The organism is Geobacillus sp. E263 (genome assembly GCF_007197795.1).
Taxonomy (GTDB): Bacteria; Bacillota; Bacilli; order Bacillales; family Anoxybacillaceae; genus Parageobacillus_B; species Parageobacillus_B toebii.
On record NZ_CP041632.1, the window covers coordinates 1,903,160 to 2,018,502 of the forward strand.

Consider the following 115,343-nt stretch of genomic DNA (forward strand, 5'->3'; position numbering starts at 1 on the left):
CCCCAATCGCCTCAAGATGATCACATAAATGCCGGCGGCCTTGCCGGCAATACTCACAAGTTCCGCAATAAATGTTAGGGTCAATCGTCACACGGTCTCCTGGTTTTAAAAATGAAACACGATCTCCAACTGCAGCTACCTCACCTGATAATTCATGTCCCAATACAATCGGAGTGACCACATCCGCTGAACCGGGATGTCCATGAAAAATATGTTGGTCTGTTCCACAAATGCCGCACGCTTTTACTTTTACTAAAACTTCTCCAGAAGCCGGAGTCGGGACTTCTTTTTCTTGTATTTTGATTTTCCCCTTTTTTAATAAAACCGCCGCTTTCATGATTTTCCCTCCATCATACTTTTTTAGATAAAAAATCATCCGATCAAGCACTGCCGTTGATGGCTGATACGCTTAAACCATCTAAAGAAATGGTTTTGTCATCTAAATGTCTAATCTTGATGATCTTTCGCTCCGATGGAAGTAGGTCAAAGAAATTATCAGAAAAAATAATCTTTTCTGCCGGAAGTTCCAGTTTAACAAAACGCGCAAAACAATCTGTCCGAATTTCTACTTCTTGTTTTTCCGGCATCACTTTTACTTGCAATTTCGCCTTAGGCAGCTGAAGATCTTTATGATTTCTTAGGTAATAATAGTTTTCCTCTGCTTTTTTATTCAACGATTTTAAGCGGACGACAACTTGTTCAGCAGGATTGCCTTGTAAAACCTCCGCTTCTGTTAAAGAAGCAATTTGAACCGAAGCATTTCCTTTCACATGGATCAAAAATTCTTTCGAATACACTAACTCGCCATTAAATCGGAACACTTCGAATACCAGCGTATCTTTCACATCTTCTAATCGGTCATTCACAACCCATAGATGTAAATCATCGCCAGGGTCATGTTCAAGCGTATATAAAAGAGGGGCATTAAATTTTTTACTATAATAATATGAAGCCTTTGGCAACAAGTAATAATCGATCATCGACCAACTCGTGCCAGGCCAGCAATCATTCAATTGCCAGATTAAAGCCCCGCTTGTTTGCGGTTTATTGCGGCGGTAATGTTCCATTCCATACTTTAAACCTTCAGCCTGTGTGAGCATCGAATAATTCATGTATTCCTCAACATTTTTTGGAATGCCGGTATATCCTTCCATTAATAAGAGCCCTTTTTCATGATGAAAATCTTTATTGCGATATGCCAATTCATCGCTGCCCCAATAAAAAGTTCCCTCAGGCAGATTTTTTTCCAGCGTATAACGATTGGCAGAAGCATGCATGCCAAACTCGCTGCAAAACCGGGTGCGATCTTTTTTATAATTTCGAAACGAAACCCCCTCCACACTGATGTTTTGTCCTAAATTCTGACCGAATTTTCGAGGTTCCACATTCCCGTGCCAAACTTGCCAATTATGCCGGTCGCCTTCCTCTTGTGAGTTGTGGTCATTGCCGCCATATGGCGAACTTGGCCAATATGGACGGGAAGGATCTAATTCTTCCAGTAGTTCAGGAATTAACTCATGATATATTTTTTCTCCATAAAAAGGAGTGTGAATTTTTCCAGCGGCATGCTCCACTTCATACAACCAATCGTTTTCGTTATTTCCGCACCATAAAGCGATGCAAGGATGATTACGAAGCCGCTTAATCACCGAAATCACTTCTTCGCGGACGTTTTCCATATAATTGCGGTTGTAATCCGGGTATAACGCACAGGCAAACATAAAGTCCTGCCAAACTAAAATACCTTGGCGATTGCATTCTTGATAGAAAATGTCTTTTTCATAAATCCCACCGCCCCATACACGCAGCATATTCATATTTGCTTCTTTCGCAAGCTGAATAAGATGACGATAGCGTGATTCCGGTACAGATCCTAAAAAGCTGTCAATAGGAATCCAGTTGGCTCCTTTCGCAAATATCTCTACACCATTTAAAACAAAGGTAAACCGCGGATTCCCTTCGCGATCTCTTTTCATTACTTCCACCGTACGAATCCCAATTTCTGTTTGATATGTGTCTAGAACTTCCCCTTCCCATTTTAAAACGACGGATAATTGATAAAGATTCGGTTCTCCTAAATCATGCGTCCACCAAAGATTTGGATTGTCGATGTTGAAAGTGAGTGTTGCTCGATTTTGATCAATATTTACGGTTTGGAAAAATTGTTGTTCTCGATCTTTTAACGTCACTTCCGCCTGTAAACTTTTTCCCTTAACAAAGTTTTTGGTGTAAATATCGATTTGAACAATGGCCCGAGAATCTTTCAAGTCAAGTGTTCTTGCGTAAACACTTTCGATTTTGGCAATTTTTCTTTTTTCTAAACGCACCTCTTTCCAAATTCCTACCGTTAGAATTTGCGGACCCCAGTCCCAGCCAAAATGATATTGAGCCTTGCGCGCCCATATGCGATCTTTTCCAAATCCAGCCCAATAATTTTTCTCTTTCTCCTTTAACTGATAGGAAACGGGATTAAATTTCACTGCCAAAACATTTCTTCCATCCACTATTTCTCTAGTAACATCAAAAGTATGTGAAATGAACATATTTTCCGTAGTCCCTAATTCCACTCCGTTTAAATAAACAGTCGCAAAGGTATCTAAGCCTTCAAAAATCAACTCTAACCGTTCCTCTTTGTCTAGATTGTTTTTATCAAATGTAAATTCCGTACGATACCACCAAACCTTTTCTTCCACCCATTTCGATTTCAAATCATTGTAGCCGAAAAAGGGATCATCAATCAATTTCTTTTCCCGTAAAATCGAATGTACATCTCCTGGCACCTTTGCTGGTATCCAAAAGTGATCAATATAGTTTGGATCTGCAATCGTTAAATCCCTTACCTGTCCTACATCAAAATGCTGTATCTTCCAATTTTTATTGATCAACAAGGGTTCATTCCTCCTTCCTGTAAAGAAAAAGAGACCAAACCTTGTTTCATATCGTTCACAGGCGGTCTCTATAAAAAACTTTTTTCGACATCAGTTATATTTTTCCAACAAACCATCACTTCAATACAAACTGCATTCCCTCTTTAAAGTTTTTGCTAAAGATAATGAATAGGACGAGAATTGGCAATGTCAGTAATACCGAAGCCGCATACATCGGTCCTGGAAACGCTCCATATGGACCAAACATTTGAGCGAGCAATACATTTAACGTTAACATATTTTCACTGTTAACCACCAGCATATCCCATAAAAGTTCTACCCATCTTTCCATAAAAAGGAATAGGAATATAATGGTTGTAATCGACTTAGACATTGGCAAGACAATTCTAGCAATAATGGTTAATTGTCCTGCTCCATCCATTTTGGCAGCTTCAATTAATTCATCAGGTATACTGCGGAAAAAGTTAGTGTACATAAATATCGCCCACAAATTAACGGCCTTTGGCAAAATCATAGCCCAATAGGTGTCGTACATCCCAAAGTAACGGATGATTAAAAAAAGTGGAATTAATAGGATAACCGCTGGATAAAACATTTGAAACAAAATAATATTGTTGATCAAACGGCTGCCTTTAAACTTTAATTTAGCTAAAGCGTATCCTACTAGGATCGCTGTCACCATCATTAGCAAAGTGGAAGATAAAGTCACAACAAAGCTGTTAAAAAAGGCTCGGAGCCACGGTCTAGGAACAACATCATCCCCACCAGTAAATAACCACTCATATGAACGCAAGGTCAACTTAGTTGGAATCATTTTACGGTCCACTTGATCCCATGGGGCCAGAGAATTTAAGACCATATATAAATAAGGAAACACCATGATGATAAGGATAACAAAAGCCAAAATATACAACAGCGTGGTCTTTAATTTCTTACTCCCAACCATGTCTGGCACCCCACTTTTCCAAAAGCTTTCGAAACACTAGAATAGAAACGAATGTGACAACAGAGTTTATGATTGCTATTGCCGTTCCATATCCTGCATTTAATCTTTCAAATGCCTGGTTATAAATTTCTAACTGCCATGTATGCGTGGAATAATCTGGCCCTCCACCAGTTAATACATACGGTTCAGTAAAAATCCCAAACATTAGACCTACTGCTAAAATGGTGACAGTATAAAACGCTGGATGCAACATCGGGATAGTGACGTACCAAAATCTTTTCCAACCAACAGCACCATCCATTTCGGCTGCTTCATAGATTTCTTTAGGTATACTTTCTAAACCTGATAAAAACAGCAGCGCATAATAGCCCACAAATTTCCACGCCATCATAAGGGCAATGACTAGTGGCGCTAAAATTGGAGAACCTAACCAATCAATATCTAAACCTAAATGCTTACGAAAAAAAACGTTTAATGGACTGTTATAAGATAACACCCCATTGACAACAATGGAAGAAGCCACTCCTGATGCCAAATAAGGTAGGAAATATCCTACAGCAAACAACCCTTTAAGTCTAGGCAAAGAATGAATAATTAAAGCTAAAAGGAGTGAACCCGCAATAACGATGGGAACAAACATGAGCATAAATTTATAAGTTACCAAAAATGCGGCCCGTACGCTTTTGCTAAAAAAAGCTTCGAGAAAATTTTGAAATCCGACCATTTCATAATCAGGAGCAATGATGTTCCAATTTGTAAAAGCTAAATAAACAGCCCATAGCAACGGAAACAGAAAGAATATGAGTGTATAGATAAGGTAGGGGCTGGCAAAAAGCCACCCCAACCATGTTGTCTTTTTATTCATTTACTTTAACACCCCGTTAACAGCCTTTTTCATATCTTTCCAAGCTGTTTCAGGATCTTTTTGGCCTTTGACAACAGGATTTAAGGCCTCTTTACCAATCAATTCTTGAATTTCTACCGTTTTTTCGTTATCCACAGGTGGAATTGCGTTTGGAATGTTTTCCGCATACTGTTTTAATTGAGGGTTTTCTTCAAGATAGGATGCAAAAGCTTCATTAGTTGATAAATCATCACGTGCAGGTGGCAAGTTTGTTTGTTTGAACCAAGCTAAATCATTTTTCGCATCTGAAAATACCCATTTAATAAAGTCAAAAGCTGCTTGTTGTTGTTCTTTGCTTGCAGAAGCATAGATGACAAGGCCTTTTGTATCTGCAAATGTTTTAGAATTTGCTGGATCTACGCCGTCAGGCACAGGCGGCAACGATAATACATAAGTTTCATTGAACTTCATTTCCGGGAATTTCTCAGCCCAGTATGGGAATGTCCATGGCCCAAGATCCACCATAATGGATGTACCTGTTTCAAACGGGTCAGTCGCTTCTCGAGTTAAAAGCAATTTATTCTTGCTTAAATCATTAAAGAATTGGAGTGTTTTTACACCGGCTTCGTCATCCGCAATAAATTTGTTTCCTTTAATAAAGTTATTTCCATTCGATGCTGCATTGTACAACATAAAGAAGTCAAACCATCTTGCCCACCATGTCGGTTTTACTAAATCAGCTCTCGCCCAAAGAAACTTATCAGGATATTTTTCTTTCAATTTCTTGCCAACTTCAATGACTTCACTATATGTTTTTGGCGGTGCATCGTATCCAAGTTCTTTTAGAATATCGATTCTCCAACCAAACAACATGGCATTAGAATAAATCGGCAAAACATATTGATGGTTGTCTGCAAACTTCCAGCTTGAAATGGTTTCCTTCATTTGACGTTTATCAATTAACTCATCAAAACCTTCAAATTCATCCAATGGCACAATCGCACGGCTCGCCGCTAACTGAGCTGCAAAACCGCGGGAAATGTTTTCAGAGACCGCAGGCGCTTTCCCTGATGCAATCGCTGATTGAATCCCTGCTTCAGAAGTAGGGCTTTCCGGCATTGGCGTAACCTTAATTTTAACGTTTTTATTTTCTTTCATATAAGCCTCGGCCATCTTTTTCCAGAAAGCTTGTTGTGTAGGGTTTGGCGCAGCCCAGAACTCAAATTGAACAACTTTGCCAGCTTCATCGTCTTTTGCGTTTTTCTCTTGATTCCCATTTTGCCCTTGACAACCAGTAACAATAAGAACGGCTGCCAGCAATAAGGCGATGAGTTTCGCAAAACCTTTCTTTTTCATGTTTACTCCCTCCCACATTAATTTAATTTATAAATACTTTAATTTTGACATGATTTCCTGCAGACTAAGTTCCGCGCCGGCAATAGATTCATCAGCCGCGCCATAGTAGATTCTAACGGTATCTCCTTCTACAACTAAACCACAAGTAAAAACAACATTACCGAAGAAGCCGCTTTTTTCATAATCTTCCTCAGGTTCTAAAATAGGCTCTTCCGTTTTGGCCAGAATTTTGGCGGGGTTATTGAGATCCAAAAGAACGGCTCCTAAGCAGTAGCGATCATTTTTATCAGCAGCATGATAAATTTCTAACCAGCCTTTATCCGTTTTAAACGGAACAGCACCTCCGCCAATTCGCCCGCTTTCCCAACCCTTTTCACTAAGGCCTAACAAATATTGATGATTCCCCCAATAACGAAGGTTATCTGATTCTGCAATCCAAATTTCAGGCCTGCCAACTCCTTTTGGCACAGGTCGATGTAACGCATAGTATTTTCCATTAATTTTTTCAGGGAAAATTGCCACATCTTTATTTTCAGGAGGAAAAATTAAACCAAGGCGTTCGTAAGTCACAAAATCTTTTGTTGATATAAGTCCTACACCAATGCCTTCTGCTGATGCTGCACTATATTGAATATAATAAGTATCATCGATTTTAGTTACGCGCGGGTCTTCAACCCCCCATGCTTCACGTTTCGTTTCGGGATAAATAAAAGGTTTCTCATCAATGGTGAAGTTGCGTCCGTCTTTGCTGCGTGCAATACGAATATAAGATATAGACGTAAGATACGCGACTCTTCGATTGGGATCGTTGTAAAAAATGACTCGCGGATCAGAAAAATCAAATCTCGAATCATCTTTATGTAAATCAATAATTTTCAGCTTTCCTTCTCCTCTTGAAAAATCAATAACAGACGTTCTGACAATATTCGGATCTTCACTAATGGGACGTTCAGCCACACGAAGCAATAATAAAATTTCACCATTGTATTGAGCGACACCAGCGTTAAAAACTCCTATCACTTCATGATCTTGATGGAATGGTTTTACATCGCCAGGAGTAATTAACGGATTTTCCGGAAACCGCTTGACTTTCACAGTAAATCTCCTCCAACTTCTAATATGTATTCCATAATAATTTCCTCTTTTTTCACTAGAATAATGGAACGAAAGCTAATTACCTCATCAGTTACTTAGAAAAGATTGCGGCTTTATCTTTTTAATGTATTTCCAATAATGTCAGAAAGCCCTGATTAGATGTACATCCCAGCGAAAACATTTTAAGATTATTTATGTAAAAACCAAATATATTTGTAACGTTACATATCATTTTTTTAATTATCGATTTGTAATCTTTACAAGTAAATTATTCCATCTTTTATTTTTATAGTCAATAGATTTGTTAGGTTCATCATCACATTTATAATTTAGAAAAAAACACTTACAATTCCAGAAATAATGCTTGGATGTAATGCTTTGTAAGTGAAAGAAAAAATTCATCTGATGGGTATTTCCCTCCAGCTATCATCATCCTAGGATTGAATAGGAATCATAGAAAATAATGAAGAGGAATTTTTCATTAAAAGCTTTTTCTCATATGTAAAAAGCTTATGTTAACCAAAAATTACATACATTATTTAACTTTTGTAACATTAAAAAAGACCTTGATTTTCTGTTTTTAAAATGAAAAAATAATGTAATGAAATTTGCCGCTCTACTGAATAAAAAGAACTTTACCTAAAAAATTTAACAAGTCCATTATCATTCCAATTCTGTTCATTTCATATTACAATATTAATTGTCACTCTTCCCCAGATTTTATGGCATTATCAATCACAATATTTCATTCATTAGATTTTATACAATTGTAATCATGCCAACTTATTCATATGACTTGTTTTTGTGATACAAATGTTTGATATTTTAATGCTTTCCTAAAAATGAATAATGGGTGTGGAATATGAAAAAGAGAGTAACAATGCAAGATATTGCCGATCGATTAAATATATCAAAAAACTCGGTATCCCAAGCTTTAAGAGGAAAAGAAGGGGTGAGCGAAGAAACTCGCGAGCGAATTAAACGTGTGGCCGAAGAAATGGGGTATCAATATCCAGGAGCGCGCAAGAAAAAGAAACAAGGAAGAACGGGGAACATCGGATTAATCGCTTCGGATTTAACATTTTCCTTAAAAAATTTTTTTGGCGAAATTTACTTGAGCATCGAAAAAGAAGTCGTAAAACGAGGCATGAACTTACACATCCAATCGGTTAATCAAGAACAAAAAGAACAGCTTATTTTGCCTTCATTTATCGAAAATAAGATGGTAGACGGAATCTTAATTCTTTCTCACATCAGTACGGAATACATTAATAAAGTGATTTCAACCGGCATTCCAACCATTCTTGTTGACCATCATCATCCTAATATCCACGCGGATGCCGTATTAACGAATAATCGCTTTGGCGCTTACTTGGCCGTACAGCATTTAATTGAATTAAATCATCGCGACATTGCTTTTGTCGGCAATGTAGAATATTCTCCTAGCTATGAAGAACGCTATGAAGGATATTTGCTCGCATTGCGGGAATATGGCATTGAACCAAATGAAGAGTTTATTTTCAAAAATGCGGAAGAAAAAGAAGAATTGATACTTCAGTACATTAAGCAATTAGAGCGGCAACCGACTGCTTGGTTTTGTGTCAATGATGCATTAGGATTTTTAGTCAACTCATGCTTAAGGCAGTCTGCGAACGGCTGAATTTGTCGGTGCGGGTCCGGCTGCCTAAAAGCATCCCTGACTAGCGGCGTAGCAGCAACCGTTTCCGCTACGTTCAGCGCGCGCATTCCGATCTGTTCTTTTAGCGTGGCGGCAAACATGTGCTGAAACAAAAAGGAAAGAAAAACGATGACAAATAAAAGCAAGGAACAAATAATGATAATGAGCCGCGTTTGTAGCTTCATGCTATCTCTCCTTAACGGAAAATAGAGAAAGACTATCCGCCGAAAGGCAATAGTCTTTCTCTTCTCTTACATATCTTCGCTGACAATAACCGATTTCCCTTTTAGTTTCATGACAAATGGCACGACGATCCATAAAAACGCAATGATAAGCAAAACAAGCGAGATTGGTTTTTCGAAAAATACCATAAAGTCTCCGTTTGAAGCCGTAAGCGCTCTTCGCATATTATTTTCAATCATCGGGCCAAGCACAAGCCCTAATACAAGTGGCGCCAGCGGAAAGTCATGTTCTGCCAGCAGATAGCCTAATACACCAAATGCGATTAATAAAAAGACATCAAACGTCGTCACTTGCACCGCGTAAACACCAAATACAGAAATCGCAATAATAAGCGGCAGCAAATATTTAGGCGGCGTTTCAATAATTTTCGCAAATATTTTGATGAGCGGCATGTTTAAAATCAGCAGCATCACATTGCCGATAAACATGCTGGCGATTAATCCCCATGCTACATCCGGGTGTTCATCAAAGAGCAGCGGACCGGGCTGGACGTTATACATAATTAACGCCCCCATTAAAATCGCGGTCGTTCCCGAACCGGGAATTCCAAGCGTCAACAGTGGAATCATTGCCCCTCCCGAGGCGGCATTATTCGCAGATTCCGGCGCCGCCACGCCAGCAATCGTTCCCTTTCCGAATTTTTCAGGTGTTTTGCTTATTTTCTTTTCCATGATATAGGAGAAAAACGAGGCGAGCGTCGCCCCCGCTCCCGGCAATACTCCGACGAAAAATCCGAGCAGCGAACCGCGCGCAATCGGACCCGCGCTTTCTTTCAGCTCCGCTTTCGACGGAAGGACACGGCCGATTTTTGCGATTTCTCCGTCATTTTTCTCCTTATGAAGAATCGCTTTGAATACTTCGCCTAAGGCAAACAAACCGACCGCAACTGTTAAAAATTCCAAGCCCCCATATAGAAAAGAAATGTTATACGTAAATCGCGCCACACCTGACACATTATCAAGACCGATGGTCGAAAGCAGCAAGCCGAAAACGGTCATCATCCACGCTTTTGTCATCGAATTTCCTGCCAACCCACTGACAGCGGCCAATCCGAGAAGCATTAGTGAAAAATATTCCGCTGGCCCAAATTTCAATGCTACATTGGAAAGCGGCTCCGCCAACAACACGAGGGCAATTAAGGAAACAATGCCAGCGACAAACGAACCGATTGCCGCAATTGCTAACGCTGATCCCGCTCTCCCTTGCTTGGCCATTTGATAACCGTCCAATGTGGTGACGACAGAGGAAGACTCCCCAGGTGTATTCAACAAAATCGATGTCGTCGAACCGCCGTACATCGCCCCGTAATAGACACCGGCAAGCAAAATAATCGAACTGGTCGCCGCTTGAGCTGGGTCAAGCCCGGACGTCATCGAAGCCGTTACCGGGATTAACAGCGCTACCCCGCTCATCGGGCCAATCCCTGGTAGCACTCCTACCGCCGTCCCAATGAGCACGCCAAGAAAGGCGAACAATAAGTTATGCGGCTGCATTGCTGTTTGAAAGCCATCGATTAAAAATGTCAGTGCACTCATACTCTCTCCCCTTTATTGAAACCAAATCGGCCAACTCGGCAATGTTCCTTGCAACAGTTTAACGTATAACCCGTATACCCCAAGTGAAAAACAAGCAGCAATCACTACCGATTTCCACAAAGTTCCTTTTTCCATTGTTTGAAACCCGACGACTAGGAATAAAAAAGTCGTAATCACATAACCAATAGTTTCTAATAAGGCGGCATATAAAATGGCGGCAAGCAAAATGATGAAAAACTTTTTATACTGCAATGGCTGCCTTTCTTTGCTTGAATCTGTGTATCGCATCGTCTCTAGCAACAATTTGATGCTTAACATCGCAAGAACAAGCCCTAACAAAAACGGAAACACGTTCGGGCCGACTGCACTTCCATAAGCGCTTTTTGAGATTTTTAGACTTTCCACCATAAACAAAGCTCCAACAGCTAAAAAGGCGATGGCGGCAATGCGATCAAACGTTTTGCTCACACGTACACCCCCATTTTTGATAAAGGCAGGGAAGAATGTTCCCCGTTCGTTTATTTATGCATTCCGAGCGATTTTAACATATCACTGATTTGCTTTTCTTGTTCTTGTAAAAATTTAGCGAATTCTTCTGACCCTTTATATTCTGGTTCCCATCCTTGTTTCGTTAATTCTTCCTTCCATTTTTCGTGTTCGGATAGCTTTTTCAAAGTATCTTCCCAAAACTTTTTCGCGTCCACAGACATTTGTTTCGGCCCGAAGACGCCGCGCCAAATCGTAAATTCCGCGTCAATGCCAAGCTCTTTCATCGTCGGCACGTCTTTTAAAGCGCCGCCAAGACGTTCTGGCGCAGAAATGGCAAGCACTCGCACTTTCCCTGCTTTCACATATTCACCGACAGAAGATGCATCCGTTGCAATCACATCCGCATTTCCCCCAAGAAGCGCTGCGATTGCTTCCCCGCCGCCGTCATACGAAACATATTTCACTACTTTCGGATCAATCCCAGATTTGTAGATAGGAAGAATTGCGATCAAATGGTCCATCGACCCTGGCGCCGACCCGCCGGCTACTGTCACAGACTTTGGATCTTGCTTAATCGCCTCCAACAATTGGGACAATGATTGAAATTCCGAATCCGCCTTAACAACAATCGCCCCGAAATCTTTCGTCAACTGAGCAAGCGGTGTTGTGTCTTTATAACCGAATGGGCTGTTTCCTTCCGCTTTTAAGTTGTTAATAATGATTGGTGGGGAATTGACAAACAGCTTGTAATCATTGTTTTTATCCTGTGTTGCGTATTCTGCCATAAACACAGCCCCGCCGCCGCCTGGTTTATTCTCCACCGTAATCGTCTGCTTCACTAATTTTGTTTCATCCAATACTTTTGTAATCGCCCTTGCTGTCAAATCCCACCCTCCACCAGCCCCGGAAGGTGCGACAACCACAATTGGCTTCGTCGGATAGCTTGATGGTTTGCTAGACTGTTTCGTCGTCGCATTGCTTCCACAGGCAGCTAACGCAAGCATCATGATTCCCATGACAATCAAGTTCCACCACTTTTTCACCATTTTCTGATCCCCCTTGTTTTTGATAGCGTTTACATATTTGAAAGTAATTATAACAACAATTTTCCGAATAATAAGTTTTTGAAAATAAAATGAATTTTGTGCATTTTGTTCATGAAAATAAGAAAAACCCTCTTCTACTGAAAGCTCCCAACAAAAGACAGATTTCTTCTATCAATACCTCTCTGTCACCATCTTTTTCCGCGCATAACATTCAACGCTGTCGCGGGCATTTGCGTAAACGTCTCCGCAGAAAGAGTTTTTGCATCCAAAGAGAAGATTATCGTCGATTTCAGTAGATTTCAGTAGATAATGTTTACAATAAATCTTAAAAAAAACAAATTATTCATATTATTCGGGAAGGAGGGGGTTCATTGATTTATTTTCATCAAGTGAACAAATATTACGGCGATTTCCACGTACTAAAAGATATCAATTTAACCATTCATCAAGGGGAAGTTGTCGTCATTATTGGTCCATCCGGTTCTGGGAAAAGCACGTTAGTTCGTTGCATCAATCGTTTGGGAACGATTTCAAGCGGCGAATTAATCGTGGATAACGTCAAAGTCAATGACAAAAACATCGACATTAACCAATTGCGGCGCAATATCGGTATGGTGTTCCAGCATTTCAATTTATACCCACATATGACTGTATTGCAAAACATTACGTTAGCACCGATGAAAGTGCTTCGCATTCCGGAAAAAGAAGCGAAAGAAACCGCGATGTACTATTTAGAGAAAGTAGGAATTCCGGACAAAGCGAACGCCTATCCGTCCGAGCTGTCCAGCGGGCAGCAGCAGCGCGTTGCTATCGCCAGAGGACTGGCGATGAAGCCGAAAATTATGCTATTTGACGAACCGACATCGGCGCTCGATCCAGAAACCATTGGGGAAGTGCTTGATGTCATGAAACAATTGGCAAAAGAAGGCATGACGATGGTCGTTGTGACACACGAAATGGGATTTGCCCGTGAAGTTGCAGACCGCATCGTCTTTATGGACCAAGGCCGTATTTTGGAAGAAGCACCGCCGGAAGAATTTTTCGCCAATCCAAAAGAAGAACGGGCAAAAGTATTTCTGAGCCGCATTCTCAACCATTAATAATCAAAAAAATGTTTTAAATCAAACAAAAGGGGTTTTTTCATGAAAGGAAAAACAGTTTGGAAAATGTGGATCACGCTTGCGCTTATCGCACTATTCAGCATCACTGCTTTAGCCGGGTGCAGCAGCGAATCGTCAACATCCAACAAAGGGGATGGGGCAAAATCGACGGAAACGTCGGGCGGAACGAACACGTTAGAAAAAATTAAAAAACGCGGCAAACTCGTTGTTGGAGTAAAGTATGACTTGAACTTGTTCGGTTTAAAAAATCCAGAAACCGGAAAAGTAGAAGGGTTTGATATTGACATTGCCAAAGGATTAGCGAAAAAAATTCTTGGTGATGAAAATAAAATCGAACTAAAAGAAGTGACATCCAAAACACGCATCCCAATGCTCAATAACGGAGAAATCGACGCGATTATCGCGACGATGACCATTACGGAAGAGCGGAAAAAAGAGGTTGATTTCTCCGATGTGTATTTCATGGCCGGACAATCGCTACTTGTCAAAAAAGACAGCAAAATTAACAGCGTAAAAGATTTGAAAAAAGGAATGACCGTGTTAACGGCAAAAGGTTCTACATCTGCGCAAAACATCCGCAAAGTAGCGCCAGAAGTCAATGTATTAGAATTTGAAAACTATGCTGAAGCGTTTACAGCGCTAAAAGCTGGACAAGGCGATGCGCTCACAACGGACAATGCTTTGCTTTGGGGAATGGCAAAACAAGATCCAAACTACCGCGTTCTTGACGAAACGTTTACCGAAGAACCATACGGCATCGCCGTCCGCAAAGGAGACAAAGAATTTTTGCAAGTCATTAACGAATACTTAAAAGAAATTAAAGAAAACGGCGAATACGACAAAATTTATGAAAAATGGATTGGGAAAAAACCGCAACAATAAATCATGAAAGAACAGATGAGCGAAGCCTGTTTCGCTCATCTGTTTCATCTTAGGTTAGGAAAGAGGTAGAATCATCATGTTAAGATATTCGATTTTGCTAGAACATTGGGATATGTATTTGCAAGGGTTTGCCAACACATTAAAAGCAAGCGTTCTAGCTCTTATCGGCAGCTTAGTCATTGGCATCATTATCGCGATCTTCCGCATCGCGCCAATTCACCCGCTAAACTGGATCGGAACTATCTATGTAGAATTTATTCGCAACATTCCGCTTATTTTAATCGTCTTTGTATTCTTTGTCGGCTTTCCCGCTATCGGTATACGTTTTGATTCCTTTACAGCAGGAACATTAGGCCTTATGGTATATACCGCTGCATTTATTGCGGAAGTAATCCGATCTGGAATCCTTGCTGTTCCAAAAGGCCAAATGGAAGCGGCGCGTTCGTCCGGACTCACCTATATACAAACATTATGGTATATTATCTTGCCACAAGCATTGCGCCGAATGGTGCCGCCGATTGTCAGCCAATTTATTTCATTGCTGAAAGATACATCGCTAGCGATCGTGATCTCCCTCCCAGAATTGATGAACCACGCACAAATTATTAACGGAAGAAATGTCAATTATGTGATACCGATTTTTATTCTTGTTGCGCTTATGTATTTTGTTGTCAATTATTCGTTATCTCTTGTTTCTAGAAGGCTCGAATATCGACAACGTTAGACTCATATAATGATTCTTTTCTTGAAAAATATGAAACTATTTCCACCCCATCTGTTATATAATAGAAACTAGGGTGGTGAAAAGGTGTGTGAAAAAAGGAAAAACGATGCGTGAACGCCTGTTGATCGTGACCATTCTAATATTGGCTACCGCTTTTTTTGGGGAAATGAAAATTAATCCGTTTAATAGCCCGTTCCGCTTCTCATTAGGGAGTGCTATCTTTTTTTTCGGACTTATTTCATTTGAGATGATTTCCCCGCTTTTTATCGGAATTTGCGCGGGGTGTTTTGTCATCGGATTCCGTATCGCCCTTGACATGCTGACTGGGCAAGCTGCGTTATCAGATAGTTTTTTTACTCATGCTCCAGCCGCGTGTTACTATATTAATTTTGCCTTGATCGTACAAATCACTCGCTTCCGCCGCTTGCTGGAATTTCCCATCCGCGCTGGCCTGCTCGGCGCAGTTCTTGATTTTTCGTCTAATTCATGCGAATTGCTCTTTCGTTATCTCCTTGGTGAGTCGTTCATCGTGACATACCAAGTGATGATGGTAATGTTGTTATTCGCTATTTTACGAAGTTTCTGCGTCATCGGATTATATAATATTTTCGTAATGAAACATCTTCGCACCTTAGGGGAAGCGCGACAACAAGAGTTGGAGCGTCTAATGATGATTAATACGGGGCTGTATGAGGAAACATTTTACTTGCAAAAATCGATGACATACTTAGAAGAGATTACACGAAAAAGTTATGAGCTATATTCGCATTTGATGGAAGGAGAAAAAGTGAAGCCACATGCCGCGCTTTATATCGCCGAACATATTCATGAAGTCAAAAAAGATGTACAGCGTATTTTTGCAGGCTTATCGAAATTAATCGGGCAACAACCGTTGCGGCGGAGGCTTCCTATCAATGAACTTTGTGGAATGGTGGTACGCGCTAATGAAAAATACGCCGAGCTATTAGGAAAAAAGATTCAATTTGCCCAAACGTGCCATGTCGATTTATCGACCGACCATGTCTATGCCTTACTCTCTGTACTAAACAACTTAGTGGCGAACGCCGTGGAAGCCATTCCGACATCCGGTTCGATTCATCTGCAAGTAGAATTGCAACAAAGCAATCTCATTGTGGAGGTGACAGACTCTGGGATAGGCATTGCCAAGGAAGATGCCGACTGGATTTTTCAACCCGGCTTTACCACAAAATACGATCAACAAGGAAATCCGTCGACAGGAATCGGCCTTACCCACGCGCGGGATATCGTACAAAGTCTTCATGGACATATACAACTTGTAAGCAGCAATCCAGGACAAACAACGTTTCGGCTAACCATTCCTACCAGCCAGTTGCTGCGAAAGGAGGAAATGTAATTCATGCCGCTTCGTTTTTTTCTTATTGAGGACGACGCCGTCGTACGAAAAATGCTTGAAAAAATTATTACAGAAAACCAGCTCGGCGAGGTTGTTGGAGAAGCAGAAGACGGCTTAAACGTTACTGCAGACCAATTGTATTCGGTCGATGTGGTGCTCATTGACTTATTGATGCCCGGTCGCGATGGGATTCAAACGATGAAAAAATTAAGAGAAGAAGGGTTTAAAGGGCAATTTGTGATGATTTCCCAGGTGGAAAATAAAGAAATGATTGGACAGGCATACCTTCACGGCGTCGATACATACATTCAAAAGCCAATTAATCGTTACGAAGTGGTGGCAGTATTGAGGCGAGTAGCGGAACATATCTCTATCTCCCATTCCCTTGATTCAATTCGCCAGCTGCTGAAAGCATTAGATCAAACTGCAACAACCGCTTCTCCTTTACATCAAAAGGAACAAACACAACTGGAACACCAAGTGCAACATCTTCTTCTATTAGGTATTGCTGGAGAAGCAGGGGCGGCAGATTTATTACTGATCATGCGCCACTTAGCAGAAAAAGAGAAATTGGGGCAGACGATTCACGAATTGCCGTCTTTAAAAGAATTATACACCGAGCTTGTGCGACAAACACACCATCATCATGAATCCACCATTCAAAAAGAAGTGCGTGCCATGGAACAACGCATTCGCCGTATGGTGCTGCAAGCATTTACCCATTTATCTTCTCTCGGGCTCACAGACTATACCAATCCCACGTTCGAACACTTCGCTCCCCGTCTTTTTGATTTTGAAGAAGTCCGAAAACGTATGAAAGAGCTCGAAGCAGGAGAAAAAACAACAAAATGCCGTATTAATGTAAGAAAGTTTTTAACCGCTTTTTATATGGAATTAAAAAAGGCGTAACACTTATTCTGATCGTTGGTGCGTCAAACGTTCCTTCCTTTCGCATCCGTTGTTGAACGTTAATTGTAAACTTTTTACTATTATGTAATTTTATCATAAACAGATAAATAAAACGCCACCGAATTCGGTGGCCGTAAGCTTTATGTGAGCCGCACAAGGCGAAACTGTTGTCCTCCTTTGACATACGCAAGGAGAGGAAGATCGTCTTCAAAAATTCGTCCAATCACATTGACTTTCTCATCTGCTGGCAAATCGGTTAATGTGATTTGCAGTTCGCCGGCATATCTTCCATATCTAATATTATCCATCGTAACACTTCCCTTTTGTCTCTCTATCGTACATGCTGGTGCTAATAAATGCTTTGGCCATGAGAAAGATAGGCGGGATTCCAGTGATCGAATGACATCCCTTGCTGCGTCACGCCGATTCGTTTGAACCGTTTCGACCATGGAAAGCAGTTCATGTTGTTGCACAAGCGGCCGGTAGCGCAGCGGAATAACCCCATCCCGAAACTCCTTCATTCGCGCAAGCACATCATCCGTCATGGAAAAATCACCAATGAATACTTTATCTACCTCACAATCCTGCACTAATTCCACGTACGCGCAAAGCGGATCCATATACCGATGTGCTTCTAACGTAGGTAGCCCTTGATGGAGCGGACCTCGTTTTTCTTTATTTCCCGGAATAAACGCGGCAATCGTTCGAATTCCTTTTCGGCGTAAAATCTTGTTTTTTTGAATGACTAATTCTTTTGATAATCCTGTTTCTGGACGTGGATAAAAATTATGCCACGCTTCAATTTGATTCCAGTTCACGTCACAAAAAGCAAGATCGTCGCATTCTTCTTCCGTCATCGTGCTCGCATTGAAAACAACTTTCATCCGGTGAGAAAACGTTGCTGCTTCTTTCATAGAAAATCCATCATCAAGCCGCAGTCCAATAATTCCTCCATCAAAAAGCAAATCAAGATTGTCTCCATTCACCCCAATTTTGGATAAAGAAGCCGGGGTAACGTCAGCGATGATCCCGACTCCGTATTTTCTCGCTAACTGCCCGATCTCTTGTAATCGCTTGCGATAAAAGGTAAGATCGTCTTCGGGAATATGAAGCGATGTAAATAGTTCCCGACATCCGAACAAATTTGCCTGTGCAAATCTTTTTTCGATTTGATCCGTTTGTTCTGATAAGTAGAAAGATAGATAGAACATCGAAACCACCTAGAATTAAATGTTTTCCGCCATTTCTTCTTTAAAGCCAAAGAAATACGTAAAAAGGAAACCAAACGTGTACGAAATGACCAATCCTAAGAAATATAGAATATATTTATTATCGGCGATTAACGGAATGAGCGATAAACCAGATACGCCGATTCCGAGCGCGGCTGTTTTCACAACTGCCTGAAACGCACCGCCGACTGCCGCGCCGAGACACGCGGTTAAAAATGGTCTTCCTAACGGCAGCGTTACCCCATACAACAACGGCTCTCCAATTCCTAAAAATCCAACTGGCAACGCCCCTTTAATAATGTTGCGAAGCCGTTTGTTTTTCGTTTTGACGAAAATCGCAATCGCCGCTCCTACTTGGCCTGCTCCTGCCATCGCTAAAATCGGAAGAATTGGAGTTGAACCGATTTTATTAATAAACTCCATATGAATTGGTGTCAGACCGTGATGCAATCCAACCATCACAAGCGGTAAAAACGTACCTGCCAAAATGGCGCCAGCAACCGCACCGCCAATATCCAACACTGCTTTGATTCCGCTTGTGATACCTAAAGATAACCATCCGGCAAGCGGCTGAACGGCGATGAGCGTAAATAAACATACCATTAACACGGTTAAAAGCGGCGTCACAATAATATCAATCGCATTCGGAACGAATTTGCGGACACGCTTTTCCATGACCGCCATAAGCCATGCGGCCAACATCACCGCAAACAATCCGCCCCGTCCCGGCGTCAACGCTTCCCCGAACAGTTTAATATCGGCAAGCGCCGGGTTAAATACTAAAATTCCAGCAATCGCTCCCAACACAGGTGTACCGCCAAACTCTTTTGCCGTATTGTATCCGACTAAAACGCCGAGCGAAGCGAAAATGCCGCCGCCAATGAGCAATAATAGCTGCAGCCATGTTTCTGTTGGATCGACCCCGGCGTTTTTCGCAAAGTTAGCGATTCCGTTAATAATTCCCGATGCGACAAGACCTGGAATAAGCGGGATAAAAATGCTTCCGATTTTGCGCAGCAATCGTTTAAATGGCGTTTGGTTGCGTTGTTGAATCTCGGCTTTTTTCTGTGCTGCAGTATCTTCGATCACTTCTCCAAGTTGTAATCCTGTTAATTCGCAAAGCGAAGCAGCTACCTTGTTAACGACTCCAGGGCCGACAACGATTTGCAATGTTTCATCTTCAATAACGCCCATGACACCTTCAATATTTTTAAGACCTGCGATATCGGCTTTTTGATGAGCGCGCAATGACACTCTCACCCTTGTCATACAATGAGCAATACGTGTAATGTTTTCTTTCCCTCCAAGCCGTTCCAATATTTCAACGGCCATTTGTTGTTCCCTTTTCATTTCAACCTCTCCCCTTATTCACATATTTTATTGAAGCGCCTGGCGAACAAATCCATTCGCTTTTTGCAGACGCTCTGTCGCTTCTTCATAGCTGCATTGCAATAAAATCATGACAATCGCCGTTTTCACATGTCCCCGCGCCGCTTCGTAATAACGCGCCGCCGTCTTATCATCTACATCGGTTGCCTCCATAATAATTCGTTTAGCTCGTTCTTTTAGTTTAAAGTTTGTCGCCTGCACATCGACCATTAAATTCTTATATACTTTTCCGATTCCAATCATGGAAGCGGTGGAAATCATATTTAATACCATCTTTTGTGCTGTTCCTGCTTTTAAGCGAGTGGATCCTGTTAAGATTTCCGGGCCTGTTTCCACTTCAACGCTGACATCAGCGTATTTGCTAATTTCCGCTCCTTTATTGCAGGCAATGCTCCCGGTTGTGGCACCGATTTGCTTTGCGTATCGGAGCCCGCTGATCACATACGGCGTTCGTCCGCTCGCCGCAATGCCAATGACCGTATCTTTTGCCGTCAGTCCAATTGACTGTAAATCTTTTACTGCAAGTTCTTCGTTATCTTCTGCTCCTTCCACCGCATTTGTAAACGCTTCCAAACCACCTGCAATTAATCCTTGCACCATCTCCTTTTCCGTCCCAAATGTCGGCGGACACTCCACCGCATCTAAAATTCCGAGCCGACCGCTTGTACCAGCTCCCATATAAATGAGCCGACCGCCTTGCCGGAAAGACGCAATCACTTTTTGCACAAGCCTTTCGATGTGTTCTAATTCTTTCGAAACAGCAATGGCCACTGTTTGGTCTTCTTCGTTCATCACCTGCAAAATTTCTTTCGTCGTCATTTCATCTAAGTTCTGCGTTTTGTTGTTTCGTTGTTCGGTTGTTAAACGTTCTAGCAATCTTGTCACCTTCTTATAGATTTGAAATTTTATTTCTTATTTTAATTATATATATATGAAATAAAATATCAATTTTATTCTTCCATTTTCAAAAAAATCTCCATAAAAAGAGAAAAGCAAGCATTGACTGCTCGCTTCCATAAATACTTATCTCCGCAACCGGACTACTTCTTCTCTCGTTTCATGAAATTTTTCCAGCACACGGCTTCCCACTTGATGGAACGTAATTAAATAAAGCGCGTCAATGATATTCAGCTGCGTCATTCGTGATGCCATACTTCCGATGCGATGATCTTGCTCGACATCCGGAAGGCATAGCTTGATATCCGCCTCCTTATACAATGGTGACGACGTATCGAGTTTAGTGATGGCAATCACCGTGGCATCTTGTTTTTTGGCGAATCTCGCAATTTCCAGCACATCTTTTGTTCTTCCTGATGTGGAAATCGCGACAAACACATCCCCTTTCTCTAAATTCGCGACAAGCGGAAGCATCGTATGAAAATCAGGAGACATCATCGACACATAGCCTAGCTTTGTAAATTTATAGCATGCATCCATCGCCGAAGAAGCTGATCCTCCGACTCCGTAAAATAAAATTTTTTTCGCATTGGCAATCACTTCCGCTGCTTTTTCCAATTCCCGTTTATCAATCGTCGTTGTTGTCGCTTCGATCGCTGCTTTGTTGACATAGGTCACTTTATTAAATAAATCGTACGGAGCATCTTGTTTTTCAATAATCGAAAAATCGTTAATGTTCATATCGGCAATCGTCAATTCACGGACAAGCGCCAATTTTAACGCGGTAAAGCTGCCAATGCCGATCGTTTTGCAAAAGCGGACGACACTCGCCTCACTAGATCCTGCATTTTTCGACAGTTCCTTCGTCGTCATATTTGGCACAAGCTCCGCATGTTCCATAATATACGTAGCAATCTTTTTTTCAGCTGGTGAAAACCGTTCCATTTGATTTTCGATTTTCGCTAAAATGCTTAACTGCTTCATCATGATTCCTCTTCCTCTCTGTCCGCTTTCACACTTAATCTAATGTTATCATGCATCCATTATCAAGTGAAAGCAGCGCATATGTTGGTATTATACTTAGAAAAAACCGTTAGATGCGGCTTTTTGGATTAAGAGAGATGGATGCACATATTCATGTATTCATCCGCTCATTGATTGGGAAATATTAACTTATTTTTAAAATTTTTTAAATTTAAATAAAAATATTTGAATTCAAGATATTTTTCAGATATGATTATTATAACCAAAACAAAAGGAGGAAGAAGGAACATGACAACTTTTCAATTAGACAAAGTTCATAGTTCCATATCTTTTCAAGTAAAACATATGATGATTGCTAAGGCAAAAGGAGAGTTCACCGAATTTGATGTGGAAGTGGAAGGTGACGTCAATCAGTTGGAATCTTCCAAAGTGAAAGTGACCATCCAAGCAGCTTCCATTGATACAAAAAACGAAGACAGAGACAACCACCTTCGCTCAGCTGACTTTTTCGATGTAGAAAATTATCCAACCATCACGTTTATCAGCGATTCTGTTAAAAAGGTTTCAGATGATGAATATGAAGTAACAGGCCAATTAACAATTAAAGATGTTACAAAAACAGAGACGTTCAAAGTCGAATTTAACGGACAATCCAAAAATCCGATAACCGGAAGCATCGTAGCCGGCTTTGACGTAGAAGGAAAAATTAATCGCGAAGATTATGGCTTAACATGGAACGCGGCCCTTGAAACAGGAGGATTTCTTATCGGAAAAGAAGTAAAAATATTCGGAAGTTTTGAGTTTGTTGTCAGCTGATCTCTTCATGCCAAACGCCCTTAGCTTTAACAATCAAGCTAAGGGCGCTTATTTCTTCACGATGGATGCCACATAAATCAGAAAGATATATCAAATCACGGGAATTTACACCATAGTTTTTAAAAGAGAAAGGGGATTGGCAATGCTTATTCCCCTATTCAAACTTCAATATCCCTTTTGTTACTTTTAATTCTCCATATTTCGGCATAATCTTCGGAATGTCTTGCAAAGTAAAATAATGGCTAATTAAAGGTTGTACTTTCACTTTTCCTTTTTCAATCAAGGAAATGGCCATTGGATGAGTGTTCGGGTTAATAAACGAACCGCGAATCACTAGTTCTTTCGAAAACACCTCATAAGGCGATACTTGAATCTTATCATGTGGGGAAGATACGCCAAAAAGCAAAATTTGCCCACCTTTCTTAGCTAACGCAACCGCTTGCTCCATTGTTTCCTGGCGCCCAACACACTCAATGACAATATCCACACCGCCTGCCACCGTTTGCTTCAGATCTTTCTTCAGCGGGTTAATCACGACATCAGCTTGAAAATCAAGCAATGTTTGATATTTGCTTTCATCTGGTTCACTTACTATTACTGGGGATGCCCCATACATTTTGACGAGCTGAAGCATGATTTGACCAATAAATCCGCCCCCAATAATACAAACAGAAGCACCTGGCCATATTTTTATTTTCTCAATCCCATGGATGACACAACCTAGCGGCTCTACCAGCGCGCCTTCTTCATACGTTAAAGAGTCAGGCAATAAGTAACAGTTTTCTGCCGGGACTGTAACATATTCAGCCATTCCGCCATCGCGGGTGACCCCAATCGCCTCAAGATGATCACATAAATGCCGGCGGCCTTGCCGGCAATACTCACAAGTTCCGCAATAAATGTTAGGGTCAATCGTCACACGGTCTCCTGGTTTTAAAAATGAAACACGATCTCCAACTGCAGCTACCTCACCTGATAATTCATGTCCCAATACAATCGGAGTGACCACATCCGCTGAACCGGGATGTCCATGAAAAATATGTTGGTCTGTTCCACAAATGCCGCACGCTTTTACTTTTACTAAAACTTCTCCAGAAGCCGGAGTCGGGACTTCTTTTTCTTGTATTTTGATTTTCCCCTTTTTTAATAAAACCGCCGCTTTCATGATTTTCCCTCCATCATACTTTTTTAGATAAAAAATCATCCGATCAAGCACTGCCGTTGATGGCTGATACGCTTAAACCATCTAAAGAAATGGTTTTGTCATCTAAATGTCTAATCTTGATGATCTTTCGCTCCGATGGAAGTAGGTCAAAGAAATTATCAGAAAAAATAATCTTTTCTGCCGGAAGTTCCAGTTTAACAAAACGCGCAAAACAATCTGTCCGAATTTCTACTTCTTGTTTTTCCGGCATCACTTTTACTTGCAATTTCGCCTTAGGCAGCTGAAGATCTTTATGATTTCTTAGGTAATAATAGTTTTCCTCTGCTTTTTTATTCAACGATTTTAAGCGGACGACAACTTGTTCAGCAGGATTGCCTTGTAAAACCTCCGCTTCTGTTAAAGAAGCAATTTGAACCGAAGCATTTCCTTTCACATGGATCAAAAATTCTTTCGAATACACTAACTCGCCATTAAATCGGAACACTTCGAATACCAGCGTATCTTTCACATCTTCTAATCGGTCATTCACAACCCATAGATGTAAATCATCGCCAGGGTCATGTTCAAGCGTATATAAAAGAGGGGCATTAAATTTTTTACTATAATAATATGAAGCCTTTGGCAACAAGTAATAATCGATCATCGACCAACTCGTGCCAGGCCAGCAATCATTCAATTGCCAGATTAAAGCCCCGCTTGTTTGCGGTTTATTGCGGCGGTAATGTTCCATTCCATACTTTAAACCTTCAGCCTGTGTGAGCATCGAATAATTCATGTATTCCTCAACATTTTTTGGAATGCCGGTATATCCTTCCATTAATAAGAGCCCTTTTTCATGATGAAAATCTTTATTGCGATATGCCAATTCATCGCTGCCCCAATAAAAAGTTCCCTCAGGCAGATTTTTTTCCAGCGTATAACGATTGGCAGAAGCATGCATGCCAAACTCGCTGCAAAACCGGGTGCGATCTTTTTTATAATTTCGAAACGAAACCCCCTCCACACTGATGTTTTGTCCTAAATTCTGACCGAATTTTCGAGGTTCCACATTCCCGTGCCAAACTTGCCAATTATGCCGGTCGCCTTCCTCTTGTGAGTTGTGGTCATTGCCGCCATATGGCGAACTTGGCCAATATGGACGGGAAGGATCTAATTCTTCCAGTAGTTCAGGAATTAACTCATGATATATTTTTTCTCCATAAAAAGGAGTGTGAATTTTTCCAGCGGCATGCTCCACTTCATACAACCAATCGTTTTCGTTATTTCCGCACCATAAAGCGATGCAAGGATGATTACGAAGCCGCTTAATCACCGAAATCACTTCTTCGCGGACGTTTTCCATATAATTGCGGTTGTAATCCGGGTATAACGCACAGGCAAACATAAAGTCCTGCCAAACTAAAATACCTTGGCGATTGCATTCTTGATAGAAAATGTCTTTTTCATAAATCCCACCGCCCCATACACGCAGCATATTCATATTTGCTTCTTTCGCAAGCTGAATAAGATGACGATAGCGTGATTCCGGTACAGATCCTAAAAAGCTGTCAATAGGAATCCAGTTGGCTCCTTTCGCAAATATCTCTACACCATTTAAAACAAAGGTAAACCGCGGATTCCCTTCGCGATCTCTTTTCATTACTTCCACCGTACGAATCCCAATTTCTGTTTGATATGTGTCTAGAACTTCCCCTTCCCATTTTAAAACGACGGATAATTGATAAAGATTCGGTTCTCCTAAATCATGCGTCCACCAAAGATTTGGATTGTCGATGTTGAAAGTGAGTGTTGCTCGATTTTGATCAATATTTACGGTTTGGAAAAATTGTTGTTCTCGATCTTTTAACGTCACTTCCGCCTGTAAACTTTTTCCCTTAACAAAGTTTTTGGTGTAAATATCGATTTGAACAATGGCCCGAGAATCTTTCAAGTCAAGTGTTCTTGCGTAAACACTTTCGATTTTGGCAATTTTTCTTTTTTCTAAACGCACCTCTTTCCAAATTCCTACCGTTAGAATTTGCGGACCCCAGTCCCAGCCAAAATGATATTGAGCCTTGCGCGCCCATATGCGATCTTTTCCAAATCCAGCCCAATAATTTTTCTCTTTCTCCTTTAACTGATAGGAAACGGGATTAAATTTCACTGCCAAAACATTTCTTCCATCCACTATTTCTCTAGTAACATCAAAAGTATGTGAAATGAACATATTTTCCGTAGTCCCTAATTCCACTCCGTTTAAATAAACAGTCGCAAAGGTATCTAAGCCTTCAAAAATCAACTCTAACCGTTCCTCTTTGTCTAGATTGTTTTTATCAAATGTAAATTCCGTACGATACCACCAAACCTTTTCTTCCACCCATTTCGATTTCAAATCATTGTAGCCGAAAAAGGGATCATCAATCAATTTCTTTTCCCGTAAAATCGAATGTACATCTCCTGGCACCTTTGCTGGTATCCAAAAGTGATCAATATAGTTTGGATCTGCAATCGTTAAATCCCTTACCTGTCCTACATCAAAATGCTGTATCTTCCAATTTTTATTGATCAACAAGGGTTCATTCCTCCTTCCTGTAAAGAAAAAGAGACCAAACCTTGTTTCATATCGTTCACAGGCGGTCTCTATAAAAAACTTTTTTCGACATCAGTTATATTTTTCCAACAAACCATCACTTCAATACAAACTGCATTCCCTCTTTAAAGTTTTTGCTAAAGATAATGAATAGGACGAGAATTGGCAATGTCAGTAATACCGAAGCCGCATACATCGGTCCTGGAAACGCTCCATATGGACCAAACATTTGAGCGAGCAATACATTTAACGTTAACATATTTTCACTGTTAACCACCAGCATATCCCATAAAAGTTCTACCCATCTTTCCATAAAAAGGAATAGGAATATAATGGTTGTAATCGACTTAGACATTGGCAAGACAATTCTAGCAATAATGGTTAATTGTCCTGCTCCATCCATTTTGGCAGCTTCAATTAATTCATCAGGTATACTGCGGAAAAAGTTAGTGTACATAAATATCGCCCACAAATTAACGGCCTTTGGCAAAATCATAGCCCAATAGGTGTCGTACATCCCAAAGTAACGGATGATTAAAAAAAGTGGAATTAATAGGATAACCGCTGGATAAAACATTTGAAACAAAATAATATTGTTGATCAAACGGCTGCCTTTAAACTTTAATTTAGCTAAAGCGTATCCTACTAGGATCGCTGTCACCATCATTAGCAAAGTGGAAGATAAAGTCACAACAAAGCTGTTAAAAAAGGCTCGGAGCCACGGTCTAGGAACAACATCATCCCCACCAGTAAATAACCACTCATATGAACGCAAGGTCAACTTAGTTGGAATCATTTTACGGTCCACTTGATCCCATGGGGCCAGAGAATTTAAGACCATATATAAATAAGGAAACACCATGATGATAAGGATAACAAAAGCCAAAATATACAACAGCGTGGTCTTTAATTTCTTACTCCCAACCATGTCTGGCACCCCACTTTTCCAAAAGCTTTCGAAACACTAGAATAGAAACGAATGTGACAACAGAGTTTATGATTGCTATTGCCGTTCCATATCCTGCATTTAATCTTTCAAATGCCTGGTTATAAATTTCTAACTGCCATGTATGCGTGGAATAATCTGGCCCTCCACCAGTTAATACATACGGTTCAGTAAAAATCCCAAACATTAGACCTACTGCTAAAATGGTGACAGTATAAAACGCTGGATGCAACATCGGGATAGTGACGTACCAAAATCTTTTCCAACCAACAGCACCATCCATTTCGGCTGCTTCATAGATTTCTTTAGGTATACTTTCTAAACCTGATAAAAACAGCAGCGCATAATAGCCCACAAATTTCCACGCCATCATAAGGGCAATGACTAGTGGCGCTAAAATTGGAGAACCTAACCAATCAATATCTAAACCTAAATGCTTACGAAAAAAAACGTTTAATGGACTGTTATAAGATAACACCCCATTGACAACAATGGAAGAAGCCACTCCTGATGCCAAATAAGGTAGGAAATATCCTACAGCAAACAACCCTTTAAGTCTAGGCAAAGAATGAATAATTAAAGCTAAAAGGAGTGAACCCGCAATAACGATGGGAACAAACATGAGCATAAATTTATAAGTTACCAAAAATGCGGCCCGTACGCTTTTGCTAAAAAAAGCTTCGAGAAAATTTTGAAATCCGACCATTTCATAATCAGGAGCAATGATGTTCCAATTTGTAAAAGCTAAATAAACAGCCCATAGCAACGGAAACAGAAAGAATATGAGTGTATAGATAAGGTAGGGGCTGGCAAAAAGCCACCCCAACCATGTTGTCTTTTTATTCATTTACTTTAACACCCCGTTAACAGCCTTTTTCATATCTTTCCAAGCTGTTTCAGGATCTTTTTGGCCTTTGACAACAGGATTTAAGGCCTCTTTACCAATCAATTCTTGAATTTCTACCGTTTTTTCGTTATCCACAGGTGGAATTGCGTTTGGAATGTTTTCCGCATACTGTTTTAATTGAGGGTTTTCTTCAAGATAGGATGCAAAAGCTTCATTAGTTGATAAATCATCACGTGCAGGTGGCAAGTTTGTTTGTTTGAACCAAGCTAAATCATTTTTCGCATCTGAAAATACCCATTTAATAAAGTCAAAAGCTGCTTGTTGTTGTTCTTTGCTTGCAGAAGCATAGATGACAAGGCCTTTTGTATCTGCAAATGTTTTAGAATTTGCTGGATCTACGCCGTCAGGCACAGGCGGCAACGATAATACATAAGTTTCATTGAACTTCATTTCCGGGAATTTCTCAGCCCAGTATGGGAATGTCCATGGCCCAAGATCCACCATAATGGATGTACCTGTTTCAAACGGGTCAGTCGCTTCTCGAGTTAAAAGCAATTTATTCTTGCTTAAATCATTAAAGAATTGGAGTGTTTTTACACCGGCTTCGTCATCCGCAATAAATTTGTTTCCTTTAATAAAGTTATTTCCATTCGATGCTGCATTGTACAACATAAAGAAGTCAAACCATCTTGCCCACCATGTCGGTTTTACTAAATCAGCTCTCGCCCAAAGAAACTTATCAGGATATTTTTCTTTCAATTTCTTGCCAACTTCAATGACTTCACTATATGTTTTTGGCGGTGCATCGTATCCAAGTTCTTTTAGAATATCGATTCTCCAACCAAACAACATGGCATTAGAATAAATCGGCAAAACATATTGATGGTTGTCTGCAAACTTCCAGCTTGAAATGGTTTCCTTCATTTGACGTTTATCAATTAACTCATCAAAACCTTCAAATTCATCCAATGGCACAATCGCACGGCTCGCCGCTAACTGAGCTGCAAAACCGCGGGAAATGTTTTCAGAGACCGCAGGCGCTTTCCCTGATGCAATCGCTGATTGAATCCCTGCTTCAGAAGTAGGGCTTTCCGGCATTGGCGTAACCTTAATTTTAACGTTTTTATTTTCTTTCATATAAGCCTCGGCCATCTTTTTCCAGAAAGCTTGTTGTGTAGGGTTTGGCGCAGCCCAGAACTCAAATTGAACAACTTTGCCAGCTTCATCGTCTTTTGCGTTTTTCTCTTGATTCCCATTTTGCCCTTGACAACCAGTAACAATAAGAACGGCTGCCAGCAATAAGGCGATGAGTTTCGCAAAACCTTTCTTTTTCATGTTTACTCCCTCCCACATTAATTTAATTTATAAATACTTTAATTTTGACATGATTTCCTGCAGACTAAGTTCCGCGCCGGCAATAGATTCATCAGCCGCGCCATAGTAGATTCTAACGGTATCTCCTTCTACAACTAAACCACAAGTAAAAACAACATTACCGAAGAAGCCGCTTTTTTCATAATCTTCCTCAGGTTCTAAAATAGGCTCTTCCGTTTTGGCCAGAATTTTGGCGGGGTTATTGAGATCCAAAAGAACGGCTCCTAAGCAGTAGCGATCATTTTTATCAGCAGCATGATAAATTTCTAACCAGCCTTTATCCGTTTTAAACGGAACAGCACCTCCGCCAATTCGCCCGCTTTCCCAACCCTTTTCACTAAGGCCTAACAAATATTGATGATTCCCCCAATAACGAAGGTTATCTGATTCTGCAATCCAAATTTCAGGCCTGCCAACTCCTTTTGGCACAGGTCGATGTAACGCATAGTATTTTCCATTAATTTTTTCAGGGAAAATTGCCACATCTTTATTTTCAGGAGGAAAAATTAAACCAAGGCGTTCGTAAGTCACAAAATCTTTTGTTGATATAAGTCCTACACCAATGCCTTCTGCTGATGCTGCACTATATTGAATATAATAAGTATCATCGATTTTAGTTACGCGCGGGTCTTCAACCCCCCATGCTTCACGTTTCGTTTCGGGATAAATAAAAGGTTTCTCATCAATGGTGAAGTTGCGTCCGTCTTTGCTGCGTGCAATACGAATATAAGATATAGACGTAAGATACGCGACTCTTCGATTGGGATCGTTGTAAAAAATGACTCGCGGATCAGAAAAATCAAATCTCGAATCATCTTTATGTAAATCAATAATTTTCAGCTTTCCTTCTCCTCTTGAAAAATCAATAACAGACGTTCTGACAATATTCGGATCTTCACTAATGGGACGTTCAGCCACACGAAGCAATAATAAAATTTCACCATTGTATTGAGCGACACCAGCGTTAAAAACTCCTATCACTTCATGATCTTGATGGAATGGTTTTACATCGCCAGGAGTAATTAACGGATTTTCCGGAAACCGCTTGACTTTCACAGTAAATCTCCTCCAACTTCTAATATGTATTCCATAATAATTTCCTCTTTTTTCACTAGAATAATGGAACGAAAGCTAATTACCTCATCAGTTACTTAGAAAAGATTGCGGCTTTATCTTTTTAATGTATTTCCAATAATGTCAGAAAGCCCTGATTAGATGTACATCCCAGCGAAAACATTTTAAGATTATTTATGTAAAAACCAAATATATTTGTAACGTTACATATCATTTTTTTAATTATCGATTTGTAATCTTTACAAGTAAATTATTCCATCTTTTATTTTTATAGTCAATAGATTTGTTAGGTTCATCATCACATTTATAATTTAGAAAAAAACACTTACAATTCCAGAAATAATGCTTGGATGTAATGCTTTGTAAGTGAAAGAAAAAATTCATCTGATGGGTATTTCCCTCCAGCTATCATCATCCTAGGATTGAATAGGAATCATAGAAAATAATGAAGAGGAATTTTTCATTAAAAGCTTTTTCTCATATGTAAAAAGCTTATGTTAACCAAAAATTACATACATTATTTAACTTTTGTAACATTAAAAAAGACCTTGATTTTCTGTTTTTAAAATGAAAAAATAATGTAATGAAATTTGCCGCTCTACTGAATAAAAAGAACTTTACCTAAAAAATTTAACAAGTCCATTATCATTCCAATTCTGTTCATTTCATATTACAATATTAATTGTCACTCTTCCCCAGATTTTATGGCATTATCAATCACAATATTTCATTCATTAGATTTTATACAATTGTAATCATGCCAACTTATTCATATGACTTGTTTTTGTGATACAAATGTTTGATATTTTAATGCTTTCCTAAAAATGAATAATGGGTGTGGAATATGAAAAAGAGAGTAACAATGCAAGATATTGCCGATCGATTAAATATATCAAAAAACTCGGTATCCCAAGCTTTAAGAGGAAAAGAAGGGGTGAGCGAAGAAACTCGCGAGCGAATTAAACGTGTGGCCGAAGAAATGGGGTATCAATATCCAGGAGCGCGCAAGAAAAAGAAACAAGGAAGAACGGGGAACATCGGATTAATCGCTTCGGATTTAACATTTTCCTTAAAAAATTTTTTTGGCGAAATTTACTTGAGCATCGAAAAAGAAGTCGTAAAACGAGGCATGAACTTACACATCCAATCGGTTAATCAAGAACAAAAAGAACAGCTTATTTTGCCTTCATTTATCGAAAATAAGATGGTAGACGGAATCTTAATTCTTTCTCACATCAGTACGGAATACATTAATAAAGTGATTTCAACCGGCATTCCAACCATTCTTGTTGACCATCATCATCCTAATATCCACGCGGATGCCGTATTAACGAATAATCGCTTTGGCGCTTACTTGGCCGTACAGCATTTAATTGAATTAAATCATCGCGACATTGCTTTTGTCGGCAATGTAGAATATTCTCCTAGCTATGAAGAACGCTATGAAGGATATTTGCTCGCATTGCGGGAATATGGCATTGAACCAAATGAAGAGTTTATTTTCAAAAATGCGGAAGAAAAAGAAGAATTGATACTTCAGTACATTAAGCAATTAGAGCGGCAACCGACTGCTTGGTTTTGTGTCAATGATGCATTAGGATTTTTAGTCAACTCATGCTTAAGGCAGCAAGGCATTCAAGTTCCTGATCAAGCATCCATATGCAGTTATGATAATGGTCAATTATCGAAAATCTCTACGCCAAAAACGACGACAGTTGATATTGATTTGGAACTTTATGGGAGAAGAGCGGTCGAACTGCTTTTTTGGAGAATGGAAAACAAAAACGAGCCGTTCCAAGAAATCCTTCTCTCTTCCAAACTAATTAAAAGGGAATCGACCACCTTCGCACCAAAGCGTTCGTAAAAAATGACATTCAAGGGGCTGTTCCCAAACTTTTGGAATTCAGCCCCTCCTCATTTCATCGGCAAAAAAACGGATCACACGCGCACTTTTCGGGGAAATCAGTATTTTACGGAAGCAATTTCAGATCTGCCCAGCGCGGATGTGCTTCGAGACGCCGTTCCATGTCACGGAATGCTTCTTTAGGCAAGTGAAGTTAATCTCTTAAAATATTATGGGAAATTTAGGCTATCTATTCATAGCGCTATATAAGCGTAAAATAGCTCTTGCACAAGAAATCTCGCCAAAATAACAATGTCATCCTACATCATGAAGAGAGATTTCTCATGCAAGAGCACCTTCATTATCCACGAGATTTCTCTGCTTTGAACCATTGGCGGACTCCTTCTTGCCTCGCGCAAACTGTGAGTTTCCACCGAGATGGATCGTCAAAAACGAAACAGATGAGGCGTTTTTTTTCTTTGTTAACCGATCTTCTTCCATTCTTTCAACCTGTTTACGCTTGTCGCTCTTGGTGTGCCCTAGAGTATTTTCATCCTTCAATCTCTCGTGCCGTATGTTCCCAATCTATTTTGAAAAGAGGGGTGAGAGGCATTTTGCATTTCACTTTCTTTTGCAACTTGTCTTATTGATTTTAATTTGGCGGACAGCTCCATAAACCAGCTTTCATCCTTGGTTAGTAAAGCCAAATCAATTAATGCCTTAATCTGTTCCTCATCATCAAAGGTCGACATTGGCAGTTTTTTAACCCAGTGCTTCAATGTTTCAACAGTTTTTCCAATGATTTGCTCATTATCACAATCCATCACCTTTATTTTGACAGTTCCTTGTAATGAATTTACTGCTTCAATATAACCGTATATCAATTCTCCATTTTTTGTTTTTCCTTTTACCCAATCCCCTACTTCCACTGGTGAATGATTGATTATATCCATTGAATTCACCACCACTTAAAGTGTTATAATATCTTTTAAAAAAGACTCGCAATTGGGAACACGCCTTCTGTAACAAAAATTATTACATTTTATTTATAGAAAATCAAATAATTGAATTTATCATAAATTTATTGTAAATTTATCTTTACACTCTTCTTACGATCATTAGAATGGCGGTTTTCGTATAAAAATTATGATAAGAGAGCGTTTTATTTGCGATAAAGAAAAAAGGAGGGCTGTTTTCTTTCGGCGTTCAAGTTCTCCTTTTTTTATCCTATTCATCTTTCGAAGCTTCAGGCGTGACAGGGACGCACTCTATGATGATGAAACACTGCCCCGGTAAATAAAGAACAGCGCCGCCAACATCAGTCCTAGACCAAGCAGGCGTTTAACATTCATCGGAATTTTTTGCACGCCGAACAAGCCAAAATGGTCAATGATAATGCTGATGACCATTTGGCCAATGATTGCCGCAAAAATGGTTAAGGCCACCCCTATATTCGGTACAGAAAGAATGGCAAAAGTCACAAAAATGGCTCCTAACAAACCGCCAAGCAAATTCCATTTAGGCACTTGAAACAAATGAGTGATTTGCCCTTTGCCAAAAAATAAGACCAAAAATGCTAAAAACAGCGTGCCGACAAAAAAGGAAGTAAATGCTCCTTCCACACTGCCGATTTTTTTACCGAGGCTTCCGTTTATAGGCGCCTGAATCCCCGCCATCATCCCTCCCAACAAGGCTAAAAGAATGTACAAAAACTTCATTTTACTCCCTCCTGATAAGTGATTAATTACAATTTATCATATTCCCATTATAAAAATGATAAAAATTGCTTATATAAACAGAATTATTATAATTTTATGTCAATATTTGAGTAAAAATCAAAAAATTAAACATAGTCAGACAACACCAGTTTATTTTCTCTCTACATTTTTATTTAACATCCTTATCCCCATGATTCCCAAGCTATCAACCTCTTATTAACGCATGAGTAGGTGAATGAGTACCTATAAAATGTGGAAACATATAAAATAGCCCATCTGCCTTTTTTATGGTTGAGTCGAGTCTATCATAGGGTGTAAGGAAACGGACTTTTTTATGCACAATTTTTGTATAACAATAAGTTTTGCGACACGCTATTGACAAACAGAAGAAAATCATTATATTTTAAAAACGTATTTTAATACTTAACTACACAAAAGCGTAAAAGCACAAAAGCTTAAAAGCGTTTAAGCAGAAAAGTTTCAAAAGGAAATTTATTAAAATAAAAAAGCCGCTTTCATCTTAACCATCTTTGGTCATTATTTTAGCTTTTCTCGCTAGTAAGTTTATTTTAGTTTTATAACTCTATTAATATTACGACAGGAAGGCAGGAACAACATGGAAAAAAAACACCAAGATTTAAAGAAAGGTTTATTACCTAGGCACGTCCAGTTTATTGCTCTAGCAGGCATGATTGGAACAGGGATTTTTAAAGGAAGTTCAGACACGTTAAATATAGCGGGGCCAAGTGTCGTTTTTGCTTATTTATTAGGAGGCCTATTATTATTTATTGTGATGACGGCATTGGCTGAGATGGCTATTGTCTATCCCAATTTAAACGTCCAGCATCTTGTATATAAAGCTTTTGGATTTCATATATCCTTTATCGTAGGATGGCTTTATTGGATCAATTGGACGATTGTCATCATTGTCGAAATTTTAGCGGCAGGAAGCTTCCTCAAATATTGGTTTTCATCCGCACCTTTATGGCTTTTAAGTTTCCTTTGTACCGTCTTGATCGTCGGAATTAACTTGTTCCATGTAAAGTACTATGGGGAGATTGAGTTTTGGTTCGCGGGAATTAAAATTATCGCATTAACCGTTTTTATTATTTTAGGTTTTTGTATTTTATCAGGCATCATTCCAAGCACGATTGATGATCCTTTGTCTAACTACACGGAACACGGCGGGTTCTTTCCTCATGGAATCGGAGGAATGTTGAGCGCCTTTTTAGTCGTCATGTTTTCATATGGCGGGGCGGAGTTAATTGGTGTCGCTGTTACAGAAACGAAAGATGCAGAGAAGGTATTGCCCAAAGTAATCAAGGGAACCGTATGGAGAGTCATTCTTTTTTATATTCTTCCTATTCTTATTATATGCGGTTTAATGCCATGGAATAAAGTTTCGGGGGAAGAAAGCCCATTTGTTCAGGTATTGAACATCACTGGGCTGCCTGGAGCAGCTCATATCATGAATTTTGTTCTTTTAACAGCCGTTTTATCAGCGGCGAACTCTGGGATATATGCGACTTCCAGAATGTTATATTCAATGGCCCAAAGCGGTGAAGCTCCAAAAAGGTTATTAAAGATTTCCAAACAAGGAATACCGATAAACGGTATTATCATAACAGCAATATGTATATTGTGTGGGGTATTTTTAGCTTATATGACTCCGGAACAAGTCATCAGCTATTTAATGACGATACCTGGTTTTACGGTTCTTTTGGTTTGGATGAGCATTTGTTTAGCTCAGCTAAAGCTCCGTTCCCAATATAAGGAGAAACCGTTCTTCCAGGTAAAATGGTTCCCATACACAACGATATTAGCCATTGTATCTTTACTGATTATCTTCATCTCTTTTATATTTAATAAAAATAATATAATCGGTTCTGCCGTTTGCCTTGTCATATTATTGCTGCTCACCATATTTTCTTTCATGAATAGAATCGGAAGAGAAAAAAACAGCGAATATAACAAGGAAAAAAAGGGTCTCGTGCAACATCTCTAAAATTTGGGCATTACAAGTATTTATTTATGATTGTGGCGATATCTTGTTATTAGCGTTAAAAAACCTCGGATGGAATAGATCCGAGGTTTTTTGATTGCAGATTCGTAATTTTCGTTTATCTTTGAAGTCCAGGATATTGCCAAATTCCAGAAACTCTAAACAGGTCACGGTAGATCACAAGCATTTCATCTTTCGATACTTTGTGTGCTTCTTCTATAGATGGATAATCTAAATAAACCACATTGGTCAACTACCCAACGGCTAAAGCCGTGGGCTTGCAACTAGCCTAATTGGCTGCCGCGTTCGGCTGGTTGACAGCAGCCCTGCGGATGTTTTCCGCAGCCACGTTGTCGGCAGGGGCAGCGTACCCACAAGCTCGACAACAAAACTGATCCCTTGACGGTCTGTTTTCTTTGGCCACATGTCCGCAAACCGGACAGGTGCGGGAAGTATTTTTTGGATGAACCAATACCACCGGCACGCCAGCGATCGCCGCTTTATACTCAATAAACTTTCTCAACTGATAAAAAGACCAAGAAGAGTGTTGACGACGCTGTTGCTTTTTAACCGTTTTCTCGGTGCGTTGGCGGATGCCCTTTAAATCTTCAAGGGCAATGCCGCATCCGAGTGCCTTTGCCTTTTCAACAATCTTCTTGCTAATGCAGTGGTTCACATCACGGGCAAATAGTTTTTCCTTCTTGGAACGCTTTTTAAGCAGGCGTTTCGCTGACTTGGTGCCTTTCTTTTGGAGTTTGGCGCGAAGTTTCGCATGGCGGCGGCGCAGCCCGTTGACCTTCGAGCCGGAAAATACCTCACCGGTGCTATCGACGGCGATATTAATGATGCCAAGGTCCACACCGATAAATCCGTTTTCGGAATTGGGCTGGCCTTCGGGAACGTCCACCACGAGCAGTAAATAAAAAATACCGTTTTGAAGGACTAAATCGGCTTGACCCCGAACACGGTTGCCGCACAGCAAACCTTGATGGTAGCGGCTAATGACCATAGGGATTTCCATTCTTCCTTGCAAGGTAAGGATGGAAGCATACTCTACCCCTTTAAAGGACAGGATTCTTTCATCATACACGATGGCACCGGTTTCTTTAAAGTTATGCAAGGTTTTTTTATCCAAACGATAGCTTTCCGACACTTTGCCGATGGCACGAACGGTCATTTGGGCAGAGAGGCCAAATTTTTCCCTGACGTCATAGTAGCAAAGCCGCTGGATTTTCGTTTTGGAAAAGGTTCTGGAGCGAAAAGCAATCTCGCTAATATAGTTGCATGCTTGGTTAAACCGTTTCATTGTTTCCAGCAGCGCATGAAACTGTTCAAGAGTTGGCATTATTTTAATCTTGAGAGTGCAGAGCATTCTTGATTCACCTACCTTTCTAAATCCAGTGTACTTATATTGAACGAAAAATTCAATATATATCGAAAATATAAACCCCGCCTTCCTCCCACTGCTTTAGCTGTGGGAGGAAGGCGGATGTTCTCGTGAAAAAGCAACAATCGCTCCGCCAATACGATCGTAATCGTATAAGTAGTTGGATAAATATTGCACGGTATCATCCAAAATGCTCTTCTTTGATGCGGTCAGAATACCTATATAAGGCCCGATTAGAATTTCATTTCCCTCCCGCCGGATTTCGTAACGGCCGCTGAGAGGAATCCTTAAGGACTCAATCACCCCAATCGATAATTTCATTTCGTTTTCGTTTAACCTAGAAGATATTTTCAGTTTAATTTCTAACGCTTGGATGCCAAAACGAAGAAACCATTTTTTTAGGGCGGAAATATTTTTTTGTTTCGCGGTGTTCGGATGGATCGCCAAACAGTCTTGAGCCTGCAGGTCCGGAATGATTTTATATTTCGGATTCATCGCTATCCTCCCAGCCAAAACCGGCAATAGAAGTTGAATAAAGAATGGGTTCGTAACATATCCGCCGGTAGATGTCATCATCCAATGTTTTAAATCCTTTAAAGGTTGGGCGAACATTAGCTTCTATAAACCAGCAATGTTTTTGTTGATCAAGAGCAAGATCCAATCCAAATTCAGCAAAATGGAATCCTGTTTGATCCATCATTTTGCAAAACTCCATCGAAATGAAGTGAATATCTTTTCTCACTTGTGTGGGATCCACTTCGGTACCAAAGGCTAATGTTAACGCTTCACTCAACTCAAGCGCTCTGCCTCCATTGGAAATGTTCGTAATCATCTTCCCCGTCCCCGCAAGTCTGCACTCTATTCCATTACAAACCCACTGCTTCCATCTGTTTTTTTGCATCACTACTCTTATATCCCAGGGACTGCCATCGATTCGCGCTAAATCCAAAAAAGGCTGAATGATATAATCGCGTTTTAAATATTTTCCTTCGTGCAAATAATCCTCCAATTGTGATGCGGGAATCGTAAAATTGGTAAACTGTCGATAATCATGAACTTCGAGGGTCCCGTCAGGCTTGGATGTGATAATCGATATCCCTCTGCCTCTAGAAAGCTTATTCGGTTTCAGAATGACTTTTGAATATTTATGAAGAAACGCTGATAAGCTGTCAACACTTAATAATGCCGTTTCTGGCAAATATGGGTTCAGCCGATCATTTTTCTTTAACTGAGTATACAACTGCCATTTATCAAACCTTACAGCATTAAATACTTCCCAACTGGAAACGTCGCTGCATTCGTTAACGAAATTATTCCTGGAATTAAATCCTCTTCGATAAACAACCGATGGCAGAGGCAATTTGCCATATACCCACTTTTTGTTCTCGTAGTTGAAGTATAGGCCATAAATACACTTTTCTCGCCAGCTCATGGAGCAGTGCCTGAACGCGATGAAAAGCCCCCCTACTTTTTCATAAACCCCCATAGCATCCGTTAATTCCTTTAATCTGCGATGGTGATAATAATAATGCTGGTCGCCAAGCAAAAAGCCAATAACTGGACCGATATAAATGGTTGTGTTGGTATAGCGTATTTGATACGTGGCAGATTTCTGAATCAAAAGCTGATCAAACACATTTTGGGAAAGCCGGATCAGAGCAGGATCATCAAAATGATCTCCCGTACATTCATCAATGGAGGATGAAGCTTGGACTGTGATGGGGATTTCGTTTTGGCCAAATATCAGTTTAGTCTGAGTTTTCAATTTGTCTGCCAGATTTTTTGAAACATATATCGTATTTCCTGAATCTTCAATCCCCCCCGTGTCCTCTCTCTCCACTTTGATCCACTTCATCTCGTTGCCCCCTTTCCGTTACGTGGTTATGCATAAGAAATAACAGATAATGAAAAGCATTATTCAGAAGGTTCGATTGTGCTTCCGAATCCATGTGACGATACAAGTATGGATCTTGTTCAAAACCAGCAACGCAAATGAGGTAGGGACAACCATTCTCATCAAATATATAATCAAGTGTACAACTCCCCATGAAGGGAATGTAAAAATCTAAAAATTCTCCTATTCGTAAAGAAACATCGGCTAATGTTTCCTCAACATTTTTGTTATGATAAGGATCGCAGAGTATATCACTTATTTTAGAAGAACAGAATGCATTTCTTGAAAATATGCCGTTCTTGGCCGCTATGGTTGTGACGGACCATTCGCCATTTGCATCTTTTTGAAGATAGATTCTGGCTTCTAAGGGGCCGTTCTCCCACTGAAAGCATTCGATTCCCTTCATTAGAATATGTTTTTTGTTGTTCGTCATTTTTTGGATATAGTTAATAATATCGTTCTTTTCGCATATCTGTCCGTTTTGGCCGATACAAATCATGTAGTTGTCGTTCTGAGTTTTTTTGATAACGACAGCTTTTGGTGGATGGAATGTTTTTTCCGGCAGAAGAAATAGCGTATCGTACTTGTGAAGATACTCCGTTAAAGTGGCGGCATTTAAGGCTGCTGAAGGCAAGAGAAATTGTTCAGAGCCTGTTAAAGAGGCTAACATTTCGAAAATGATGCCCTGAACAAAACGATTAACAGGATTGATGACCATTACGTTTTCCATTTTCCTTAAGTTTCTCATTTTTCCAATTTTATCTTCGGTCGAATGAAGGGCAAAATTATAAATAAGAGAAGGTAATTCGCAAAATCCTTGACTTACCTGATCACCTTCTATGATCGTGCCGCTAATGGCCTGCTCCTCCAAATCCAGATTTTCTAATGTAAACAAGACGGTTCTTATGTTGTATTCTTCTGATAATTTGCTGAAATGGACAATCATTTTTGGAAAAATGTGCTGCTGTTTTTTTGCATTATATATAAAACCAAAGTCAACGGTTTCTGTTTGCACTAGTTTCACCTCTTTACTTCCGATCAGATAACAGCTTTCAATACTCTATCTTATGACTGCGTCATTTATTGGTGTATAAGTCCAAATAAATCATTTGGCATAAATAAAAAGCAATTTGGGTCAAGCTCATTCAAGACGAAAGAGCAGAAAAGCGCGAACAGAAACAGACTCGATGGAAGAAGTAAAAGGAACTATTTAAAAAAGCTTACCCCCCTATTGACACCACAGTTTAAGGAGAGCAAAAAGGTTTATTGCTCTTGGGAATTCTGGGTGTTAGGCATAACAATAGGCTTTTGCGGCGGGAGTACATATCGATCTGGAATAACCGGTCCTCTGTCTTCATGGCCTGGAATCACTTTTCCTGGTGTCCATGATCCTTCCGGCAGAATTCGTTGAGCATTATAGAAATGCAGTCCATACCAGCGTTTAAAGCCGGTGATAATCCCAATGGCTGTAGGAGTTCCTCTGGCTGTACAGATTACCGCTGGGTTTCCGTTGAGTTGCCCCATGTAAATCCCAACATGGTCGATGTAAAAAGTACCGTTGGGCCGCTGTTTCCACCAAGTGAGTATATCTCCGGGACGAAGGTTTTCTAACCCTTCGAGGCTCCAATACCCATCGACGATTTTCGTATAGACGCCTTCCACTCTTGTACCGATACATTCAAACATTTCAAAATTCTTTCTTTATATGTTTTCCACTTCACCTTCCGCAAGGCCTCATCGATGGTAAAATACCCCGCATCTAAAGCATCGTCTCCTCCCGCTAATTCACCGCTTACCGGCGTCCCGAGAAAAAGTACCGTACATCTGCTGTTTTTGATATCTTGAATGATTCCACAAAATTTGGTCAAACGGACTTCAATGCCTGCCTCTTCCTTGACTTCCCTGATAGCTGCCGCCTTGATGGATTCGCCGTTTTCTACATAGCCGCCAGGGAATTCCCACACTCTTTTCCAATTCTTAACTAAAAGAATTTTGTTCTCACTATTAACAACAGCTACGGAAGCTGCTAATCTATGTTTTGGAATCGCCATGAATCTCCTTCCTTTCCGTGCAGTAACCTATGCTTATTAGATACTGTTCAAGTAAATTCACAAATAATTCCATGTCCTTATAGGTAATATCCCCGATATTTGCTACCCTGAAGGTATTCTGTCCGTCGAGCTTGCCGGGGTAAATGGTGTATCCGTGGCGATAAAAATAATGATGCATCTCCTGAAAATCGTAGCTAGGGATATTCGGTTCCATAATGGCGGTTATGATCCGGGAATGATGCTCTTTCTTGACGAGATGGGTTAAACCCAAGCGAGTAATGCCATTGATCAGCACTTCCCATGATTTGGTATATCTCTCATACCTCTTCTCAATCCCTTCCAGACGTGTCTCAATGATCGCCTGCTTTAGTGCATAAAGTGTCTGCACCGGAGGGGTGAATCGCATCTGCTTCGTTTCTAAAAAATATTTGTACTGTGAATAAAGATGAAGATAAAAATTTCGCGGGCGAAGGTGTTTCGTCATTTCTAAATGATCCTTTTTCGCAACTACAAATGCAACACCGGCCATTCCTTGAAGATTTTTATTGGAAGACGCGGCAAGATAACTAATATTCATGGCTTCCATATCAATCGGGATCGCCCCGAAGGAACTCATGGCATCGACAATCATTTGGATTTGATATTTTTTGCATAGACGTCCAATGGATTCAACATCATTCAGGAGGCCTGTCGTTGTTTCATTATGGACAACGGCCAGATGGGAAATTTTACGTGCAGAGTTTTGAATCATCGCTTCTATCGCAGCAATGTCCAAAGGTTCGTCTGGTCTGCTTCGATATTCGATATAATTTAACCCATGGGCTTTCGCAATCTGGCACATCCTCTTGCCATACGCGCCATTATTGACGATAAACACAGCCTGCTCGCCAACAACCGAGCTCAATATTGCTTCAACGGCTGCGGTGCCCGATCCCCCGAACAAAACGGTGGTATAATGCTCGGGGTCTGCAACAAATCTTGTGAGTTCATCGGAAATAAATTGCATGACATTGCCGAATTCTTCTTCTCTCGGACAGATGTCAGGGACTACTTGCGCGTATTTAACGGTATCCGTCGTTGTCGCAGGCCCCGGATTGAGCAAGATATTTCTTTTTACCGGCGGAACATTCTTTTCTTTCGCTTTAATCATCGGATAGATATAACGCTCCGCGCGAAGCAAATGGTGTTCGTTGTCAATTTCGCACCAGGCAAGATCATCCAACTTGTGAACGTATAAATTCACTTGATGGGAAATGCCGACAAGAGCGCGTTCATAATCGAGTTTAAGGTCATCATCAAAGCTCATTTCAGCAAATTTGCACATGGCTTGAAAGGTAGGATACGAGATTTTCGTAATGCCAACTAACTCCGCATAGATATGGTTGAGCTCATTTTCTTTTTTTGCCATATTTCGCAAAAAACGATATTCATCGGTCTCGATAAATACTGCGTCATCCGAACCTGTCAACTCACTCGCCAAAATAACGTCCGGCCTTTTATTGTTGATTAATATATCTAACGCTTTTTTTTCATAAATTAAGTCACTCTCAAGAAGAAGAAAGTCATCAGAAATACGATCCTTCAAATTGTAAAGGGTATACATACTGCCTGTTTTTTCATATTCGTCATTGCGTACACATGTCATTTGCGGGTATCGCGTGGCCAGACGCTCGTAAGCTTCCGCCAAATAGCCTGTTCCAATCACGATCTTTTCGATTCCTATCTCAAGCAATTTGCAAATAGACTGTTCTACAATTGGCTTTTCATCAAGCATCAAGAAGCCTTTAGGCTGATTTTTCGTTCTTTCTCCCAGTCTGGTTCCCATTCCCGCCGCTAAAATGACTGCCGTTTTAATCATGAAGAAACACCTTCAATCTTTCTTTCACTTCATATGGCTTCATTTTCGGCCGTCCAAGACCTTCTTTGGATCCTTTAGCTATTTTCATGTATAGAAACGTAAGACTTTTCTCTCTCTTCCAATCTTTGATACACGATTCCAATTCTTCAAGGTTATGAACGTAAATCGATTTCGAGTAGCCGCAAGCTGCCGCTATATCCACGAAATTGACGTTGTGTGATACAGTGCTCTGGCCGCCTGTCGAATCATGTGTGTTATTATCCAATAGAATATGCAGCATATTTTTTGGAGCGTAGTATCCATTTGTAGCCAGGCTTCCCATGCGCATCAGCAAAGCCCCGTCTCCTTCAATAATGACGATATCTTTATCTTTTTTGGCCAGTGCAAGCCCAAGCCCCAGAGAACTGACACAGCCCATGGAACCCACCATGTATAGATTATTCGGAGCATCTTCAATCTCGTAGAGCTCCCGTCCTGTTTTTCCGGTTGTAGCTAACTGAATGGTGTTGTTATCCTTTAATGAATTGATCCGCTTTAATGTTTCGATTCGGGTTGGAAGTTGATCATCTTTCGTTTTCCCGACCTTTAACACGTTTAAGTTAGATCGTTGTTTTTGCTCCTTTAACGGCTCTTTCTCAAACGTATTTTTTTTCACGACAAAAAAGAAGGTTTGGTCCCTTTCGATATATGAATGAGCTCGCACAAGTTGATTTTTTGCCTGCTCGAAGTCAGTCGATAAATATTCCCATTTAATTTCCATAAGATCGAGCATTTTCGTTGTGATACGTCCCATCAATTCATGCTGCGGTTCATCGGGAATGCCTGGCTCGCCTCTTAGGCTTACAAATCCAAGTACAGGAATTCGGAAAGGATAATTCAGGGAAACCAATGGCGATACGGCATTGGTTAACCCTGAATTTTGCATGAGAACGACCGGCTTCTCGCCTGCCAGATAAACCCCCGCGGCAATCGCCACCGCTTCACCTTCATTCGTTGCCGCAACGTACTCACAATCATTAATCGCATAATTGATTAAGTTCTTTAGAAAAGAACATGGTACTCCGCTGAAGAAATGAAAGCCCATCTTTTTTAATTCTTCACCGAACATTTTAGTGTTGATCAAATAAATCACCTGCCTTTTGTAAGTCGCGGATGGTATCGATATCAAGCCATGAACCTTTGATATATTTCACCGCAATAGGGTGGAACGAACTAATGTAATTAAAAAGGTCCGCCATTGTCAGCTGTTTGAAGTCTTCTCTTTTTGATAGTTCTTCTAAAGCTTTTTTTACAATTTTGGAACCGTTTTTTGTCACCTTCCAGAGACCAATAAATTCACCATGGATTACTTCTTCTTTCAAGTCCCCTGACATTTTGATAAACCGGACAGTGCTGGAGTAAAGTTTTTTAGAATAAGGTGTATCGGTGGATACGAGGTCTTTATCATGACTGATCGTTTCTACATCAGCGTCAACAATGAGGGTAATGTCGTTCATATCGTTCAGAAGATCGTTGAGGATATAGTTTTTGAAAATAATATCTCCATAGCTGATCACAGTATTCTCTTTAATTTTGTCCTTGGCTAGATATAAGGAGTAAAGTTCTTTCGTTTCTGCAAACAAGTCATTGTCAATAACCGAAAAATTCGCTGCGGCAACCTTATCTTTGGCAAAGCCTCTAACCACGCAAATATCTTTGATGCCAACCTTATTAAATTCATCAATCTGCGTCGCAAGCAGCGACTTCCCTCCTACCTCAAGCAGAGTCTTTGGAATCTCTGCAGTAAGCTCATCCATATCGCCTCTGCTCGCCGCCAATATAATGGCATTCACGTTCTTTCCGGAAGCCGGAAGATATCTTTTTTCGGCTTGTTTCAATTCATCTACTCCCTGAAGCCTGAACACTTCGTTCACGGAAACAACGTTAGGCTCTATATTCACAAGGCTTTGTTCTTGACGAATTTGCCGGCTCGTTTCCTGCATCGCCTTGATCGCTGCCCTTAGATTATGATTGGCCCAAATCACGAGGCTAACACCCAATTCCCTAAACTTCTGCGTTGGAACGAAATAATACTTTGTCGGTACAATCACGACTGGAAGTCTGTTGCCCCATTCTTTCATAAATGCTTCGATCTCCGCAGCATCGTTTCTCTTGCTGTGTATCAAAATCGCGTCGGCCCCCGCCTGACGATAAGCCTCGGCGCGGCGAAGCGCCTCTCTGAGCCCCCAGCCTGCGATAAAGGCTTCCACTCTCGCAACGACAACAAAGTCATCGTCAGTCTGGCTCTCCTTCATCGCTTTGATTTTCCCGCAAAACTCTTCGATATCCGCAAGCGGTTGTGCTTCTCCACTGATAAAAGAATTGGTTTTCGGAAATAATTTGTCTTCTATACAGACACCGGCAATTTGCCTTGATTCTAATTTTTTTACAAGACGCCGGGCATTATTGAAGTTTCCGTAGCCGGTATCCCCGTCCAGCAAAATCGGTATGGACGTAGCATCGCTCATAAACTCCAAAACTTCCAGCACCTGTGTCCATGAAGCTTCGTTGTTGTCTCTTACTCCCATGGAAGCGGAAATAGATAGTCCACTCGCCCAAATTCCTTTAAATCCGGCTTCTTCCACAATTTTCGCCGACAATCCATTGTGAGCCTCCATGATAAATTCCAATGAATTTGAATTGATTAGATTTCTTAACTGAGTTGTCTTTTTCATTGCTGATCTCTTTCATTTATAAAATTTCATTTTTTGATATCCCATGAAATTGGAGTTAAGGCATTATTGCCTGTTTTAACTTTTGGAAGGAGTCCTGAACCATGATGCGGTGAGGGATTTTAAGAAGCACGACAGAGTCCTGGTTTAAAAAAGGCTTAAGGATTTGATAGATTTCCGTTCCGCTTCTGCAAAAATAAACGTTGCTTGGATCCATTCCGAGTTCTAGGGCTTTTCTTCCGATTTCCTTCGCTTCATCCCCCACCACAATGAGAAAATCCACTTGTGTTTCGATTACTTTCTCTCCCATCTTGGCATACTCTTGCCGTGCATACTCTCCGTCCCCTAACTGGGGCATATATCCTAAAAGAGCGATTTTCGTTTTGGAACCGGCAATTTCTTTCATTACTTGAAGAGCGTTTGCCATAGAAAGAGGAGTTACATTCCATGTATCGTCAATGACGGTGCAGCCACCGAGCCCGGAATGGAACTCCAAATGTTCGATTACTTGATTGAACGACGCCAATCGCTCGCACGCTTCCTTTATATCCACCTCTGCACTCCACACCGCTGCGATGGCGGCAAGCGCATTATACACGTTATGTTTGCCATACCCTGGCACAAAGACGGGATAGGTTTGATTTTGATGACGGAGCGTAAACCTCATACCTCCTCGGTCATAGGCGACATCCGTTGCTTGAAAATCGCATCCATCGCTGAAGCCGAAATAGAGAATGATGTTGCGGAATTTACTCACATCAATTTTTTTGATGTTCTCGTCATCCGCATTTAAGATGAGAGTTCCGTTCACCGGATCTAAATCATGCAGGATTTCCGCTTTCGCCTCCAGATAACGTTCCGGAGTTTTACATCCCACCAAATGATACACGTCAATGTTTAACAAAATCCTTATCTGTGGGCGAAAATATTTTATATAAAAAGTGATATCCCCTGGGGAGTCTACGCCCATTTCAATCACGGCTGCTCCTGTTGTCTCATCAATTCCAAGAAGATAACGATGATTTCGATGACCGCCGTTGAAACTCTTATAAGTAGCTTGGACTTTATAACGTTTTTCAAGAATATGTTTAATCATTTCTTTTGTTGTTGTTTTACCGCAGGTTCCTGTTACCCCTATAATCGGGATATCAAAAAGGCTGCGGTAATAATCAATGAACTTCCAATAGGCCTCATCTACATCTTCTACTTTTATGACAATCACATCATCGCCAAGATGGTTAAAGTCTTGTGGCTTTTCCGTTACAACAACAATAGGCTTATATTTTTGAAACAGCTTGGAGCGGATTTTTCTTTTTGTATATAAATCAATGAGCAGTGTATGATTATCTACCTTGTAGCGTTTCGTTACCACATTCTTAATGAGAGGATTTCCCGTCCCTTGCACCAATGACCCGCCAATTTGAGCAACAATCTCGTTTAGATAAAGCCATTTCATATACGTTTCCTCTCTTCCTCATTTTCTCGGTGTGTAATATTGTATACATGCGATTGTGATGTGGTTACTGTATATTGGGCGGGAGCCTATTTATACGACCCGGCATTAAACAGATTTTAAGACATGATACGGCAATCAGATGTGAAAGGTTTGTGCCATTTCCCATCTGAAAATGAACGAAGCACAACATCTGCCGCAATGTTCTGAGCATTGTGCCTAAGTACGCTTATTTAAAACTAAATAAAAAATGGTCTACTGTATCTGCCAGTAGACCACCATCATAGATTACTTGCCAAGAAAAAAAAGAGAAATTTTAAGAATATAAGATTGATTCTGAACCTCCCGATGGCTAAAGCCACGGGGTTCTTGTGTACTATAGAGCTTCTTCCATACCTTCGCATGGATACTGACTCTAATTCCACAAGACTTTCATGGGCAAACACCTCACTGGTGCTTATCGCCCTGTGCGCCCGATTCAAGACGTTGGATTTTTCTTCTCTATAAGAGTAGTATACCATCTTTGACTACGTCAAAGCAATCGGTTCATCCCATGTCTAAGACGGGCTACACCCTGCATGGGCTTTCTCCGATTGTACTTGTAAAAAAACAAGCAAATCCATTTCAATCATCCTTTTTTTGTCAAATGTACCGAATTATCTTCAATTTTTTCCATCTCATGCTTCCTTCTTTTATCACACACATATTTCATCATCTCACCAAATCATCCTCGATAGGATTGGAATGAAAAATGACACAAGAACTGCAGACATAGTCATCCCTACACTTCCTATCGCTCCAGCCTCTTCCCCCCATTGAAATGATTTGCCCACACCGAGCGCCTGTGCGCATGCACCCATGGCCAAACCTTTTGCAATTTTACTTTTGATACTTAACGACTCTAAACATCTAGGGCCGAAAATGAGCGAAATAAGCGCGGAGGTTAATACAAATAAGATCGTTAAAGAAGGTATTCCTCCGAGCGCCTCCGCAACAGACAAAGCAACTGGTATGGTAACGGATTTCGGGATTAGTGACGCAATGACTTCTGTCTTTAACTCCAAAACTTTAGCAGACAGCCAAACAAAAAATATTCCAAGAAAGCTTCCAAACATAATACTTACAAATATTTTATGGAAATGTTTTTTGAGGAACGGCCATTGCGAGTACAATGGGACAGCCATTGAAACTACTGCTGTTCCTTGAAGAAGTGAAAACAGTCCGGTGCCATTGGAGTACATCTCATAATCCACCTGTAGTAAAAACAACAGTATGACAAGCAGAATTGTTGCTGTATATAAAGGATTTAGCCATGACTTGTTAAACTTTTTAAATAGTTTTAAAGCAAGAAGATAGACTATCCACGTAATTAACACACTGAACAATGTATGCCCGACATAAGACATTAACATTCATCTTCCCCCTTTTTAAACTTTTCATATAATTCGGCTGTATACCCGGTTCCTAGCAGACCAAGCAAACTACTGATGATCAAAACGACAATAAGTTTCCAAATTTGCCCTTGCAACATATTTAGTTTAAAAAAAATTCCGGCAATTGGTGGAATAAACAACAAAATCATATGCTTGAAATGGAGATCAGCGGCAGAAGAAACCCAATTTATCTTCACAAGTCCGGTACCAAGTGCAACTAGAAGAAGAACCATTCCCATAATACTTCCTGAAAAAGGAATGTGAAAAAATCTAACAATCGCATTTCCAACGAGAAGCGCGGTTAAAATGATGAAAAACTGAATTATTAACCGGAACAGCGCGCATCACCCCCGTGTGTAGTCGTTAGAAGCTCCTTTATAAATTAGTGTATAAAAAACAAATGCGATAATCTCGATTTATGTAAATAAATCTAACGCATATTTTCTCTTGAATAAGAATTAAATGTAAGATAATCTCACAAAATTATGGCCGATCAGGACGAATTGACATATATTAAGGAGTAAGAGTAAGAAATTATAAAGGAGTAGATGCCCATGTCAACAAAAGATGAAACCTATAAAGATAAAAAAGTGATTTCAATTGGTACAGTTAGTGAGATTACAGGATTATCGGAACGGCAAATACGTTATTATGAGGAACGGAAATTGATTTTTCCGCATCGTACAAAGAAAGGAACAAGGAAATACTCTTTCAGTGACGTGGAGCGATTGATGGAGATCGCTGAAAAGATTGAAGAAGGAGTTCAAACATTTGAAATTAGAAAAGAGATGTTAAAGAAAGAAAAGGCAGTCCGGGAAAAAATGATTCGCGGACAATTAAATGCAAGATTCGGTATTCCAAAATCACCATAATTCGATGATAAGTTACTATGTCCATGTATCAAGAAAATCCTGCATAAACGGTAAAAACGGACAAGTTGAACCCCCTTGGACACCAAGGGGGTTGTTTATGGGAACTTCCTTTAAGAAATGTTATGTTAACGAAAGTTGAATATGTTTACCGCCTTATAGAATACGATAAAGATAGATGGAACTCTTGAATAATAGACCTTCATTGTGGTTCTGGCACAAATACATTCATGGATCTCTAATACTTGTGATTTGCGGTTATCTTTGAAATCTAGAGTATTTCTAAATTCCAGAAACCCTCGCAATTTTTGCATAACTATGAGTTTGCGACATGCTCTTGACAAACAGAAGGACACTATTATATTTTAAAAACATATATTATTTTATACTTAAATGCACAAAAGCATAAAAGCGTAAAAGCGTTTAAGCGGAAAAGTTTTAAAAAAAGGCTGCTTTCGTCTTAACAGTCTTTCATCATTCTATAACACTATCATTATTACAACATCAAATATTGCGACAGGAAGGCAGGACCATCATGAAAAAAAATCATCAAGGCTTAAAGAAAGGTTTATTACCTAGGCACGTCCAGTTTATTGCTCTAGCAGGCATGATTGGAACGGGTATTTTTAAAGGAAGTTCAGATACGTTAAATATAGCGGGGCCAAGTGTCGTTTTTGCTTACTTATTAGGAGGCCTATTATTATTTATTGTGATGGCGGCATTGGCGGAGATGGCCATTGTCTACCCCAACTTAAACGTTCAACATCTTGTATATAAAGCGTTTGGATTTCATATATCCTTTATCGTAGGATGGCTTTATTGGATCAACTGGACGATTGTCACCATTGTCGAAATTTTAGCGGCAGGAAGCTTCCTAAAATATTGGTTTCCATCCATACCTTTATGGCTTTTAAGTTTCCTTTGTACCGTCTTGATCGTCGGAATTAACTTGTTCCATGTAAAGTACTATGGGGAGATTGAGTTTTGGTTCGCAGGAATCAAAATTATCGCATTAACCGCTTTTATTATTTTAGGTTTTTGTATTTTAGTAGGAATCATTCCAAGTGCTATTGACAATCCTTTGTCTAACTATACGGAACACGGTGGGTTCTTTCCACATGGAATCGAAGGAATGCTGAGCGCCTTTTTAGTCGTCATCTTTTCATATGGCGGGGCAGAATTGATTGGTGTTACTGTTACAGAAACAAAAGACGCAGAGAAGGTATTGCCAAAAGTAATCAAGGGAACCGTATGGAGAGTCATTCTTTTTTATATTCTTCCTATTCTTATTATATGTGGTTTAATGCCATGGAACAAAGTTTCGGGGGAAGACAGTCCATTTGTTCAAGTATTGAGCATCACAGGGCTGCCTGGAGCAGCACATATCATGAATTTTGTTCTTTTAACAGCCGTTTTATCAGCAGCAAACACGGGGATCTATGCAACTTCGAGAATGTTATATTCCATGGCTCAAAACGGTGAAGCTCCAAAAAGGTTATTAAAGATTTCCAAACAAGGAATACCGATAAACGGCATTATGATCGTCACCATATGTATATTGATTGGGGTATTTTTCGCTTATATGACTCCAGATCAAGTCATCAGCTATTTAATGACGATACCTGGTTTTACGGTTCTTTTAGTATGGATGAGCATTTGCTTGGCACAACTAAAGCTCCGTTCCCATTATAAGGAGAAACCGTTCTTCCAAGTAAAATGGTTTCCATATACAACTATTTTAGCAATCGTATCTTTATTGATCATTTTCATCTCTTTTCTATTTAATAAAGATAATATCATCGGTTCTACCGTTTGCCTTATCATATTAGTACTGCTTGCCACATTTTCTTTTTTGAACAGAAACGGAAGAGAAAAAAACTGTGAATATAAAGGAAAAAAGAGTCTGGTGCAAAATCTCTAAAATTTGGACATTATAGGTCTCGTGGGTTGTATTTCTAAAAAACACAGCCATTCCTAGTTATTATTTATGGCAATATCTTGTTATTAGCATTAAAAAACTTAGATTGAATAGTAAGCCTTAGTAAAATGGGACAAGGAAAAAACACCTCCTGAATCGAAGTATAACTTCATTCGATTGATGGAGGTGTTTGTCTTTATGGAGACAAGAGTTTTTAAATGAACAAAATAGTATTATGATAGATATAACCAGATTATGAAAGGAGCCTATATATGCATTCATTTGTAAAGCAGCCAACAGGTGTATTTCCATCGGTTTGTCCTCTGGATTGCCCTGATCAATGTGGGTTACTGGTACATAAACAAGATGGAAAAATTGTAAAAATACAGGGAGATCCGAATCATCCTGTGACAAAGGGAAATATATGCAATAAAGTACGGAATATGACTGAACGAATCTACGATCCAAAGCGCTTAAAATATCCAATGAAACGTACAGGAGCTAAAGGAGAAGGGAAATTTGAACGGATAAGCTGGGACGAAGCGATTGAGACAATTACTTCCAAATGGAAAGAGCTGATTGAAACAGATGGGCCTGAAAGCATTCTTCCGTATAGCTTTTATGGCAACATGGGAAGGCTCAGCGCTGAAGGAATGGACCGGCGTTTTTTTCATCGGTTGGGTGCCTCCCTGCTCGATCGGTCAATTTGTTCGTCAGCTGGCTCGGAGGGGCTTAAATATACAATGGGAGGCGGCTTTGGAATAGACCCTGAAGATACTATACATTCAAAATTAATCATCTTCTGGGGAATTAATGCTGTAAGCACAAACATGCATCAAGTTGTGCTTGCGCAAAAAGCTAGAAAGAATGGAGCAAAGATTATTGCCATTGATGTACATAAAAATCAAACCGGGCAATTCGCAGATTGGTTCATTCCAATATTGCCGGGTACCGATGCTGCTCTTGCACTGGGCATGATGCATATTTTATTTGCCGAAAACATGGTAGACAACGATTTCTTGAAGAAGTATACAGTCGGACATGAAGAATTGCGTGAGCATGTTGTCCAGTACGATCCCATCACTGTTTCTGGAATAACAGGTGTTCCCGTTGAAGATATTTATAAACTAGCCAGAATGTATGGCCAAACCACACCTTCCTTTATTCGAATCGGCAATGGTCTTCAGCATCATGACAATGGGGGCATGTGTATTCGTACCATTGCTTGTCTTCCTGCCCTGACAGGACAATGGCTTGTAAAAGGCGGCGGTGCCATCAAATCAAATAGTGGTTATTTGGCCCTTAATACAAGGGGCTTGCAACGCCCGGATTCGTTGCAAAATAAACATACACGAATCATAAACATGAACCTGCTTGGCCAAGCATTATTGGAATTAGACCCACCGATAAAATCATTATTTGTGTACGGGACAAACCCTGCGGTTGTTGCACCGAATAGCAATAAAGTAAGAAAAGGTCTGGCAAGGGAAGATCTCTTTGTCGTCGTGCATGACTTATTTTTGACAGAAACAGCAAAATACGCAGATATTGTACTTCCTGCAACATCTTCATTCGAAAATACGGATCTTTATACATCATACTGGCACCATTATGTTCAAATTCAGCAGCCAGTTATTGAACGATATGGAGAGTCCAAATCGAATGTCGAAGTGTTCCAATTGCTTGCGAAAAAAATGGGATTCAAGGATCCATGTTTATATGAGACAGAAGCTGAAATGATTTCGCAAGCCCTGGATAACCCAAACAAACCTTACCTTGAAGGAATCGATTATGAAACATTGGTTAAAAAGCAGTATGTAAAAGCAAATGTAAAACCATTGTTGCCAGGAAAACTGCCAACACCTAGCGGAAAAATTGAACTTTATTCAAGGAAGATGGAACAAGATGGCTACCCTCCTTTGCCAACCTATACACCACTTGTTAACGATGGAGACTTCCCGTTTTTGTTTGTGCCTGGTCCTAACCATAATTTTTTAAACACAACCTTTTCTAATAATGAAAAACACATTTCTTTTGAAAAAGAACCACGTTTGCATATGAATATCAAAGATGCTTTATCGAAGGGGATCAAGGATGGGGATCAAGTCCGAGTGTGGAACAATCGAGGAGAATGTGTATTGAAGGTTTCTATTGGAGAAGACGTGCTTCCAGGTGTCGTTGTCACTCAAGGTCTCTGGGCCGATGCCCCAGGTACGAAACATCTGGTAAATTCTCTTACTCCTGACCGAGTTGCCGATATGGGCAATGGAGCGACTTTCTTTTCAGGGAGGGTGAATGTGGAGAAAGTTTTGGATTGAAGAAAAAGGAAAAATTTGAACATATCCCTGTCAAGTAGACAGTATAATAACCATCCTTCTTCAGCGGCTTAGTTGAACCCCCTTGGATGCCAAGGGGGTCTGCTTATGGGAACTTCCTTTAAGATGAATGATGTGAATATAATATTCGTGATTTTCGTTTATCTTTGTAGCCCAGGATATTGCCAAATTACGGAATCCCGAAACAAGTCACGGTAGATCACAAGCATTTCATCTTTCGTTACTTTGTGTGCTTCCTCGATTGTTGGGTAGTCCAAATAAACAACATTGGTGAATTTTCTGTTGGTATGTTTGCCATTCATTTTATCATAGGCTCCGTTAATCAATACTGTTGATTAATTTAAAGCGGAAAATTATTGAAGGTATTGCACGCTGTATGTACGAAGCACCAAGCGTTCGATGCGAAGCGAATGATGCAGGACATCTTTGGCCTCGAAACGGCTGCTTGATGCCTATAGTCTCGATTCTCTAGACAACAAGGATGACACGGAGAAGCTGGCGCGATATCATCCATTCGACCTTGAGTCCCTAAAGGAGCTTAGCCAGCCTCTGCCTGATGACTAGACCGAACGAAGGAATGTAGGCACAAGGATGCCAAGAGACATGGGAGGGTTCGTCATCATCAGCGATGCAGAGATCCACGGTGCATCCCATACGCTTCCCCACTACAACCAAATTTAACCAGTAGTGGCCGCGAAGCGTACCCAGTCAATGTAAGATATACACATATTTAAGAAATAATGTTAGAAACTTTGTCGAAAAATATTTTTTGACACCCCTGAAACGGCTACAACCGTTGATATATCAACATTTATAGAGGGAGAACCCTACCCATGTCTAAAAGTATACCAAATGTCGACTGGGCAAATCAACTGGAAAGTGTCATTCGTCAGTTTGTGAAGGAAAAATTAGAGCTGATTATGCGGGAAGAAATCAAGAATTTCCTCGAAATCGAACAGGCTGGAACGCCGAATATGAGAAACGGCTGCTATCAACGAAATCTAGATACGCAATATGGCCGAATTGAAGGGCTTTTGGTGCCAAGAGACCGAAACGGAGAATTTCAAACACAGTTGTTTGCCCCTTATCAACGCCACACAGGCTGGCTGGAGGAAGCCATCATCAGGATGTATCAAAGTGGCATGAGTACACGGGAAATTGGCAAGTTTATCGAACGAATTCTAGGAAATGCTTATTCTCCAGCGACGATCAGCCGTATTACCGATGTCGTGAAAGAAGAGATCGAGAAATGGCACACTCGTCCACTGCACAAGCGTTATTCCGTCTTATATTTGGATGGTTTATACGTAAAACTTCGTCGCGAAACCGTGGAGAAAGAAGTCATTTATGTGGTGTTAGGAGTGAATGAAGAAGGGTATCGAGAAATTCTGGATTTCTTCGTGGGAGGACAAGAAAGCGCCTATGTATGGCAGGAAATTCTTCAACAACTATACAACAGGGGCGTAAAGGAAGTGCTTCTGGGCGTATTCGATGGACTACCGGGGTTGGAGGAAGCCTTTAAGGCGGTTTATCCGAAAGCGGATGTGCAACGTTGTGTCGTTCACAAAGTCCGCAACACGCTCCATCGTGTTCGGAAAAAAGACCAATTCGAAATGGCGGAGGATCTCAAGCTGATTTATCGCGCGCCGAATAAGGAGATGGCGTTACAAATGTTTCAACAGTTTGAGTCGAAATGGTCCAGCAAATATCCAAGAGAAGTTCAATCTCGGGCCAATGAGTTGGATGTCCTCCTAACATTTATGGATGACCCAAGCAGTATTCGAAGTGTGATTTACACGACCAATGCCATCGAACGATCAAGGAAATTCGGAAACGTCTCAAACCCATGAACAGCTTGAGTAGCTTAGAAGCCACTGAAAAAGTCGTATATTTGACGATACAGGACTTTAACGAGAAATGGGCAGGGCGAAAGTTGCGAGGATTTGCCGAAGCGCATGAAGCCCTCGAGCGAATGTTTGAAGAACGTTATTGTTAACCAAATATTGTAAATAAACAAAATAAGGGGATTCTCCCTTTCCACGCAAGAGACTGAATATTCAGTCTCTTGCGTGGAGGAAATATCCCATACCCGTCAAGTTAGCGGTATAAAATTTTTTAGGATGATACGCATGTTCGAAAAATCAATCAAAGGATGAAGAGAAAACCAAATGCTGGGCATGCCAAATAACCCTCAAGAAGAGGGTTATTTGGCATTTATATCCATAACCCACACTACCATATCCCCAATTTCTTTAAAAGATCCGATACCGTTTCCTCTCCTTTCCTTCGGTCTTTCCTCGCGTGTTTCCTTAACAGAGACAGGAGAGATGGAAGGGCGGTTTCCATCGCTTGGGGATGCAAAAGAAACCGATGCCAATACGATTGGAGGATATTAAGCGCTTTCCATTCACTGTTCTCGATTCCCTCCCGTTGATGCCAATACCTTCGGGCTTGGAACAGAAGAGTCTGCGTGACTAAAATGGCAATCAATGTCCCATATAAGTGGCATTCGAATCGTTCCTTCTTCATCTTTTTGACACGGTCAAGATCAAATAAGGATTTCCAGCCCTTAAATAACAGCTCCACTTGCCAGCGCAGCGAATACAGCTCATAAACTTGTTGCGCATCAAACGATTCTTGTGGTAAATTGGTCAGTAAGATGTGATATTTCTTTTGTTCAAGGGTTTGGCGTGACAGCGCCTTCCCTTTCTTTTTTTCCTTTTTCCGCACATACGCCAGCCGTTTTTCCCATTCTTCCGCCGTGAGACGGCGAAAAATCAGACGCGGAACATACAGGCGTTGGTGTCCGATATACACGTGTTCCACTTCCACGGCTTCCCCCTCGTCCAATCGATTTCCTATCGACTCCCAATCCCATTCGTGCCACTCCCCGTCCTGTTTGATATAGACTTTGATATCGGAACGCAACCGGGTAATATAATAAGCACCTCGAGCATCGATCTCCGCCAGCGTGGCGAGTGAAAAAAACCCCAGATCCCGAATGCAAAGGTCATTCGGTAAAATCGTGTGCTGGGTATGATAAGCAAAGCGGGCATCGGAATCATTGGCCTGTTGGACGCACAGCTGAAGACAGGTGCCCGATAACAGCTCATACTCAAATTGGATTTTGGCGCCAGATGAAACCGAACCTTGATAGTCCTCACCATAGTCGGCCGGAAGTAAAAAACTGGTAGAGTCTAAGATCCGCAGACGGGTGAAACAAGCGCGATACGTCTCGGTGATGGAAGAGAGTGCCGGACGTTGATGCATCAGGAGAGTAAAAAAGACCTCTTTTAAAAACGCCACGGCACGAGGCGTAAACCGCTGATTCAGTCCTTCATTCGAGAGAGAGCAATCATGCCAGAGCGCCAAATCGGCACACAACCGCTGAAGCGACTGACAGGCGAGCGATCCGTCTCCCCAAGCACATAGCGTCAGAAAGGCTTCCGCTGTTAATGAACGCTGCCGCTGAATGAATCCGACTTTCCGTGCCAGACGGGTCAGTTCTTCAGAGGAGAAGAGTTGACGAATCGTTGTTATCCATGCCTTCATCTTTTTGCCATCAAAAAATAATCCTTTCCAACGATGATTTTCGTTAGAAAGGATACCATGTTTTTGGCGCTGAAAAAAGATCAAATTCTTAACTTGATGGCTATGGGAAATATCCCCCCCTCTATTCTAAATCCATTTCAGAGATACCCTATCTATCTTACATTACACAAAATTCTTGACGGTACCGCTTCTTTGTTATCCGATCGATGTTGTTTTAAAAGACGGAATGACTTTTTCAACAAACGCTCTCAGTTTTGGTATTAAATTGCTTAATATTAATCATGCCGTTTTTATCGACCTTTTCTTTACATTCAGGCAAGTAGCCAGCATAAATATAACCGTTTCCTGTATGCCTTAATTCTCTAATTACCGTTTTCCTTCTTGTTCTGCTCCCTTCAAACACAAAATTGATTTTATCTGGTTTTACCTTTTTCTCTTTTAGTTCAGCAAATGATCGAAACAAATTTAGAGCTTCTTCGAAGGACAGAGCCATATCATCTTCCCCCTACTAATAGTCTTATACCTTCTCTCATGGTCAAATCAATACCCTTTTCACAAGTTGTTTGTCCACTCATCAACACTGTACATTATTTTGGTGAAAAATTTTATTGAATCATGTCATAAAAACAAATAAACAGAAGCGAAAATGGCTTCTGTCGTAAGTGATCATACGTCCCAATTAATTCAAAATGTTTGCGTGCAAAATTGGTTTTTACTTGTTCTTCCGGCTTCAACTTTGATTCCTTCTGATTAAACGAAATGTCCTGCCAACTTTTCTTACCGCCGCTGGGCACAGGGACTTTCTTCTCTTTTATTCTACCAATCTATCGACATGCTTCCGAGTCACTTGATCTAGGAACTTTTTTTAAAAAAGTGAAGAAATTAATTGTTGAATCTTTTTCGAATCGATTCCCCCATTTTCCGTCTCCATTGTGACAATGAGGTTTCCTCCCTCTTCTATAGGAAGAATATTGTGACTACGATACCATTCAAGTTTTGCTTCCCAGCGTTTACGATATTCTGGGTTAGACAACATTCCACAGTGTTCCCAATAGTAAGTAATTCCTAAATCATCATCTTCAATTGTAAAATCTGGATAACGGATAGTCCCTCCAAGTTTAAGAGGTTCTTCATATAAATAATTAATTCCGTTAGCATGTAATAGATCTGCAATTATCACTTCTGATTTAGAGCGTACTAGCTCCCCTCTTGTCGTGCGATGTATTAATCGTTTTTCCAAGAACACCCCATCATCTATTTCAATCATATTTGGTTTTTCAAATAAATTTGTATAGCGTCTTGCTGTTTCGGAATAGCGGTCCGATGCATAACGCCATAAATTTGAGCGCGTCCCTTGATGTAAAATAATCACTTTCTCTTTTTGTCTTGTTAGCGCCGTATACAACAACTCAGGTGATAATAAAGCACATGATTCGGGAATAATCACAAACACTTTTCCGAATTCGCTTCCTTGTGACTTATGAACGGTGAGGGCATAAGCAAGCTCTAATGCCGGTTCTCCCTCTTCACGAAAATCCGAAGTGAAGTACTCATAGCGATATCCCGGCTGAGAAGAAAATTCCACATTAAAGTGTGTTGCATTTTGTGCATATTGCCCTATTACAAGTCCAATTTCACCATTCGCAACATAGCATTGTGCCCCTTCTTTTGGCCATACATAATTTCGTTTATGGTTAAAAGTATTAATAACCTTATCTCCATAGACAATTTGCTCTGGTCCCATCGGTTTTGGAAAATAACGATTAAATGTTCTTTGTGATGAGCGTATCCGCTCTTGCTTAAACGTCGTGTGAATTTCACGATTAATCGCTTTCACGCCATACAAAGCATTTTTCACTGGTGATAAAATTTGCCAACTTTCCACTTTATGAACTGAATTGTTTTTACCGCTTGGATGACTCACAAAGTTTATATAGCCTTTTTCATTCTTTACTCCACCTAATGTACGCTCAAATCCCTCAACGTCACTCTCATTCTCAAGTTCCAATTCTTCCATTAATACTCGTTTTAGTGTCGGAAGTAGTTCCTCTTCCCGATTCCACTGAACAAAACGTAAAGTACTTGAACTAACTGAAAAATTAGTTTCATCAAAGTATTCATCATCTGCAGGGTGAACACTGCTGCGGCTGAACCATTGTGCCAAACGAAGGTCATCTCGCTCCCCACCAGTTTCACTTGACTGGCGTCTTGGAATCGTTAATTGCCCATAACCTTTTCCTACTTTCGGAAACATACTTTCTACATTATCTGGGGTTAAATAGTTTACTAAATCAACAAACGGTCTGCCTGCACCGATTGGCGGCAGTTGTCTTGGATCACCTACAAAAATAAATCGTTGGACTCCTTCTAATGCTTCAAATAACGCTGCCATCATTTCTTCTGTCAACATTGAAGCTTCATCTACAATTACTGTTTGTGCATGTTTTTCTCCTTTTGCGTTTATAAGCTGATATCGAAAGTTTTGATAATCATATCGATTTGTTCTACCTAAAAACTGGGCAAGAGTATACGCTTTTATCTTTAACGTTTTTGATACTTCCTCCATTCTTACACGTGCTTTTCCCGTCGGGGCTAACAACAATACATCCCCTTGTTGAATCTCAGGATGACTTATTAATGTTGACAAAAGAGTCGTTTTTCCTGTTCCGGCAGGTCCTATTAAAACAGAAATTCTCGATTCCGCCAATTCCTTTAAAATAGCTGCTTTTTCTGTACGAGCCATCTCTTCTTTTTCTGCTTCATATGGATCAGCAATTTGGATGGGTCCACCAAGCTTTTCATCTAGTAAAGCTCGCCAATCCGCAGAAATCGAAATCCTTGCACCTTTCAAACGCTTTTCTACTTTTTCACGAATTAATTGTCCCATTTCGTAAAGACGTTTAAGCTGATACGCTTTAGAACCGTCTGCCATTTCAACAATGATTATTTCCTGCTGTAAATCCGTTTCTATTGATGTTAAAAGATCTTCATGAAGTTCACAATCCGGAACGATTGGTAAGTTTCTAATTTGACGAACAATTTCCTCAAATGGCAATAAAGTATCTCCGTTGCTTGCAGCTTGTTCTAATACATATACCACTAATGCACGTACCCGTCTGATATCATATTTGGAATCCAACGTACCTTCTCTAAGAAAAGGATAAGTTTCAAGTAATGCTTCATTTGGAAACATTGCTTTATCAATTGTCCAAATCGGTATAGGTTCGAGCTGAAGGCGTGTTTGCTCATAAAGTATATACGGATTTTTTAAAATATCATTATCTGCAGCATGAATCCCTTTTTTCTTTCGCTCCGATTGTACAAACACAACTGTTGCTTGTTCGTTTGACAATTCCATTCGACTTAACAGTTTAACTAATTCTTTTCGTTCACTTGGCATTTGCTTCCACATACGAGATAACTCTGGTGTTACTTGCTTTGCTAAAGAAGATGGCAAATAATCTTTTGGACTCTCAAACATTGCATCTACCAGTGGCCAAATATCTGCATTCTCTGTAAAGTGCTGTTCTAAAGCGCGAGCAACAAAAGTTCCTAGTGAAATCCCCATCGCTGTAAAGCAAGCTCCGAGTCCCGGATATGGTCCACGCAATTTCCATATTTCAGACAAACGGTCATCAATCCATTTCAGGCATTCGTCCCATGGACCACGAATATATTTTTTCATTTTTTCTAGTGATTTAGCTAACTCAATTAAACATTCAATGGCACTGTCATTCGATACATGTTCGCTCGCATACGAAAACTCAGCCATTCGTTCTTCCGGAGCAAAAGCAATGCATTCTGCAACATTTATTTCTGGGTGTTTTTCGGCATATGTAAACAATTCTTGATATGGTAACAAAAATCCATCACGAAAATCAGGGCGAAGGGTATGCTGAACCATTCGTTCCCAAAGCATTGCTCGTAAAGATGGAGATTTAGTGGCATATTGATATTCAGTAAGTTCTCCAATATGTTTTACTCTTGCCACTCCAATAAGCACTCTACGCGTTTCTTCAACAAATGGAATTTGTTTAGCATAAAAGAAAATTAAAGAGCCTACTTGTATATGATTCATGAAACTATTTAATAACGTCTCTTGATTCGTCTTCTCCTGCCACCAGTTGCTAGGAAAAGGTAGCTTCGGTTCTCTCGATTCATCTACATCCAATGGATAATATTTTTTCAACTCATTAATGGACGATTTAAGCATCCACCGAAATGGAATAACCGCCGCTGAATAAGCCGGAAATCGTAGAGGAGTTGCCTTAAAATGTCCATGCGTTTCTTTTGAACTTTCTTTATATGGATGGTCAACTACTTTCACATAGTCAAAAGGTGCCATAAACATGCCCCGTTCTGCCACACAACAAGGCCACACATCTTGTGATAGCTCTTCAATAGACATTCCAGCATATTTGCTTTCCAATTCCTCATCTTTCAATTCTTCAATCCTTCTTAATTTTAAACAGCTGGTATTCTTCGCAGGATTGCTACAAATCGTCCCATTCCATCCTTGATCATGCCATGGGACGCGAACGGATAAATGTTTTAATGGATAAATCTCATTTGGTAACATGATAAAATTTTTTCTTCCTTTCTGTCATAGAATTCAAACAACATATCATCGGGCTTATCATTCTTAATATATACACGGCTCATCTCCTAGCTAGTGATCCGATTCTATAACACCCGTGCCTTTCATTTATTTTTCTAACATCTTCTTAATCCGGTTCAAATGATACTCCGTATTATATTCGCTTCGTTTGCTTCCACCGTTGCGTAAATTATATTCGATTTTACGTAAATGATATGTCTGGGCAGTTGTGAGAGCGCTAACATTTATATTTTCTTCACTTAACATCTGTAATAATTCTGCCTCTGTCGAAAATAAATCAACATCCCTTAAAGAATTACCATTAAAATGATACGCACGTATAGTGAAAAAATATTTTTGAAACTCCCCTTGAATAAAATTCACTTCTTCATTTAACAGCTTAGCGTCCGGATAGTCTTGTGGATGTTTATTTTTGTTATAAAAATACTCCCCTGCTGGTCCGACACTAAAATCTAATGAGAGTGGTTTGTTCTCTTTTCCGTTCCGCGTTAATGCGATAATGACCATATATGGCAATTTTAAATACTGTGCAAATTCAACATCTGCATTACTCGGATCTGCCCAGTGTTCAAAGTATTCCTCGTGTGGATGACTATGGTATGTACCTATCCATTTAGAAGTTGAGAATAAACATTTAGCGCTTTGAATCGCTTCATTTATCTTTTGATCTGGTTGCACTAAATCCTCTGTTCGCTTCGAGACACTTCCAACAGGAAAAGCAAAATCACATTCATAGCCCGTTTCTTTTTTTAATCCAAATAATAGACCAAATGATTCTGTGTTTACTCTCTTTTTATTTTGCGGAAAAAATTGTATTGCATCCAATAATATCGTTGAAAAAGAGTGTTGAATTAGTTCTAGATGATTTTTCATCGAAAGCACCTCATTTTAAGTAAAGTAAAATGAATAGCTTTTATGAACAAACCTAAAAAACGTTTAAAAATCTGTGAGTGTACCTTATCATTCCACACTACGGATTCTTACAATAGGAAAAATGATTTCGTCTTTTTCTCTTATCTATCCTATATTAACGTACATATATTTCTCTTTTATCGATACAAACACCACTTTTCAAGTTGTTTTCCGGTCATTTTAGTTCATCATATTTTTTCTTTGAACCAAACGCTTTTCCACCGGATACTTTTTTTCATTTTTTCCATTTTATTGATGATTGCTTCTTCTAAGTCGATGCCTAATTCATGTGACAACAAAAGTGCATAAATAACTATATCAGCTAGTTCATCCTTAATATTTTCAAAATTATCTTGAACTGCTTCTTCGCTTGTTTTCCATTGGAAATTTTCCAGCAACTCCCCTGCTTCTAAAGTCAAAGAAATCGCTAAATCTTTTAGAGTATGAAACTGTTTCCAAGTTGCGCACATCACGAAATTTAATGATTTTTTGCTGTAAGTGTTTCAATACAATTCCCTCCGAACATGTACAAAAGTTTAGAACATGTCCTAAAACTCATAAGTATGCATAAATGAATGCAGAAAATCCCCATCTTAGAAACCATACAGTGACCGAACATACTCTTTCAAAAAAATCTCTCTTCAAAACAGATTGCAAGATTACATATTTTCGATCATATTAAAAAATTGCTCCAATGTTTCTAATTCTAACTTTTGAACTAAATCGATAAACTCGCTATATAATGGGCTATAGATGCTGCTAATGCTTTCCATTTCATATTGCAACGCTTCTTCAGATGCTGCTGATTGCGCCCCAATTAGTAATTCTCTTTGTTTCTCGACAGAGTACCCTTTTTCTTTCATGAACATAAGAACATTCTTGATTTGCTGAATAAATAATGGAGAATGTTCTAACCACCCATTGACTTGTTCTTGCCAGTTATATCTTTGCGGGTTAAGTTCTTCAGATTGACTTCCCTCAAACAACTGTTTTAATGCGTAGTATAGCTCTTTTAACTCTGACTCTGAAAGGGTAACGCCTTTTCCCATTTTCGTATGTGAAGCATTCCAATCTCTTATATCATACTTTGGAGGATAACCGTTCCAACTAATAAGGTTTAATTCCTTACTCCACCCTTTGGATGAGCTAGATAATGTTGCTATTTGTTTTTTGATTTCAAATTGAATCGTTGACAAAAGACTACCCCCTATTTGAATAAATGCTCGAATCAAAGCCAAATGCATCATAATCTTCTTTATAAAAATCTCTTACAAAAGGTGAAATACTTCTAAAGTTTTTACCAGTATACATCAGCTGTACTTCTTTTTTCGCCCGAGTAATTGCCACGTAAAGAACTTTCTTTTCATCATTTAATATAGTGTCGAGGTCAGCATTGTAGCTGTCGCTATCCTTATTGTCACCGGCTCTTTGATCTAATTCTTCTATCCTCTTTTTATTTGGATAATGATCGCGGTCAAAATGAATTAAAAATACATAATCAAATTCAAGACCCTTCACGCTAAATGCATCTGTAAAAAAGATTGGCTTTTTCTGCTTATTTAGTTCAAATCTTCTTGCATATTGCGATGTGGTAATGACATCAAAATTTCGATTTAATTCATTAAAGACAGGACATTGATAGACACCATATTTATCCGCATCATGACGGTGGACGACAGCAATAGTCGCATCCGAATCATGTTTCTGAATCGCTCTAATTTGGTCTACTAGATGTGTAGTTAATTCTTTTGAATGTCGGAAATAATATATAGATGGTTTTTTTCCTTCTCTAACAAAACGTTGATCATCCAAACGGTCATTTTCTTCATCAAGAAACTGCAAACTGCTGGCTAGTTTCATAATTTGTTTCGTTGATCGATAGTTTGTTCGCAAATTTCGGGTTTTTCTTCCCTCGATATACAAACCTAAATCCCGATAAGAAAATGGGCTTCGTTTATAAATGCGCTGCTTAGGATCTCCGGAAACGACAATCGATTTTTTAGTGAGTCCTACTAGCGCCTTCAACTGCATTGCCTGCAAATCCTGTACCTCATCTACAAAAATATAGTCATACTTCAATGATTCCGGGATATCTTCAAAATGTTTGAGCAACAACAAAGCATAATCTTCTAAATCCAAATGATCATGAAACTGTTTTTTTAATAACTCCTGATATTTCTTGTATAAATAGAAAATGGTCCGACGCTGCTCTTTTGTTAATCGCGGAATATTTCCTCTCCCCACACGTTCACAATTATAATAAGATTCTTCCGTAATAAAACCATTTGCCTTCATCCAAAGGATTTCATCCATTAAGAACGTACCCGTATGTGTTTTATAAAGTTTTTGTTCTGGCGGCAGCCTTTTATATTCTTCACTTTCCATAAAAGAATCGACAAGAGCAATGGTGCGGCGTGTAATGGTATCCTCATAACGCCGCAAATTTTCGAGATTTACTCGTAAAAACTCCGTATTTTTAAAGCCGATTTCTCGTAAAATTCCTGTTGCCATATTATGGAAAGTTTTCATATGAAGAGTATGTTTGTCTTTTATCTCATGAAATTTATGCGATTGCTCTATTCTTTTTCTCGCATCTTCAATTAAAGTCGTATTAAATGAACAATATAAAATTCGCTTCGGTTCATTTTCCTGCTCCATTACTTTTAATAGTTTATAAATTAGAGTCAGACTTTTTCCGGTTCCAGCCGAACCATTAATTAACATTTGATCTTCTTCCTGTTGTACAACAGAAATTTGTTCAGGACTTAACGTAATATTTGGCAATAGTCCATGTGCATCAAAATAATTTTGCCATGCTCTCGCAGATTTTTTGGCAAAGTCTAAACGTTTTTTATGGAGATCAGCTGTCATTTGCATCGATGACATACTCACCATCCTTACAAACATGCAGGAATGGACACATGCGGCAATGTTGTCCGCTTCTAGCTTCTATTTCCTTGATTCTCACACTCGCAAGAAATTCTTTTATATGCTCATCTATTCGAAATGTGTCATGATCATATTGGTGTTTTGCTTTCCAATTTTTCGTTACAATATATTTACTTCCTAAACGTTGGAGCCGTTTCATTGCTTTTGGATAATAAATATTCTGATATGATTTATAGGTTCTTAAACCTGAACTATACGATGTATCCAACAAATTTTGTTTATGCGCATTTGTCCATTGCGGAAATAAAGGAAACATCGTTTCTCTAAATAACTCTTCTCCTTCTCCTTGTTCAGCAAGTAGTTTGCCAATGATTGAAAATGCTTGCTGTTGATGGAAGTCGTTTTCATAAACAGGATGGTGTTCGACAAAAGCATTCAAAAAGAATTTCCGCTGGCAAAAATCACTGTCCAACCACAACAAATCAGGGATATTTCGCAATGGCTCTTTTGGTATTTCCTCTTGCGTGGTTACAGTTTCTTCCCAACTAAATTCTTCTGTTTGCTCTTCCAAATTCACTTTCTCTTTATTATATAATTCTTCTAATATCATGAAATAAATACTTGGACCATCATTTTCCTGCAAATCTTTTATATAACTAAAAGTAATTTGTCCATTCCCATACGCAAGAAGATGATATATCGAATATAGCGCAGTACTTCTTGTTACATTCCGCGAATAATAATCGACTAAGAGGGCATTAATCCTAATATTTTGGTTGGTAGCAATAAATGAGCAACGAATGCATTCTTTTAACCAAGTATGAGTTAAGAGGCTTGGCAACTCGGGAGTTTTCCAAGGGAATGTTTTAAACGATAGCCCCGTTACATGAATGTTTTCTGCACTCAAAGTCTTGCCGATTAACTGATCAAAGTTCAAAATCTTATTTTCTTGTTCTTCAGTGGAACCTAAATAAAAAGTAAGCAACTGGTATAGCTCTTCTTTAGCAAACTCCCAATGATCAGGGATATGGATGGAAAACAGCTTTTCAATTTTTTGCTTAGCGCTTGGCTCCCACTTATCTTTAACAGTTAAGTAAATTTTATATAGTTCTCTTAAATATAATTGGACATTTTTCTTTTCTCTTTCAGCTAATAGAAGCCGATTCACTTTTCGAGCTAAATCTTTTGTACATTCGATTAGCTGTTTCACCGTAATTTGATACCTGGACTGATGTACATATGGAAAACAACGAAACGGATTGCTCAAATAACACTTTAACCGATGGCGCCCTGCCTGTTCTTTTGCCACTTCATCAAATACCTGACTTACCTCTTGAAGATAAACTAACGACTGTAGACGTTCCATTATATTTTGGAAACTTTCAACACCGTCCATATAATCACGCAAATCAACTAACAGTGTCAATGCTTGTGTGCCGTTTATGCTCCCGTACTGCACCCATCCGGATGTCATCATGTTTACATAATCATCATATGTTAAGAAAATGCCATCTTCAGTTTTTTTGCAGTTTTGTAGAGAAAGAAAAAACTTCCCATAACGACTTGCATAAAAATGATCACTTTTCGTGCAATCCGTATAAATGTTTAAATCTTTTTCATAACTTGCAATTACTTCATTTTGATTATTTACAATTGGATTTTTTTGGAGATACTCTTTAAATTCAGTTGGATGGTTAAAAGACAAAAAACGAATGTTATCTAATTGATCTTCTTGATGTGGAAAACATTTATCCAAATATTGTGCAAATTTTGTGCCTCGATTAGGTTGAGAGCTTTCAACACATTCCCAACGGCTATAATCACATCCACTAACGCGCTCATAAATTTCACGCCATGTTTTATAAACATCTGGCGCATTGGGGTTGAATGGAATATAAAATACAACATTTAACCCAATTTGTTGAAACAAATAAAACATCATCATCCTTAAAGTATCAATGTAATCAAAATGATGAACACAAACTGTATGAATGTCAGTGTCTATGTTCAATTTCTCAGCTATTTTTCCCTTCGTAAGATTTGCTCGTTCTTGCAAATAGCTTAATATGACAGGATCGTTTCTTAATTCGTCCAACATCGTAATGAGAAATTTTTGTTCCTCATTTAACTGTATCTCCGGAAAATGAAACAATCTTATTAGACCCATCTCTATTAAAAAACGGATAGATAAATAAAAGTCGCGGATTCTTTTCTCAAAGTAGGTCACTTTTTCCTTTGGAGCATTTCTGTAAATATATTCACGGATCGTGGATAGCAAATATACCTCGGTATGAGGATGATGCCAATCCGAAAACAGTCTCTCTATGAAAGATTTATAACCAAAAACTTGGTTAGAAGACTCGTTCAAGTTCCGTAAATATTCAGCAAAAGCCGCACTTTGGGTAAGATGTATTTCACCTTGATGAATCTTAAAGTTTTCGTAAAACTTTTTTGTATGCTGGTAGTACTTCACTTTAAACAACCAACATCTCCCCGCTTTCTAGCAAGTCGCTCCAACACTGAGTCTGGTATGGATTCATTTGTGAGGAACTGTTCGCATAAACTGCTTTTCTCGCACGCGTTAAGGCTACGTATAACAACCTAGCTTCTTCAGCAATCGTTTCCATCTTTTCTGAACCGACATATTCATTGTAGTAGTTATTCTCAAACTCGAAACCATTCCAATGAACCCTATATCCCATTTTCCATTGCGGCCTATCTGAAACTAAGATTAAATCCGTTTTCCCCTGCTTAATAAAGGCACTTTGTGTTAATGGCATTAATACATAGTCAAACTCCAAACCTTTTGCTTTATGAACAGTCATTACCTTAATTCGATGATTTACATTGCTCTCTAGTTTTAGTTCGTTTTCTGTTGCATCTGTTGCCATTTTAATAAATAAAAATTTTTCAAGATCATATAAGGAGGCCTGGAAATCGCCAAATTCTTTTTTTATTAGATAAATGAGACGATCTAAGTTCATTTTGTATTCTTTCATTTTTGCAACGGCTTCCTTTTTTTGCATTTCAATATCTCCATCAGGAAACCAGGTTCTTAACTGATTGTAGTAGCGAAGCCGAAATACTTCATGCGGTTGAACCGTATCAATAATTTTTTGAAGCAGAGCAATCGCTGATGAAGTATTCCACTCATATTCCGGATGATCTAATCTATCAAATATCTCTAATAAATCAAGAACGAAAGGCTTTTCTGGCGTATAAGCAGATAAAATTTTAGCAATAGTCAGTTCATTCTCCCCGTAAGAGCTTTGGTGAAATAAATAACGATCTTTCGGAACATTTGGATGTGTAAGTCTTCGAATCAACAAATAAAATTCCCTCACTGGCAACGAACGGTAAAAAGAGCCTGACAAAGTTGCTTCACAAAAGAATCCCAGATTCTCGATCCTCTTCACCATTTCCAACACTTCACGGTTAGAGCGAACTAACACTGCAACATTCTCATTATGCAAACGGCGAAGTAAATATTTTAAAGTTGTATCGTCCATATCTAGGGTAACTAACCCTTCTTCGCAACTTTCCTCTTGCACGGGAATAAGCTTGTCCGTATCGTCAAACTGAAACTTTTCAACGACTTTTGTCCATTTTTGAAATAAGACGTTAAATTGCTTTAATAATGTTGGTGTGGAGCGATAGTTCTTTCGTAGGGAATACTCCTTATAAACTTGATTCGCTGTTTTTAGTTGCTGCTGTAATTGACGAAACGCCGTATAATCTGCTCCTCGGAAACGATAAATGCTTTGCTTAATATCCCCGACCGCAAACAACTGACAACGATACTTCTCTACTAGCCAACTAACAAACGCTACTTGTGACTCATCAGTGTCTTGAAATTCGTCGACAAACAAATAACGGATCGAAAGCCTTAATTGATCAGAGGAAAGATTCTTTAGCAATATGAGGCGGCTTATTAAATCACTTATTTCTAATGTCTCTTCCACCTTTTTCTGTTCATCAAGCTCTTGAATGACATGCTTAATCACATAATTTGCGAATTCATGAAATCCATGTATATCTATTCCAAAATCGAGCCGTTGAATACTTTCAACCGGGATCGATTTATTGTGTAACTGTTCAATCATATCGGTAAAGGATCGAATGATTTGATAGTGAGGGATTTTCCGAAAACGTTCGTATATCTCCGGACACTCAACAGAAAATTGATCAATATGTTTTTCGATTAATTTCCTCCGTTCATGTTTGTAACTTCTTACTTGCATGGAACGTGAAAATCCCAATGTTCGCCCTTCGGTTGCTAGAAACTCTTTAGCAAACGAGTGAATGGTTCCGATAAACATATTTCCCACTTCTTCCATCCACTCTAAATACTTTTTGTCTTTTGTCAAATCGTAATAGTTTTTGAGTTTTTGCAATAGCTTTGAGCGCATATTTGCTGCCGCTTCATTTGTAAACGTTATCATAACAACCGAACGCAAATCGAGATTAGGTTCCATATGCTTTAGAAACATAATCCGATTAATCATCGTAGTTGTTTTTCCCGTACCCGCTCCTGCTTTCACAATGCAATGTCCTTCGTCATATCTATGCTCGAGTTGATATTGCTCTTTGTTAAAAGTACTATTTTGATCAAGATAATCTAATAATTGAGAATCATTTACTTTGCCATCCTCAATGAGGATAAATGTATGTTCCCATTCCGGCAAATAACGGACAACGGAGACATTCAATAATTCTTTCTTACTCGCTTCCTGTAAAACGGGATCTTCAAGTAGTTCTTCCGGATCATCAAAGGTAAGAAAATACACCTTTTGTCCATTTTGAATATATTGATAAAGTTCTTCCGTTACTGCTTGTTGAATGTCAGGAGAAAATATTAGCACGGAATATTTAGCCTTGTTCATTTGTCATACACTCCTATAACTCCGCACAAAAATAAATTATAATTCTATTTTATACGAAAATGGTAAATTAGTTCTATATAAATTGAAATAAAGGTTTTCTCCCGTTCCACGGCGAATAAATAAATAAAAGAGAAAATAGGGGAACGGAGAGAAAATATGATGCCAAATCACAAAGACGAGATCGAAAAGTTGTCCACTGCCATGAAAGAAGCAAAAAGTAAACGAGCATATGAACGCTACCAAGCGATTTATCTTCATTTGCAGGGATATACCAAAGGAGAAATCGCAACGATTATTGGTCGATCCAAGAAAACTATTTATAACTATATTCATGCCTACGCCCAGCGCGGTCTTGATGGACTGGAGATGAAATACTCACCTGGCGCCCCACGTCGATTGACCCCTGAGCAGGAAAAAGAGCTGGCTTTGATCATTGAACATCAGCTCCCCGTAGATGTGGGATTCGAAGCAAAATATAATTGGACGCTTGCGATAATCGCTGAACTCATTCAACAAAAGTGGGGGCCAACATACACGCTTCGCGGAACAAGTGACATTCTGCATCGGTTAGGGCTAAGCTATACGAAACCGACCTATACACTAGCCAATGCCGATGAAGAGAAACAAAAAGAATTCGTCGAAATCACCTTCCCTGAAGTAAAAAAAAACTGGTAGATGGGAACATCGCCCATGTCCTCTTTCAAGATGAGTCGATGATTCGTGATTACCAAGCGATTCAAAAAACATGGTTTGTCAAAGGAAAACAACGAATCATTCCGACGTTTGGAAAACATCAAGGGCTGAAGCTGATTGGCACGTTGAACTACGAAACAGGGGAAGTGTTTTGCATCGAAGAAGAACGCTATGACGCGGAAACATTTCTTCGATTTCTTCAACTTGTGTTAGAACGCTATCCCACAGGCAAAATAGTGATGATTTTAGATAACGCTCGAATTCACCATGCCAAACTCATTCAGCCATTTTTAAAAGAACACGAAGATCGGTTAGAGCTCGTCTTTTTGCCACCATACAGTCCGCAATTGAACTTGATTGAAGGGCTATGGAAATGGCTGAAATCAGACGTGATTTACAACGTGTTCTATTCGAGTGTGCAAGAAATTAGAAAGAATGTCCAAGCCTTTATTCAGCGAATCAACCAGAAACCAGAACAAACGATCGATCGTTTGTGTGTTCAGTTGTAAATCTTTAATTCAACTTATATAGAAAGTTAATTCAAATTTATGTTTATTATATAGAATTTTTACTTTTGTAACCGATGATGTATAAAATTTTGTGTAAAGCATTTTACTAGATCAAAAGAAAAAAGGTAGGGTATTCTCTGATTGAACCCAAACATTCCAGAGAAAGGAGAACCCTACCTATGTCTAAAAGTATACCGAATGTAGACTGGACAAATCAACTGGAAAGTGTCATTCGTCAGTTTGTGAAGGAAAAATTAGAGCTGATTATGCGGGAAGAAATCAAACATTTCCTCGAAATCGAACAGGCGGACACATCCAATATGAGAAACGGCTACTATCAACGAAATCTAGATACACAATATGGCCGGATTGAAGGGCTTTTGGTGCCAAGTGTAAATTAGCACATTATTTCAGAATCCCTTTTTCAAATTATTTCAGGCGGATTCGGAAATAATGTGCAAAATTTTTGCGGATTGTTCCGGATTTTGCACATTTTTTCGGAACGTTTGCACGCTCTTTCAGATGAAGATTTCCAGCGCGCCTGATGGACCGATGGAAAAGAGAAAGCACAAAAGAGGCCGATTCGGCCCCTTTCGTGCTAATACCCCATTTCCTCTGCGGCCATGCGCACCATTTCTTCGTCAATGGCGTCCTTTTTCAGCTGATACCCGTATAACAGGCACGTCGTGGCCAACGTGTTGATCACTCGAGGCCATCCCCGCGACTGCAGGGCAATCGCCTCTAACGCCGATGAGGTGAAGATCGGATGCTTCGCCCCGGCCTGTTTCATCCGATGTTCGATGTAGCCCGCCACCTCTTCCTTCTCCAGCGGCCCCATCCGGTATCGCATGATGATCCGCTGGTCGAGAGGGCGGTGCTGATTGAGCCGCAGCTTCCCCTGTAAATGGGGCAGCCCGGCCAAAATCAAGACAAATGGGTTGGTCGAATCCATCTCAAAGTTGAACAAGATCGCGATGTCCTGTAAAAATGCATCCTTCGCTAAATGCATCTCGTCCAAAATGAACACCGGCGTGATCCGCCGTTCATGATACAATCGCTCGATCGCCTGCTGGATTTGGCGGAAGAGATCTACCTTGCGGTACTTCGGTTCCTCTCCTAATCCCAAGGCCAGACCACGGTAAAAATCCATCACGCCTTCGGTGGATATCGGCTTTGACCTTGTGGTGCTCCCGCTTCAGAAAAATCGCATCCAGCCAATCTCCATCTTCGATGAACAACACGAGATGCACTTGCGATTGAAACACCTCATGCGGCGTTTTTCCGTCCAGCGAGGCGTGCGGTTTTCGATGATACTCCTCTTCAAGCCACCTCCAAAAGCGCTCGTTCAGCTCTTCGAGCGACTTCGGGGGATCCAACTCCAGCAGCGGATAAAACCGCGTCTGTACGGTGCGGAAGAACCGTTCGATTTTCCCTTTGCTTTGCGGGTCATACGGCTGGGTGTGGATAAGCGTAATTCCCATCTCGGCGCACGCATACTGCAGCACCTCGGATCGATAAATTTCCCGTTGTCCGAGTAAATGCGCTTCGGCTTCCCGCAACGAAGCACCGCTTCCTTCGTGACGATCCGCAGCCCGTCAAACTTCTCCGAAGGGAAAAACTGCGCGTACGGCACAAACCGCGAGCAGTCATCGATATAGGCGATCAAAAACGTTTTCTGGGCTTTCCCATTGACTCGAATCGTTGGTCCATAGGATAAGTCCCCTTGCCAAAGCTCATTGATCTGGTCATACGCAAAGCGCTTTCGCTCCGGCATGGGCAAGATTTCTTTCCCGACAAGGTTGTGTTTTTTCAACAATCGGTATATAGTAAAGTAAGAGATATGGTTTTCTGGGATTTCCCCCTGCTCGATCAGGTGTTCGTAGAACACCGTCACGGGCATGGTGGGATGTTCTTTTCTTAGGGCTAAAATATGATCCTCATCATCGGGCGACAGACGCCTTGAGTGGCCGCGGTCCGAACGGCGCTTCGGCTTTAAGGCGTCAAAGCCCCCTTTTTTGTATCGGGTGCACCAATCGAGGATCGTCTTGGCTGCGATTCGTTTGTCGCCCTGGTGGGGAACATGGTGCACTCGCTCGCTCACCTCTTTCAGATACGCCTTCGGTTCCACCTGCCCATTCACCAACGGAGCGATTAGCCCGTACCGAAACAGGGCAATGTCGTGTCTCATCGACTCATCCATTCAAATCTCCTCCTTGTCTCACTTGGAATCAGGACCGTTCCGGTCCTCCTGCCCTTATCGTACCGGATCGCTTTTTCTCCGTCGATAGGAAAGGTTTGTGGGAACCTTAACCATTTCCAATTTAGGATATGTATGTAAAATCAGGATCCCATTTAATTCGCAAAAGGGTGTCGAAATCCTTCCTTCCACATGTCTCTGATGACCGAATAGAGACCGTGTTTCTCCAACGTCCGGATCCACCAAGAAGCCCGTTCCTTTTCTTTTTTCACGATAGGGTCTATGATCCTCCACCGCCTCGCAAAAAAGCTGTGAAGGTTTGATAGGTTTCGACAGAACCGCCGGACATAAAAGATGATGCCGTCCTTTGTCGGGAGGAACGGAGCCCGGTTCGTCCCCTCGGTCAATCCCAACTGCTCTTTCACGACTTGCCATACGGCGGACAACGTATACTGAAAATACGGGAGGAGAAAGGAAGGCAGCACACTCACCGTTTTCAAGCATTCTCGACAGCGATACCGGACAATCCAAATGCGATAATCACCATGTGGGGTCAATGCGTTTCGCTCATAGTAACCGTGGCGGTGCAACGGGCGCTTGGCCCGGCAATGCGGATACTGTGTCAGAAGAGGAAAGTCGTTTTCTTTTCCACGCTCTGCATACGTTTGGACGTCAATGCCAAAGTCATGAAATTGAATCACGTCCTCCTCCCCCTCCTCTGAACCGATGGATTTTCTCTTCCGAAATAATTCACAAAAAATTTAGCACATTCTTTCAGAAAAGGGGAGAGGGCTTTCTGAAGAAATGTGCAAAAAAATGCCTCTTTTATTCCAAAATAAAGTGATAATTTACAATTAGCTTACGCAGAGGTATATAAGAAGTTATAGTAACAAAAGGGAACATTGTTTCCTTTCTTCTTCAACTAACGGTCAAGTTAGTTGAAGAAGGATTTACTATATTTAGAAAATTTTTTTGGGGGGTAAATTAACCAAAATAAATCATCTTTTTTAGGGGAGGATATCTAAAAAAGGAGGTAGCTTTTTATATGAAACGGATTCTAATTTCACTTGTTATATGTTTATTATTCTGGAATTTATCATTGTCCTACCAAGTTGTAGCAAAGACTAATATTACTGGCGAGGAAAAACATACTGATTTTTATGATGCTTTGTTAGTTTTATTGGACCCATATGCGAGGAAAGCAATAAACAACAAGTACCCATCTCGCAGTTATGGGTTATGGAATGCAGAAATATTAGAAGTGAATCGGAAAACTGAAGGATATTCTCAATATGACTTTACAATAAAGGTTAAATATGATACTTATACAGGTCCTCATAATCCACCAGAAGGTCCAGTCATTCTAACTTTTGATGTAAAGTTAGATAGGGTTACTGTAACTAAGGTTGAAGGATGATTTTTGAAATCGTTTTGTTTAAGCTAACGGGATGCTTTAGTTGAATAAGAAAGGACATTACATATTAGTCATATACAATATGTAATGTCCTTTTATTTACTTATATTTCTTTAATTTAGGTCTTGATAAAAAAAGCCAAGGCCTATTTTTGCTTGAAACCATTCTGTTTGCCAAGATTATATTACAAATAACAAATCTGGTTCGCTTAAATATTTTTTCAGTTCGTTTAAAGCTTTTTGCGCTAAAACGCCATCGATTAACCGATGGTCGTAGCTGAGTGATAAAGCCATCATCGAGGCGATTTCAATGGAATCATTGATGACGACAGGTTTTTTCTCCACTCTGCCGATGCCTAAAATACATGATTCTGGATGATTAATAATCGGCGTCAACTACCCAACGGCTAAAGCCGTGGGCTTGCAGCTAGCCTAATTGGCTGCCGCGTTCGGCTGGTTGACAGCAGCCCTGCGGATGTTTTCCGCAGCCACGTTGTCGGCAGGGGCAGCGTACCCACAAGCTCGACAACAAAACTGATCCCTTGACGGTCTGTTTTCTTTGGCCACATGTCCGCAAACCGGACAGGTGCGGGAAGTATTTTTTGGATGAACCAATACCACCGGCACGCCAGCGATCGCCGCTTTATACTCAATAAACTTTCTCAACTGATAAAAAGACCAAGAAGAGTGTTGACGACGCTGTTGCTTTTTAACCGTTTTCTCGGTGCGTTGGCGGATGCCCTTTAAATCTTCAAGGGCAATGCCGCATCCGAGTGCCTTTGCCTTTTCAACAATCTTCTTGCTAATGCAGTGGTTCACATCACGGGCAAATAGTTTTTCCTTCTTGGAACGCTTTTTAAGCAGGCGTTTCGCTGACTTGGTGCCTTTCTTTTGGAGTTTGGCGCGAAGTTTCGCATGGCGGCGGCGCAGCCCGTTGACCTTCGAGCCGGAAAATACCTCACCGGTGCTATCGACGGCGATATTAATGATGCCAAGGTCCACACCGATAAATCCGTTTTCGGAATTGGGCTGGCCTTCGGGAACGTCCACCACGAGCAGTAAATAAAAAATACCGTTTTGAAGGACTAAATCGGCTTGACCCCGAACACGGTTGCCGCACAGCAAACCTTGATGGTAGCGGCTAATGACCATAGGGATTTCCATTCTTCCTTGCAAGGTAAGGATGGAAGCATACTCTAACCCTTTAAAGGACAGGATTCTTTCATCATACACGATGGCACCGGTTTCTTTAAAGTTATGCAAGGTTTTTTTATCCAAACGATAGCTTTCCGACACTTTGCCGATGGCACGAACGGTCATTTGGGCAGAGAGGCCAAATTTTTCCCTGACGTCATAGTAGCAAAGCCGCTGGATTTTCGTTTTGGAAAAGGTTCTGGAGCGAAAAGCAATCTCGCTAATATAGTTGCATGCTTGGTTAAACCGTTTCATTGTTTCCAGCAGCGCATGAAACTGTTCAAGAGTTGGCATTAATTTAATCTTGAGAGTGCAGAGCATTCTTGATTCACCTACCTTTCTAAATCCAGTGTACTTACATTGAACGAAAAATTCAATATATATTGAAAATATAAACCCCGCCTTCCTCCACAGCTAAAGCAGTGGGCTTCCGGCGGATGTTCTCGTGAATGACGAACATCCTTTCTCAGCTTAAAAATCTGTGCACACTGGTTTTGGTTTCTGAAAGCGTTCATAATGAATAAAACCAGATTGCAATAGTTTATAGGAGCTCTTCTCCCACTTTACATCTAGATACTAACACACAAGATCATTCATTGATATTGCTTGGTTGTCTTTTTGGATGAACAATTCTTCATCACCTTTCTAAACGACCGTTTGTGTTAATCATATTCTAAGTCAGACCCCCCTATAAAGAAAGGTCTCCACATCAGAGACCTTTTCATTATACCGCTTTATTCGCTTGTAAGTCTGCCTTTACTTCTTTTTGTGTTTTTAATTTTGGAAAGTCAAACACAATCGCAATCATGCCACAAACTCCAATTAAGAATGGGTAGAACGAATACTGCAAAATACTTAATGGTGAAATGGAAGCAACACCTGCTGCCACAAGCATTTGCGCACCATATGGGATGAGCCCCTGGAAACAGCATGAGAAAATATCCAATATGCTGGCAGATTTACGCGGATCAATGTCATATTGATCAGCAATGTTTTTTGCAAGTGGACCAGCAATTAAAATGGAGATCGTATTGTTTGCTGTTGAAAGATTGGTTAAACTCACTAATCCCGCGATGCCGAATTGTGCCCCTTTTTTTGACTTTACATTTCTTGTTACTAATTGAAGTAAATAATCGATTCCACCGTTATGTTTAATGACTTCCACCATACCGGAAATTAAGATCGCAAGCAATGACAATTCCTGCATTCCGGCGACCCCGTCACCGATGGCTTGAATGAGGCCCATTGCACTGTAGCTTCCATCAAGAAGACCGATGATTCCTGCTAATAAAATACCGCCTGCTAACACGACTAGTACATTAACGCCCATTAATGCTGTTATTAATACACCAAGGTAAGGTAAAATTTTCATCCAATGAAAAGATTGATTCGTAATTTCCGCTTGCTCTCCAGCAGTAATGGCCCAGAATAGAACGATGGTGATGATTGCCGCTGGTAAAACAATGAAAAAGTTCACCTTAAACTTTTCTTTCATTCTTGTATTTTGTGTACGAACTGCCGCAATCGTTGTATCAGAGATAAAAGATAGGTTATCTCCAAACATAGCACCGCCAATGACAGCTGCCATAGATAATGCCAAAGAAATATCGGTTTGTTCACTAATTCCGACTCCAATCGGCGCTAACGCTACAATCGTTCCCATGGACGTTCCCATCGAAATGGAGATAAAACATCCAATGACAAATAGACCGGCTATTAATAAATTTTGCGGAACAACGGAAAGAGCTAAATTAACCGTTGATTCAACAGCCCCCATTTTTTTAGTTACTTCCGAAAATGCTCCTGCTAATAAGAAAATGATGACCATTAACATGACATCGGCATTTCCAGCCCCTTTTGTGAACACTTCCACTTTCTTCGTTAAAGACTCTTTCCGATTCATCATCAACGAAATACTTGCCGCAATCAAAATTGCTACAATGACTGGAAATTTATAAAAATCGCCTGTAACCACGCCTGCACCAATGAATAACACTAAAAAGACCACAAACGGAAATAACGCAAATAGATTGCCTTTTCTTAACTCCACTCTTTCCACCTCATTTTATGTTTTTTTGAAGGAGCTTTCCACTTAGAGAAAAGGCCTCTTCTTATCTGAACATAAGAAGAGGCCTTATACGTATCTATATAAGAAACCCTTCTTATCTTTCAAGCACAATGCTTGCTGGATTTGGCACAGCACTCGAAAACGAGTCCGCTGCCGAGACTTCTTCGGGCCAGTCCCTCCGCCTCTCTAGATAAGAAGATGAGCGGTTGTATTTCGTTATATAAAACAAATAAAAGATTACAACATATTCATCTGTTACGCAATACACCTTGAAAATGTCTTATTTTTAAAAATTTTCAACAAATATAAAATAATACTTGTGTAACATCAATAATATGCAAAAATCCCGCGGCTTTTCACCGCGGGAGAAAGGTGCCAATAGTTTATTCTGGTTTATAGATCCCATATTTCACAATCTTAAGATAATCATTAAGTTCCTTTATTAAAGACTCGGGATTATGAATAAAATCAAATTGCTTATTTTTGTAGAGAGTCAGATACTTATTCGTCAGCTGTTCAACGATAAACATCGTCATGCGGATCGCGGTATCCACGGAAATATCCTCTCTAAGTTTTTCCGTTTGGATCAGATCTTTAATATAGACATGCTTCAGCAAAAAATCTTCCTGATAAGCTTCGTAATGTTTCTTAATAATTTCTTCCATTTCCTTCTTTACTGCCACTGGAGGATTAGTAAAGGCATCCGTAATAAACTGAGTTTCTTGGAGATACTGAACCGTTAGTTTTTGTTTCAACAGGACGATTTCTTTGATCCTTTCAAAGAAATCATCAGATTGGATTTTTTCCATTTCTTCCATTGCTAGTTCCGTCAGAAAGTCCTTCACATAATTCACTAAATAAAGGTATAAGTTTTTCTTGCTCTTAAAATAATGAAAAAGGATTCCCTTGGAAATTCCCGCCCGTCTCGTAATAACATCTGTAGAGGCTTTTTCATAACCATTCTTCACAAATTCCTCGATGGCCACTTTGATGATCAAGTCTTTTTTCTCTTTAGGCTGCTTTTCAAATGCTGAATACAATTTTAACACCTCTAATTTCATTAGACTGCAATATCTTTCTTTTTATATACCATATATGAAGCGAAGATACTAATCAAAATAACCGCAGCCATAATAAAGATATACAAAGGCTCAATCTCGTTATCATTAATAATGGAGGCGGCGTCGACATATTTAAACGGGCTTATATATTTTAGGAACTCTAAGTCTTCCGATATCCCTGCCATCACATTCATAAAGTAGGCAGCTAGGACAATCCCCAGTGAGATCGAAAGGATGTTTCTTGTTTTTTTCATCATCGACGACAACATAAACGCAATTGCACCGAACGTCAAATGAAGCAATATCGTTGCGGCGATTAATAAACTAAATGTGTCTGTCGGGACATCCGGGTCTTTTGCAAATTGAAATCCAATGATGCTTGCTACGGCTGAAACTACGTTAAAAATCAAAATATTTACCAAAACGGCCAGAAGTTTTTCCGTTACGATTCGGCTTCTTGTGACAGGCTTTGATAACAAAAATTCAATCGTTTTTTCATTTTCTTCTTTGGCCAGAATATTGGATGCAAGAATTGCCGAGTATATGCTTCCTAAAAGGGTAGTCATCATATAAATTTCTATCCCGTAAAAACCCATTAAATCTCCCATATTTAGCTCATTCATTCCAAACGCTTTTTTAATCGATTCCGGATAGGCCTCAAACAGTTTGGTCATTTCTTTTTGCTGCTCGGCAAACTGAGGATAAATGCTTAATGTCAACAAAATAAGTCCGCTGAGGACGATGCTCCAAATGATCAATGATTTTAAATTCCGTTTCAATTCTCTTTTAAAAATCATTTTCGTTCCCTTCCTCACTTTTCATAGTAATGCATAAATACTTCTTCAAGAGTCGGTTCTTCGATTAATAGATCCTTGACCGGCAGAGTATTTAATTTATGCAGAAGCGCCTTCATATCCCCGCTGTAAAGCAGCGTCATTTCATTGCCGTTTACCTCTTTCTTCACTACTCCCTCCAGATTGAAGTCGATTGGTTCCGATTGGTCAAAGGTAATCGTGATATTTTTCAAATTGTTCTTCGTGAGATTTTCAATCGTTTCTACTTTAATAAGCTCCCCTTCCTTAATAATGGCGACCCGATCACACATTTTTTGCACTTCAGAAAGAATATGGGAGGAGAAAAAGATCGTTGTTCCCTTCTCTCTTTCCTCTGATTCATAAGTTTAACGATTTTGTTGAATCTCTAGGTTAGATTGGCAGTAGTACGGAAGCAGCTTCTTCTTAATTATTTTCTCAGCATATATAAAAAAAACGATTCTGTCGTTTGACAAAATCGTTGAAACGCCGCGCTTTTGGCGGCGTTTGTATTTCTTACTTTAACATATGAAACACTTGCTCAACGTCTTTATCGCCACGCCCTGAAAGATTAACGATTATAATTTGATCTTTATCCAATGTTGGTGCCAATTTTATTGCATAAGCAACCGCATGGGCGCTCTCAAGCGCTGGAATAATCCCTTCCGTTTTCGACAAAAGCTGGAATGCTTCAAGAACTTCCTCATTTGTCACCGTATAATATTCGGCACGTCCGGATACTTTCAGATGGCTATGCTCAGGGCCGATTCCTGGATAGTCAAGACCGGCGGCAATCGAATAAGTCGGCTGAGGATTTCCTTCTTCATCCAACAATACTAAGCATTTAAACCCATGAAGCACGGCCGGGACACCTTTGGTAAGTGTCGCCGCTTTTTCCGGCTCGACGCCGATCAGACGCACGCTTGGTTCATCAAGATAATGGGCAAACGCACCAATCGCGTTGCTTCCGCCGCCAACGCAAGCGATGACAACATCAGGCAAACGTCCTTCTTTTTCTAAAATTTGCCGTTTGCTTTCTTCGCTTATGACAGACTGAAAATGTTTAACGATACTTGGATACGGATGAGGTCCAACCGCTGAACCAAGCAAATAGAACGTATCCTTATAGTTTTGCACAAAGTCATTCAACGCTTCATCTACTGCATCCTTTAATCTTCCTTGTCCTTTTGATACCGGAACGACTTTTGCTCCTAAAAGCTCTATGCGAAACACGTTTAATGCCTGACGCCTTGTATCTTCCTCGCCCATGTAGATGGTGCAATCAATGCCAAACATCGCGCAAGCCGTTGCAGTGGCGACACCATGCTGTCCCGCCCCGGTTTCGGCAATTATGCGTTTCGCCCCCATTCGTTTTGCAAGCAAAATCTGTCCGATGACGTTATTAATTTTATGCGAACCTGTATGGTTCAAATCTTCGCGCTTTAGATAGATTTTCGCCCCGCCTAAACGTTCAGTGAGCCGAGCCGCAAATGTAAGCGGATTTTCACGGCCGACATACTCTTTTAAATAAAACTTAAATTCATCGTTAAACGCTGGATCATCTTTGTACTTGAGAAATTGCTCCTCCAAATAATCAAGCGCTTCCTGCAACTCTGGCGGCACGAAGCTTCCGCCAAATTCTCCGAAATAACCTCTTCTTTGCTGAACTAAACTCATCACTCATCTCTCCTCTGCTTTTCAAACTTTATAATTAGGATATTTTCTTTGCCCATAAAAGTCAATGAATTTTCTGTATTTTCTTACCGATTATTTGTTTTTTGTTTCCTCCAAGCCAGCAGGATGAACACGAAAAGAAAAGCTAGGATTCCAGTCAATACAAAATCCTGCGATGAATGGAGTATCTCGATTGGCATTAGCTTTTCATGGAAAATAAGTTTTTCAACAAATTCTTCTATTAAACTAGTTTTGTAATACGTCCCTTCTTGCCTGCTTTGTTCAAAAATTTCGTCATGTTTATCACTCAATAAAGGATTGATAAAAATCAAGATTTTCCTAAAACGCCAATATACACGCTTCTTGTGGCTTTGCAATATTCCAGCCGCCAATTTGCCCGAGAAAACCAGGGCATCCTTTCAAATCGCGCCATTTTTCTTGCGCGGCGGAAAACAAAGCTTTCTTCTCTTCCTCCACTTCACATCGAATCCATTTCAAAAGCATTGCTTTCCCCTCTTACTCTGCGTTGATCATTTCATTTTGTCGTAAACCTCATCATATTTTTTCGCCAGTTCGAAATCGAGCTTCGTGAGTCCTTTCGCTCGCCAAGACGAAATCTTTACCGTGATTAACTTATAATCAATGGAAATGAACGGATGATGGTTTGCTTCTTCCGAAATGGCCGCAATTTGCCGCACAAATTCGATTCCTTGCAAATAGTCTTGAAAGCGATACTTTTTCGCAATCCATCGCTCCTCCACCAACTTCCAACCTTCCATCTCGTGTAAAAGGGTTTGTACTTCCTCCTCTGTTAACCGCATCACCGTTTGCCTCCTTGATTTTTGTATCAAAATCGAACAACCAACCTCGCATATCAGTGTAAAAATATTACCATATATACCAAAAGCCTTCTAGCAAATTTTAGTTGATTGGAGTTAAGCAATAACGAATAAGAATGCCCTTGGAATACTCAATGTGTTCTATCTGGATTTCCAAACAAACGTTTTAGAATTATCTTAAAATTATAGGTTGATTTTTTGAACAAAGTATCATAAAATTACTAGCAAATATTAATCATATTAAACATATAGGAATTAATTATTTTAAAAAACATAAATGCCGCGGTACCGTCAAGAATTTTGTGTAATGTAAGATAGATAGGGTATCTCTGAAATGGATTTAGAATAGAGGGGGGGATATTTCCCATACCCATCAAGTTAAGAATTTTGGTCTTTGTGCATCGTCAAAAACATGGTATCCTTTCTAACGAACACTCCACGTTAGAAAGGATTTTTTTCATGGAAAAACAAATGAAAGCATGGATTCAAACCATTCGTCAACTCTTTTCTCCCGAAGAATTAACCCGTCTCGCACGGAAAACAGGCTTTATCCGGCGGCAGCGTTCGTTAACGGCGGAAGCCTTTCTGACTCTCTGTGCATGGGGAGATGGCTCACTGGCCAAACAGTCGCTTCAGCGGTTGTGTGCGGCCTTGACGCTCTGGCATGGCTGTTCCCTTTCAAGCGAAGGCTTGAATCAGCGTTTTACCGATCGGGCCGTGGCATTTTTGCGAGAAGTGTTTTTCCTTCTCCTCCTGCATCAACGTCCATTGCTTTTGTCAGCCATGGAGACCTATCGAACTTGTTTTACCCGCCTGCGGATTTTGGACTCAACCAGCTTTTTGGTTCCCGCTGACTATGGGGAAGACTATCGAGGTTCCGTTTCGTCGGGGGTGAAAATTCAGTTTGAATATGACTTGTTATCCGGCGCCTGCCTTCAGCTATGCGTTCAATCGGCCAATGACTCGGACGCTCGTTTTGCCTATCATGCCCAGCATACGATTTTACCGAATGACCTATGTATTCGGGATTTGGGCTTTTTCTCCGTTGCCGCACTGGCCGAGATCGACGCCCGCGGAGCGTATTATATTACTCGGCTCCGTTCCGATATGAAAGTGTATATCAAGGAGAATGGCCAGTGGAAGGAATGGGATTGGGAATCCCTTGGGAATCAATTAGAGGAAGGGGAATCAGTGGAAATGGAACATGTATACATCGGACATGAACGCTTGTATGTTCCACGGTTGGTTTTCCGCCGTCTGACGGCGGGAGAATGGCAAAAACGGATGGCGTATGTGCGGAAAAAGGAAAAAAGAAAAGGGAAGGCGCTGGCACGCCAAACCCTCGAACAAAAGAAATACCACATCTTACTGACGAATTTACCACAAGAGTCGTTTGATGGTCAACAGGTTTATGAGCTCTATTCCCTGCGCTGGCAAATTGAATTGTTGTTTAAAGCCTGGAAATCCGTATTTGATTTGGAGAAAGTCAAGGAGATGAAAAAAGAACGTTTCGAATGCCATTTATACGGGACGTTGATTGCCATTTTGGTCACCCAGACGTTTCTGTTTCAAGCTCGGATGTATTGGCATCAAAAGGAAGACATTGAAATCAGTGAACGGAAAGCGCTCGATCTTCTCCAATCGTATTGGCACCAGTTGCTTTTGCGTTCGCATATGGCGGAAATCAACCTTTTCTCTCTCCTTTCCCTGTTACGAAAACATGCCAAGAAAGGTCGAAGGAAAGGGGAAGAAACGGCATCAGATATCTTAACGAAATTAGAGATATGGTAGAATTAGATATGGATATAAATACCAAATACCCCTCTTCTGGAGGGGTATTTGGTATGCCCAATAATGGATGTGATCCCCATCATTCACTGCGGGGATGAACACGAGTATCGTCTTAAAAATTTTATACCGCTAAACTTGACGGGTATGGGGATATTTCCTCCACGCAAGAGACTGAATATTCAGTCTCTTGCGTGGAAAGGAAGAATCCCCTTATTTTGTTTATTTACAATATTTGGTTAACAATAACGTTCTTCAAACATTCGCTCGAGGGCTTCCTGCGCTTCGGCAAATCCTCGCAACTTTCGCCCTGCCCATTTCTCATTAAAATCTTGAATGGTCAAATACACGATTTTTTCAGCGGCTTCTAAACTATTCAAACTGTTCATCGGTTTTAGGCGTTTCCGAATTTCCTTGATCGTTCGTTCGATGGCATTGGTCGTATAAATCACACTTCGAATACTGCTTGGGTCATCCATAAATGTAAGGAGGACATCCAACTCATTGGCCCAAGATTGAACTTCTCTTGGATATTTGCTGGACCATTTCGACTCAAACTGTTGAAACATTTGTAACGCCATCTCCTTATTCGGCGCGCGATAAATCAGCTTGAGATCCTCGGCCACTTCGAATTGGTCTTTTTTCCGAACACGGCTGAGGGTGTTGCGGACTTTGTGAACGACACAACGCTGCACATCCGCTTTCGGATAAACGGTCCGAAAAGCTTCCTCCAGCCCCGGAAGACCATCAAATACGCCCAGAAGCACTTCCTTGACGCCTCTTTGATAGAGCTGTTGGAGAATCTCCCGCCATCCATAGGCGCTTTCTTGTCCTCCCACAAAGAAATCAAGAATTTCGCGATATCCTTCTTCGTTCACCCCTAACACCACATAAATGACTTCTTTCTCCACGGTTTCGCGACGAAGTTTTACGTATAAACCATCCAAATATAAGACGGAATAACGCTTGTGCAGTGGACGAGCGTGCCATTTCTCGATGTCTTCCTTCACTACATCGGTAATACGGCTGATCGTTGCAGGAGAATAGGCATTGCCTAAAATTCGTTCCATAAACTTGCCAATTTCCCGTGTGCTCATGCCACTTTGATACATCCTGATAATGGCTTCCTCCAGCCAGCCGGTGTGGCGTTGGTAAGGGGCTTTTTGGAAGCTGGTTTATGCAACATTGATTATACAAAATATTAAAATTTATGTTAATATGTTAAAGTAAAAGTAAACTATCATGTGAGGTGACAGAATGGAGCTACTACAGAAGATCATTTCACTGCTGAACGACTGGTTGTGGTCTTACGTCTTAATCGCATTACTGATCTTTATGGGTCTTTATTTTACGTTTCGCACAAAATTTGTCCAATTTCGCTATTTTCGTGAAATGTTTCGCGTGATCGCGGAATCCCCTAACCAAAAAGGAAGCATCTCCTCTTTACAAGCGTTTTTCATCAGTACAGCTTCACGCGTAGGAACGGGTAACTTAGCAGGAGTAGCTCTCGCTATTTCTCTCGGTGGTCCCGGCGCGGTTTTTTGGATGTGGTTAATCGCTTTGATTGGCGGAGCATCCAGTTTTGTCGAAAGCACGCTTGCGCAAATTTATAAAGTAAAAGACGGAAGCAATTATCGCGGCGGCCCAGCATATTACATGGAACGAGGGTTGAACAAACGTTGGATGGGAATTATTTTTGCGGTACTCATTACGTTCAGTTTTGGTCTTGTTTTTAACTCCGTTCAAGCAAATACGATTACGTTTGCGTTTGAAAACGCATTCGATGTAGACCGTACTATTGTTGGAATTATGATTACAGTATTAACAGTAATCATTATTTTCGGTGGAGTGAAGCGGGTCGCTGTCGCTACGTCGATTATCGTTCCTGTGATGGCTGGACTATATTTATTAGTAGCGATTTACGTATTGCTTACAAATATTACAGACGTCCCATCCATGTTTTCGTTAATCATAAAAGACGCGTTTGGCATTGGACCAGCTGTCGGCGGCACGTTAGGTGCAGCGGTGATGATGGGAATTAAACGCGGTTTATTCTCCAATGAAGCAGGTATGGGTAGTGCACCGAACGCGGCGGCAACCGCTGAGGTGTCGCATCCCGTCAAACAAGGCCTCATTCAAACGTTAGGTGTGTTTACGGATACATTGCTCGTCTGCAGCGCAACGGCATTTATGATTTTATTATCTGGTGAGTATACGAAAGAAGGACTTGATGGAATCGCCTTAACGCAAGCGGCGTTGAGCGCGCATATCGGCGGCTGGGCCGAAGAATTCGTCGCTATCTGTGTCTTTTTATTCGCGTTTAGTTCCGTTATTGGAAACTACTATTATGGCGAAACAAACATTGAGTTTATTCAATCTAGCAAAACGGCGCTATTCGTTTATCGCCTCGCTGTTGTCGGCATGGTTATCTGGGGATCGCTTGCCAGCCTTGAACTCGTTTGGAGTTTAGCTGATTTATTCATGGCGTTAATGGCCATCATCAACTTAATCGCCATCTTCATGCTTGGAAAAATAGCATTTGCGGCATTAGCCGATTACATGGAGCAAAGAAAGAGCGGGAAAAACCCTGTCTTTTACGCTCGTAACATCGGAATTCACAATACGGATTGCTGGGACGAGCCGTACGAAGAATGGAGAAAAGAGGTATAAAAATAAAGCTGTCCAGACAGCCTTCAGCTTGTCGACAAAGTCGATAAGCTGACCCGTCCCTATATGTAGGGACGGGTTTTTATATATTCTAAACAATAAAGGAGATTACTTTGAAAAAATCAGACACCTTATCGATTGGATTGATGTTGTTTTCGATGTTTTTCGGCGCAGGAAACCTGATCTTCCCGCCATTCTTAGGAGCTGAATCCGGTACTTCCTACTGGCTGGCCATGTCAGGATTTATTATTACCGGCGTTGGCTTGCCATTTATAGTGCTGTTTGCTGTTTCCCTCGTAAAGGGCGGTGTTCAAACCATCGGGGATCGTGTTCATCCGGTATTCAGCATAGCCTTTATGGTTATTATTTATCTATGTATCGGACCATTTCTGGCCATTCCGAGAAATGCAACTGTTGCGTATGAAATGAGCGTTACACCTTTCCTTAGCGAATCGTGGAAGAACTCATCTTTGTCCTTATTTTTATATACGGTTATTTTCTTTTCCCTTGTCTATGTGATAAGCTTAAACCCTTCCAAAATGGAAAAATACATGGGACGTTGGATCACTCCGATCTTGCTTTTATCGATGGTTATCTTGTGTGCAGTTGGGTTTGTTAAGCTGGATGCACCTTCAATCGCCATCAGAAGCCTATCAAACCGGAGCATTTTTTAAAGGGTTCATTGAAGGATATAACACAATGGATGCCTTAGCCGCATTGGCCTTTGGAATTGTCATTCTCACCTCCATTCCACAAAGAGGAGTGCAAGACAGTAAGAAATTAACAGAATATACTTTGAAAGCCGGTATGATTGCAGGGGTATTACTCGCGCTAGTATACGTCAGTCTTGGATTGATTGGAGGAAAAATGGCTGCAAACAGGTCGTTTGAAAACGGCGCGGATATCCTGTCCTCTGCTTCAACGCTTTTATTGGGACAAAGCGGCACAGCTTTGCTTGGGTTCATTTTTACGTTAGCTTGTTTCATAACAGTGGTGGGATTAACCACAGCCTACGGCCAATATTTTTCAAATCTCATTCCAAAAGCAAGTTATAAATCAGTAGTATTCGCTGTTACTCTAGTAGGCTTCACTCTTTCCAACTTAGGATTAAACCAAATACTTAAAGTATCAGTACCGTTCCTTGTCACGGCGTATCCATTAACCATTGTATTAATCACACTTACCTTCTTTAAGAGTTCGAAAAAAGTATACAAAAGCGCCATGTTATTTACTGGCGTATTTGCCGTGATTGGCGGATTAAACGCATTTGGTTTGGACTTGGGTCCACTTCAAACCATAAGAGATATTCTTCCTCTTTCATCCGTTGGGTTAGAATGGATCGTGCCGGCACTTGTCGGTACAGGTTTAGGAATCGTTTTAAGCAAATTCAGCAAGAAACAGGATGCACCAGAACAGGTTGATGTAAAAGTTTCGTAGTTTATAAGAAAAGCTTAAGCGCCTTGTTTGCCCCAACATACATATGATGGACTCTGAGGGAAATCCTTTCTTTATGCGAGGAGGCGCTTCTGAAGCGCTCCTTATCCTGATTTCCGCAAGGAGCCATCTTATAACATAAAAAAGAAAAGGAACCTTTGCATCATTTCGATGACGAGCGTAATTTTACTGATACCTGACGACTTCTGATACCGCCGAAACACATATTGGAATGCCGAAAAAGCAACTGTTCATCATCCACAAGCGATTGTTGTCCCCATGTGGCAGCCTATTCATGAGGCATGGGCCTCCTTGTGGGAATGGTTTGGCGGCAAATATCCAGCCAAGGTGTCTGGTTTATGTCTCGCTTTTTTGTTTATTTGTATCAAGTACAGTTATATAAACTATATAAACAAAGATAAATTGACCTAGGGAGTAGAACATGAAGCATTTTTTGCTCCTATTTTTTGTAACACGGTTCACCGCAGCTTCTCTAACTGCGAATTTGAAAAAAGAACCTTTAATCCAAAGATGGATTAAAGGCAGCTTGTCGACTTTGTCGACAAGCTGCAGTCACCTTATGGTAAGGTGGCTGTTTATTTAGTCGTAAAATCAACAACAGACGATAAAAGTGCCAAACAGAAAAGGAGCACAGGTCACCAAGTGCCGAATCGGTCATAAGCATGCAGAACAAGCTGACTTTCTTATTAGCTTTGCTTTTTTTATTGTCGACGGGGGAATGGTGGCATCGATTCCCTGCTTGCCTACCCTCGCCCTGACCATCGACGTCGTGGTAGTGACGAGTCCGAACACCATCCATTACGAGTACGCAAGGAAGGAGATCCTAGTGAGCAAACACATCATGGGGGAGAAGTCGTTTACGGTGACCGAGGCGGAAGCGAAGCGAACGAACTAATTGACCTAGTGAATAAAAAAGAGGAACTTCTCGCCGTCTACCACAACCGCAAGTGAGGCGATGATTCGCTAGTTTGCGTTATATCTCAATTTAGTGAAAGATTTGTATTCGGAAGATAAAGGTCGTCCAAGTATTGATCCTGTCGTTCTGATTAAAATTCCATTGATTCAGTAATTATTTGAAATTCGTTCTATGCGACAAACCGTAAAAGAAATGGAAACCAATGTGACGTATCTTTAGAATTTTTTTACTTTTATGTTTACAAATACAACACACCGACATATAATACATAATGTATGGAAATTAACTGAAGAAATGGGAAATTATAATTCTAAAACATTCTTATATTGTGCGGGAGGGGATTTTTTTGAAAGCCGTTATGCCCAAATTATCTTTAACCGTAATTACCGCAGCATTACTCTTTTTCTTTATGTCATTTTTTATGGCAGTGTTTTTAGGCTTAATTATTCCAGCACCAATAATTAGAGTAATCATGATTTTAGGAATTATTGTATCTTTTGTGTTAGGTTTATTGAGCCCAAAGGGAAAATTGAAAAATGCTGCACTAACTGTTGTTATTATTATTGGTTCATTATATCTAATTGGTATTGAACTTATGGGATTTCTTTTTCGGGGAAACGGATTTTAGTTATATCACAGCTATTAACTATCCAATATTTTAGGCATACTCCTCTCGTAAATGGAATGTGCAATTATAGTTCCGCTAATGTTATTACCCAATAGCATTATATTGTTCGTCCAGAAATTATCCTTATTAACTTAATAAAAACCAAAAGGAGTGGAAAAAATTTTTTCACTCCTTTTTTTATTTTGGTTGTAAAAAATGCTTTTTATTACACTTTATTTATTAGATTCGCGCGGATCAATAAAAAACGAAAGGGGAGTCTAATATGTCAGATTTAGTATTAAAAGGATTGGTACCGTCAAGAATTTTGTGTAATGTAAGATAGATAGGGAATCTCGGAAATGGGTAGGGGATCGGTTTCCTCCACTAATAAAACTGAATGTTCCGTCTCCTGTGTGTAAAGGGAGAATCCCCTTATTTGTTTATTTGCAACATTTGGCTAACATAACGTTCTTCAAACTTCCGAACACGATTTAAAGTGTTACGGACTTTGTGAAGGATACAACGCACGCTACACATCGGCTTTCGGATAAACGGCCTTAAAGGCTTCCTCTAGCCCCGGAAGACCATCGAATACGCCCAGAAGCACTTCTTTTTTTGTGATACGGTTCACCGCAGCTTCTCTAACTGCGAATTCGAAAAAAAGAACCTTTAATCCAAAGATGGATCAAAGGTTCTATGTTTTATTTTCAATCATATTCTATTATTCTGTAATTTTTATATATTACCTCTGTTTTATAATCATTGACTTTTCAATCTCTTTATCATAAAAATAATTGTCCATTGATGAAAAGTGTTGCTTAAACTTTTTCATTCAATACCTTTGTTTCTGCATCCAAAGAATTAACTATAAACCAGTTCTTTTTCGCTTACACCAGAGACCGGTTCTTTTTCGTTTAGACCGAGCGTCTCTGCTGTTGAAGCATGAAGTTCTTGGAAAAGATCTGGGTTTTCCACTAGCGACACGCCATAAGAAGGAATCATTTCTTTTATTTTCGATTCCCACTCTTTCATATGTTGTGGGAAGCATTTTTTAAGCACCTCAAGCATTACGTGTACGGCAGTAGAAGCACCAGGAGAAGCGCCGAGCAATGCAGCGATCGAGCCGTCTGCGGCACTAACAACTTCCGTGCCAAATTGGATCGTTCCTTTACCGCCAGCTTCAGTATCTTTGATAATTTGCACACGTTGGCCCGCGACGACTATATCCCAATCCTCTGATTTAGCCATCGGGACAAACTCGCGCAACTCTTCCATGCGCTTTTCTTTCGTTAACATAAGCTGCTGGATCAAGTATTTTTCCAAAGAAAAGTTTTTAAAAGCTGACGCCAACAAAGTTCCGAGATTGTGCAGTTTTACGGAAGCAAACAAATCCATATTTGAACCATTTTTTAAGAATTTAGGCGAGAAACCTGCAAACGGTCCAAAGAGCAACATTTTTTTGTTGTCGATATACCGTGTATCAAGGTGCGGAACAGACATTGGAGGCGCACCAATTTTAGCTTTACCGTAAACTTTTGCATGATGTTTCTCCACAACTTTTGGATTATTACATACCATAAATAATCCGCTCACAGGGAATCCACCAATATGTTTGCCTTCTGGAATACCAGATTTTTGAAGCAAATGCAGACTTCCCCCACCGGCTCCAATAAATACGAATTTAGCCTTATGGATTTCAACAGAACCGCTATTGAGATCCTTCACTTTCAATTCCCACAGGCCGTCGCTGGTACGTTTAATATCCTTAACACTATGCTTGTAGTTTATTTCGACACCTTTTCTCTTTAAGTGGTCAAACAACATGCGCGTTAAAGCGCCAAAGTTAACATCCGTACCTGAGTCAATTTTGGTTGCCGCGATCGGTTCATTCGATGTACGGCCTTCCATTATAAGCGGCATCCATTCTTTCAGTTTTTCCGGATCATCAGAAAATTCCATTCCCTGGAATAATGGATTATTTGATAGCGCTTCAAAACGTTTCTTTAAAAATCTCACATTATTTTCCCCTTGGACTAAACTTATGTGGGGCAACGGTCTGATGAACTCTTGCGGATTTTGTAATAGATTGTTTTTTACAAGGTAAGCCCAAAACTGTTTGGAAACTTGGAACTGTTCATTAATTCTTATAGCTTTGCTAATATCAATAGATCCATCCGGTTTCTCAGGTGTGTAGTTAAGCTCGCATAGTGCAGCATGCCCCGTTCCCGCATTATTCCATTCATTAGAGCTTTCTTCTCCTGGTTTGCCGAGCTTCTCAAACACACTTTAATTTCCCATTCCGGTGCTAATTCTTTCAACAGTGTCCCTAAAGTCGCACTCATGATTCCTGCACCAATTAAGATAACGTCTGTACTAGTTTGTCTGTTACTCATTTTTCTCATCCTTACCCCCAATATTTTACAGAAAAGATGCAGGCGCACCTGCCTAAGTCAAAGCTATCCAGGTCCTCGCCACACACCTTTTCTGCACAATCATATCTATAGTATATCACTATTTGATTATAAGTATATCATTATTTAATTAATAGTATATCATTATTATTTATAGATTTATATATACTATAATCAACTTTTTTGTACAACTAACATACTAATTGGCCATGTTACATTTATATTCCTCCTAAAAACGAAATATCAAATTAATTATAAATATTCTGATAAGTAACAATATTTTTATCATTTTCCCGTAATATTGGTTATAGTTGTTGACAAGTGAATATTTTGAAAGTTGTTCTTCAAAAAATATCTGATTTTAGGTCGCATTTCTTTTTTTTCTAATTTTAAAAAACGCAAAAAGAAACTGACTTCAGACCGCTATCCGACGTCGAAGTCAGTTCTTTTCGAGTTTAAGAAAAAATACCCCAACAAAATCCCAACAATCCCAAAATCCGAATCTCCGAACGTTGTCCTTTCAAACCCAAACGAGCCAAGGACTGGGAGCAAGAGCGCCGGTAAGAAAGAGATTAAAATTCCGTTGGCAAATGCCCCGAAAATGGCGCCTCATCTGCTGCCTGTAGCGTTGCCGAAACACCGGCAGCGGCTCCCGTGAAAAAGTGCGGAATCAGCCTAGGAACAATCTCTTTTAAGCCGACGAGCGGCAAGATAAACATCGAAATAATCCCCGCAGCAAAGCTCGATAAAAAGCCGATGATGACGACGTTCGGAGCGTATGGAAATAACAGCCGGACAATCGAGCGCCGGTTTGGCGTCTCGTACCACACGAAATTCATTGACATGCTTCTCCGATGAATTCGATGGTTGAACGTATTTGTGGGCGATCCACTTGAGATAAAACAAACCTTTTAAGTTAACGTCCTCTCTCCCCTATGCCCCGCAGCATTTCTTATATTTCTTCCCGCTCCCGCACGGGCACGGATCATTGCGTCCGATTTTATTTACGTTGCGATAAGGGACTTTCAGGGGGAGTTGATGTTGCAGTTGTTCATATCTCTTTTCTTTTTCGAGAGCTATTTGTCCCCATTTCTCGAGATTCGGGTGCTCGATCCCCATCACCCGATAAAAACCGTATGCGATAAGCTCTGTATCAATCATAGCAGCATTCCGTCTTTTTTCCATATATTCGTTAATTTCCGGCAGCGCTTCTTCGGAAAGCTGTTGGCAAAGCGCTTCAAACAGCAATGACTTTATATCGTCATCCATTTCCCGTCTGTAGGCGTTTTTCAGCACGTCAACGGCAAGCGTGGATTTGGTATTGGCAAGCACAGAAATCGCAAAAATAACGGATTCTTGTTTCTCTACATACGGCGCAACCGCCTTGACAACGGCATCCGACTGAAACCTAAGTAACGCCGAAACAACTTCTTCCAAAAGAATATCATCATCCTTGACTAACAAACTAGCCAGCAGCGGAATATGCTTTTCTAGCTTCAATCGTCCGGCGGCGTACACAGCAAAAACGCCAGCAAACGAAAACCATTCTTCTTTTTCTGCTTGCAAAATATCATCAATCTCCGCCTCGGTCATCCAGCCATTCCGGACAAGCGCGGCAGCAATTTTTTTCGTTCTTCGAAACTGCAAATCGTTATAGGAAACATTCTCCTCCAACAAAGCCAGCATGCGCTCATATTCGCGCCATACCTCTTCCTTTGTTCCGTGCAATAGAAGCTCATACAGTTCCCATGTCCCATTAGAAATATATGGCTTTAATTCTGCTTTATATTTGATGGCCAATGCGGGCTCGACATTGTCCAACAAGTTGAAATACGGACGGGCTTCTCCGGCCTTTTCCCTCTTCAATCCTTCGATCAGCAGCAACAAAGCCCTTTCGCTTAACGAATGATTCCGCAAATCCCATAATATTGCTCTATGTTTCCCATGTGAACGCACCGCCTTTTCGATTAGCCGCTCCGTCCACTCGTTCGGAACATGTGGATATTCCTCGAGCGCTTGCAAAACGAATTGCTGAACGATCGGATCGCCACTGACGACATACGGTTCTATCTTTTGCAAAAATGCCATGTTTTCATTCTCCTTTCTCCTTTTGTTCATCACTATTTTTATGTTCGTTAACCGAGAATAACCGTTTAGTGGTAAATCATCAAAGGGCTCGACTTCTACTCATGTTTCTCTCCTATTTATTTTTATTCGACCCTTGTAGAAGAGTCCCTCTATTAAAATAAAACATGCTTCCCTCGAGCGTGAAAAAAGATTTCCATTTATCGACAAATCGAAACGCCACCCTTTTGGCACTTTTGTATTTCTTTGTATTATAGCATATGAATCACTTGTAAACAGCACTAGACACTGTTCTTTCATAATTTCTTTATCTAAATCTTGAACCCACTCCAACACCTCCATCAAAGCGGGAATGCGTTCGCGGGCAAAGCGTTCATGAAACCAGCTTCTTGCATCAAGCAAACGAAGCTGTTTACAAAAATAGTTTAATTAAATATCCCAACAAAATCTCAAAACCCGAATCTCCGAACGTCGTCCCTTCAAACCCAAACGAGCCAAGGACTGGGAGCAAGAGCGCTGGTAAGAAAGAGATTAAAATTCCGTTGGCAAATGCCAAAAAATGGACGCCTCGTCTGCCGCCTGTGGCGTTGCTGAATACTCCTGCTACTTCGGTGAAAAAGTGCAGAATTAACCCGGGAACGATCCCCTTAGAAATGAACTCTTACTTCTTTTCGCAAACGCTTCATCATGTGCTATTCTAATGATGGAAAAAGAAAAAATAGAAAAGGTGTTTTTTATGAAATCATACATCATCGTTGGAGGCGGAATTTTAGGAGCGTCTACCGCTTATCACTTGGCAAAAGAAGGAGCTGCTGTAACGCTAATAGACAGAGGTGACAAAGGCCAAGCAACAGATGCTGCGGCTGGAATTGTTTGTCCATGGGTTTCCCAGCGTCGAAATAAGCGTTGGTATCGTTTAGCGAAAGGCGGAGCGAGATTTTATCCCGCTTTAATCAAAGAACTGAAATTCTATGGTGAAACGGAAACGGGATATGAGCGTGTAGGAGCAATCTGTCTTCATACAGATGAAGAGAAGCTTCAAAAGATCAAGGAAAGAGTATTACAACGTCGTGAGGACGCACCAGAAATCGGCGAAATTACGAGATTGTCTCCCGAGGAAACAAAAGCACTATTTCCGCCATTGGCAGAGGAGTATAGCTCCATTCATGTCAGTGGCGCCGCTCGCGTCAATGGAAGAGCACTTCGCAACTCCTTAGTTCGGGCAGCGCAAAAGCTTGGAGCTGCTTATATCAAAGGAAACGCAAAACTTATCCATAAAGGTGCACAAGTAATCGGTGTCGAAGTAGAAGGAAGACAATATGTAGGAGATGCCGTCATTGCAACGGCTGGTGCGTGGTCAAAAGAGCTGCTTCTACCGTTAGGCATTGAATTTTTAGTGGTGCCGCAAAAAGCGCAAATCGTTCACCTTGAAAGACCAGAACAGGATACAGACAATTGGCCCGTTGTCATGCCGCCAAATAATCAATATCTCCTTGCCTTTAAAGATGGCCGTATTGTCATCGGAGCCACTCATGAAGATGAGGTTGGCTTCGATTGCAGAGTAACGGCTGGTGGATTGCATGAAGTTTTAGACAAAGCTTTAACCGTAGCTCCAGGGCTGGCGAATTGTACTCATCTTGAAACAAGAGTTGGTTTTCGTCCATACACTCCTGGGTTTCTTCCGATCTTTGGAGCGCTTCCAGGTTTCGAAGGCATCTATGTGGCCAACGGATTAGGCGCATCCGGACTGACAGCTGGTCCTTACTTAGGTTCTGAACTGGCAAAGCTCGTACTCGGAAAACCAACAGAATTAGACCCTTTAGACTATGATGTCGCTGGCGCCATTAAGAAAATAGAATAAAACATCCGGAGTCAATAAGAAGAACACCATCGTAATTCGCTTTCTGTTTGGGCGACCGAACGGCTACTCAGGCATAAAATCCAATAGAAAATTGACTAGGAGAGTAAAACATGAAACATAACACAAAAGATAAAGATAAGGTATTGAAATGGATTAATGAACAATTCAGCTTTTTCCAGTTTGACTCAGATCCAGTTTATAAGACAACCCTTTATTTCAAACTCGACAATCCTGAATATGACCCAGAAATCGAAGTTTATGTACGTAAAACAACAGAGGAAATGGAATTCGGGTTTGAAGCGACTCAATGGGATGGGTACATGCCCGCTCCTTATCCTTCTATTTATCCAAAATACTCCACTCCGCTCGATAGTTTAAGAAGTCTTGAGGAAGAAGAAATGAAAGAGAAAATACTTGAGTTATTGATGAAGACCATCAACTCTAGAAAAAGGCAATATCGAAAATGCCAGTTTTGCGGAAAAAGGGTAGCAGCAGAACATCGATTTGATAAAAGCACTTGTCATCGTTGTGCTTCGGAACACTTTGGTATAGTATACTAAATTTCATTTGACACTTGGGTTGTAGAATTCAAATCCAAATAGAGATAAATTGGATTTATCTATGATATTGAAATGATTTTTAATAACCCTACCTATGTCTAAAATTGAATTCAGAGAAACCCTACCCCATTACATTACACAAAATTCTTGACGGTACCAAAAATTCTGTCGAATTATGTCATAAAAACACCAAAAAAAAATAGAATCTCAAACACTTCTGTCGTAAGTTAAGCGATGACAGATAGAAACTCCTCCGTTACATTCTTAAATGATTCAAGCAAACTCGAGACTGACCAACCCTATTTTTGTCCGAGCGTGTTGGCTCCGTTCGCATCAAAATATGTAACATCCGCCGCTTTTGAAACTAAAGGAATTCTCGTTTCAAGCACTCTTGGAAAATCTCCTTGATTCTCTTGGAGCTTTAATATAGTTTTTCACGGACACATCATAGTTAATAAGCAGGAATATTCCTGTGCTCACACGAAGATCAGAGATCTTTTTTTGCAAAAAGAGCATAAACTCTAAAAATATTGACATTTCAGTTTTACTCTGCTAAATTATTTTCAAATAATAAAAATCAATGACGAGAAGAGTAAGATAGGATCCCTGTTCTACAGAGAGTCGGCGTTTGGTGAAAGCCGATGTCCAGGCCTTATCCGAAGATCATCTCTGAGATGCAAAGCTGAAACATAGTAAGCTTTGACGGGTTGTCCACCGTTATAATGGAATGCGTATGATTGTACGTGATGGAGAGCCGCATGATTTTTACATATGCGGAATAAGAGTGGTAGCGCGGACACAAACCCGTCCCTATATGTAGGGACGGGTTTTTATATTTTTGGCAGCACCAGTATCAATGACCATATTATCAATCAACTTGGACCTTCCTCGATAAACAATTTCTATCAATGTAAACAATAACCCATCGCGATATTCAATCTGCATAACAAAATTTCCCTCTCAGGCCAATCGTTCCACGAACTTTTAAGACAATCTCCTTGTGACTAGTGTGATAAACAAGCTGATCCCCTTTTGATTGCAGTAACTCACGAGTTGCGTCCTCATCCGAAACCGTTCCAATGACAGCCACCTCTTCAATGATCTCCTGATCCCCCTGTAAACGAGACTTCAATACTTGTAATTTCACAAATTGGTTCGGATACAGTGAACGCACTTCCTGCCATTCCATCTCCATCACCTCAACTTGTTCTTTCAATTTGATTATATCACTACCCGAAAACTGAAAAAAGAATAGGTGCCCATGAATGCAATATGCATCACCATATGTTAGATTTGATAAGGAAGCCATTTTCTCAACGTCATCAGATCCTAATCCTAGAGAAGGTTGGAACCCTAGAAGAATTGCTTCCGATTATTACTGTTAATACAATTTTAATGTTCTCCGTAATCTTAAAAAGCCAGTCATTATTAAACTTTGTGATTAATTTTGTAGAGAACAGGAAATTTGAAACTGGGCGTTTAACAACGAATATTTCTTCAAGTCTCTAGAGAAGATCAAATGTAGTGCAAAAAGTCTAGTAGCTAGATAAAAATAATAATGTTCTTGTTCTCTATATCAAAACACAAAGTTTATACGAAATATACTACAATTCACCAATCTTCCTCCATACGCAACCACATATGTCAATATATTTCTGATTCTTAAAAAACACAAAAAGAAACTGACTTCAGATCGCCGTATTTTAGCGACGTTGAAGTCAGATCCTTTCAAGATTAGGAAAACAGCTTGATTAAATATCCTAACAAAATCCCCACAATCCCAAAATCCGAATCTCCGAACGTCGTTCCTTCAAACCCAAGAGAGCCAAGTACTGGGAGTAAGAGCGCTGGCAAGAACGAAATTAAAATTCCGTTGGCAAATGCCCCGAAAATGGCGCCTCGTCTGCCGCCTGTGGCATTGCCGAATACGCCAGCAGCGGCTCCGGTGAAAAAGTGCGGAATCAGCCCAGGAACAATCACTTTTAAGCCGACGAGCGGCAAGATAAACATGGAAATAATCCCCGCGGCAAAGCTCGATAAAAAGCCGACGATGACAGCATTTGGGGCGTAAGGAAATACGGCCGGACAATCGAGCGCCGGTTTGGCGTCTTGCACTACTTTATCCGCAATCCCCTTAAACGCTGGAACAATTTCGGCAATGAGCATCCGTACTCCTGCTAATACGACGTATACTCCTGCGGCGAATGTAATTCCTTGCATAAGGGAGAAGACAAGGAAGTTCACGCCGCCGCTTAACTCTTTCTCTATAAACTGCTTTCCGGCAAATGGGGCAACAATAAAGAATAGCAGAACCATTGTTAATGACATCGCAACCGATGTATCGCGAAGAAATCCTAATGATTTCGGCACTTTAATATCTTCTGTGGATTGCGCTTTGTTCCCAAGCCGTTTTCCGATCCACGCCGAAGTAAAATAGCCGATCGAGCCAAAATGGCCTAAAGCGATTTGGTCCGTGCCTGTAATTTGGCGCATATACGGCTGCAAAATCGCCGGCATCAACACCATCAAACTTCCAAGAATAATAGAACCAATGATAACAAGCGGAATGCCAGTAACCCCGCCCGTGGCAAACACAGCGGATATTAAGCACGCCATAAATAACGTATGATGCCCTGTTAAAAAGATATATTTAAAAGGTGTAAATCGAGCGATGAGGATATTGACAATCATTCCAAATAACATAATCATCGCTGTTTCTTTTCCAAACGTTTGTTGGGCAATGGCAACAATCGCTTCGTTGTTTGGAATGACTCCTTGAATATGGAACGCTTTTTCAAACATTTTCCCGAAAACGTTTAACGAGCCGATTAGAATGTTGGCACCGCCGCCGAGAATGACAAATCCCATAATCGTCTTTAGCGTGCCGGAAACAATATCAGGAAAGCTTTTCTTTTGCAGCAACAAGCCAAGGAACGCAAACAATCCGACTAAAATCGCCGGCGAGCCTAATATATCCTTCATAATGAGATCAAACATCGCACACTTGCCCCCTCTTTATTCATAAGCTTTAGGAATATCATTTTTCTATCTAAAAATCTCTTTCTTGTTTTCTCATTCTTTCGTATACTTCTAAAAGGAAGGGTTTTTTCTTTTATGCAGGCAACCGCCTGCTTTTTTATTACAAATGTTTCTGTAGCACGGATCTTAGTTCATCAAGGTCAAGAATATTTGTCAGTTTGGCAACGTTGCGCGTGCCGTCATCCAGTACTTCCACTAAATCTTTTGCCCCTAAATATAAATCTGCTTTTTCTGTTTTGCTTGTGGCTAAATCAGTATGAGAAACTTCGGCTTCAATTCCCAGCTCTTTTAACACGTTTTTGACATTCATTTCGATGATAAAGCTGCTTCCAAGTCCATTTCCGCAAACGACGAGAATTTTTTTCATTTTTTGTACCTCCTTGATTTGATTTCTTATTCATGCGAATATGCTTCGATCAATGTGAGCACTTCTTCTGCCGAATCGGACGAGAATAATACACCCATATTTTCTTTGTTGGATAACAATTTTGTCAGCTGCGATAGCGCTTTTAAATGTGTTTCGTTATCAATGGCGGCTAAAACAATTAACACATACACTCGATGTTCTTCCTTTTCGGAGAAAAGGCAGCCGTTTTTGATTTTAAGAAAGCTCATCCCTATTTTCTTTACTCCCTGTTCCGGCCGGGCATGCGGCAAAGCGACTCCTGGTGCAATCACGATGTAAGGTCCCAATGTCATCACATTGTCAATCATTGCTTGAATATATTCGTTTGTAATATAACCGCCATCCAATAACGGTTTAGCAGCAAGCGCAATCGCTTCTTTCCAATCATCTACCTCTTCAACAAATTGAATGTGATGTTTTGTAAGCAAATCTTTCAACATCGGTTTTTTAAAAATCTCCTTTCTTTGACTTTGACTAATATATTCGTGCAGTTCTTGAATTAACGCTTGTTCATTGATGATCGTCGCGTGTTTTTTAACGATTTCCAATAATGCTTCAACGGATAGAGTTCTCGTCTCGGAAAGTTCGTTTGTTTCTCTTAAAAGCAGCATTTTATCTGCCGCTGTTAAAATGGGACGAACCATATAAACGGGAACATCTCGCGGTTGTAACGGAATGGTTGTAACAACAAAATCAACATGTTCCAAAGAATAAGCCCGATATTCTCTTACAGAGATAATGTTAACGACATCAACGGCTGGTAATAGTTCTTCAATTTGTTTTTGTAAAATTCTTGATGTACCAATGCCGCTTTCGCACACAATGAGCGCTTTTTTCCGTGTCGGGACAGATACCCCCTCTCTGTCAAGCCATCCACCGAAATGCATTGCGATATAAGCAATTTCATCATCGCTTACGGATTGACCGACGACGTTCTCCACATGATGAACAACTTTTTTCGTTAGAGTAAAGATATCATGATAATTTGCTTTGACAGATTGGGTTAATTCATTTTGCAAATGAAGACCATATTTTAAGCGGTAATAAGCTGGTTTCATATGAATCAATAAATTTTTTTCCAACTCTTCACGATGTTTGAATTGCACACAAGCGTACGTTTGAAAATCATCGACCATGTTTTTGACCATTTGTTTTAAAATGGCGATTTCATTGCTTTGATCGATTTGCTTATCGTCTGTGACTCTTAAACCTAAAAGGTAGGTTGTAAGATAACAAGTTTCGTCTTTAGGAACATTGATTTGGAAAACGTTTTCAATTTGAGTAATGATATAGTGCGCCGTTTTGTATTCCCGAGTCGACCGCAGCACTTCTTTTTCCTGCTCATCCATTTGAATGTATTTAGCACGAATCCATCGTTTTATAAAAATAGAAAGATAGATAGTTAATGTGTGAATAACGTCATTCGTATAACGAATGGAAGAAAAAGCTTCCGATTGGCGAATAATGTCGCTGATCGATGACGTGTGCCCTCTAAACAGTTCAGAATATAGTCGTTCATAGCCAACCGTTGCCAAAAGCTGTGCGACATGATAGACGATGGCTTTCCGTTTTTGCGTTTCTTCGCCTTTGATGAAGTATCCCTGTTTGCGATGAAATGCTAATTGCAATTGAAACGGTTGCCATTCTGATTTAAGTTCCTTGATATCGTTTAATAAGGTACTTCGGCTCACTCGAAGCTTTTCTAAAAAGTCACGCAAAAAGATCGAATGATTACGACTAAAAATCAATAATCCAATCCATGCTTTTCTTTCTTCTGAAGAATACTCGTAATGTCGAATCGGTTGTAGCGTTTGCAATTTTTTCGTCATTTGCTTTTTGATCTGATCGTCCAAATAAAAACCGAGATCGCGCACATTTTTTAGCGGCGAAAAACCTTGGCTTCGCAGCCAGTCATTTATTTTTTGGATATCGTAGTAAACCGTTCTCTTTGAAACTTGCAAGGACTGAGCCAGCTTGTCTGCAGTGACATGTGTGGAAGAACTAAGCAACATATTCAAAATTTGGACACAACGGGCATTGAGTATCATGTTGGAGCGCTCCTTCACTTCCATTGTGCAAACAATCATACTCATTAAGATGGAATCTAGACTCCTCTTACTATTCATTATATTGAATTTTCGACAAAAGATAAGCCCAAATGTTGTGAGCAGATTTGTGCAAAACATGGACTGATGAACAGTAAAAGAGGCTGTCTCAAAAGGTCGTTAAACCGACCTTTTGGGGACAGCCTCTGTTTCTTTTCTTTACTATTTGGTTATTTATTCCTTTTTTGAAATGAGAATTTCTCCTTATTTCTGAATTTTATGCTGTTTTTTCTTTGTTGGATCGGTGGTTGCCGCCCACTTTCTCAAATTGTGGGCAGCACAAATAAGCCTCCATTCTACGGTAATTTTTGGGAGCCCTCTTAACAAAAAGCGCTGGAATTGCTGGTTGTGCTTGATTTGCCCAAACACCGGCTCGTTTTCGGTACATCGCTGCCCCTTCCTCCGTGGACAGCCGTTTACGGATCTCTTGCCGTTGTTGTTGATTTTTCAAGGAAACGTGGATGGTTTTCGTGTCTCTGCCTTTGGCGCATGCCGCTTGAAACAGGCATTAGGCACAAGCCGTACAACGATACGTCCATTTTGACGGTAACGCACCCGTTGTCGGTCGTTTCCTTCCGTTCATACACAAACACCAACCGTTCCCCTTTGGCGCAAATCCACTCATCCAGTTCCTTATCATACGTCATGTTCTCGATTCGGCTGATCTCCTTCGCCCACGCTATCGTTTGTTCCCGGTCCAACGTGTTGTACTTGATCAGTGCGACCATCTTCTTTTTCTCGCAGTACGTGTAGTTCTCCTCACTCCCATAGGCGGAATCCGCAACGGCTCGTTTGGGCATTGGGCGTCCATAGGCGGACAATTGCTCCAAATGCGGAATGAAACACCTGGCATCCCCCGCCCGTTGATGCCCGCTAAATCCAACGATAAATTGATTTTCCGTTCCCATTTGTACATTGTATCCTAGTTTTAGCTGGTCGTTTTTCATGTGGTCATCCTTTATCTGCATAAAGGTCGCATCCCTATCCGTTTTCGAAAAACTTTTTCAACTGCTTGGCGATTTGGCGAGAGGAGTAGATCCGATTGGCATAGGCATACAGGATGACTTTCAACATCATTTTCAGGTGATAGGCAGGAGGCCCTACGCCGGGATAGAGGGAAGCAAACAGAGCCGGATCGATTTTTTTCCACGGCCAGATCCACGATCCGGCAAAGATGAGGTTTGGGAATAAAAATTTCAAGATTCATTGGCAAAATGAGTTGATCTCGGTTATGTAATAAACGTACATAAGAAAACCGTTCTTTCTTGGTAGGGTTGTGGTGACTCTATGATACCCAAGGAGGAACGGTTTTCTTCTTTTTGTTCAAAAAAGTGTTCCAAAGGCGAACGCTATGCGAACACTTTTGGGACATCCTTCGCTGTTGATGCAATGCGAAACGGTTTGTGCGCGGCAATGGGTAAACGCCCCTGCCCGAACGCAGGGGCGCCTTGCCAATTCAGAAGCGTGCCCGCTCAATCGATCGCCTGATGGGCGCGGTCTTGAAGCATTTTCACGCCGGCCAGCGAAATCAGCCCCATGACGACGATGTAGAACGAAATCGCGGTCGCGCTTCCATACGTATGCAAAAGCCACGTGCTGATGAGCGGCGCCGGCCCGCCAGCGATAATGGACGCCAGCTGATAGCCGAGCGAGGCACCGCTGTAGCGGAGGCGCGTCGGGAAGTTTTCCGCGATCATCGCCGCCTGCGGGCCATACAGCATGCCGTGGAACAGCATGGCAACGATCGTCGCCAAGAAAATGAGCGCAACGCTTTTCGTATTCACGAGCCAGTAATACGGGAACGCCCACAGCATGAGCAAAATGATGCCTGTCATGTAAACGCGGCGGCGCCCCCACCGGTCGGACAAATGGCCGAAATATACAATGGAAAGCGCATTGATGATTGCCGCGATAATTGTCGTGTTAACGAAAATGCTTTTTTCCATCTGCAAAAATGTCGTGCCATAGCTGACAATAAACGTGACAAAAATATAGAATGATCCGTTTTCGATCATCCGCGCGAGTGCAGACCATACAATTTCGCGCGGATGTTTGGCGAGCACTTCGCCGACCGGCATCTTGCTCGTTTCTTCTTTCGCCAATGCTTCTTGGAACAAAGGCGATTCAAATACTTTCAGCCGGATATACAATCCGACAGCGACCAGAAGAAAACTAATCAGAAACGGAACGCGCCATCCCCACGCATGAAAGCTGTCGCCACCAACCGCCAGCATGAGCGTCGTCACGAGCGAAGAAGACAACAGCCCGAACGGCACGCCCATTTGCGGCAGCGAAGCCATAAAACCACGCCGTTTCCCTTCTTCCCACTCCATCGAAATTAAAATGGCGCCGCCCCACTCTCCTCCGACCCCAATGCCTTGAATAAGGCGGAGCACTGTCACCAGCGCCGGGGCCATAGACCGATTTGCTCGTATGTAGGCATAAAGCCGATGAACGCCGTCGCCAACCCCATTAAAAGCAGCGTGGCGACCAATGTCGCCTTGCGGCCGATCCGGTCGCCGAAATGGCCGAAAATGGCCGCGCCGACCGGTCTAGCGATAAACCCTAACGCAAACGTCGTAAACGACTGCATGAGCGCCACATATGGATCGCTTTGCGGGAAAAATAATTGCGGAAAAATGAGAGCAGCCATCGTCCCATAAAGAAAGAAATCATACCATTCAATCGTCGTGCCGACCACACTGGATATCGCAGCCCGCCTTTTTTGGCGCTTTAATTCGGCCGGATCGAGCATCGATATCGCCATGAGCACTCCTCCTTCTCTTTTTGCCCATCATCACTAAGCGGAAAAATGAATGATAATGCTTTGTTTTTCATCGGGAGCGGCTCTGCTGTCCGCTTCTAATGAAAGCGCTATCAAAAAGTGTGGCTTCCTCCTGAAAAAACTGCCGTCCGCTATGGATCACATCCTTGACGACAATTCCCATTATGGTGGAATCTGTTCATCCATTGCCTTCACGGGCGACAAGCACGTGCACAATCGCGTCGACGACCGTTTCCCCATGTTGATTGACAATGCGTTGATGCACCGTGACCAGCCCTGCCGTTTCGCCCCGTTCCGTCAGCTGCTTCACTTCTGATTCGACGTAAATCGTATCGCCGATTTTCACCGGACGGACAAAACGGAGCGAGTCAATGCCGTAAAAAGCGAGAATCATGCCTGTCCCCATCACCCACAGCCCGGTCGCCGCCGACAGCGTCAGCATCCCGTGGGCGATGCGTTCGCCAAACTGCGTCCGCTGCGCGTATTCCCGGTCCATATGCAACGGATAAAAATCACCCGAAACGCCGGCAAACTGCACAATGTCCGTCTCGGTGATCGTCCGCCCGCGCGAACGATGGCGCTCGCCTACGGCATACGCTTCAAAAGGACGGTCAAAACGCAACTTGGATCACCTCCTCACTTGGCGTCAAAAAAATCCATCCATTCCCACCCCCTTTCAAGTACGCATTAAAATCATTTTTTGTAATTTTCTGTATATTTTGGATAAACCTTTTCTTTGAAAACGCCCTCTTTTCCGACGCCTGTCATTAGCATATGAACGACGAGCCGCCGATAGAACAGTACGTTCGCCGTTTTGTGTTTCGAATCAATGCCCTCACGCCTAATCAAAAAAGGATGCACGCACAACGGCATCCTTTTTCGCTTTTCCATTTCCATTATTCTTTCACCGAACCGGACGTCAGTCCTGACACAATGCGGCGCTGGAACAAGAGCACCATGATGACAAGCGGAATCGTAACGACAACCGTCGCCGCTGAAATTTCACCCCAAGGAATCGTATACTGTCCTTGGAACATGGCAATGCCGACCGGGACGGTTTTATATTTTTCCGCCGTATTGATCGTCAAGGCAAATAAAAATTCATTCCAAGCCGCAATGAAGACGAGAATGGACGTTGTAAACACCCCCGGCACAGCGAGCGGCAAAATGACTTTAAAATACGTTTGCATTGGCGTCGCCCCGTCTATCTTCGCCGCCTCTTCCAAATCAAACGGGATTTTGCGGAAAAAGGTCACTAACAGCCAGATCGACAGCGGCAGCGCAAACATCGTATAAGGAATAATCAATATCTTTTTGATTAACTATTTCTTTCTCTCGTGCCGCAAATTGATCAAATAGTTTTGGAATCTCATATCCTTGCGAATATGGTCCTGTCCAACCCATTCCAATTATTTTTAAAGATGACATTGTCACAATTTGAATATCCATGCAAAGTATTCCACCAAAGATTTTTTCTACTATTATTTATTTATTCGACCCTTGGAGCAGAATCCCTCTATATTAAAATTGTTGAACAGTTCCAGGCACTGTTCGCCTTATGCCCACATCAAATTTTTGTTGCGTGAATGATAATTTAAAATGATAATTTAAAAAGAGAAAAAGGACTGATCCTTTCACTCAGTCCTCCTGCTTTGAGGAAATCGGAAAAATCAAACACACGGTCGTTCCTTTTCCTTCTTCGCTATGGATCTTCATTTTGCCACCATGCGCTTCCACGATTTTAAAACTCACCATTAGCCCTAGTCCTGTCCCTTTTTCTTTGGTACTGTAGAACGGTTCACCAAGCTTGGCCATTCGCTCTTTCGGTATGCCGCAGCCTTCGTCTGTGATGCAAATGAGAATCGAATCTAGTCGTTGTTTCGCTTCGATCCGTAATATTCCGCCATTTGGCATCGCTTCAATGGCGTTTTTGATGATGTTGATGAACACTTGTTTCAATTGATTTTCGTCACAATAAAGCAGCGGAAGTTGTTCATCAACGAAATATTGAACCGTCACATGATGCAATAGCGCTTGTCCTTCGAGAAGCTTCATCACATGTTGTAACATTTCCGATACGCGGCTGTATGCTTTTTTTGTTGGATGCGGCTTGCCAAGCAATAAAAACTCATCGACAATTTCGTTTAATCGCTCTAATTCCGCTTCAATTATATCGAAATACGTCTGATTGCGTTCTCCCTCTTTTAAAAGCTGAATAAACCCTTTCAGTGATGTTAATGGATTGCGGATTTCATGGGCAACCCCCGCCGCCAATTCACCGACAACCGCCAGTTTTTCCGATTTTCGCAACAGTTCTTCCGACTGTTGAATAGAATCAATCATGTAATTGAAGCGCTTTGCGAGTATACCAATTTCCGTTCGATCAGTTTCGTCTGCGCGAACATGTTTTTCTCCTTTTGCGACCGCTTCTGCCACATCACACAACCGGCGAATCGGATGGACAATTTGATGGGCATAGAGCGCTGTTAAAAGCGATAAAATGAAAAATGCAGCAATAGAAGCAAACCAAAGTGCCTTTTCAAACAACACATAGGGTTTATAAATCTCCGAAACAGGCACTTGCGCAACAACACCCCATTGTAAAATCGGAATATACGCATAGGAAGCAAGCATCGCCACTCCCTCTGTATTGACGACTTCTTCATAGCCTGATTGTCCTCGAAGCAATTTTTGTACAACGGCATTTTCAGCAACATTATCGCCGATTCTCTTTTTCGATGGATGAGAAATAATGTTCCCATTGCGATCGACGATGAACGTATAGCCATGTTCACCAATTTGAAAACTTCGAACAATGGATCGAAATAGATTATTTTGTTCAATTCGCATCGATAAGTTGACGACTCTCTCCACTTCATTCTGTTCATTTAAAACAGGAACAGAAATGACGAGTAAATAACGTCCTGTATCTGCGGAGACGACATCGCTGAAGTAAGCTTTTTTCGTTCGCAGCGCTTGTTGGAAGTATTCGCGCTTACTTAAGTTATAGTTTAATAGATGCCTCAAGTCCTTAGGATAAAACCCTTTCACATATCCGTTCGAATCAAATATTGTAGCACTATCAATGTAAGGAGAAATTTTAATAATATGTTCAAGCCCTTTTGACCATTGCTTGGCATCGTTCACCCGAAAATGCGGATCGTCTTGCACGTATTGCTCAAACTTATTTAAATCCTCAGCAATTTGAACAATTTGTTCTTTCATTCGCAAAACGGTTTTATCCGTCATGTAGCGATATTGTTCTTTGGTGATTTCCGGCAAAGACATCCGAGCAATCATAAACATTAAAGCTAGCAAAGCAAAAATAACGACTAAATTAATGATATAAATTTTCCAAAAAATACGTGACCGTATCCAATTCATTTCCCTGCGACTCCCTACATCATTCGTTGTAGATTTTTCCTATACCATTTATACCATGAAAATTATGACATGTTTCATCGTGTACAAAAAACTCGTTCATGTCAAGATGTCAAGAAATGAAATTAATTCTCTATAATATTTAAATTTTTAAAAAATAATAATTTACTTACTCTTATGCTATAATGATCCTGTACTCATAGAAAAAACATTTGTCTTTTTGAGGTGAACAAAATGGAGCAGGCTGAATTAAGAAAAAGCATTGGCTTTATCGTTGCAACATCTTTAGTCATCGGCACGGTCATCGGTTCCGGCATTTTCATGAAACCAGGAGTTGTCATCGCCGCCGCTGGTGATTCGACAATGGCCCTATGGGCATGGGTCATCGGTGGCATCATTACATTAGCGAGCGGGTTAACGATCGCAGAAGTGAGCGTAAAAATTCCGAAAACCGGAGGGCTATATGCTTATGTAGAAGAGGTGTACGGAAAGTTTTGGGGCTTTTTATGCGGATGGATGCAAACGATCATCTATGGCCCAGCGGTGATCGGAGCGCTCGGATTATACTTCGGTTCCTTATTTGCAGGGGTGTTCGGTTTTTCAAAACAGACGGAAACATGGATCGGAATTTTAGCGGTTCTTTTTCTTGCGCTTATTAACATACTAGGAACACAATATGGCGGAGCTGTTCAAAGCTTGTTAACATTAGCAAAACTGCTTCCGATCTTCCTTATTATCGTGTTTGGAATGGTTCAAGGAGATGTGCCTGTGTTCGGAATGGAAAGCGAAAGCAGCCAAGCAATCAGCATGGGCGCTGCCGTATTAGCGACGCTTTGGGCGTACGACGGCTGGATGAACGTCGGGTTTGTGGCGGGCGAAATGAAAAATCCAGCGAAAACATTGCCAAAAGCCATTATTACTGGAATTGTCATTGTCATGCTCTGCTACTTAGGCGTTAATATCGCGATCCTTCACGTACTTCCTGCTAGTAAAATTGTCGAGCTTGGCCCGAACGCCGCAAAAGAAGCCGCAACGTTACTATTTGGTGATGTAGGCGGAAAAATAATTGCGATCGGCATTTTAATTTCCATTTTCGGTTGTTTAAATGGAAAAATTTTAACATTCCCACGCATGCCGTTTGCGATGGCAGAAAACGGACTGTTTCCTGGCGCTCGTTTCTTATCACGCGTTCACCCAACGTTTCACACTCCTGTTCAAGCAACCGTTTTGCAAGTAGCGATCGCTGTGGCGATGATGTTAATGACGAGCCCAGACCGCTTGACCGATATCGCCATTTTTAGTGTTTTCACATTTTACAGCTTAGCGTTTTACGCTGTATTTTTGTTGCGGAAAAATCAAAAGTCCGATCATTCGTTATATAAAGTGCCTTTATATCCTGTAACGCCTATTGTTGCGATTGTAGGAGCGATTTACATTATTGGAAGCACCGTCATCGCTCAGCCACTCGATACTTTTCTTTCTGTGTTAATCACATTATCCGGAATTCCTATTTACTGGAATCTTGCCGCTAAACAAAAAAATAAAACGGCGAAAAAAGCAAGTTGAACGCCCACCTACACCCTAAAAATGCATTTGGCGAACAGTGCCTAGCACTGTTCGCCTGTTTCAGCTGCGAGAAGCCTTGACTTTGTAACCAATCATTTATTTTTGATACATATTGCCATCAATAAGAGTTAAAAAATGGCCGTTTTTTGCTGAAACGTACTAATTGACATTCACTTAATCCTTTAGCACATTGATTATATGTTTGCGATGCGCTGAAATATTGTCAACTTAGCCATCGGGGTAATTATTGGCGAGGCATTCAACAAAATCGTTTCTTTCCTCGTCAATGACATGACTATGCCGATGATTGAGCTATTGCTTGGTGGCATCGATTTTAGCGGCTTATCCTATAAAATCGGTAAAGCTGATGTGAAATATGGAATGTTTATACAGACAGTCGTTGACTTTCTCATTATCACGTTTTCGATTTTCTTGTTCATGAAAGTGTTAAACAATTGTATCACCTTAAAAAAACAGGAAGAAAAAAAGGAAGCTCCGCCAGCCTTAACAAATCAAGAGGAACTTCTTATGGAAATTTTCGATTTGTTGAAAAAGCAGCAATTGGAAAGAGAATAACTCAATACTATAACAGAGTCTTCCCCTCGGTTAAAGGGACAGGCTCCGTTTTTTGGCGAAGAGCGACAGGTACTGTTCATCAAGATAATGTTAAACCTCAAACAGCCTAATTAGCACGTTTTCATCACCACGAATCAATATTTCTTCATAATGAGTCAAAGGATTATCTGTGTATCTCCAATTTCGCGTATTTTTTTTATTACAATCCCATATCACACCTGTAGGCCAATTTTTAGGTATTTCTCTATTAAAGAAAACAGCGGCACCAAAAATTGGACATCCCCAATGCTTAGAAGCACCTGCAAATCCATGTTTTGCAAAAAGTACATCACCTGAATTGTCTTCACCAATTGGATGAAATTGATGCACTAAGTCTAAGATCACATCGATACCAGGATTTTTTAACCTTTCCTTCTTAATCCCAAATACATCATAACAAACTGCCATATAAAATTTCTTGCCTTTTAATTCAAACACTCTTGAATAACTATCTTCTAAAGATAAATAGGAATCTGCCCCATCAATCTCTTCAAAATCGGTTGGATAAAACTTCCTACCAATGGCTTGTAATCCATTCCTTGTAAACAACACGGCCATTTGATCCAAGCCGCAACGCCCATCTATTCCCAAGCAAATAGCCATATTACTATTTAACTTTTCCAAATATTGTCCAATAACTTTATTGAGTCTTGCATATAAGGTTTTAGGATCATTGCTCGTCTGATAAAAACCGGCAGGTAGCAATATCAAGTCCGCTTTTTGATCCAATTTATCTATAAGTTCGAAAAGCAGACGAGTTCTACTCTCATTGGTATAGTGACCATCAGATTGTAAACAAGCTGTAGCAATTCGAACTTTTTCACTGGATTTATTATTTTCTTTTTTTTCAGTATCAATATTTAAAACTAGTGACTTGAATAATTCGACATCCTCTTCCTTGTTTGGATCAAGTTCACACCAAGTGTAATCCAGCAAAGATATGCGAACCGTAGGTTGTAACCCTTTAATCAAAGGTAAAAAATCCCTCAGAGTATCATACCAAGCCCTTTGTTCATCCCTATCATGAGGGTTATTATCCTTAGACATTATCTTTTCACATTGTTCAATCCACTTATTAACGTTAAATCCTGTTTTTAACCCTTTTGGATAATGGGTTAACGATATTTTTCTCGCTTCGGAAAAATGTTGAGATTCATCAAGTTCAACCACAAATCCTGGCTGAGGTATATATAGGTCACAAGACTTTAGAAATTTGCTCCTAACAAAACTTTCATTACCTCTGTAATTCTTTAATGCATTATAAATAGCCGCTAAGTCTTTATAATAACTCTCATGGATATAATCCTCCAACCGGGCTTTGATCTCCATCTTATGTTCGATCTTGACATTTCCGAAAATAACTCTAAACATATCGATTATCGTATTTTTACATTCGCTGCATCGATGATTATGCTTGTTCTTCATCCCCCCTTTACTTCTTGCTACATGACAATCTTTATTATCTTTTTCGGGTCCGGTCTTAATTTTAGACGGCGCTTTACTTACAATTTTAAACCCCAGTTTCTCTAGGAAGTTATTCGTCTCTACCCCACCACTAAATTCCCAAGGTTGCAGCTCTTTTCCATTTGCATATTTATTTGCTAGGGATAAAACATATTTAGGCGGATACAGTCTATTATTATAGGAAAGTTGGAATTTCGTTGAATTTCTACTCGCTGGTATACCATTTTCATCAATCTCTTTAATTGCCATGAATACATGATCCTTTTTTATATTGTCAGGAATCACTTACCCTTACCTCCCTTAATAACAGCCCTATACCTTCTCTCACAGTCAAAGCGATCCCTTTTCACTCACCAAAACTATACATAGTTTTAATAAAAAATCCTGTCGAAACTTGCCGTAAAAAACAGAAGCCTTACAGCTTCTGTGTCTAGAAGCTGGATCAAAACATCGCTTCTGAGTGATGTTGAGTCAGCCTCCTGCTTAAATGTGCTTTTTTATTCTTATCTACTTGACAGGGATCACTTCAAACGTTAATGCATCCGTAACTGTCATCACCAGTGTCCCCTTTTCTTCAAAGGAGTAGCCACCGCTAAACTTCTAAAACAATTACGTTCTTTTGGTGAAAAGTTGAGATAATTGTGAATGAGAAGCTAAAAAATTATAATTGCACACTAATTTTCTCAATTAGCCCCTTCATATCACCAAGATTGCGTAAGAACCATTTTACCATCGGATTTAACAGCTGGTTTAGTTTGCAACCAAAACAAGTTCAAAGGAGAACAATTGTATAAATGCTGTAAATCTTTGTTAAGGATATAGATAGTATGGAAAGATTATGCATTACCTTTTGTTCTGTGAAAATCAATGAAACATGGTCGAATCGGTATACCCCACGATCAAATTGGATACCCTGTTAATGACCAAAAACGGCAATAAGAAAGCAGAGTTACCTTATTTTTAGGTATCTCGTATAGTTCTTCGTCTTTTTGGTTATATTAATAGGTTGGCTGTTCTCGAAACGGTTCTTTTCGAGAAAGCATGCAGTAAATGATTGTAAGCATTCGGTGCGCCATCGCAACGAGTGCTTTTTTCTTTCCCCTGCGTGCCGCCAGTGACCAATATTTCGCTGCCAATCGTTGATTCCTGCATCGAGATAACGCCCACGCTGTCTCACATAACGCGGATTTGATATGGGGATTTCCCTTCATCGTTCGGGTACTTTTCCGTTTCCCTGCACTTTCATGATTCCCTGGAGCCACTCCAGCCCATGAAGCGAGGTGTTGCGAAGTTGGGAACTGTCCCATATCGACTCCGATTTCAGCGATGATCACGGCAGCGGTTTCTTTTTTGACTCCCGGTATGGTCACAAGAAGCTCCATCTCTTGTTTGTAGGCTTGTAAGAGTTGGTCGATTCGCTCTTCGATTTCTCGAAGTAAGCTTTCCAACGATTCGATATGCTTCCAAGATTGGCGAATCATAAACAACTGATGCTCGGTCAATGTTCCAAAGAGAGAATCTTGAATTTGTTGTCTTTTTCCTTTCATTCTCCCATGAATGCAGGCATCAATCTCTGGTTCTTCGATATATCCTTGTTTCATTAGGCGTTCAAGTAGTTTTCGCCCAGATACACCAAATATGTCCGAAATGACAGAACTTAACTTGATATTCGAACACTCTAACACTTTTTGTATCCGATTTTTCTCAGCGGTCAATTGCCCAATCCACTTTTTCCGTAAACGGGTCAAATCTCGCAATTCCCGAATGTCCGCAGGCGGAACGAAACTCTTCTCGATCAGCCCATAACGCAATAATTTGGCGATCCATTCGGCATCGGAGACATCTGTCTTTCGACCGGGGACATTTTTGATGCGCTGGGCATTAGCGAGAGTAATGTCAAAATAGTCTTCCAAAATGTTGAACACGGGTTTCCAGTAAACACCGGTACTTTCTATCGCAATATGAGTGACCCCACGATCTTCTAACCATTTCAGAAGACGAAACAAATCTTTCGTGAAAGTAGGGAATGTTTCGATTTCCTTTTGAATGTGATCTTCTTCTCCAAGAAGGGCACAAACGACAATGGTTTCGGCATGGACATCTAATCCCGCACAACGATGATAAAGAACATCCATGATTCTTACTCCTTCCATTGATAAATTCGCAAACAGTGAGTCCACTTGTACGTTAGGCATTTTTCTGTTCGTAGTCACCTTTTCACATGAAAAGGGCTCACAATGGGTGGAACACCAAATGGACTCAAACAGTTTTTTGCACAGGGTCGAACCACCATTAAAAAGCACGTCTTTCCAAACTGTTTGCGTTCATCCTCCATTATGGAAGGAGAGATGGATTTTCATGCCTGGGTGGGGAGTAAAATTTATTCATGGATGTTTTTTGCGCAAAACTTTATTCGAAAATAAT

General features: G+C 40.5%; 81 protein-coding genes, 19 pseudogenes, 1 riboswitch and 1 other annotated feature (1 of these 102 cut by a window edge). Of the genes and pseudogenes, 26 read left to right on the forward strand and 74 right to left on the reverse strand.

Annotation, left to right across the window (positions count from 1 at the left end):
• The 6 genes from FNL97_RS09910 to FNL97_RS09935 form a co-directional block, all read right to left on the reverse strand.
• On the reverse strand, window positions 1-337 hold the 5' end (the start) of the coding sequence (locus FNL97_RS09910) for a zinc-dependent alcohol dehydrogenase family protein (protein ID WP_143415707.1). 674 nt of this gene lie to the left of the window's left edge; 337 of the gene's 1,011 nt are visible here — the first part of the coding sequence; it begins with the start codon at window positions 335-337; its stop codon lies beyond the left edge, outside the window.
• Between the two features lie 43 nt (window positions 338-380).
• Window positions 381-2,888: a beta-mannosidase gene (locus FNL97_RS09915; RefSeq protein WP_143415708.1), complete on the reverse strand. Its 2,508-nt coding sequence runs from the start codon at window positions 2,886-2,888 to the stop codon at window positions 381-383.
• A gap of 115 nt (window positions 2,889-3,003) precedes the next feature.
• Entirely contained in the window at window positions 3,004-3,834 is an 831-nt protein-coding gene (locus tag FNL97_RS09920; RefSeq protein WP_041269645.1) for a carbohydrate ABC transporter permease, read from the reverse strand.
• Entirely contained in the window at window positions 3,821-4,699 is an 879-nt protein-coding gene (locus tag FNL97_RS09925) for a carbohydrate ABC transporter permease (RefSeq protein ID WP_143415709.1), read from the reverse strand. Before FNL97_RS09925 ends, FNL97_RS09920 begins: the two co-directional genes overlap by 14 nt.
• Window positions 4,700-6,034, reverse strand: coding sequence for an extracellular solute-binding protein (locus FNL97_RS09930; RefSeq protein ID WP_015863735.1), 1,335 nt, complete (start codon window positions 6,032-6,034; stop codon window positions 4,700-4,702).
• A gap of 27 nt (window positions 6,035-6,061) precedes the next feature.
• Window positions 6,062-7,129 carry a BtaManbiosPhlase gene (locus tag FNL97_RS09935; protein WP_062678081.1) on the reverse strand — a complete coding sequence of 356 codons (1,068 nt, stop codon included), beginning with the start codon at window positions 7,127-7,129 and terminating at the stop codon, window positions 6,062-6,064.
• A gap of 862 nt (window positions 7,130-7,991) precedes the next feature.
• Here FNL97_RS09935 and FNL97_RS09940 point away from each other — a divergent pair.
• A pseudogene (locus FNL97_RS09940) lies at window positions 7,992-8,774 on the forward strand (LacI family DNA-binding transcriptional regulator); the annotation flags it as partial.
• A 284-nt stretch (window positions 8,775-9,058) separates the two neighbouring features.
• Here FNL97_RS09940 and FNL97_RS09950 read toward each other — a convergent pair.
• The 3 genes from FNL97_RS09950 to FNL97_RS09960 are packed head-to-tail and all read right to left on the reverse strand — an operon-like array spanning window position 9,059 to window position 12,120.
• Complete coding sequence (locus tag FNL97_RS09950) at window positions 9,059-10,585, reverse strand: tripartite tricarboxylate transporter permease (protein ID WP_143415697.1); 1,527 nt, start codon at window positions 10,583-10,585, stop codon at window positions 9,059-9,061.
• A 12-nt stretch (window positions 10,586-10,597) separates the two neighbouring features.
• Entirely contained in the window at window positions 10,598-11,053 is a 456-nt protein-coding gene (locus tag FNL97_RS09955) for a tripartite tricarboxylate transporter TctB family protein (RefSeq protein WP_143415698.1), read from the reverse strand.
• Between the two features lie 50 nt (window positions 11,054-11,103).
• Complete coding sequence (locus FNL97_RS09960; RefSeq protein WP_143415699.1) at window positions 11,104-12,120, reverse strand: tripartite tricarboxylate transporter substrate binding protein; 1,017 nt, start codon at window positions 12,118-12,120, stop codon at window positions 11,104-11,106.
• 371 nt (window positions 12,121-12,491) lie between these two features.
• On the opposite strand from FNL97_RS09960, the gene FNL97_RS09965 reads away from it, so the two are divergent.
• The 5 genes from FNL97_RS09965 (at window position 12,492) to FNL97_RS09985 (ending at window position 17,131) form a co-directional block, all read left to right on the forward strand.
• The gene (locus FNL97_RS09965; protein ID WP_143415700.1) at window positions 12,492-13,220 is read left to right on the forward strand and encodes an amino acid ABC transporter ATP-binding protein; all 729 of its coding nucleotides are present in this window, start codon (window positions 12,492-12,494) and stop codon (window positions 13,218-13,220) included.
• Window positions 13,221-13,262: 42 nt separating this feature from the next.
• Window positions 13,263-14,123: a transporter substrate-binding domain-containing protein gene (locus FNL97_RS09970; RefSeq protein WP_143415701.1), complete on the forward strand. Its 861-nt coding sequence runs from the start codon at window positions 13,263-13,265 to the stop codon at window positions 14,121-14,123.
• A 76-nt stretch (window positions 14,124-14,199) separates the two neighbouring features.
• Entirely contained in the window at window positions 14,200-14,847 is a 648-nt protein-coding gene (locus tag FNL97_RS09975) for an amino acid ABC transporter permease (protein ID WP_143415702.1), read from the forward strand.
• A gap of 106 nt (window positions 14,848-14,953) precedes the next feature.
• A complete protein-coding gene (locus tag FNL97_RS09980; RefSeq protein WP_143416313.1) occupies window positions 14,954-16,222 on the forward strand; it encodes a sensor histidine kinase in 1,269 nt (422 codons plus the stop codon).
• Window positions 16,223-16,225: 3 nt separating this feature from the next.
• The gene (locus tag FNL97_RS09985; RefSeq protein WP_143415703.1) at window positions 16,226-17,131 is read left to right on the forward strand and encodes a response regulator; all 906 of its coding nucleotides are present in this window, start codon (window positions 16,226-16,228) and stop codon (window positions 17,129-17,131) included.
• 140 nt (window positions 17,132-17,271) lie between these two features.
• Here the strand turns inward: FNL97_RS09985 and FNL97_RS09990 are convergent, their stop codons facing one another.
• The 4 genes from FNL97_RS09990 to FNL97_RS10005 all read right to left on the reverse strand — a co-directional run bounded on the left by FNL97_RS09990 (window position 17,272) and on the right by FNL97_RS10005 (window position 21,630).
• Window positions 17,272-18,342, reverse strand: a complete 1,071-nt coding sequence (locus tag FNL97_RS09990; protein ID WP_143415704.1) for a DUF871 domain-containing protein — start codon at window positions 18,340-18,342, stop codon at window positions 17,272-17,274.
• Window positions 18,343-18,357: 15 nt separating this feature from the next.
• On the reverse strand, window positions 18,358-19,710 hold the full coding sequence (locus FNL97_RS09995) for a PTS transporter subunit EIIC (RefSeq protein WP_143415705.1): 1,353 nt from the start codon (window positions 19,708-19,710) through the stop codon (window positions 18,358-18,360).
• A gap of 27 nt (window positions 19,711-19,737) precedes the next feature.
• Window positions 19,738-20,625 (reverse strand): N-acetylmuramic acid 6-phosphate etherase, encoded by an 888-nt coding sequence (gene murQ, locus FNL97_RS10000; RefSeq protein ID WP_062754309.1) that lies wholly within the window; start codon window positions 20,623-20,625, stop codon window positions 19,738-19,740.
• 147 nt (window positions 20,626-20,772) lie between these two features.
• A complete protein-coding gene (locus tag FNL97_RS10005; protein ID WP_143416314.1) occupies window positions 20,773-21,630 on the reverse strand; it encodes a MurR/RpiR family transcriptional regulator in 858 nt (285 codons plus the stop codon).
• 288 nt (window positions 21,631-21,918) lie between these two features.
• On the opposite strand from FNL97_RS10005, the gene FNL97_RS10010 reads away from it, so the two are divergent.
• Window positions 21,919-22,446, forward strand: coding sequence for a YceI family protein (locus FNL97_RS10010; protein ID WP_143415706.1), 528 nt, complete (start codon window positions 21,919-21,921; stop codon window positions 22,444-22,446).
• 154 nt (window positions 22,447-22,600) lie between these two features.
• On the opposite strand, the gene FNL97_RS10015 is transcribed toward FNL97_RS10010, so the two are convergent.
• The 6 genes from FNL97_RS10015 to FNL97_RS10040 all read right to left on the reverse strand — a co-directional run bounded on the left by FNL97_RS10015 (window position 22,601) and on the right by FNL97_RS10040 (window position 30,403).
• On the reverse strand, window positions 22,601-23,611 hold the full coding sequence (locus tag FNL97_RS10015; RefSeq protein WP_143415707.1) for a zinc-dependent alcohol dehydrogenase family protein: 1,011 nt from the start codon (window positions 23,609-23,611) through the stop codon (window positions 22,601-22,603).
• A gap of 43 nt (window positions 23,612-23,654) precedes the next feature.
• Complete coding sequence (locus FNL97_RS10020) at window positions 23,655-26,162, reverse strand: beta-mannosidase (RefSeq protein WP_143415708.1); 2,508 nt, start codon at window positions 26,160-26,162, stop codon at window positions 23,655-23,657.
• Between the two features lie 115 nt (window positions 26,163-26,277).
• Window positions 26,278-27,108, reverse strand: coding sequence for a carbohydrate ABC transporter permease (locus FNL97_RS10025; RefSeq protein WP_041269645.1), 831 nt, complete (start codon window positions 27,106-27,108; stop codon window positions 26,278-26,280).
• Window positions 27,095-27,973 carry a carbohydrate ABC transporter permease gene (locus tag FNL97_RS10030; RefSeq protein ID WP_143415709.1) on the reverse strand — a complete coding sequence of 293 codons (879 nt, stop codon included), beginning with the start codon at window positions 27,971-27,973 and terminating at the stop codon, window positions 27,095-27,097. The genes FNL97_RS10025 and FNL97_RS10030 overlap by 14 nt, the downstream gene beginning before the upstream one ends.
• The gene (locus FNL97_RS10035; RefSeq protein WP_015863735.1) at window positions 27,974-29,308 is read right to left on the reverse strand and encodes an extracellular solute-binding protein; all 1,335 of its coding nucleotides are present in this window, start codon (window positions 29,306-29,308) and stop codon (window positions 27,974-27,976) included.
• A gap of 27 nt (window positions 29,309-29,335) precedes the next feature.
• Window positions 29,336-30,403: a BtaManbiosPhlase gene (locus FNL97_RS10040; RefSeq protein ID WP_062678081.1), complete on the reverse strand. Its 1,068-nt coding sequence runs from the start codon at window positions 30,401-30,403 to the stop codon at window positions 29,336-29,338.
• Between the two features lie 862 nt (window positions 30,404-31,265).
• On the opposite strand from FNL97_RS10040, the gene FNL97_RS10045 reads away from it, so the two are divergent.
• Window positions 31,266-32,285, forward strand: coding sequence for a substrate-binding domain-containing protein (locus FNL97_RS10045; RefSeq protein WP_143415710.1), 1,020 nt, complete (start codon window positions 31,266-31,268; stop codon window positions 32,283-32,285).
• A gap of 536 nt (window positions 32,286-32,821) precedes the next feature.
• Here the strand turns inward: FNL97_RS10045 and FNL97_RS10050 are convergent.
• Window positions 32,822-33,217, reverse strand: coding sequence for an IDEAL domain-containing protein (locus tag FNL97_RS10050; protein ID WP_143415711.1), 396 nt, complete (start codon window positions 33,215-33,217; stop codon window positions 32,822-32,824).
• Window positions 33,218-33,532: 315 nt separating this feature from the next.
• A complete protein-coding gene (locus tag FNL97_RS10055; protein ID WP_143415712.1) occupies window positions 33,533-33,982 on the reverse strand; it encodes a DMT family transporter in 450 nt (149 codons plus the stop codon).
• Window positions 33,983-34,598: 616 nt separating this feature from the next.
• On the opposite strand from FNL97_RS10055, the gene FNL97_RS10060 reads away from it, so the two are divergent.
• Window positions 34,599-35,987 carry an amino acid permease gene (locus FNL97_RS10060; protein ID WP_143415713.1) on the forward strand — a complete coding sequence of 463 codons (1,389 nt, stop codon included), beginning with the start codon at window positions 34,599-34,601 and terminating at the stop codon, window positions 35,985-35,987.
• A gap of 286 nt (window positions 35,988-36,273) precedes the next feature.
• On the opposite strand, the gene FNL97_RS10070 is transcribed toward FNL97_RS10060, so the two are convergent.
• The 12 genes from FNL97_RS10070 to FNL97_RS10125 all read right to left on the reverse strand — a co-directional run bounded on the left by FNL97_RS10070 (window position 36,274) and on the right by FNL97_RS10125 (window position 49,109).
• On the reverse strand, window positions 36,274-37,356 hold the full coding sequence (locus tag FNL97_RS10070) for an RNA-guided endonuclease InsQ/TnpB family protein (RefSeq protein ID WP_143415714.1): 1,083 nt from the start codon (window positions 37,354-37,356) through the stop codon (window positions 36,274-36,276).
• Between the two features lie 96 nt (window positions 37,357-37,452).
• Window positions 37,453-37,866, reverse strand: a complete 414-nt coding sequence (locus tag FNL97_RS10075; protein ID WP_143415715.1) for a hypothetical protein — start codon at window positions 37,864-37,866, stop codon at window positions 37,453-37,455.
• A complete protein-coding gene (locus FNL97_RS10080; RefSeq protein WP_143415716.1) occupies window positions 37,850-39,226 on the reverse strand; it encodes a YheC/YheD family endospore coat-associated protein in 1,377 nt (458 codons plus the stop codon). Before FNL97_RS10080 ends, FNL97_RS10075 begins: the two co-directional genes overlap by 17 nt.
• Window positions 39,183-40,280 (reverse strand): YheC/YheD family protein, encoded by a 1,098-nt coding sequence (locus tag FNL97_RS10085; protein WP_143415717.1) that lies wholly within the window; start codon window positions 40,278-40,280, stop codon window positions 39,183-39,185. Before FNL97_RS10085 ends, FNL97_RS10080 begins: the two co-directional genes overlap by 44 nt.
• Before the next feature lie 248 nt (window positions 40,281-40,528).
• Window positions 40,529-40,951 carry a hypothetical protein gene (locus FNL97_RS10090; protein WP_205729506.1) on the reverse strand — a complete coding sequence of 141 codons (423 nt, stop codon included), beginning with the start codon at window positions 40,949-40,951 and terminating at the stop codon, window positions 40,529-40,531.
• Entirely contained in the window at window positions 40,873-41,316 is a 444-nt protein-coding gene (locus FNL97_RS10095) for an NUDIX hydrolase (RefSeq protein ID WP_286173351.1), read from the reverse strand. Before FNL97_RS10095 ends, FNL97_RS10090 begins: the two co-directional genes overlap by 79 nt.
• Entirely contained in the window at window positions 41,297-43,174 is a 1,878-nt protein-coding gene (locus tag FNL97_RS10100) for a 2-aminoethylphosphonate aminotransferase (protein ID WP_143415718.1), read from the reverse strand. Before FNL97_RS10100 ends, FNL97_RS10095 begins: the two co-directional genes overlap by 20 nt.
• Entirely contained in the window at window positions 43,167-44,297 is a 1,131-nt protein-coding gene (gene aepY / locus FNL97_RS10105; protein ID WP_143415719.1) for a phosphonopyruvate decarboxylase, read from the reverse strand. The genes FNL97_RS10100 and aepY overlap by 8 nt, the downstream gene beginning before the upstream one ends.
• Window positions 44,284-45,888, reverse strand: coding sequence for a phosphoenolpyruvate mutase (gene aepX, locus FNL97_RS10110; protein ID WP_143415720.1), 1,605 nt, complete (start codon window positions 45,886-45,888; stop codon window positions 44,284-44,286). Before aepX ends, aepY begins: the two co-directional genes overlap by 14 nt.
• Before the next feature lie 55 nt (window positions 45,889-45,943).
• Window positions 45,944-47,341, reverse strand: coding sequence for a UDP-N-acetylmuramoyl-tripeptide--D-alanyl-D-alanine ligase (locus tag FNL97_RS10115; protein WP_143415721.1), 1,398 nt, complete (start codon window positions 47,339-47,341; stop codon window positions 45,944-45,946).
• 713 nt (window positions 47,342-48,054) lie between these two features.
• Complete coding sequence (locus FNL97_RS10120; protein ID WP_062678801.1) at window positions 48,055-48,750, reverse strand: LrgB family protein; 696 nt, start codon at window positions 48,748-48,750, stop codon at window positions 48,055-48,057.
• Window positions 48,744-49,109, reverse strand: coding sequence for a CidA/LrgA family protein (locus FNL97_RS10125; protein ID WP_062678802.1), 366 nt, complete (start codon window positions 49,107-49,109; stop codon window positions 48,744-48,746). Before FNL97_RS10125 ends, FNL97_RS10120 begins: the two co-directional genes overlap by 7 nt.
• Window positions 49,110-49,325: 216 nt before the next feature.
• Here FNL97_RS10125 and FNL97_RS10130 point away from each other — a divergent pair, with 216 nt between their 5' ends.
• The 4 genes and pseudogenes from FNL97_RS10130 (at window position 49,326) to FNL97_RS10150 (ending at window position 55,890) form a co-directional block, all read left to right on the forward strand.
• Window positions 49,326-49,643 (forward strand): MerR family transcriptional regulator, encoded by a 318-nt coding sequence (locus FNL97_RS10130; RefSeq protein WP_062678803.1) that lies wholly within the window; start codon window positions 49,326-49,328, stop codon window positions 49,641-49,643.
• 532 nt (window positions 49,644-50,175) lie between these two features.
• Window positions 50,176-51,561 carry an amino acid permease gene (locus FNL97_RS10135; protein ID WP_143415722.1) on the forward strand — a complete coding sequence of 462 codons (1,386 nt, stop codon included), beginning with the start codon at window positions 50,176-50,178 and terminating at the stop codon, window positions 51,559-51,561.
• A gap of 269 nt (window positions 51,562-51,830) precedes the next feature.
• Window positions 51,831-53,876 (forward strand): molybdopterin oxidoreductase family protein, encoded by a 2,046-nt coding sequence (locus FNL97_RS10140; protein ID WP_143415723.1) that lies wholly within the window; start codon window positions 51,831-51,833, stop codon window positions 53,874-53,876.
• Between the two features lie 851 nt (window positions 53,877-54,727).
• Window positions 54,728-55,890: pseudogene (locus FNL97_RS10150) on the forward strand (IS256 family transposase).
• Between the two features lie 236 nt (window positions 55,891-56,126).
• Here the strand turns inward: FNL97_RS10150 and FNL97_RS10155 are convergent.
• From FNL97_RS10155 to FNL97_RS10195, 10 genes and pseudogenes are all read right to left on the reverse strand, one after another.
• On the reverse strand, window positions 56,127-57,446 hold the full coding sequence (locus tag FNL97_RS10155) for an IS4 family transposase (protein WP_143415724.1): 1,320 nt from the start codon (window positions 57,444-57,446) through the stop codon (window positions 56,127-56,129).
• A gap of 235 nt (window positions 57,447-57,681) precedes the next feature.
• Window positions 57,682-57,939 (reverse strand): hypothetical protein, encoded by a 258-nt coding sequence (locus FNL97_RS10160; protein ID WP_062679417.1) that lies wholly within the window; start codon window positions 57,937-57,939, stop codon window positions 57,682-57,684.
• Window positions 57,940-58,051: 112 nt separating this feature from the next.
• Entirely contained in the window at window positions 58,052-58,180 is a 129-nt protein-coding gene (locus FNL97_RS18475; protein ID WP_268796334.1) for a hypothetical protein, read from the reverse strand.
• Between the two features lie 131 nt (window positions 58,181-58,311).
• On the reverse strand, window positions 58,312-62,025 hold the full coding sequence (locus FNL97_RS10165; protein WP_143415725.1) for an ATP-dependent DNA helicase: 3,714 nt from the start codon (window positions 62,023-62,025) through the stop codon (window positions 58,312-58,314).
• A gap of 126 nt (window positions 62,026-62,151) precedes the next feature.
• Window positions 62,152-62,937, reverse strand: coding sequence for an MPN domain-containing protein (locus FNL97_RS10170; protein ID WP_062679415.1), 786 nt, complete (start codon window positions 62,935-62,937; stop codon window positions 62,152-62,154).
• A gap of 214 nt (window positions 62,938-63,151) precedes the next feature.
• A pseudogene (locus FNL97_RS10175) lies at window positions 63,152-63,483 on the reverse strand (nucleotide pyrophosphohydrolase).
• Between the two features lie 476 nt (window positions 63,484-63,959).
• Window positions 63,960-64,172: pseudogene (locus FNL97_RS18480) on the reverse strand (YdbC family protein); the annotation flags it as partial.
• A 4-nt stretch (window positions 64,173-64,176) separates the two neighbouring features.
• Window positions 64,177-65,862, reverse strand: coding sequence for a UvrD-helicase domain-containing protein (locus tag FNL97_RS10185; RefSeq protein WP_233252970.1), 1,686 nt, complete (start codon window positions 65,860-65,862; stop codon window positions 64,177-64,179).
• Entirely contained in the window at window positions 65,837-68,338 is a 2,502-nt protein-coding gene (locus FNL97_RS10190; protein WP_235603768.1) for a hypothetical protein, read from the reverse strand. Before FNL97_RS10190 ends, FNL97_RS10185 begins: the two co-directional genes overlap by 26 nt.
• A 1-nt stretch (window position 68,339) precedes the next feature.
• Window positions 68,340-70,748, reverse strand: coding sequence for an ATP-dependent helicase (locus tag FNL97_RS10195; protein ID WP_062679413.1), 2,409 nt, complete (start codon window positions 70,746-70,748; stop codon window positions 68,340-68,342).
• Between the two features lie 156 nt (window positions 70,749-70,904).
• On the opposite strand from FNL97_RS10195, the gene FNL97_RS10200 reads away from it, so the two are divergent.
• Both FNL97_RS10200 and FNL97_RS10205 read left to right on the forward strand, forming a co-directional pair.
• A protein-coding gene (locus tag FNL97_RS10200) for an IS630-like element ISBs2 family transposase (protein WP_015374552.1) occupies window positions 70,905-71,950 on the forward strand; the annotation gives its coding sequence in 2 pieces (ribosomal slippage) (window positions 70,905-71,408 and window positions 71,411-71,950; 1,044 coding nt in all).
• A 179-nt stretch (window positions 71,951-72,129) separates the two neighbouring features.
• Window positions 72,130-72,339: pseudogene (locus tag FNL97_RS10205) on the forward strand (transposase); the annotation flags it as partial.
• Between the two features lie 209 nt (window positions 72,340-72,548).
• Here FNL97_RS10205 and FNL97_RS10215 read toward each other — a convergent pair.
• The 3 genes and pseudogenes from FNL97_RS10215 to FNL97_RS10225 form a co-directional block, all read right to left on the reverse strand.
• A pseudogene (locus tag FNL97_RS10215) lies at window positions 72,549-73,121 on the reverse strand (ExeA family protein); the annotation flags it as partial.
• Window positions 73,117-74,150 (reverse strand): annotated as a pseudogene (locus tag FNL97_RS10220) (IS481 family transposase); the annotation flags it as partial. The pseudogenes FNL97_RS10220 and FNL97_RS10215, both read right to left, overlap by 5 nt.
• A 152-nt stretch (window positions 74,151-74,302) precedes the next feature.
• On the reverse strand, window positions 74,303-74,848 hold the full coding sequence (locus tag FNL97_RS10225; protein ID WP_062678970.1) for a DUF6431 domain-containing protein: 546 nt from the start codon (window positions 74,846-74,848) through the stop codon (window positions 74,303-74,305).
• A gap of 344 nt (window positions 74,849-75,192) precedes the next feature.
• Between FNL97_RS10225 and FNL97_RS10230 the strand changes: the two genes are divergently transcribed.
• A complete protein-coding gene (locus FNL97_RS10230; RefSeq protein ID WP_052510034.1) occupies window positions 75,193-75,564 on the forward strand; it encodes a DUF3888 domain-containing protein in 372 nt (123 codons plus the stop codon).
• Between the two features lie 176 nt (window positions 75,565-75,740).
• Here FNL97_RS10230 and FNL97_RS10235 read toward each other — a convergent pair.
• The 9 genes and pseudogenes from FNL97_RS10235 to FNL97_RS10275 all read right to left on the reverse strand — a co-directional run.
• A pseudogene (locus FNL97_RS10235) lies at window positions 75,741-75,953 on the reverse strand (2-oxo acid dehydrogenase subunit E2); the annotation flags it as partial.
• Window positions 75,954-75,992: 39 nt separating this feature from the next.
• On the reverse strand, window positions 75,993-77,075 hold the full coding sequence (locus tag FNL97_RS10240) for an RNA-guided endonuclease InsQ/TnpB family protein (RefSeq protein ID WP_015863580.1): 1,083 nt from the start codon (window positions 77,073-77,075) through the stop codon (window positions 75,993-75,995).
• Window positions 77,076-77,478: 403 nt separating this feature from the next.
• The gene (locus FNL97_RS10245; protein ID WP_062677929.1) at window positions 77,479-78,804 is read right to left on the reverse strand and encodes a Na+/H+ antiporter NhaC family protein; all 1,326 of its coding nucleotides are present in this window, start codon (window positions 78,802-78,804) and stop codon (window positions 77,479-77,481) included.
• A 109-nt stretch (window positions 78,805-78,913) separates the two neighbouring features.
• Window positions 78,914-79,019, reverse strand: a riboswitch (SAM riboswitch).
• Window positions 79,020-79,205: 186 nt separating this feature from the next.
• Window positions 79,206-79,883, reverse strand: a complete 678-nt coding sequence (locus FNL97_RS10250) for a TetR/AcrR family transcriptional regulator (protein WP_143415726.1) — start codon at window positions 79,881-79,883, stop codon at window positions 79,206-79,208.
• A complete protein-coding gene (locus FNL97_RS10255) occupies window positions 79,883-80,680 on the reverse strand; it encodes a DUF2705 family protein (protein WP_143415727.1) in 798 nt (265 codons plus the stop codon). Before FNL97_RS10255 ends, FNL97_RS10250 begins: the two co-directional genes overlap by 1 nt.
• Before the next feature lie 14 nt (window positions 80,681-80,694).
• A pseudogene (locus FNL97_RS10260) lies at window positions 80,695-81,051 on the reverse strand (ATP-binding protein DrrA1-3 family domain-containing protein); the annotation flags it as partial.
• Window positions 81,052-81,211: 160 nt separating this feature from the next.
• Entirely contained in the window at window positions 81,212-82,372 is a 1,161-nt protein-coding gene (gene trpB / locus FNL97_RS10265; RefSeq protein WP_143415728.1) for a tryptophan synthase subunit beta, read from the reverse strand.
• A 336-nt stretch (window positions 82,373-82,708) separates the two neighbouring features.
• Window positions 82,709-82,873 (reverse strand): DUF4937 domain-containing protein, encoded by a 165-nt coding sequence (locus FNL97_RS10270; RefSeq protein ID WP_082798132.1) that lies wholly within the window; start codon window positions 82,871-82,873, stop codon window positions 82,709-82,711.
• A 26-nt stretch (window positions 82,874-82,899) separates the two neighbouring features.
• Entirely contained in the window at window positions 82,900-83,190 is a 291-nt protein-coding gene (locus FNL97_RS10275) for a 4a-hydroxytetrahydrobiopterin dehydratase (RefSeq protein ID WP_015863720.1), read from the reverse strand.
• A 477-nt stretch (window positions 83,191-83,667) separates the two neighbouring features.
• Between FNL97_RS10275 and FNL97_RS10280 the strand changes: the two genes are divergently transcribed.
• On the forward strand, window positions 83,668-84,999 hold the full coding sequence (locus FNL97_RS10280; RefSeq protein WP_143415729.1) for an IS4 family transposase: 1,332 nt from the start codon (window positions 83,668-83,670) through the stop codon (window positions 84,997-84,999).
• 236 nt (window positions 85,000-85,235) lie between these two features.
• Here the strand turns inward: FNL97_RS10280 and FNL97_RS10285 are convergent.
• Window positions 85,236-86,156: pseudogene (locus FNL97_RS10285) on the reverse strand (IS256 family transposase); the annotation flags it as partial.
• A gap of 97 nt (window positions 86,157-86,253) precedes the next feature.
• Here FNL97_RS10285 and FNL97_RS10290 point away from each other — a divergent pair.
• From FNL97_RS10290 to FNL97_RS10310, 5 genes and pseudogenes are all read left to right on the forward strand, one after another.
• On the forward strand, window positions 86,254-87,666 hold the full coding sequence (locus FNL97_RS10290) for an alanine/glycine:cation symporter family protein (RefSeq protein WP_143415730.1): 1,413 nt from the start codon (window positions 86,254-86,256) through the stop codon (window positions 87,664-87,666).
• A gap of 110 nt (window positions 87,667-87,776) precedes the next feature.
• Window positions 87,777-89,100: pseudogene (brnQ, locus tag FNL97_RS10295) on the forward strand (branched-chain amino acid transport system II carrier protein).
• 736 nt (window positions 89,101-89,836) lie between these two features.
• Window positions 89,837-90,013, forward strand: a complete 177-nt coding sequence (locus tag FNL97_RS18725) for a Gfo/Idh/MocA family oxidoreductase (RefSeq protein ID WP_143415731.1) — start codon at window positions 89,837-89,839, stop codon at window positions 90,011-90,013.
• Between the two features lie 87 nt (window positions 90,014-90,100).
• Window positions 90,101-90,247, forward strand: a pseudogene (locus tag FNL97_RS10305) (transposase); the annotation flags it as partial.
• Window positions 90,248-90,380: 133 nt separating this feature from the next.
• Window positions 90,381-90,662 carry a hypothetical protein gene (locus FNL97_RS10310; RefSeq protein WP_062678850.1) on the forward strand — a complete coding sequence of 94 codons (282 nt, stop codon included), beginning with the start codon at window positions 90,381-90,383 and terminating at the stop codon, window positions 90,660-90,662.
• Between the two features lie 420 nt (window positions 90,663-91,082).
• On the opposite strand, the pseudogene FNL97_RS10315 reads toward FNL97_RS10310, so the two are convergent.
• The 5 genes and pseudogenes from FNL97_RS10315 to FNL97_RS10340 all read right to left on the reverse strand — a co-directional run.
• Window positions 91,083-91,254, reverse strand: a pseudogene (locus tag FNL97_RS10315) (transposase); the annotation flags it as partial.
• A 248-nt stretch (window positions 91,255-91,502) separates the two neighbouring features.
• Window positions 91,503-93,034, reverse strand: a pseudogene (locus tag FNL97_RS10320) (malate:quinone oxidoreductase).
• A gap of 441 nt (window positions 93,035-93,475) precedes the next feature.
• Window positions 93,476-93,883: pseudogene (locus tag FNL97_RS10325) on the reverse strand (PTS transporter subunit IIC); the annotation flags it as partial.
• A 102-nt stretch (window positions 93,884-93,985) separates the two neighbouring features.
• Window positions 93,986-95,140: an SEC-C metal-binding domain-containing protein gene (locus FNL97_RS18145; protein ID WP_205729466.1), complete on the reverse strand. Its 1,155-nt coding sequence runs from the start codon at window positions 95,138-95,140 to the stop codon at window positions 93,986-93,988.
• Between the two features lie 409 nt (window positions 95,141-95,549).
• A pseudogene (locus FNL97_RS10340) lies at window positions 95,550-95,786 on the reverse strand (PTS transporter subunit IIC); the annotation flags it as partial.
• A gap of 87 nt (window positions 95,787-95,873) precedes the next feature.
• Between FNL97_RS10340 and FNL97_RS10345 the strand changes: the two are divergent.
• Both FNL97_RS10345 and FNL97_RS10350 read left to right on the forward strand, forming a co-directional pair.
• Entirely contained in the window at window positions 95,874-96,998 is a 1,125-nt protein-coding gene (locus FNL97_RS10345; protein WP_143415732.1) for an NAD(P)/FAD-dependent oxidoreductase, read from the forward strand.
• A gap of 110 nt (window positions 96,999-97,108) precedes the next feature.
• Window positions 97,109-97,558 (forward strand): hypothetical protein, encoded by a 450-nt coding sequence (locus tag FNL97_RS10350; protein ID WP_015863713.1) that lies wholly within the window; start codon window positions 97,109-97,111, stop codon window positions 97,556-97,558.
• Between the two features lie 571 nt (window positions 97,559-98,129).
• Window positions 98,130-98,373 (forward strand) — a binding site (T-box leader).
• Between the two features lie 119 nt (window positions 98,374-98,492).
• On the opposite strand, the gene FNL97_RS10360 is transcribed toward FNL97_RS10350, so the two are convergent.
• The 11 genes and pseudogenes from FNL97_RS10360 to FNL97_RS10400 all read right to left on the reverse strand — a co-directional run bounded on the left by FNL97_RS10360 (window position 98,493) and on the right by FNL97_RS10400 (window position 109,277).
• On the reverse strand, window positions 98,493-98,747 hold the full coding sequence (locus FNL97_RS10360; protein WP_015863711.1) for a hypothetical protein: 255 nt from the start codon (window positions 98,745-98,747) through the stop codon (window positions 98,493-98,495).
• Between the two features lie 545 nt (window positions 98,748-99,292).
• On the reverse strand, window positions 99,293-100,555 hold the full coding sequence (gene ulaA / locus FNL97_RS10365) for a PTS ascorbate transporter subunit IIC (RefSeq protein WP_062678837.1): 1,263 nt from the start codon (window positions 100,553-100,555) through the stop codon (window positions 99,293-99,295).
• Window positions 100,556-100,697: 142 nt separating this feature from the next.
• Window positions 100,698-100,964, reverse strand: coding sequence for a PTS sugar transporter subunit IIB (locus tag FNL97_RS10370; protein WP_017435971.1), 267 nt, complete (start codon window positions 100,962-100,964; stop codon window positions 100,698-100,700).
• A gap of 26 nt (window positions 100,965-100,990) precedes the next feature.
• Entirely contained in the window at window positions 100,991-103,051 is a 2,061-nt protein-coding gene (locus tag FNL97_RS10375) for a BglG family transcription antiterminator (protein ID WP_143415733.1), read from the reverse strand.
• A gap of 261 nt (window positions 103,052-103,312) precedes the next feature.
• Window positions 103,313-104,109: pseudogene (locus tag FNL97_RS10380) on the reverse strand (transposase); the annotation flags it as partial.
• The gene (locus FNL97_RS18885) at window positions 104,090-104,308 is read right to left on the reverse strand and encodes a transposase (protein WP_502707721.1); all 219 of its coding nucleotides are present in this window, start codon (window positions 104,306-104,308) and stop codon (window positions 104,090-104,092) included. The pseudogene FNL97_RS10380 and the gene FNL97_RS18885, both read right to left, overlap by 20 nt.
• Before the next feature lie 272 nt (window positions 104,309-104,580).
• Window positions 104,581-105,875, reverse strand: a pseudogene (locus FNL97_RS10385) (MFS transporter).
• A 196-nt stretch (window positions 105,876-106,071) separates the two neighbouring features.
• Window positions 106,072-106,515, reverse strand: a complete 444-nt coding sequence (locus FNL97_RS10390) for a MaoC/PaaZ C-terminal domain-containing protein (protein WP_143415734.1) — start codon at window positions 106,513-106,515, stop codon at window positions 106,072-106,074.
• A 274-nt stretch (window positions 106,516-106,789) separates the two neighbouring features.
• A pseudogene (locus FNL97_RS10395) lies at window positions 106,790-107,200 on the reverse strand (carbohydrate ABC transporter permease); the annotation flags it as partial.
• Entirely contained in the window at window positions 107,121-107,342 is a 222-nt protein-coding gene (locus FNL97_RS18015; RefSeq protein ID WP_153016841.1) for a hypothetical protein, read from the reverse strand. The gene FNL97_RS18015 and the pseudogene FNL97_RS10395, both read right to left, overlap by 80 nt.
• Window positions 107,343-107,531: 189 nt before the next feature.
• On the reverse strand, window positions 107,532-109,277 hold the full coding sequence (locus FNL97_RS10400; protein ID WP_062678832.1) for a cache domain-containing protein: 1,746 nt from the start codon (window positions 109,275-109,277) through the stop codon (window positions 107,532-107,534).
• Window positions 109,278-109,508: 231 nt separating this feature from the next.
• Between FNL97_RS10400 and FNL97_RS10405 the strand changes: the two genes are divergently transcribed.
• Together FNL97_RS10405 and mscL are read left to right on the forward strand one after the other, a co-directional pair.
• Entirely contained in the window at window positions 109,509-110,840 is a 1,332-nt protein-coding gene (locus FNL97_RS10405; protein ID WP_062678831.1) for an APC family permease, read from the forward strand.
• A gap of 219 nt (window positions 110,841-111,059) precedes the next feature.
• Window positions 111,060-111,416: a large conductance mechanosensitive channel protein MscL gene (mscL, locus tag FNL97_RS10410; RefSeq protein WP_286173562.1), complete on the forward strand. Its 357-nt coding sequence runs from the start codon at window positions 111,060-111,062 to the stop codon at window positions 111,414-111,416.
• Window positions 111,417-111,506: 90 nt separating this feature from the next.
• Here the strand turns inward: mscL and FNL97_RS10415 are convergent, their stop codons facing one another.
• Both FNL97_RS10415 and FNL97_RS10420 read right to left on the reverse strand, forming a co-directional pair.
• Entirely contained in the window at window positions 111,507-113,204 is a 1,698-nt protein-coding gene (locus FNL97_RS10415) for a ScoMcrA-related endonuclease (RefSeq protein ID WP_143415735.1), read from the reverse strand.
• Window positions 113,205-113,917: 713 nt separating this feature from the next.
• A complete protein-coding gene (locus tag FNL97_RS10420) occupies window positions 113,918-115,054 on the reverse strand; it encodes an IS110 family RNA-guided transposase (protein ID WP_143415736.1) in 1,137 nt (378 codons plus the stop codon).
• Between the last annotated feature and the right edge of the window lie 289 nt (window positions 115,055-115,343).

Excerpts from the sequence above, each read along its gene's own strand:
- FNL97_RS09920 (WP_041269645.1), bottom strand. The coding sequence starts at position 3,834 with ATGGTTGGGAGTAAGAAATTAAAGACCACGCTGTTGTATATTTTGGCT.
- FNL97_RS09925 (WP_143415709.1), bottom strand. The coding sequence starts at position 4,699 with ATGAATAAAAAGACAACATGGTTGGGGTGGCTTTTTGCCAGCCCCTAC.
- FNL97_RS09930 (WP_015863735.1), bottom strand. The coding sequence starts at position 6,034 with ATGAAAAAGAAAGGTTTTGCGAAACTCATCGCCTTATTGCTGGCAGCC.
- FNL97_RS09950 (WP_143415697.1), bottom strand. The coding sequence starts at position 10,585 with ATGAGTGCACTGACATTTTTAATCGATGGCTTTCAAACAGCAATGCAG.
- FNL97_RS09960 (WP_143415699.1), bottom strand. The coding sequence starts at position 12,120 with ATGGTGAAAAAGTGGTGGAACTTGATTGTCATGGGAATCATGATGCTT.
- FNL97_RS09970 (WP_143415701.1), top strand. The coding sequence starts at position 13,263 with ATGAAAGGAAAAACAGTTTGGAAAATGTGGATCACGCTTGCGCTTATC.
- FNL97_RS09975 (WP_143415702.1), top strand. The coding sequence starts at position 14,200 with ATGTTAAGATATTCGATTTTGCTAGAACATTGGGATATGTATTTGCAA.
- FNL97_RS09980 (WP_143416313.1), top strand. The coding sequence starts at position 14,954 with ATGCGTGAACGCCTGTTGATCGTGACCATTCTAATATTGGCTACCGCT.
- FNL97_RS09985 (WP_143415703.1), top strand. The coding sequence starts at position 16,226 with ATGCCGCTTCGTTTTTTTCTTATTGAGGACGACGCCGTCGTACGAAAA.
- FNL97_RS09990 (WP_143415704.1), bottom strand. The coding sequence starts at position 18,342 with ATGTTCTATCTATCTTTCTACTTATCAGAACAAACGGATCAAATCGAA.
- FNL97_RS09995 (WP_143415705.1), bottom strand. The coding sequence starts at position 19,710 with ATGAAAAGGGAACAACAAATGGCCGTTGAAATATTGGAACGGCTTGGA.
- FNL97_RS10005 (WP_143416314.1), bottom strand. The coding sequence starts at position 21,630 with ATGAAGCAGTTAAGCATTTTAGCGAAAATCGAAAATCAAATGGAACGG.
- FNL97_RS10010 (WP_143415706.1), top strand. The coding sequence starts at position 21,919 with ATGACAACTTTTCAATTAGACAAAGTTCATAGTTCCATATCTTTTCAA.
- FNL97_RS10015 (WP_143415707.1), bottom strand. The coding sequence starts at position 23,611 with ATGAAAGCGGCGGTTTTATTAAAAAAGGGGAAAATCAAAATACAAGAA.
- FNL97_RS10025 (WP_041269645.1), bottom strand. The coding sequence starts at position 27,108 with ATGGTTGGGAGTAAGAAATTAAAGACCACGCTGTTGTATATTTTGGCT.
- FNL97_RS10030 (WP_143415709.1), bottom strand. The coding sequence starts at position 27,973 with ATGAATAAAAAGACAACATGGTTGGGGTGGCTTTTTGCCAGCCCCTAC.
- FNL97_RS10035 (WP_015863735.1), bottom strand. The coding sequence starts at position 29,308 with ATGAAAAAGAAAGGTTTTGCGAAACTCATCGCCTTATTGCTGGCAGCC.
- FNL97_RS10045 (WP_143415710.1), top strand. The coding sequence starts at position 31,266 with ATGAAAAAGAGAGTAACAATGCAAGATATTGCCGATCGATTAAATATA.
- FNL97_RS10050 (WP_143415711.1), bottom strand. The coding sequence starts at position 33,217 with ATGGATATAATCAATCATTCACCAGTGGAAGTAGGGGATTGGGTAAAA.
- FNL97_RS10055 (WP_143415712.1), bottom strand. The coding sequence starts at position 33,982 with ATGAAGTTTTTGTACATTCTTTTAGCCTTGTTGGGAGGGATGATGGCG.
- FNL97_RS10060 (WP_143415713.1), top strand. The coding sequence starts at position 34,599 with ATGGAAAAAAAACACCAAGATTTAAAGAAAGGTTTATTACCTAGGCAC.
- FNL97_RS10070 (WP_143415714.1), bottom strand. The coding sequence starts at position 37,356 with ATGCTCTGCACTCTCAAGATTAAAATAATGCCAACTCTTGAACAGTTT.
- FNL97_RS10075 (WP_143415715.1), bottom strand. The coding sequence starts at position 37,866 with ATGAATCCGAAATATAAAATCATTCCGGACCTGCAGGCTCAAGACTGT.
- FNL97_RS10080 (WP_143415716.1), bottom strand. The coding sequence starts at position 39,226 with ATGAAGTGGATCAAAGTGGAGAGAGAGGACACGGGGGGGATTGAAGAT.
- FNL97_RS10090 (WP_205729506.1), bottom strand. The coding sequence starts at position 40,951 with ATGTTTGAATGTATCGGTACAAGAGTGGAAGGCGTCTATACGAAAATC.
- FNL97_RS10095 (WP_286173351.1), bottom strand. The coding sequence starts at position 41,316 with ATGGCGATTCCAAAACATAGATTAGCAGCTTCCGTAGCTGTTGTTAAT.
- FNL97_RS10100 (WP_143415718.1), bottom strand. The coding sequence starts at position 43,174 with ATGATTAAAACGGCAGTCATTTTAGCGGCGGGAATGGGAACCAGACTG.
- aepX (WP_143415720.1), bottom strand. The coding sequence starts at position 45,888 with ATGAAAAAGACAACTCAGTTAAGAAATCTAATCAATTCAAATTCATTG.
- FNL97_RS10115 (WP_143415721.1), bottom strand. The coding sequence starts at position 47,341 with ATGAAATGGCTTTATCTAAACGAGATTGTTGCTCAAATTGGCGGGTCA.
- FNL97_RS10120 (WP_062678801.1), bottom strand. The coding sequence starts at position 48,750 with ATGTTAATGTCTTATGTCGGGCATACATTGTTCAGTGTGTTAATTACG.
- FNL97_RS10130 (WP_062678803.1), top strand. The coding sequence starts at position 49,326 with ATGTCAACAAAAGATGAAACCTATAAAGATAAAAAAGTGATTTCAATT.
- FNL97_RS10135 (WP_143415722.1), top strand. The coding sequence starts at position 50,176 with ATGAAAAAAAATCATCAAGGCTTAAAGAAAGGTTTATTACCTAGGCAC.
- FNL97_RS10140 (WP_143415723.1), top strand. The coding sequence starts at position 51,831 with ATGCATTCATTTGTAAAGCAGCCAACAGGTGTATTTCCATCGGTTTGT.
- FNL97_RS10155 (WP_143415724.1), bottom strand. The coding sequence starts at position 57,446 with ATGAAGGCATGGATAACAACGATTCGTCAACTCTTCTCCTCTGAAGAA.
- FNL97_RS10160 (WP_062679417.1), bottom strand. The coding sequence starts at position 57,939 with ATGGCTCTGTCCTTCGAAGAAGCTCTAAATTTGTTTCGATCATTTGCT.
- FNL97_RS10165 (WP_143415725.1), bottom strand. The coding sequence starts at position 62,025 with ATGTTACCAAATGAGATTTATCCATTAAAACATTTATCCGTTCGCGTC.
- FNL97_RS10170 (WP_062679415.1), bottom strand. The coding sequence starts at position 62,937 with ATGAAAAATCATCTAGAACTAATTCAACACTCTTTTTCAACGATATTA.
- FNL97_RS10185 (WP_233252970.1), bottom strand. The coding sequence starts at position 65,862 with ATGTCATCGATGCAAATGACAGCTGATCTCCATAAAAAACGTTTAGAC.
- FNL97_RS10195 (WP_062679413.1), bottom strand. The coding sequence starts at position 70,748 with ATGAACAAGGCTAAATATTCCGTGCTAATATTTTCTCCTGACATTCAA.
- FNL97_RS10230 (WP_052510034.1), top strand. The coding sequence starts at position 75,193 with ATGAAACGGATTCTAATTTCACTTGTTATATGTTTATTATTCTGGAAT.
- FNL97_RS10240 (WP_015863580.1), bottom strand. The coding sequence starts at position 77,075 with ATGCTCTGCACTCTCAAGATTAAATTAATGCCAACTCTTGAACAGTTT.
- FNL97_RS10250 (WP_143415726.1), bottom strand. The coding sequence starts at position 79,883 with ATGAAATTAGAGGTGTTAAAATTGTATTCAGCATTTGAAAAGCAGCCT.
- FNL97_RS10255 (WP_143415727.1), bottom strand. The coding sequence starts at position 80,680 with ATGATTTTTAAAAGAGAATTGAAACGGAATTTAAAATCATTGATCATT.
- trpB (WP_143415728.1), bottom strand. The coding sequence starts at position 82,372 with ATGAGTTTAGTTCAGCAAAGAAGAGGTTATTTCGGAGAATTTGGCGGA.
- FNL97_RS10270 (WP_082798132.1), bottom strand. The coding sequence starts at position 82,873 with ATGCTTTTGAAATGGATTCGATGTGAAGTGGAGGAAGAGAAGAAAGCT.
- FNL97_RS10275 (WP_015863720.1), bottom strand. The coding sequence starts at position 83,190 with ATGCGGTTAACAGAGGAGGAAGTACAAACCCTTTTACACGAGATGGAA.
- FNL97_RS10280 (WP_143415729.1), top strand. The coding sequence starts at position 83,668 with ATGGAAAAACAAATGAAAGCATGGATTCAAACCATTCGTCAACTCTTT.
- FNL97_RS10290 (WP_143415730.1), top strand. The coding sequence starts at position 86,254 with ATGGAGCTACTACAGAAGATCATTTCACTGCTGAACGACTGGTTGTGG.
- FNL97_RS18725 (WP_143415731.1), top strand. The coding sequence starts at position 89,837 with ATGGTGGCATCGATTCCCTGCTTGCCTACCCTCGCCCTGACCATCGAC.
- FNL97_RS18145 (WP_205729466.1), bottom strand. The coding sequence starts at position 95,140 with ATGGCATTTTTGCAAAAGATAGAACCGTATGTCGTCAGTGGCGATCCG.
- FNL97_RS10345 (WP_143415732.1), top strand. The coding sequence starts at position 95,874 with ATGAAATCATACATCATCGTTGGAGGCGGAATTTTAGGAGCGTCTACC.
- FNL97_RS10350 (WP_015863713.1), top strand. The coding sequence starts at position 97,109 with ATGAAACATAACACAAAAGATAAAGATAAGGTATTGAAATGGATTAAT.
- FNL97_RS10360 (WP_015863711.1), bottom strand. The coding sequence starts at position 98,747 with ATGGAATGGCAGGAAGTGCGTTCACTGTATCCGAACCAATTTGTGAAA.
- ulaA (WP_062678837.1), bottom strand. The coding sequence starts at position 100,555 with ATGTTTGATCTCATTATGAAGGATATATTAGGCTCGCCGGCGATTTTA.
- FNL97_RS10370 (WP_017435971.1), bottom strand. The coding sequence starts at position 100,964 with ATGAAAAAAATTCTCGTCGTTTGCGGAAATGGACTTGGAAGCAGCTTT.
- FNL97_RS10375 (WP_143415733.1), bottom strand. The coding sequence starts at position 103,051 with ATGATACTCAATGCCCGTTGTGTCCAAATTTTGAATATGTTGCTTAGT.
- FNL97_RS18015 (WP_153016841.1), bottom strand. The coding sequence starts at position 107,342 with ATGGATATTCAAATTGTGACAATGTCATCTTTAAAAATAATTGGAATG.
- FNL97_RS10400 (WP_062678832.1), bottom strand. The coding sequence starts at position 109,277 with ATGAATTGGATACGGTCACGTATTTTTTGGAAAATTTATATCATTAAT.
- FNL97_RS10405 (WP_062678831.1), top strand. The coding sequence starts at position 109,509 with ATGGAGCAGGCTGAATTAAGAAAAAGCATTGGCTTTATCGTTGCAACA.
- FNL97_RS10420 (WP_143415736.1), bottom strand. The coding sequence starts at position 115,054 with ATGGATGTTCTTTATCATCGTTGTGCGGGATTAGATGTCCATGCCGAA.